95 protein-coding genes and 1 other annotated feature (1 of these 96 only partly in view) are annotated in these 115,343 nt (G+C 52.7%); of the genes, 21 read left to right on the top strand and 74 right to left on the bottom strand.

The genetic code is table 11. The annotated features are described in order from the left end of the window. Positions 1-1,112: the 5' portion of an alpha-N-arabinofuranosidase gene (locus C162_RS19650; protein WP_036696763.1), read on the bottom strand. 382 nt of this gene lie to the left of the window's left edge; the window shows 1,112 of its 1,494 coding nt (coding positions 1-1,112); the start codon lies at positions 1,110-1,112; its stop codon lies off the left edge, out of view. A gap of 185 nt (positions 1,113-1,297) precedes the next feature. Between C162_RS19650 and C162_RS19645 the strand changes: the two genes are divergently transcribed. Both C162_RS19645 and C162_RS19640 read left to right on the top strand, forming a co-directional pair. Then, positions 1,298-1,714 carry a peptide deformylase gene (locus tag C162_RS19645; protein WP_200869220.1) on the top strand — a complete coding sequence of 139 codons (417 nt, stop codon included), beginning with the start codon at positions 1,298-1,300 and terminating at the stop codon, positions 1,712-1,714. Beyond that, positions 1,711-2,688, top strand: coding sequence for a hypothetical protein (locus tag C162_RS19640; protein ID WP_200869219.1), 978 nt, complete (start codon positions 1,711-1,713; stop codon positions 2,686-2,688). The genes C162_RS19645 and C162_RS19640 overlap by 4 nt, the downstream gene beginning before the upstream one ends. 60 nt (positions 2,689-2,748) lie before the next feature. Here the strand turns inward: C162_RS19640 and C162_RS19635 are convergent, their stop codons facing one another. The 5 genes from C162_RS19635 to C162_RS19615 all read right to left on the bottom strand — a co-directional run bounded on the left by C162_RS19635 (position 2,749) and on the right by C162_RS19615 (position 7,093). Then, on the bottom strand, positions 2,749-3,690 hold the full coding sequence (locus tag C162_RS19635) for a 5'-3' exonuclease (RefSeq protein ID WP_051493734.1): 942 nt from the start codon (positions 3,688-3,690) through the stop codon (positions 2,749-2,751). A 28-nt stretch (positions 3,691-3,718) separates the two neighbouring features. Then, positions 3,719-4,084 (bottom strand): arsenate reductase family protein, encoded by a 366-nt coding sequence (locus C162_RS19630; protein ID WP_036696760.1) that lies wholly within the window; start codon positions 4,082-4,084, stop codon positions 3,719-3,721. A gap of 482 nt (positions 4,085-4,566) precedes the next feature. Continuing rightward, positions 4,567-5,625, bottom strand: coding sequence for an RluA family pseudouridine synthase (locus C162_RS19625; protein ID WP_036696757.1), 1,059 nt, complete (start codon positions 5,623-5,625; stop codon positions 4,567-4,569). Then, positions 5,622-6,188 carry a cob(I)yrinic acid a,c-diamide adenosyltransferase gene (locus tag C162_RS19620; RefSeq protein WP_036696754.1) on the bottom strand — a complete coding sequence of 189 codons (567 nt, stop codon included), beginning with the start codon at positions 6,186-6,188 and terminating at the stop codon, positions 5,622-5,624. Before C162_RS19620 ends, C162_RS19625 begins: the two co-directional genes overlap by 4 nt. 140 nt (positions 6,189-6,328) lie before the next feature. Then, positions 6,329-7,093 (bottom strand): class I SAM-dependent methyltransferase, encoded by a 765-nt coding sequence (locus C162_RS19615; RefSeq protein ID WP_051493733.1) that lies wholly within the window; start codon positions 7,091-7,093, stop codon positions 6,329-6,331. A gap of 260 nt (positions 7,094-7,353) precedes the next feature. Between C162_RS19615 and C162_RS19610 the strand changes: the two genes are divergently transcribed. Further along, on the top strand, positions 7,354-9,429 hold the full coding sequence (locus C162_RS19610) for a methyl-accepting chemotaxis protein (RefSeq protein ID WP_036696751.1): 2,076 nt from the start codon (positions 7,354-7,356) through the stop codon (positions 9,427-9,429). A 539-nt stretch (positions 9,430-9,968) separates the two neighbouring features. On the opposite strand, the gene C162_RS19600 is transcribed toward C162_RS19610, so the two are convergent. From C162_RS19600 to C162_RS19570, 7 genes are all read right to left on the bottom strand, one after another. Next, complete coding sequence (locus C162_RS19600) at positions 9,969-10,865, bottom strand: alpha/beta fold hydrolase (RefSeq protein ID WP_036696747.1); 897 nt, start codon at positions 10,863-10,865, stop codon at positions 9,969-9,971. Positions 10,866-10,899: 34 nt separating this feature from the next. Beyond that, complete coding sequence (locus tag C162_RS19595) at positions 10,900-11,529, bottom strand: TetR/AcrR family transcriptional regulator (protein ID WP_051493731.1); 630 nt, start codon at positions 11,527-11,529, stop codon at positions 10,900-10,902. Positions 11,530-11,654: 125 nt separating this feature from the next. Then, positions 11,655-11,909 (bottom strand): aspartyl-phosphate phosphatase Spo0E family protein, encoded by a 255-nt coding sequence (locus C162_RS19590; RefSeq protein ID WP_036696846.1) that lies wholly within the window; start codon positions 11,907-11,909, stop codon positions 11,655-11,657. 199 nt (positions 11,910-12,108) lie between these two features. Next, complete coding sequence (locus C162_RS19585) at positions 12,109-13,326, bottom strand: aminotransferase class I/II-fold pyridoxal phosphate-dependent enzyme (protein WP_036696744.1); 1,218 nt, start codon at positions 13,324-13,326, stop codon at positions 12,109-12,111. A gap of 13 nt (positions 13,327-13,339) precedes the next feature. Beyond that, the gene (locus C162_RS19580) at positions 13,340-13,831 is read right to left on the bottom strand and encodes an Lrp/AsnC family transcriptional regulator (RefSeq protein WP_036696743.1); all 492 of its coding nucleotides are present in this window, start codon (positions 13,829-13,831) and stop codon (positions 13,340-13,342) included. Positions 13,832-13,999: 168 nt separating this feature from the next. Then, complete coding sequence (locus C162_RS19575; RefSeq protein ID WP_051493727.1) at positions 14,000-14,398, bottom strand: spore coat protein; 399 nt, start codon at positions 14,396-14,398, stop codon at positions 14,000-14,002. Between the two features lie 36 nt (positions 14,399-14,434). After that, entirely contained in the window at positions 14,435-14,668 is a 234-nt protein-coding gene (locus C162_RS19570; protein WP_036696741.1) for a hypothetical protein, read from the bottom strand. 188 nt (positions 14,669-14,856) lie between these two features. Here C162_RS19570 and C162_RS19565 point away from each other — a divergent pair, with 188 nt between their 5' ends. Beyond that, entirely contained in the window at positions 14,857-16,095 is a 1,239-nt protein-coding gene (locus C162_RS19565; RefSeq protein ID WP_036696739.1) for an NAD(P)/FAD-dependent oxidoreductase, read from the top strand. Positions 16,096-16,231: 136 nt separating this feature from the next. On the opposite strand, the gene C162_RS19560 is transcribed toward C162_RS19565, so the two are convergent. Then, positions 16,232-17,791 carry a flavocytochrome c gene (locus C162_RS19560; protein ID WP_036696737.1) on the bottom strand — a complete coding sequence of 520 codons (1,560 nt, stop codon included), beginning with the start codon at positions 17,789-17,791 and terminating at the stop codon, positions 16,232-16,234. Positions 17,792-18,030: 239 nt separating this feature from the next. Between C162_RS19560 and C162_RS19555 the strand changes: the two genes are divergently transcribed. Further along, positions 18,031-18,843: a CPBP family glutamic-type intramembrane protease gene (locus C162_RS19555; RefSeq protein WP_036696735.1), complete on the top strand. Its 813-nt coding sequence runs from the start codon at positions 18,031-18,033 to the stop codon at positions 18,841-18,843. A 32-nt stretch (positions 18,844-18,875) separates the two neighbouring features. Here C162_RS19555 and dcuS read toward each other — a convergent pair whose 3' ends face one another. The 3 genes from dcuS to C162_RS19540 form a co-directional block, all read right to left on the bottom strand. Beyond that, positions 18,876-20,492, bottom strand: coding sequence for a DcuS/MalK family sensor histidine kinase (gene dcuS, locus C162_RS19550; protein ID WP_036696733.1), 1,617 nt, complete (start codon positions 20,490-20,492; stop codon positions 18,876-18,878). Positions 20,493-20,683: 191 nt separating this feature from the next. Then, positions 20,684-21,043 carry an FMN-binding protein gene (locus tag C162_RS19545; protein WP_036696731.1) on the bottom strand — a complete coding sequence of 120 codons (360 nt, stop codon included), beginning with the start codon at positions 21,041-21,043 and terminating at the stop codon, positions 20,684-20,686. 26 nt (positions 21,044-21,069) lie between these two features. Further along, positions 21,070-22,500, bottom strand: a complete 1,431-nt coding sequence (locus C162_RS19540) for a flavocytochrome c (RefSeq protein ID WP_036696729.1) — start codon at positions 22,498-22,500, stop codon at positions 21,070-21,072. 184 nt (positions 22,501-22,684) lie between these two features. Between C162_RS19540 and C162_RS19535 the strand changes: the two genes are divergently transcribed. Then, complete coding sequence (locus tag C162_RS19535) at positions 22,685-23,143, top strand: hypothetical protein (RefSeq protein WP_036696728.1); 459 nt, start codon at positions 22,685-22,687, stop codon at positions 23,141-23,143. A gap of 127 nt (positions 23,144-23,270) precedes the next feature. On the opposite strand, the gene C162_RS19530 is transcribed toward C162_RS19535, so the two are convergent. The 3 genes from C162_RS19530 to C162_RS19520 form a co-directional block, all read right to left on the bottom strand. Continuing rightward, entirely contained in the window at positions 23,271-23,990 is a 720-nt protein-coding gene (locus C162_RS19530; protein ID WP_036696726.1) for a response regulator, read from the bottom strand. Between the two features lie 266 nt (positions 23,991-24,256). After that, positions 24,257-24,883, bottom strand: a complete 627-nt coding sequence (locus C162_RS19525; protein WP_051493723.1) for a DUF4291 domain-containing protein — start codon at positions 24,881-24,883, stop codon at positions 24,257-24,259. A 158-nt stretch (positions 24,884-25,041) separates the two neighbouring features. Beyond that, positions 25,042-25,719 (bottom strand): lactate utilization protein, encoded by a 678-nt coding sequence (locus C162_RS19520; protein ID WP_036696725.1) that lies wholly within the window; start codon positions 25,717-25,719, stop codon positions 25,042-25,044. Positions 25,720-25,813: 94 nt separating this feature from the next. Here C162_RS19520 and C162_RS19515 point away from each other — a divergent pair, with 94 nt between their 5' ends. Next, positions 25,814-26,515: a Crp/Fnr family transcriptional regulator gene (locus tag C162_RS19515; protein WP_036696723.1), complete on the top strand. Its 702-nt coding sequence runs from the start codon at positions 25,814-25,816 to the stop codon at positions 26,513-26,515. Positions 26,516-26,559: 44 nt separating this feature from the next. On the opposite strand, the gene C162_RS19510 is transcribed toward C162_RS19515, so the two are convergent. The 13 genes from C162_RS19510 to C162_RS19450 form a co-directional block, all read right to left on the bottom strand. Next, positions 26,560-27,189: a pentapeptide repeat-containing protein gene (locus C162_RS19510; protein ID WP_036696722.1), complete on the bottom strand. Its 630-nt coding sequence runs from the start codon at positions 27,187-27,189 to the stop codon at positions 26,560-26,562. A 13-nt stretch (positions 27,190-27,202) separates the two neighbouring features. Beyond that, positions 27,203-27,730, bottom strand: a complete 528-nt coding sequence (locus C162_RS34475) for a hypothetical protein (RefSeq protein ID WP_051493722.1) — start codon at positions 27,728-27,730, stop codon at positions 27,203-27,205. A gap of 63 nt (positions 27,731-27,793) precedes the next feature. Further along, the gene (locus tag C162_RS19500; protein ID WP_051493720.1) at positions 27,794-28,294 is read right to left on the bottom strand and encodes a pentapeptide repeat-containing protein; all 501 of its coding nucleotides are present in this window, start codon (positions 28,292-28,294) and stop codon (positions 27,794-27,796) included. Between the two features lie 5 nt (positions 28,295-28,299). Beyond that, positions 28,300-28,593 (bottom strand): immunity 53 family protein, encoded by a 294-nt coding sequence (locus C162_RS19495; RefSeq protein ID WP_036696721.1) that lies wholly within the window; start codon positions 28,591-28,593, stop codon positions 28,300-28,302. Between the two features lie 588 nt (positions 28,594-29,181). After that, positions 29,182-29,502, bottom strand: a complete 321-nt coding sequence (locus C162_RS19490) for a hypothetical protein (protein ID WP_036696719.1) — start codon at positions 29,500-29,502, stop codon at positions 29,182-29,184. A 149-nt stretch (positions 29,503-29,651) separates the two neighbouring features. Next, positions 29,652-30,077: a hypothetical protein gene (locus C162_RS19485; protein WP_036696717.1), complete on the bottom strand. Its 426-nt coding sequence runs from the start codon at positions 30,075-30,077 to the stop codon at positions 29,652-29,654. A 464-nt stretch (positions 30,078-30,541) separates the two neighbouring features. Further along, positions 30,542-30,778 (bottom strand): hypothetical protein, encoded by a 237-nt coding sequence (locus C162_RS19480; protein WP_235218471.1) that lies wholly within the window; start codon positions 30,776-30,778, stop codon positions 30,542-30,544. 216 nt (positions 30,779-30,994) lie between these two features. Further along, on the bottom strand, positions 30,995-31,405 hold the full coding sequence (locus C162_RS19475) for a hypothetical protein (RefSeq protein WP_051493719.1): 411 nt from the start codon (positions 31,403-31,405) through the stop codon (positions 30,995-30,997). 20 nt (positions 31,406-31,425) lie between these two features. After that, positions 31,426-31,830: an Imm7 family immunity protein gene (locus tag C162_RS19470; protein WP_036696715.1), complete on the bottom strand. Its 405-nt coding sequence runs from the start codon at positions 31,828-31,830 to the stop codon at positions 31,426-31,428. 36 nt (positions 31,831-31,866) lie between these two features. Then, positions 31,867-33,069 carry an MFS transporter gene (locus C162_RS19465; protein WP_036696714.1) on the bottom strand — a complete coding sequence of 401 codons (1,203 nt, stop codon included), beginning with the start codon at positions 33,067-33,069 and terminating at the stop codon, positions 31,867-31,869. 81 nt (positions 33,070-33,150) lie between these two features. After that, positions 33,151-33,696 carry a hypothetical protein gene (locus C162_RS19460; RefSeq protein ID WP_036696711.1) on the bottom strand — a complete coding sequence of 182 codons (546 nt, stop codon included), beginning with the start codon at positions 33,694-33,696 and terminating at the stop codon, positions 33,151-33,153. A 130-nt stretch (positions 33,697-33,826) separates the two neighbouring features. Next, positions 33,827-34,246: a DUF350 domain-containing protein gene (locus tag C162_RS19455; protein ID WP_036696710.1), complete on the bottom strand. Its 420-nt coding sequence runs from the start codon at positions 34,244-34,246 to the stop codon at positions 33,827-33,829. Positions 34,247-34,277: 31 nt separating this feature from the next. Continuing rightward, positions 34,278-36,644: an endonuclease MutS2 gene (locus C162_RS19450; RefSeq protein ID WP_036696708.1), complete on the bottom strand. Its 2,367-nt coding sequence runs from the start codon at positions 36,642-36,644 to the stop codon at positions 34,278-34,280. Positions 36,645-36,796: 152 nt separating this feature from the next. Here C162_RS19450 and C162_RS19445 point away from each other — a divergent pair, with 152 nt between their 5' ends. Continuing rightward, positions 36,797-37,144 carry a phage holin family protein gene (locus tag C162_RS19445; protein ID WP_036696706.1) on the top strand — a complete coding sequence of 116 codons (348 nt, stop codon included), beginning with the start codon at positions 36,797-36,799 and terminating at the stop codon, positions 37,142-37,144. Between the two features lie 44 nt (positions 37,145-37,188). Here C162_RS19445 and C162_RS34470 read toward each other — a convergent pair whose 3' ends face one another. After that, positions 37,189-38,322 carry a GGDEF domain-containing protein gene (locus C162_RS34470; RefSeq protein WP_051493717.1) on the bottom strand — a complete coding sequence of 378 codons (1,134 nt, stop codon included), beginning with the start codon at positions 38,320-38,322 and terminating at the stop codon, positions 37,189-37,191. Positions 38,323-38,562: 240 nt separating this feature from the next. On the opposite strand from C162_RS34470, the gene C162_RS19435 reads away from it, so the two are divergent. Further along, positions 38,563-38,949 carry a cupredoxin domain-containing protein gene (locus tag C162_RS19435; protein WP_036696704.1) on the top strand — a complete coding sequence of 129 codons (387 nt, stop codon included), beginning with the start codon at positions 38,563-38,565 and terminating at the stop codon, positions 38,947-38,949. Between the two features lie 509 nt (positions 38,950-39,458). Here C162_RS19435 and C162_RS19430 read toward each other — a convergent pair. The 9 genes from C162_RS19430 to pheS all read right to left on the bottom strand — a co-directional run bounded on the left by C162_RS19430 (position 39,459) and on the right by pheS (position 54,640). Further along, positions 39,459-40,652 carry a sugar ABC transporter permease gene (locus C162_RS19430; RefSeq protein ID WP_036696703.1) on the bottom strand — a complete coding sequence of 398 codons (1,194 nt, stop codon included), beginning with the start codon at positions 40,650-40,652 and terminating at the stop codon, positions 39,459-39,461. Positions 40,653-40,654: 2 nt separating this feature from the next. Next, on the bottom strand, positions 40,655-42,166 hold the full coding sequence (locus C162_RS19425) for a xylose ABC transporter ATP-binding protein (protein WP_036696701.1): 1,512 nt from the start codon (positions 42,164-42,166) through the stop codon (positions 40,655-40,657). An 87-nt stretch (positions 42,167-42,253) separates the two neighbouring features. Beyond that, complete coding sequence (xylF, locus tag C162_RS19420; protein ID WP_235218475.1) at positions 42,254-43,282, bottom strand: D-xylose ABC transporter substrate-binding protein; 1,029 nt, start codon at positions 43,280-43,282, stop codon at positions 42,254-42,256. A gap of 265 nt (positions 43,283-43,547) precedes the next feature. After that, positions 43,548-45,128: a helix-turn-helix domain-containing protein gene (locus C162_RS19415; RefSeq protein ID WP_051493713.1), complete on the bottom strand. Its 1,581-nt coding sequence runs from the start codon at positions 45,126-45,128 to the stop codon at positions 43,548-43,550. Positions 45,129-45,164: 36 nt separating this feature from the next. Beyond that, on the bottom strand, positions 45,165-46,598 hold the full coding sequence (locus C162_RS19410) for a sensor histidine kinase (RefSeq protein WP_036696696.1): 1,434 nt from the start codon (positions 46,596-46,598) through the stop codon (positions 45,165-45,167). Continuing rightward, entirely contained in the window at positions 46,595-47,584 is a 990-nt protein-coding gene (locus C162_RS19405; RefSeq protein ID WP_036696838.1) for a sugar-binding protein, read from the bottom strand. Before C162_RS19405 ends, C162_RS19410 begins: the two co-directional genes overlap by 4 nt. A gap of 556 nt (positions 47,585-48,140) precedes the next feature. Continuing rightward, positions 48,141-50,606: a hypothetical protein gene (locus C162_RS19400; RefSeq protein WP_036696695.1), complete on the bottom strand. Its 2,466-nt coding sequence runs from the start codon at positions 50,604-50,606 to the stop codon at positions 48,141-48,143. A 204-nt stretch (positions 50,607-50,810) separates the two neighbouring features. Beyond that, positions 50,811-53,255 (bottom strand): phenylalanine--tRNA ligase subunit beta, encoded by a 2,445-nt coding sequence (gene pheT, locus C162_RS19395; protein WP_036696693.1) that lies wholly within the window; start codon positions 53,253-53,255, stop codon positions 50,811-50,813. 350 nt (positions 53,256-53,605) lie between these two features. After that, a complete protein-coding gene (gene pheS, locus C162_RS19390) occupies positions 53,606-54,640 on the bottom strand; it encodes a phenylalanine--tRNA ligase subunit alpha (protein ID WP_036696692.1) in 1,035 nt (344 codons plus the stop codon). Between the two features lie 59 nt (positions 54,641-54,699). After that, positions 54,700-54,988: a binding site (T-box leader), on the bottom strand. Between the two features lie 210 nt (positions 54,989-55,198). Here pheS and C162_RS19385 point away from each other — a divergent pair. The 5 genes from C162_RS19385 to C162_RS19365 all read left to right on the top strand — a co-directional run bounded on the left by C162_RS19385 (position 55,199) and on the right by C162_RS19365 (position 63,237). Continuing rightward, entirely contained in the window at positions 55,199-57,745 is a 2,547-nt protein-coding gene (locus tag C162_RS19385) for a hypothetical protein (protein WP_051493712.1), read from the top strand. Continuing rightward, positions 57,742-59,235 carry an efflux RND transporter periplasmic adaptor subunit gene (locus C162_RS37355; RefSeq protein WP_036696691.1) on the top strand — a complete coding sequence of 498 codons (1,494 nt, stop codon included), beginning with the start codon at positions 57,742-57,744 and terminating at the stop codon, positions 59,233-59,235. The genes C162_RS19385 and C162_RS37355 overlap by 4 nt, the downstream gene beginning before the upstream one ends. After that, positions 59,232-59,933, top strand: coding sequence for an ABC transporter ATP-binding protein (locus C162_RS19375; RefSeq protein WP_036696690.1), 702 nt, complete (start codon positions 59,232-59,234; stop codon positions 59,931-59,933). Before C162_RS37355 ends, C162_RS19375 begins: the two co-directional genes overlap by 4 nt. Continuing rightward, positions 59,930-61,102 carry an ABC transporter permease gene (locus tag C162_RS19370; RefSeq protein WP_036696689.1) on the top strand — a complete coding sequence of 391 codons (1,173 nt, stop codon included), beginning with the start codon at positions 59,930-59,932 and terminating at the stop codon, positions 61,100-61,102. Before C162_RS19375 ends, C162_RS19370 begins: the two co-directional genes overlap by 4 nt. Positions 61,103-61,632: 530 nt before the next feature. After that, a complete protein-coding gene (locus C162_RS19365) occupies positions 61,633-63,237 on the top strand; it encodes a sensor domain-containing diguanylate cyclase (RefSeq protein WP_036696688.1) in 1,605 nt (534 codons plus the stop codon). 110 nt (positions 63,238-63,347) lie between these two features. Here C162_RS19365 and pulA read toward each other — a convergent pair whose 3' ends face one another. The 14 genes from pulA to C162_RS19295 all read right to left on the bottom strand — a co-directional run bounded on the left by pulA (position 63,348) and on the right by C162_RS19295 (position 83,094). After that, the gene (pulA, locus tag C162_RS19360) at positions 63,348-65,747 is read right to left on the bottom strand and encodes a type I pullulanase (protein WP_051493710.1); all 2,400 of its coding nucleotides are present in this window, start codon (positions 65,745-65,747) and stop codon (positions 63,348-63,350) included. 328 nt (positions 65,748-66,075) lie between these two features. Then, on the bottom strand, positions 66,076-67,320 hold the full coding sequence (locus C162_RS19355) for an MFS transporter (RefSeq protein WP_036696687.1): 1,245 nt from the start codon (positions 67,318-67,320) through the stop codon (positions 66,076-66,078). 201 nt (positions 67,321-67,521) lie between these two features. Further along, positions 67,522-69,234 (bottom strand): phosphoenolpyruvate--protein phosphotransferase, encoded by a 1,713-nt coding sequence (gene ptsP, locus C162_RS19350; protein WP_036696685.1) that lies wholly within the window; start codon positions 69,232-69,234, stop codon positions 67,522-67,524. Continuing rightward, complete coding sequence (locus tag C162_RS19345; RefSeq protein ID WP_036696683.1) at positions 69,227-69,502, bottom strand: HPr family phosphocarrier protein; 276 nt, start codon at positions 69,500-69,502, stop codon at positions 69,227-69,229. The genes ptsP and C162_RS19345 overlap by 8 nt, the downstream gene beginning before the upstream one ends. Positions 69,503-69,603: 101 nt before the next feature. Continuing rightward, positions 69,604-71,661, bottom strand: coding sequence for a glucose-specific PTS transporter subunit IIBC (ptsG, locus tag C162_RS19340; RefSeq protein ID WP_036696680.1), 2,058 nt, complete (start codon positions 71,659-71,661; stop codon positions 69,604-69,606). Between the two features lie 272 nt (positions 71,662-71,933). Next, complete coding sequence (gene glcT / locus C162_RS19335; RefSeq protein WP_036696835.1) at positions 71,934-72,809, bottom strand: glucose PTS transporter transcription antiterminator GlcT; 876 nt, start codon at positions 72,807-72,809, stop codon at positions 71,934-71,936. A 144-nt stretch (positions 72,810-72,953) separates the two neighbouring features. After that, positions 72,954-74,573 carry a hypothetical protein gene (locus C162_RS19330; protein WP_036696677.1) on the bottom strand — a complete coding sequence of 540 codons (1,620 nt, stop codon included), beginning with the start codon at positions 74,571-74,573 and terminating at the stop codon, positions 72,954-72,956. Continuing rightward, on the bottom strand, positions 74,566-75,273 hold the full coding sequence (locus C162_RS19325; RefSeq protein ID WP_036696674.1) for an ABC transporter ATP-binding protein: 708 nt from the start codon (positions 75,271-75,273) through the stop codon (positions 74,566-74,568). Before C162_RS19325 ends, C162_RS19330 begins: the two co-directional genes overlap by 8 nt. Positions 75,274-75,383: 110 nt before the next feature. Continuing rightward, positions 75,384-76,961, bottom strand: coding sequence for a flotillin family protein (locus tag C162_RS19320; protein ID WP_442792455.1), 1,578 nt, complete (start codon positions 76,959-76,961; stop codon positions 75,384-75,386). Positions 76,962-76,963: 2 nt separating this feature from the next. Beyond that, positions 76,964-77,497 carry a hypothetical protein gene (locus tag C162_RS19315; RefSeq protein ID WP_036696670.1) on the bottom strand — a complete coding sequence of 178 codons (534 nt, stop codon included), beginning with the start codon at positions 77,495-77,497 and terminating at the stop codon, positions 76,964-76,966. Between the two features lie 178 nt (positions 77,498-77,675). Next, the gene (locus C162_RS19310) at positions 77,676-78,839 is read right to left on the bottom strand and encodes an iron-containing alcohol dehydrogenase (protein WP_036696667.1); all 1,164 of its coding nucleotides are present in this window, start codon (positions 78,837-78,839) and stop codon (positions 77,676-77,678) included. Between the two features lie 423 nt (positions 78,840-79,262). Beyond that, positions 79,263-80,846 (bottom strand): UDP-glucose--hexose-1-phosphate uridylyltransferase, encoded by a 1,584-nt coding sequence (locus C162_RS19305; protein ID WP_036696665.1) that lies wholly within the window; start codon positions 80,844-80,846, stop codon positions 79,263-79,265. Positions 80,847-80,927: 81 nt separating this feature from the next. Beyond that, positions 80,928-81,914, bottom strand: coding sequence for a UDP-glucose 4-epimerase GalE (galE, locus tag C162_RS19300; RefSeq protein ID WP_036696662.1), 987 nt, complete (start codon positions 81,912-81,914; stop codon positions 80,928-80,930). A 1-nt stretch (position 81,915) separates the two neighbouring features. Continuing rightward, positions 81,916-83,094: a galactokinase gene (locus tag C162_RS19295; protein WP_036696660.1), complete on the bottom strand. Its 1,179-nt coding sequence runs from the start codon at positions 83,092-83,094 to the stop codon at positions 81,916-81,918. Between the two features lie 235 nt (positions 83,095-83,329). On the opposite strand from C162_RS19295, the gene C162_RS19290 reads away from it, so the two are divergent. Further along, positions 83,330-84,187, top strand: a complete 858-nt coding sequence (locus C162_RS19290) for an AraC family transcriptional regulator (RefSeq protein ID WP_036696657.1) — start codon at positions 83,330-83,332, stop codon at positions 84,185-84,187. Between the two features lie 103 nt (positions 84,188-84,290). Here C162_RS19290 and mgrA read toward each other — a convergent pair whose 3' ends face one another. The 4 genes from mgrA to C162_RS19270 all read right to left on the bottom strand — a co-directional run bounded on the left by mgrA (position 84,291) and on the right by C162_RS19270 (position 87,737). Next, a complete protein-coding gene (gene mgrA / locus C162_RS19285) occupies positions 84,291-85,295 on the bottom strand; it encodes an L-glyceraldehyde 3-phosphate reductase (protein WP_036696654.1) in 1,005 nt (334 codons plus the stop codon). A gap of 93 nt (positions 85,296-85,388) precedes the next feature. Next, the gene (locus C162_RS19280; protein WP_036696652.1) at positions 85,389-86,129 is read right to left on the bottom strand and encodes an NAD-dependent protein deacylase; all 741 of its coding nucleotides are present in this window, start codon (positions 86,127-86,129) and stop codon (positions 85,389-85,391) included. Between the two features lie 39 nt (positions 86,130-86,168). Further along, on the bottom strand, positions 86,169-86,939 hold the full coding sequence (locus tag C162_RS19275; protein WP_036696649.1) for an HAD family hydrolase: 771 nt from the start codon (positions 86,937-86,939) through the stop codon (positions 86,169-86,171). Between the two features lie 48 nt (positions 86,940-86,987). Further along, the gene (locus C162_RS19270) at positions 86,988-87,737 is read right to left on the bottom strand and encodes an alpha/beta hydrolase (protein ID WP_036696646.1); all 750 of its coding nucleotides are present in this window, start codon (positions 87,735-87,737) and stop codon (positions 86,988-86,990) included. A 210-nt stretch (positions 87,738-87,947) separates the two neighbouring features. On the opposite strand from C162_RS19270, the gene C162_RS19265 reads away from it, so the two are divergent. Together C162_RS19265 and ilvD are read left to right on the top strand one after the other, a co-directional pair. Beyond that, complete coding sequence (locus tag C162_RS19265; protein WP_036696644.1) at positions 87,948-88,988, top strand: acyltransferase family protein; 1,041 nt, start codon at positions 87,948-87,950, stop codon at positions 88,986-88,988. A gap of 260 nt (positions 88,989-89,248) precedes the next feature. After that, positions 89,249-90,934, top strand: coding sequence for a dihydroxy-acid dehydratase (ilvD, locus tag C162_RS19260; RefSeq protein WP_036696641.1), 1,686 nt, complete (start codon positions 89,249-89,251; stop codon positions 90,932-90,934). A 352-nt stretch (positions 90,935-91,286) separates the two neighbouring features. Here ilvD and C162_RS19255 read toward each other — a convergent pair whose 3' ends face one another. Further along, complete coding sequence (locus C162_RS19255; RefSeq protein WP_036696638.1) at positions 91,287-92,657, bottom strand: polysaccharide deacetylase family protein; 1,371 nt, start codon at positions 92,655-92,657, stop codon at positions 91,287-91,289. Between the two features lie 223 nt (positions 92,658-92,880). Between C162_RS19255 and C162_RS19250 the strand changes: the two genes are divergently transcribed. Beyond that, positions 92,881-94,128, top strand: a complete 1,248-nt coding sequence (locus tag C162_RS19250) for an AI-2E family transporter (RefSeq protein WP_076158738.1) — start codon at positions 92,881-92,883, stop codon at positions 94,126-94,128. On the opposite strand, the gene C162_RS19245 is transcribed toward C162_RS19250, so the two are convergent. The 8 genes from C162_RS19245 to C162_RS19210 all read right to left on the bottom strand — a co-directional run bounded on the left by C162_RS19245 (position 94,077) and on the right by C162_RS19210 (position 104,723). After that, on the bottom strand, positions 94,077-95,894 hold the full coding sequence (locus C162_RS19245; protein ID WP_036696636.1) for a peptidoglycan D,D-transpeptidase FtsI family protein: 1,818 nt from the start codon (positions 95,892-95,894) through the stop codon (positions 94,077-94,079). The two genes, C162_RS19250 and C162_RS19245, sit on opposite strands and share 52 nt — an antisense overlap. Positions 95,895-96,218: 324 nt before the next feature. Next, positions 96,219-98,288 carry a methyl-accepting chemotaxis protein gene (locus C162_RS19240; protein ID WP_084648975.1) on the bottom strand — a complete coding sequence of 690 codons (2,070 nt, stop codon included), beginning with the start codon at positions 98,286-98,288 and terminating at the stop codon, positions 96,219-96,221. Between the two features lie 45 nt (positions 98,289-98,333). Then, the gene (locus tag C162_RS19235; protein ID WP_036696635.1) at positions 98,334-99,293 is read right to left on the bottom strand and encodes an acetylxylan esterase; all 960 of its coding nucleotides are present in this window, start codon (positions 99,291-99,293) and stop codon (positions 98,334-98,336) included. A gap of 27 nt (positions 99,294-99,320) precedes the next feature. Beyond that, positions 99,321-100,346: a glycoside hydrolase family 130 protein gene (locus C162_RS19230; RefSeq protein WP_036696632.1), complete on the bottom strand. Its 1,026-nt coding sequence runs from the start codon at positions 100,344-100,346 to the stop codon at positions 99,321-99,323. Between the two features lie 67 nt (positions 100,347-100,413). Further along, positions 100,414-101,247 (bottom strand): carbohydrate ABC transporter permease, encoded by an 834-nt coding sequence (locus C162_RS19225; protein WP_036696629.1) that lies wholly within the window; start codon positions 101,245-101,247, stop codon positions 100,414-100,416. Positions 101,248-101,251: 4 nt separating this feature from the next. Further along, a complete protein-coding gene (locus C162_RS19220; protein ID WP_036696627.1) occupies positions 101,252-102,133 on the bottom strand; it encodes a carbohydrate ABC transporter permease in 882 nt (293 codons plus the stop codon). A 107-nt stretch (positions 102,134-102,240) separates the two neighbouring features. Further along, the gene (locus C162_RS19215; RefSeq protein ID WP_036696828.1) at positions 102,241-103,617 is read right to left on the bottom strand and encodes an ABC transporter substrate-binding protein; all 1,377 of its coding nucleotides are present in this window, start codon (positions 103,615-103,617) and stop codon (positions 102,241-102,243) included. 341 nt (positions 103,618-103,958) lie between these two features. Then, positions 103,959-104,723 (bottom strand): response regulator, encoded by a 765-nt coding sequence (locus tag C162_RS19210; RefSeq protein ID WP_235218470.1) that lies wholly within the window; start codon positions 104,721-104,723, stop codon positions 103,959-103,961. A 257-nt stretch (positions 104,724-104,980) separates the two neighbouring features. On the opposite strand from C162_RS19210, the gene C162_RS19205 reads away from it, so the two are divergent. After that, positions 104,981-106,213 (top strand): AGE family epimerase/isomerase, encoded by a 1,233-nt coding sequence (locus C162_RS19205; RefSeq protein ID WP_036696623.1) that lies wholly within the window; start codon positions 104,981-104,983, stop codon positions 106,211-106,213. Further along, positions 106,210-107,385, top strand: coding sequence for a glycoside hydrolase family 130 protein (locus C162_RS19200; protein ID WP_036696621.1), 1,176 nt, complete (start codon positions 106,210-106,212; stop codon positions 107,383-107,385). Before C162_RS19205 ends, C162_RS19200 begins: the two co-directional genes overlap by 4 nt. Before the next feature lie 137 nt (positions 107,386-107,522). Here the strand turns inward: C162_RS19200 and C162_RS19195 are convergent, their stop codons facing one another. The 3 genes from C162_RS19195 to C162_RS19185 are packed head-to-tail and all read right to left on the bottom strand — an operon-like array spanning position 107,523 to position 111,835. After that, positions 107,523-108,584, bottom strand: a complete 1,062-nt coding sequence (locus C162_RS19195; RefSeq protein WP_036696618.1) for a substrate-binding domain-containing protein — start codon at positions 108,582-108,584, stop codon at positions 107,523-107,525. A gap of 48 nt (positions 108,585-108,632) precedes the next feature. Next, positions 108,633-109,925 (bottom strand): ABC transporter substrate-binding protein, encoded by a 1,293-nt coding sequence (locus tag C162_RS19190; protein WP_235218474.1) that lies wholly within the window; start codon positions 109,923-109,925, stop codon positions 108,633-108,635. 11 nt (positions 109,926-109,936) lie between these two features. Then, a complete protein-coding gene (locus C162_RS19185; protein ID WP_051493703.1) occupies positions 109,937-111,835 on the bottom strand; it encodes a cache domain-containing sensor histidine kinase in 1,899 nt (632 codons plus the stop codon). 237 nt (positions 111,836-112,072) lie between these two features. Here C162_RS19185 and C162_RS19180 point away from each other — a divergent pair, with 237 nt between their 5' ends. Then, entirely contained in the window at positions 112,073-112,435 is a 363-nt protein-coding gene (locus C162_RS19180; RefSeq protein WP_036696614.1) for a hypothetical protein, read from the top strand. A 578-nt stretch (positions 112,436-113,013) separates the two neighbouring features. Here the strand turns inward: C162_RS19180 and C162_RS19175 are convergent. Further along, positions 113,014-115,212 carry a methyl-accepting chemotaxis protein gene (locus tag C162_RS19175; protein WP_235218469.1) on the bottom strand — a complete coding sequence of 733 codons (2,199 nt, stop codon included), beginning with the start codon at positions 115,210-115,212 and terminating at the stop codon, positions 113,014-113,016. Between the last annotated feature and the right edge of the window lie 131 nt (positions 115,213-115,343).

Raw genomic sequence — 115,343 nt, 5'->3', positions numbered from 1 at the left:
AATACATGGTAAGTAGGAGTCAGGAGCATTTTCTCGCCTTCGGTCAGAATAACAGCCTGCAGCACGTTCACGGTCTGGGCAATGTTCGCCATACGTACACGGTCACTGTGCTTGTGGAAAATATTCAGCGTCAAGCCGGCCACCAGCGCATCGCGGATCGTGTTCTGCTGGTAGAGGAAGCCCGGGTTCGTACCCGGCTCAACATCATACCAGGTGCCCCATTCGTCAACGATCAGGCCGACTCTTTTCTCAGGATCGTATTTGTCCATGATAGCGATATGGCGGGTAACCAGCTCATCCATGAACAGTGCCTTCTTCAACGTTGTGAAGTATTCGTCTGTTCCGAAGCCTGTAGCCGCGCCCTTATGATTCCAGTCCGAAGTAGGCAGGGTGTAATAGTGCAGAGTAAGGGAATCCATGAAGCGGGTAGCTTCGCGCATCAGTACTTCCGTCCAGTTATAATCATCCGCATTCGCCCCGCAGGCGATCCGGTGGATCTTATTGTCACCATAGTTACGCACATACGTCTGATATTGGCGGTACAGATCGGCATAGAATTCAGGACGCATGTTACCGCCGCAGCCCCAGTTCTCGTTACCCACGCCGAAATACTTGACGCTCCAGGCATCTTCCTGGCCGTTCTTCTGACGCAGCTCAGCCATTGGCGAGACTCCGTTGAAGGTCAGATATTCCACCCACTCGGACATCTCTTGAACAGTTCCGCTACCTACGTTACCGTTGATGTACGGCTCACATTCCAGCATCGCGCAGAGGAGCATGAATTCATGCGTACCGAAATGGTTGTTCTCTACCGCGCCGCCCCAGTGTGTGTTAATCATACGCTTGCGCTCTTCGCTTGGGCCGATACCGTCCTTCCAGTGGTATTCATCGGCGAAGCAGCCGCCCGGCCAGCGAAGTACCGGAATTTTCATTTCCTTAAGCGCTTCCACTACGTCGTTGCGGATACCCTTAGTGTTCGGAATTGGGGAATCTTCGCCCACCCAGATGCCTTCATAGATACAGCGTCCAAGATGCTCAGCGAAATGTCCGTAGATGTTGCGGTCAATCTTACCTTTGCGGATGTCGGTGTTCAGTACAATGCGTTCTGCCATGGGAAGTTAACGCTCCTCTTTAGGTTAATATATTTGTTAATCATTTAACACTTATATTAACATTATAATCAAGCTTCCTCCGGTTCGTCAATCTTTATCTTAAGCAGAACTTCCCGCACTCCCGCATTTCACTTCCCCGCCAAAAATGATATTATGGACACACAAATACAGCACAATTGGAGAGTATGATGATTAGACCTATCAGTAAAGATATATCGCTTCTTAGCCAGAAATCTGCTCCGGCCACGGAAAAGGATCTGCCCGTGTTAATGGATCTTGTGGAGACCCTGAACGCCAACTCCGACCGGTGCGTCGGCATGGCTGCGGACATGATTGGCGTCAACAAACGCATCATTGCCATCCGCGTGGAGCAGCAATTAACCCTTTCAATGATCAATCCGGTGATCGTCAAGCGCGCCCGTCCTTATGACACCGAGGAAGGCTGCCTGTCGCTTGAAGGCGTACGCCCAGCGAAACGATACGATTATATTGAGGTGGAATACCTCGATTATAATTTCAAGAAGCACCGGGATAGCTTTACCGGATTTACGGCGCAGGTTATCCAGCATGAGGTGGATCACTGCGAGGGTATTGTCATTTGAGCAGGGACCTGAGAGCGATAACCTTCAGCAAGACGGCCGCCGAGCAAATTCTGAGGAATGAGACCGATACCCGCACGCTTTTGTCAGAGTATCCTGAATACAAAGACGAGGTTCTGCTTGAGATCAATGCCTTATCGAGCCAAAAACGCGCCAACCTGATCCATAATTTGCTCGCCAGCTATACAAGCAGCGCCAAAATAGCGAAGAGCAAAATTGTCAAAAGCGGCTTTAATCAAACCACCATTAACGCTTTTCTTCCTAATATTATTAAAGCCCGCTTTGCCATTTATCTGATCGAACAGCTGCAATTAGCGGTGTCCGCCGAATCAGCCTCCGGGCCTGTCCGGTTCAATCTCTGGGACGGTTATATTCTGCAGAAGCTCCTGTTCAAGGAAAAGCTTGTACGCAAGCCCGTATCACTCCCTCTGTTCCGGGTATGCTGGAAGCTGATTATCCGCCCCCGGATGCTGATGCCGCTTGTCAATAAACAAGGGATCTACTGCTTCTATTCCCGTACGTTAATCAAGCGCCTGTCCGCTCTGATCGGGGATAAGGAGTGCCTGGAGATCGGTGCGGGTGACGGTACCTTGACGAGATTCCTTAACGATAACGGCACAGCCTGCCGGGCAACCGATGATTATAGCTGGGCGCATTATATCACCTACCCGGATTTTGTGGAGAAAGCCGATGCCAAAGCCGCCCTGAGCAAATACGCTCCTAAGGTTGTACTTTGTTCCTGGCCGGTGCCCGGCAACCCTTATGAGAAGCATGTTTTTAATACGGAATCTGTAGAGTTGTATATTGTAATCGGTACAAGAGACCCGGCGATTACCGGTGACTTAGACGCGTATGATAAGGCTAAGCATTTCAGCATGGAGCTGAATGAGGAATTATCCCGCCTGCTTGTGCCGGCCTCTGAGGATAATGCGATCTATCTCTTCACACGCAAACAAGACAGTACACGCTCACGATAGGTGAGTATCTACTGTCTTGTTTGGTTTGCTGTCTTGTTTGGTTTGCTGTCTATTCCGGCTTCAGCCCAGATCCCCCAGCTCAATCTGTACGATTCCCCGGTCATCCCGTTCCTCGGCGATCCCGCCGATCAGATGCATCAAGCTGCCGAACTCCAGCTCATTGAACTTGCGTGCGGCGTTATCCCGCTGCAGCTCCCACAGACATTCGGCCAGCTCGCATACTATCGGCACATCGCAGCGGATTTCCGCCAGTTCCCGTGAGAGATGCAGCATGTCGAGGTCCGCTTCAATCTTAGCCCGAACGCCCTTGGGCAGCAGATGCAGGTTCTCGATGACCCCTTCCACAGTGCCGTATTCCGTCAGCAGCTTGGTGGCGGTCTTCTCGCCTATGCCCTTCACACCGGGATAATTATCGCTGGTGTCGCCCATGAAGCCCTTCAGGTCGATCACCTGCGCAGGGGTGAGGCCCCGTTCTTCCAGCAATTCCGCTGGATCGTACACCTTATAGTTGGAGCGGCCTTTTTTCATAATCACGACCTTGACGCTGTCATTCACCAGTTGCAGCATGTCGTGGTCCCCCGTAAGAATGTAGACCTCCGACTCCCCGCTGTAGCATGAAGCCAGTGTGCCGATGCAGTCATCTGCCTCATAACCAACCAGACCGATATTCGGCACGCCCAGCTCAGCCACCACTTCCTTCACCAGATCAAACTGCGGGATCAGCTCCAGCGGTGCGTCAATACGATTAGACTTATACCCTTCATACTTCTCTGAGCGGAACGTGCCCTTGCCCATATCCCAGCAGCAGACCACATGTGAAGGCTCAAACGTACTCACCGCGTCGAAAAAATACTGCAAAAATCCATACACCGCATTCGTCGGCAGCCCGGCGCGGGTCTTGCGGATATATCCACCATAAGAGGTAGCATAAAAAGCGCGGAACAGCAGAGCCATTCCATCGACAATCATGACCCGGCCCTTGATTTCTGTTGCTGTGCTCATGTGTAACCTCTCCTTGTATTCCTTAATTTTAGGCGTTGCTCCAAGCTTCGGCGTACTGGTCTTCCTTGTAGCCTACGGTAACTTTCTTGCCGTCAGTAACTACTGGACGCTTAATCAGCATCCCATGTGCGGACAGCAGCGCAAGCTGCTCGTCTTCGCTTAAGTCTGCAAGCTTGTCCTTCAGGCCAAGCTCCCGGTAGACTTCACCACTCGTATTAAAAAACTTCTTCAGCGGCAGCCCGCTGTGCTTCACCAGCACACGCAGCTCCTCCACGGTTGGCGGCTGCTCTGCGATATGCTGCAGCTCCAGCTCATGCCCTGCTTCCTTCAGCCATTTCACTGCGCTGCGGCAGGTGCTGCATTTCGGATATTGGTACACCTTCAAGTTACTCATCGGCTTCTCCTTCTATCATAAAGTGCAGCAGTAATGCTAGTCCTAAAGATCGTCACTGCTGCTTATATTGTTGGGGTCGTCTGCATAGCAGCGGCTTTTACCCGGCCGGCATTACGCCCGACCTCACGGCCAACCTCAATAGGTGGAAATTGTACAACTCTTCCTTCCAAATCCGCATCGCGAGAGGAAATAGTTGGATTTCAGGCACTTAATTCAGAATAAATCGTTACTTTGCGGAGTATGGGGCAATTTTAGTTGTACTTTTTCCACTTGCTTGCCGCAGAGCCTTCATATAGCTGCAAAATATGTGCAGCCTGGCACTTATTTGCCAGTTGGTGTACTCCAATGGTGGCAGAAAGGTTACTCTATGAGCGGTTGGCGCATATAAAAGGCAGCATACTGCTTAGCATCTTCCTCCGATTGTAGCCAAGCTACATGCTGTTGCAACGGGAAGCTGAGTCCCGGATAGGTCCGGCGCTTCCTTACCGTGCCGACTGCCGCAGCTTCTCCTGCAGCAGCGCCATATCCGGCGGCAGCGGAGCCTCGAAGACCAGCTCGGCATGCGTCACCGGATGCCGGAACGCCAGCCGCACCGCGTGCAGCGCCTGGCGCGGAATGGCCGCGTCCAGCTCCGCGATCTGCGCGAGCCGGGCGGCGGCGCCCGGCGACAGCGCCGCGGCGCCCGCGGTCACCGCCGGCTCTCCCGCACGCCGCTCCTCGCCCGGCGACAACGCCTCCGTCCGGCCGCCAGCCGCCTGCCCATACAGCGGGTGACGGTACATCCCGTCACCGATCAGCGGGCAGCCGACCGATCCCATATGCACCCGGATCTGGTGGGTGCGCCCGCTCTCCAGCTTCAGCTCGACGAGTGAAGCTGCACTGCCATAGACCTCCTTGACCTCATACCGGGTCAAGGAGGGATAACCGTCCGGCGTCACAATCCGCCGGTGCGGCTCCAGCGGATCGCGGTCGATCGGACCGTCGATATCGCCGCTGGGCAGAGCAGGCACACCGTGAACGAACGCGGTATACCGCTTGTCCACCGTGCCGGCAATCATCTGCTCGGAGATGTGCTGGTGGCTGTACGGATTCTTGGCAATCACCAGCACCCCGGAGGTCTCCTGGTCCAGCCGGTGTACAGGGCGGAAGCGGACCCGCTCGCCCTTCTCTGCCCAGTAATGTACCACTCCGTTCGCCAGGGTCTCGGTATAATGACCGTGGGTCGGATGGACAATCATTCCTGCGGCTTTGCTTACCACAAGCAGATGCCCGTCCTCATACAGAATCTCGAAGGGAATCGGCTGCGGCATAATATCCTCTGACGTCTCTTCCTCCATCCGGATCTGGACCTCATCCCCGCTGCTCACCTTGACGCTGATATAGACACGCTCTCCGTTCAGGGTAATGCCGAGGTCTGTCATTTTGAGCCGGGAGAGCAGCTTGCGGGAGACATCCATCCGCTTTTGCAGAATGGTTTTGAGCAGCCAGCCGTCCTCGGACGGCGGCACTATATAGGAGATGGGCGGATAATAGCTGGTCATTTGTTCCGGAACACCTTTTTGCTGCGCAGATATTCTACTTCAGCAATCTCCAGCCGGGTGTTGGCAGCACGGGCCAGAGCGAAGAAATAGTCGGACAGCCGGTTCAGATAGATTACCGCCTCAGGGTTAATCTCCGCACTGCGGCCCAGCGTCACTGCCCGGCGCTCGGCCCGGCGGCAGACCGTCCGGCAGACATGCAGCACCGAGGACAGCTGGCTTCCGCCGGGCAGAATGAAGCGCTCCAGCACCGGATTCTCGGCCTGAAGCGCATCGATCCAGCCTTCCAGACGCGTGGCCATCTCGCTTTTTACTTTGTAGCGGTTCTCACTCAGCTTCACGAACGCCAGATCCGATCCGCAGTCAAACAGCTCATGCTGAATCTCCAGCAGCTGCTCGCGGACATCTAGAAACCGCTCGTCTTCCATCAGGCTCCGTGCCTGGCCAACGAAGCAGTTCAGCTCGTCAATGGTGCCGTAAGCCTCGACGCGGACATCGTCCTTGCCTACCCGGCCGCCAATAACTGAGGTCTCGCCCTTATCCCCCGTACGCGTATAAATCGCCATGGTACTTCCCTCCTAAGTTGCAAATCACATAGTCATAGTGTAATCGTTCTTAGGTAGGGTGGCAAACAAAGATCAACTTTTCCGCCATGTAAATAACTCCCTTAAGAGGAAGCCTTAATTATCCTTCTATTCAACCTGCCTCATGGCTTACGAAAAGTAATGCAATACATCAGGCCCTTGCACACTTCCTTGTAAGCTACTTCCAACATCTCCGGCGGGATCAGCCCAAGCATCTCCGGCATGTCCGCTCCCTCTGCAAAATACCCCTTAACCACCGGCACCTTCCCGTACGTTCCGTTCACCAGCTTCTGCGTCTCGTCGGCAATCATCAGTCTTGTGCCCGGCCTCGCCACCCGGATCATCTCCAGTACCGCAGCACGCGGATCGCTGAAAACATTAATTCCGCCTACATGGTAGACGCAGTCAAAGCTGTTGTCCTGAAAAGGCAATCTCTCTGCGTTACCCTGGAACAAATGTGCCTCCAGCTTCCACCGCCGCAGATTACGCACCGCCTGCTTCAGCATTCCGCTGGAAATATCCAGCCCGTACAGCTCGGCCTTCATGTTAAGATACGGGAAGTTATCGCCGCTGCCCACCGAGGTCTCCAGCACACGCTGGCCGCCGCGCAGCTCAAGCGAAGACAGGAACTGCTCTCTATAGCTGCGTTCTCCGCCGAACTTCAGCACGAAGTAGAACTTATTGGACAGCCGGTAGAAGCGGGCAATCCGGTTGTATAGTTCCAGGTACTTCCGGTTATTACCTGCGGCATCCGCTTCCTCCATAAAAGCAAAATACCCTTGTCTCCACGGATATTGCCGTCCATTCACCGGATTGACCGCTCCCGTACCCTCCAGCTTAAGCTCTTCATATGTATTCGGGTCCCTCAGCAGCTGATCATGCAGCATGAATATTCCCTCTTTCCTGACATCGTACAGTTCCAGCCCGTACTCTGTGATGTTCGTGAATATTCATTATATGCCTACAGCTGAAAGCGGACATCAGGCCAGGGTCTGCCGCCGTCTCCGTCTCTAGTCTTAACCCGAAGACTCAGAATTTGCGACATTTTTTTATTTTTTTCGACAAAAGGTAACAACAAAATCAGCTCTCCAGCCGATGATATTCAATATAACTATAAATAGCTTCGCTATCTAATGGGGGGATTTGCATGGCTAATATTGCTCACAAGGGGATTTCCAGGCTCCGGTTCAAAAGCATACGTATGAGAACATTTGCATTCATCCTGCCCATCTTTCTGATCACGCTGGTGCTGGTCGCTCTGTTGTCGTACATGTATTCCAAAAACATTATCCAGCGCGAGGTTACGCAAAAAATGAATGTGCAAATATCGGATATTTCTAACGAAATTAATGCGAACTTAAGTGTGCACAGCAAGGTTCCCGAGGTTCTGGCGCGTACGCTGGAGAGCCACGCTGCTGAATTCACACTGGATCAATACCGTACCATGCTGTCTAGTGCGCTGAAGGCTAATCCGGATACATATGGTGTGGGCATTTATTTTGAACCCGGACGGTATGACAGCAAGCTGAAGTACTTCTCCACCTATGCCCACCGTGACGGCGGCAAAATTGTGACTACCGAGCAGTATAATGACCCCAATTATAATTATCACGGGCAGAACTGGTACACCATCGGCAAGGAGCATGAGGGGATTACAGATCCGTTCTATGACACAATTACAGGAACAACGATGGCTACGTTTGCTGTTCCTTTCCGGGATACCGCAAATACCTTGCTGGGGGTGATGGCCGGCGATATCGATCTCAAGACGCTGCAGAGCAGGATCGAACAGACCAAGGTCGGGAATACAGGCTGGGCCTTCCTGCTGGACAAGCAGGGGAATTACATTGCCGGACCGGATGCCGGGAAGAATATGCAGCTGAAAATAACAGATGAAAAAAGCGCAAGTCTATCCGCAGCAGGAGCAGAAATGCTTAAGCAGAATCAGGGGATGGTCACCTATGCCGATTCCGGCGGGACCATCCAGATGTATTATGAAAAGCTGCCGGATACCGGCTGGACCGTGGGTCTCGCCATGCCGGAGCAGGAGCTGTATGCGCCGCTTAAAGGGCTGCTAAGGTCTATTCTGCTGGTTAGCTTTGTGGGTCTTATCCTGACGGTAGCAGCTGTATATCTGTATAGCCGCTATATTACCCGTAAGCTGACTCGTGTCAATGAGATGTCCCAGCAAATGGCTGCCGGAGATTTCACCGGGAAGCTGGAGGTGGACAGTGAGGATGAGTTCGGTAATATGGCCGGGCATCTGAACCAGATGATTACCAATCTGAGCAGACTCCTGGGGACCATTGCCGATCACTCCCTGCAAGTTGCCTCGACCTCGGAGGAATTAATGTCCAGCGCCAACCAGACCAATCACACAACAGAGGCTATCGTGGAGAATATTCAAGATCTGTCAGCCGGAGCGGATCAGCAGCTTCAGTCCACCCGCGAGTCTGCAAGAGCGATGGAGGAAATGGCTGCCGGTGTGCAGCGGATCGCGGAAGCTTCAATGGATACCGCCGCAGCGGCCGGGCGGGCGGCAGGCCAGGCACAGAACGGGCATTCCGTCATTACGGAGGCGGTGGACCGGATGGAAGAGATGGAGCGGACCGCCGCAGATGCTTCAAGCATGATTACCTCTCTTACCGCACAGTCCCAGCAGATCGGTAACATTATCGGTCTGATCAAAGGCATCAGCGATCAGACCGGCATGCTGGCCTTAAACGCGGCGATTGAGGCTGCCAGAGCGGGCGAATACGGACGGGGCTTCTCCGTAGTTGCCGGTGAGGTGAAGAAGCTGTCCGAACAGACGGCCGAAGCCGCAGGGTCTATCAGCACCCTGATTCTCGAGATCCAGCAGGGCAACCGGGCGGCATCAGACGCGGTGCTGGCCAATGCCGGTGCCGTTCAGGAAGGCTCGCGGATGGTAGGCGAGGCCGGGCGTCTGTTCACGGATATTCTCGGCGGCATCGGCGAGATTAATACCCAGGTTCATGAGATGTCCGCTTCCTCCGAGCAGCTGCTGGCCGGAACCGAGGAGCTGACCTCTTCGGTGGCGGAGATGGCAGAAGTGGCCAGGCAGGCCGCAGAGCGTTCCCAGAGCGCTGCCGCGGCCTCTGAGGAGCAGCTCGCCTCCATGGAGGAGGTAGCCGCAGCCTCTACCGAGCTGGCGAAGATGGCCGATGGGCTACAGCAGGCAGTGGCCACGTTCAAGGTAAACTAACATGCATAAATAACCCCCTGATAAGTCCCTTCGGACACAGGGGGTTATTTTATATACGGTCTCAGAGCCTGAGCAGCTATCTGTTGGACCGCAGCAGCTTGTACATTTAGATTAGGGTAAATCCAAGGCACGGTCCTCCCGCCTCAAGAGTCCGTCTCATTTGGCCAAGGTAAGCAGTCTGTGCTTCGTTCAGCGTAGCAGGCTCTGAATGTACGCAGTGATAAGTATAAGAGTAAAGATGGCGGTAATCTATGAAGTAGTTAATTCGATCCAAACAGGCTGCACGGGGATTAGCACTGCGGTATCCTTTGATAAAGGCTTCATAAAATGCAAGCACAGCCCTCCTCCTGCCTGCCCATTCCAGTTCCGAGAGAGTATGCTCCCTGGGAGTCACGGTGTGATCCAGTATTTTGACTACTATATGAGTTCCCGGAGTGTGCTCAATCTCAAATACTTGTCTGAATAACCTCCAAGCAGCTTAACATCCTCAGTTGAACTGCCAAGCTCCCTAAATACCCGGTGCCGGACCGTTTCTGGAATCATTCGCTTACCCCATTCCCTTTCAAAAAAGCCACCAGCTCGCGGTTGACCCGCTCCGGCTGCTCGTGATTCACGCCGTGTCCTGCGTCCGGGATGACCGTGTAACGGAACCCGCCAGCGTCCAGAGGACCTGTGAGCTCTTTCTTATGATTCAGCTTATAATCACCCAGCAGAAAATAAAGCTTATCCCTGCAATGAGCCGCCTTCTCTTGATCGTAGAGCTGAGCCCTGTGGGTAAACATAGCCTGCTGGTTATGGTTTCTCAACAGTAGCACCAGATGCTCCCCGACTTCAGGGTGCTTGTCCAAAAGTCCCGAAGCAGGTGAACTGAGCTTGCGGGCTACCTTGAGCAAATTGCTGCGCGTAGGAACAAGAATCTCCGGGAACATCATCAGCAGCGTGTGTATCATACTTTTAATTGGAGCAGTAACCATTCCTCCCTCCATACAGACAGCCCTCAGTACTCTTCCCGGCTCGTTCACCGTATAATTGAAGGCCATGTAAGCTCCGTTCGACACACCTGCCACGTAGAATGCTTCAAGTTGTAACCCATCTGCAACCTCGTTTATCCAATCGACCTGGTTAAACGTCCGTTTATTGAACCTCTCACCTGGAACACTTTTCCCCGGACCTCCCAGCGTATCTACTGCAATGCAGTAAAAATGCCGTGACAGCTCCTTCATATTCAGCAGCCACATCACTGCCGAATTATCGCCTACCCCATGGAGCAGGAGCAAGGGCGGTGACTCTGGATCTCCCGCTGTTATACAATGGGTTGTCCCATATGGAGTCTCCACATCAAGCTCCTGAAATTCCGTCCCCCAGTCCCCAAGAAGTTCGTTGTAGGCCTGTAGAACCCGCTCTTTACCGGCCTCGCTTCTAAAAACTTTTATCATAGTAGATTCCACCTTTTCCGCTATGGGATGGATGCTATCGATCTTTTTTCATGAAACGCAGAACCAGTTCAGTAGATGGGAAAGGTACACTAGAGGTAGTCTGCAGCCTCGCTATTCCAAGCCCCTGCAGGAATGAAAAGTACGCGATGGCAATCTCCACCGGATCTCCCGGTACAATCTCCCCTGCCTGCTGTCCGGCAATAATTAAGGGAATAAACTGCTCAAAGGGCAGCTTGCTCTTCGCCTTCGCTACAAGCTTCGCCTCCTCAGGAATCGCCTCCGAGGTTACTGTCTGGAGCAGAATTAGCCGAAAATGCTGCATAGCGATACTATCCGGGGACAGCAATGCCTCTGTCAGCCATGTGATCCGTTCCATTGGACTGCCTTCCAGCTCCGCCGCATATTGCACCGACATTCCGGCGCCATCCGAGGCCATTTCAACGATCTTGGTGAACATTTCATCCTTCGACTTGAAATACATATAGACATAACCCTGGCTAAATCCCGCACTGACCGCGATATCCTTAATCTTAGTCCCGGCATAGCCCTTCTTGGAGAATACCTCTACAGCATGTAAAATGATTTGCCGTATGGTCTTATCCGGAGCTAATTGTTCAAAGCCTTCAGTAAATTTACGTTCTAGCCATTTGCTATTGTCGCTCACCCTATTCTCTCCTTCGAAATGAATGACTGTTCATTCATAATACTATAAAAATAAATTTATGTAAATTATAAACAAAACGGACATCTCCCCAAAAGAAGACATCCGCTTCGTATAATCCTGCTGTATTAATTACTCTTACGGTGACGGCCTCTCATATACTCATTAATCTTGAGGTCCAGCAAGCTGCTGATTGCTATTACATTATCCGAGGTAAAGGACTTCTCCTGCATAAAGAGCTGTTCCATTCTGCTGCGGAGCATCTGAATTTCATCTTCCAGCGAGAGCCTGCGTGCATTCGCATCTCCTTTGGCGCGAGGTAGCCCGCTTCCGGAACCACACTTCCCGCCATAGGAGGATAAGTAATAATCTGCGCTCAGCACAATCACCCTTCCTGATGTAGTATTGCGCGTCATCCAGATAAGAACTGTGTAGTTCTGTGCAACCAGATATGAAGCGCCTTTATTCCGGAATAAGAGGTCCATGTAAGTGTATTACAGGTGTTTCTTGTCCTTAGAGTAAAATAATACCATATCAGAAGGTGATCGGCTATAGTTCGATTTACTTCTTTGTCGAGCCTTGTCAGGCCCCTTCCCGGGCCAGCTGTGAGACAAATGCCCCAATTCGCTCAACCGCTTCATTCAACTGGGACACCGAGGTGGCATAGGAGCAGCGCAGATAGCCTTCCCCGCCTAGACCGAAGACACTTCCCGGAACAGCAGCGACCTTATATTCAAGCAGCAGGCGCTGGGCGAACTGGTCCGAGGTCAGGCCGGTGGCCTGAATACTCGGAAATGCATAAAAGGCACCCTGCGGCTCATGGCACTCAAGTCCTGCCTCCCGCAGCCCCTTGACAATCAGCCGGCGGCGCTGGTTATACGAGTCTGTCATGCGGTCCTTCTCTTCCATTCCGTTGGTAAGTGCCTCCAGCGCAGCCACCTGGCCCATCGAAGGCGCACACATGACGGTATACTGGTGAATCTTCAGCATGGCAGAGATCAGGTCCGGGTGCCCGCAGGCATAGCCCATCCGCCAGCCGGTCATGGCGAAGGCCTTGGAGAACCCGCTGACCAGGATCGTCCGGTCCAGCATTCCCGGCAGCGAAGCGAAGCTGACATGATTGCTTCCATAGGTAAGCTCGGCATAAATCTCATCGGAGATGACGATAAGATCATGCTTCTCGACCACCTTGGCAATCGGCTCCCAATCCTCACGGCTCATGATGGCGCCCGTCGGATTGCTTGGATAGCAGAGAATCAGAATCTTCGAGCGCGGGGTGATCTTGGCCTCCAGATCTTCGGCAGTCAGCTTGAAGTTGTTCTTCCCGAAGGTCTCAATGCCTACCGGAATACCGCCGCCGATAGCCGTGATCGGAGAATAAGAGATGTAACAGGGCTCGGGAATCAGAATCTCGTCCCCCGGAGAGATCAGAGCACGCAGGGCCAAATCAATAGCCTCACTGCCGCCGACCGTGGCGATAATCTGATTCGCCGGATCATACTTCACGGCGAAGCGGGTCTCCAGGTACTCGGCAATACCCTCACGCAGCTCAGGCATCCCGGCATTGGAGGTGTAACCGGTGAAGCCGCGTTCGAGTGAATAGACGCAGGCCTCTCTGACATGCCAAGGTGTCTTGAAGTCCGGCTCGCCGACACCCAGCGAGATAATATCCTTGCTGCCTGCCGCCAGATCAAAAAACTTGCGGATGCCCGAAGGCTGAATCTGCTGGACCAGCGGGGCCAGATAAGAGTTCATCGACTTGCCTTTATCTCCTGTGTGCTGTGCGTTATTAATGATCATGACATTACATCCTTCACGGAGATATCATCAGACGGTTGTCTTCCTCATGCTCTTCAAAGATGATACCGTCCTGTTTGTATTTTTTGAGCGTAAAATTAGTCTTCGTAGAGAGCACTGCATCAATCGGTGACAGCTTCTCAGACACAAAGTTAGCGACCTCGCGCAGATTGCGGCCTTCCACTTCCACCAGCAGGTCGTAAGCACCAGACATCAGATAGACCGATTTAACCTGCGGATACAGATAGATCCGTTCGGCAATCCCCTCGAAGCCGCGGCCCCGTTCCGGCGTAATCTGTACCTCGATCAGTGCTGTCACCCGTTCATCATCGACTTTGTCCCAATTGACAACCGTCGCGTATTTCACAATGACATGGTCCTGCTCCATTTCAGCAATAACAGTCTTTACATCTTCTTCCTCCGCACCAAGCAGGGTCGCCATTAATGCAGTCGAGCTTCGCGCGTCCTCCTTGAGCAGTTCCAGCACTTTCCTCTTCAATTCATTCATTCTTAGGGCCTCCTGCAAAAAAGAGTTTAGTATTAATATGACATGAAAAGTACCATTCTGCAAACAAAATAACCCCGCCGGGGCGGGGTTATCTGGCTGCATTCCCTTTGTATTTTCTCCTGCATGGCCGGGTAAGCGCTCTAATGCTTCACAGGCCCATCGCCAGGGTTACATATAATAGGAACCGTTATGATGCTGCTGGACGTTCGGCTGGTGCTGCGAAACATTCGAATGCTGGTTAAAGGCTCCTGCCCCGCCTGTTTTCTCACGCACAAACTGCTGCAGCTTCTGCTGGGTCTGCTGGGCACTCTGAATCTGCTTGTCCACATCCTGACGCAGCGCTTTGCCCGGAGGGGTGTACATGTTCATTTGCGACATCTGCATGTACAGTTCCCCCTGAATTCTGAGGGTATCCATAGTCAAATCATTGAATACCCGTCTGACGGCGGGACAATTCGATTCTGTAGCTGCTGTGGTGTACTCGCGGACTGTCCGCTTCAAATCGGCCAAAATCGTGTTGAGTAAATCTTCATCCGCCATAAACGGCGTTCCATTCTGTGCGTACACAGTAAAACCTCCTTCAAAGTTTGTGGGTACTGCCTGTTATTGCGGCTGCGATGGTGCGTACTGCTGATGCTGATGGAGCAGCTGGACCAGCATATCCATGTGATGGGTATGACTCTGGATCTGCTGGATGCAGATCCCCTGCACGGCAGAGTTCTGAGTGGTTCCGGCTGTAGCCGCGAGCTGCTTAATCAGCAAATCCTCATTGGAAATGGAATCCGCAATGTATTCCAATTCTTTTCCGCTAAGTGCCTGCATTTGGTTAGATTGCATGTTCGGTAGTCCCTCCTTCTGGTTGTTCAAGCGTTCCTTAGTATGCTTCCGGGGGAGGCTGTTTATGTACCGGAAGGTACATTCAGCAAGCTTACACCTGATGAATAATCCTTAGGGTCTTGACGCATGAGACTCTGCAATAGTGCAAATAATACTACTCTGAATGACACAAAGGAGCGAACAGATCTATGAAACTCGTCAGCGGGCAACTGCCCTGGGAACACACACTGCCTGAGACTCCGGTATATCCGGTACTTGCGGATGATATTACCTGCGACTGTCTGATTGTAGGCGGCGGGATGGGCGGAGCGATGATGTCCTACCGCATGTCCCTCAGTGGAGCAGATACTGTTCTTATCGATAAAAGAACGGTCGGCACCGGAAGCTCCCACGCTAATACGGGACTGCTGCAAATCGCCAATGACAAATCACTGACTGCCTGCATGAACACCTTCGGGGAAGAAAACGGCGTGCTGTTCTACAGACTCTGCCAGCAAGCCATGCGTGCGATTCTGGAGCTGCCCGGCAAGCTGGATATCGATCCGCAGATTATTGAGCGCAGCAGTCTGCTGTATGCCAGTAAGCCGGAAGATGTTGCTATGCTGAAGCTGGAGAATGAGAATCTGGTGAAGCATGGCTTCGATTCGGAATTCTGGGAAGAGGAGACGATCCGCGCCCATTATGCCTTCTCCAAACCAGGAGCGTTGTATTCCAAAGGAGATGCGGAGACCAATCCGCTGCTCACCGTACACAGTCTGATTCATAAAGCGCACTCCGGCGGGGTAAGGGTCTATGAGCATACCGAAGCCCTTCATTATGAGTACAATGAAGACGGCGTAATCTGTCATACCGGGCAAGGCCGGATTGTTGCTAAGAAGGTCGTCTTTGCTATGGGTTATGAGACCCAGGACATGAAGAAGGACCGGGGAGCAGAGCTGATCAACACCTATGCCATTATGACCGAGCCTCTGCCCCAACTTCCGAAATGGCATGAGCAGAGTCTGCTCTGGGAAACGGCCCGGCCTTATCTGTATTTCCGGACTACTCCGGAAGGCCGGATCATTGCCGGCGGCAAGGATGAGCAGCTTACCAGTGTAGAGCGGCGTGAGGTTAGGGTCCTCTCCCAGTGTGAGCGTCTGCTTGAGGAGGTTACGGCCCTGTTCCCGGAACTGCAAGGAATCAAGGCTGAATATTCCTGGGGAGCGGTCTTCGGCTCCACCCATGACGGGCTGCCTTATATGGGACCGCACCCGGAGTTCCCGCACTGCTACTTCATTGAAGGCTATGGGGGGAACGGCACGGTCTACAGCATGATCGCCGCCGAGCTGCTTGCAGATACGCTGGCCGGCAAGAGCCGCCCGGAGCTGGAGCTTTTCTCGCTGACCCGGTCGCCGAAGCCTGCGCCCTCCCCCGCGATACTGTCTTAAGGGCAGCTGGTTCAGGGAGGCGGCATCAGAGAGAGTTGCAACATAGAAAGGGATGCCCGCGTAGCCTGATGGCTGCGGAGCATCCCTTTTTTGATTAAATACTTATGGTTATAACGATATATAGAAGAATAATAGCTTATTGCGCTTTTACAAATTCAGCCGACTTGATCCCTGCCTGACGTCCGAAGATAATAATCTCGGCTACCGAGTTACCGCCGATGCGGTTCTCGCCGTGCAGCCCGCCGACCACTTCTCCTGCCGCGAACAATCCGGTAATCGCCTTGCCGTCTTTGTTCAAGACCTCAGTGTTGGTGTTGATCACCACTCCGCCCATCGTATAGTGAATCCCAGGGCCGATCTGAATCGCATAATACGGAGCACCGGACAGATCATTATCCATACCGGTAGTTCTGCCGAATTCAGCATCCGACTTACTCTTCACCGCACTGTTCCATGTATCCACGGTAGTCTTAAGTGCTGCTGCAGGAACCTTCATCTGATCCGCCAATGCCTCAATGGTATCTGCGGTCTTGACCACACCCATCTTAATGTATTGATCTACCGCCTTAACACGGGATTTCACTCCGGCGTCGAACACGAGATAAGCGGATTTCTCAGGAAGTGTATTAATTGAAGCCGTCACCTTATCACGGGTATTCATCTCATTGCCGAAGCGCTTGCCCTCAACAGATACAAGAATAGCTCCTTCGCCCCGGACCGCTTCACCGATCAGGTAGGATTTCTCCTGCTGCACAGTCGGGTGAACCTGAATCTGATCCAGGTCTACGGTAGTTCCGCCGACCTTCTCAATCATGGCAATGCCGTCGCCGGTGCTGCCAATCTGGTTGGTCGTTACCAGCCCTTGCAGATCCGGGCGAACCTTGGCAATCAGTTCTTTGTTGGCACCGAAGCCCCCAGTGGTTACGATAACTGCTGCTGCGCTGATCATTTTGTCATCGGCCTGGTTGAAGAGCACCTTCACGCCGTTCACCTTACCGTCCTGTACCGTAAGCTCCTTCACATCCGCATTGACGAACAGCGGAATTCCCTGCTCCTGAACATTGCGGACAAGTCCTGCTACAAGATATTGTCCCACTGCCGAGCCGTCTTCCGGACGATGGGTACGCTTCTCTTTCATACCGCCGGTAATTGTAATATTGTTCAAGCGGATTCCGATGGAATCGAGCCAGTCAATGGCACCCGCGGATTGATCCACGAAGAAGTGCAGCAGCTCCTTATTGTTCGTATCATGTCCGCCCTTAAGGGTCTCTTCATAGAACAGTTCGTTGCTGTCTTCGATGCCCTGCTCCTTCTGGAACTTGGTCTGCGAGGCATTCATCCCTGAGGAGGATTTGGTCGTATTGCCGCCGGCAACCGGCATTTTCTCTAAGATGACCGGGTTCATGCCGGCCGCTTTGGCTTCCAGCGCAGCAGACATTCCCGCACCGCCCGCACCGACGATGACGATATCATATTTATCCTTTAACTGATCGTACGGAGTATAGCTCGCTTCGGATGCTCCCGACACGGCCTCTGCCTTCTCTGTAGGTGCAGTGGTTGCTGCCGGCTCTGTTGCCGCGCTGCCCGCTTCCTTGCTCTCATTCTTGCTGCCGCCCGCATTGTTGTTTCCGCAACCTGCAATGACCAGCATCACGGAGAGAATGAGGATAAGCGCCGCTGTTAATCTCTTATTCATGTGAGTTGTGCCCCCTTGTGCATATTTTCACAATTATCATAGCGCCAAAGAAGCGGTTTATGGAACCTTCCGTAAGTTATTAAAGAGTTTTGTAACTAAAGTAACCAAATTAACTAAGTAGCTGTACAGATGGCTGCCTGCGTAAGAGTGAGAGAATTAACTTCGTTCCGGTCAGAATTATGATAGACTCTATCCCGTCTGCATACATAACTTGAAGTATCCGGAAGGAGAAGGAAATATTGACTAACAAAAGTAATCTTAGAGCGGTATGGATCATGTTTGGTGTATTTGTATTGCTGTTTCTGTTGAATTTCGGCATTCACAGTAATAATCAGGCCCCGACAGCCAGAATGTGGCTTCTGCTGGGCGTATGGGCCTTCCTCATTAGCGTGCTGCTGCTTGTAAAACACAAGCTGCCGTCGAAGCGGCAGATTCTGCTCTCTATCCTGCTAGCCGCTGCTGTAGCTGTCGCCTATATTAATCTGTCCCTCTTCTCCATGATTGAGGTGAGCCTGCTCACGTTAATGGCATCGTTGGCTGTATTAAGCACCTTCAACCAGTATAACGAAGGAAAGCTTCTTTTTCTCAACACAGCCAGCGCCTCAACAATCTTCATGAGCCTATTCGTGGGAGCCGCCGCCGGCATTCTGCTCGGAATCATCAATCTAGTGCTGAGCGGACAAAGCCTCGATGGATTCAGCCTGAAGCTAATCTATTTCAGAGTGGCGCTCAGTCCGGCCATTTATGAAGAACTAGCCCTACGTACCTTGTTCTATGCCCTATGCCTGTCCCTGATGCACGGCAGAGCCGATACCAGAGCCCAAAAATTTACCGTCTGGTTCATGATGATCGTTCCCCATGTGCTGGTCCACACGCCGGACAGCTTCATTCAGGGTGGAATCATCCCCGGCATCATCAGCACTCTCATGTATATCCTCTTGTTCGGCCTGCCCTTTGCAATACTACAGCGCAAGCGGGACCTCACATCTGCCATGCTTGCTCATGGAATAGTGGATATCATACGATTCTGTTTCCTGGGTCTCCCCTTCTAGTAGAGGGGTGCTCCGGCACGGTACGGCACAGTTCACACCTCCTCCTCCTCCCCCTTCACCTCATAAGGCACATCAACTATAAAATGCCCCCCTGAACCGTAGACGGCGGCCAGCTCAAGATGGCCCTTTAATTTATCCACACTTTTCTTGACCAAATACAGCCCGATTCCCCGCTGTTCACCCTTGGAGGAGTAACCCTGAACGAAGATCTTCTCCTTGAGGCCCGCCGGAATTCCCGGACCGTTGTCGCTAACCTCGCATAGCAGCCGCCCCTCTTCATATTGAAAAGCAAGCTCCACCCGCTTCACGGGTTGCTCGCAGAGCTCCCCCAGCGCCTCCAGGGCATTATCCAGCAGATTGCCGGCAATCGTAATCAGCTCATGAATCACCTGCGGATCAGCCGGCTCCGGCAGATAGCTGTCTCCGGTCAGCAACAGCTCTATCCCCGCTTCGCGTGCCCGGCTCAGCTTCCCCAGCAGAAATCCGGCCATCACCGGGTCCTTGATCTGTCTCGTGATCGACCCGATCTCCTTCTGGTAATTGCTTACCGTTCCCAGAATATATTGCTGCAGCTCATCATACAGGCCCATATGCGTCATGCCCATAATGACATGCAGCTTGTTCATGAACTCATGGGCACCGGAGCGCAGTGCTTCTGCATAGACAGAGACTCCCGACAGCTTCTCCGCCAGCACAGCCAGCTCAGTCTCATCCCGGAAAGTGGCAATCGCGCCAACGATGTTACCGTTCACCCGGACTGGCAGGCTGTTCACCAATAAAGAGCTGTCTCCCAGCTCCAGCTCCTGGTCCTGTATCCCCTCTCCCTCAGCCAATACCCGCTCCAGACCCAGCTCCGGCCAAAACTCGGCAATCTGCCGGTTCATGGCGCTCCCGCCAATCCCGGCTGCCCGCAGAAGCCGCTGTGCTTCCATATTAAGGATGGTAATCCGCGCCTTCTGATCTACGGCAATAATTCCCTCGCGCGTGGATTCCAGCATCGCACTGCGTTCCTGGAGCAGCTTGGAGATGTCCTCCGGCTCCATGCCGAACACCATCCGCTTGATCTGCGCTGCCAGAATGAATGCTCCTCCCGCTCCAAGCAAGGCTCCCGAGACCAGAATCGCAATAATCGTCCACTCATTCAGCAGGACCAGCCGCTCAACCCGCTCCAGGGACAGACCGGCAATGACCACACCCACCTGATGCCCCCGGTTGTTATAGACCGGCACGAAGCCGCGCAGGGATCTGCCGAGCGGGCCGGCCCCTTCGGAGATACTCTCCCCTCCGCGCAGCGATATCTCTTGGCCTCCTCCCGCAAAGGGCAGTCCGACCAGCGAGGCATCCGGATGGGAATAGCGGATACCCTTCATATCTGTGACTACCACGAACATAATATCGTTGCGGCGGGCGATTCTTGAGGTGTAGTCCTGAATCTCCTTGCTGTTGCCCTCACTGAGTCCCTCAGAGACCAGCGGAATCAGAGCGATGGTACGGGCAATCGTAATCGCCTTATCCTCCAGCGCCTGCCGGGTCTGCGGAATAATCTGATTGCGGAAAATAAAATATAAAATCAGCAATACCAGCAGGACAACGGCAGACACCATAACGGCGATCATTGTGCGCAGACTGTAGCTTTTTTTCCTGGCCACTTGCGTGATGACCTCCCTTCATATCCCTTTTCCCTTCGAACTATATTAGTTGAACCTGAATTTGTAAAGCTGCTCCCGGGGCTCGCTTCTGGGGAATAGAAGAATGAAGCAAGCCCAGCCGTTCTGCCGGAGACAGGAGGGCTGGGCTTGCTGGGCTGAACTTTTCACAACTCTATTAATTGGATGATAGCTTACTGCTTCTTGGCCTGTTCCAGCGCCTGGGTCACCGCTTCAATAATTCCGCCGCTGGAGCCGGAAGCACCGGAGAGGGCGTCTACGCCTTCTGTGGTTTGCTTTTCAATAATTTCAGGAATGGTATTCTCCACTGCCGCATCGATCATCGCCTGCGTCTCCTTATGCTCCTCTACGGTAATGGCGTCGATCTTCTCATCCTTGATTTCTACCGCCACTTTAATATCACTCTTGACCCCTTTACCTGTTCCATCATACGTCCCGTCTACATACTTGCCGGAAGATGAAGAGCATCCTGCCGTAAGTACTGTTGCAGCCGCAAGGGCAGAGAACAGCAACGTTTTTGTCCACTTGTGCATGAGTAATTCCTCCTTCTGGAAAGTTTCTATTTCTTAAGTGCCTTCACAGCTTCATCCGCTGCAATCCGGCCGAAGGTGGTGATGTCTGCAAGTGCATTCCCGCCCAGACGGTTGGCGCCGTGTACCCCGCCGGTTACTTCGCCCGCAGCATACAGTCCGGCAATGACCTGATCCTTGGTATCCAGCACCTGTGCCTGAGTGTTAATCGCTACTCCGCCCATGGTATGGTGGATTCCCGGTGTTACCTGAATTGCATAATATTTACCTTTTTCAAAAGACAGTTCAAGATCCGGCCGTTCAAACTCTGTATCCTTACCGGAAGCAACGAAGCCATTATACGTATTCAGTGTATCTGCCAGTGCTTTGCCGTCTACACCAATCTGTGCCGCCAATTCTTCAGGAGTTGCCGCTTCTTTGACCAGATCCATTCCAAAGTAAACCTCGGTTGCCTTCAGGTTCGCACGCAGCTCATCATTGAAGATCAGGTAAGCTACTTTGCCGGACTGGGCCAGAATATTCTGGGACACGACATCGCGGGTCAGCAGTTCATTCGTGAATCGCTTGCCTTCGCTATTGACCAGAATTGCACCGTCTCCGCGTACCCCTTCCGTGATCAGCACGCCTTGATTCGGAATGGTGGTCGGATGAATCTGAATCTCCTTCATGTCTACCAGCTTGGCGCCGATCTTCTCTGCCATCGTTGTACCATCGCCGGTTGCGCCTGGATGGTTAGTCGTAGAGAACCCTTCCAGCTTCGGCTGGTACCCCTTGATCATGTCCATGTTGGCGCCAAAACCGCCGGCCGCCAGGATAACAGAATTGGCACTAATCGTGTACTGCTTGCCATCCTTATCCGTCACCTTCACCCCGGTAACCATGCCGTCCTTGTTCTTGACGATCTCATCGGCAGTCGTCCGCAGGCGCACATCAATCTTGTATTCCTCCAGCTTCTTCTTCAGCGCGACTACGATGAAATTCCCTGCCGCTTCCCCGCCTGCCGGACGGTGAATCCGGTTCACGCTTGCCCCGCCTGCGCGTCCCACTTCAGACAGCTCGGCTCCATTCTCCTTCAGCCACTCCACGGAAGCCGCCGCACCGTTCGTAAGCGTTCTGACCAGTTCCGGGTTGTTAAGGTTCTTGCCGCCCTTCATGGTATCCTCGAAATGCAGCTCCGGACTGTCTTTGATGCCATCCGCTGCCTGATAAGGTGTTCCTGCCGCATTCAATCCGCCTTCCGCACGGACGGTATTGCCTCCAAGCATAGGCATTTTTTCGATCAGTATCACCTTAGCTCCCTGATTATGCGCTTCAATGGCAGCAGTCATTCCCGCGCCGCCGCCGCCGATAATTACAATGTCCGTAGACTCCCCTTTGGTGCTGTTACATGCAGGCAATACCACCAGACTTGCCAGCAGCAACCCTTTGCCCAGCAGACTTCCCCATCTCTTTCTGTTCATTCTGTTCTCCTCCAATTGTCATTGTGCATATTTTCACAATCATCATAACCTGAAGGAGCCCTCACTAGAATATTTAGTAATTAAAGAAATGATAAAGTAAATAAAGGTAGTGAATTTGCTTGAATGTGGTTATAGATTTATAATTGGAGCTTATACAACCGTATCACTAGGAGGAACAGAAACTATGGAAAAAAGCGAAAAATATTGGCTGGCCGGTGCTGTTCTGGCAGCAGCCGGTGTCTCCCTGATGAGCTACACCGCAAGCCGCTATACTTCATTCAAAAGAGTAGTTGCCCGAACCATCCGTCTGGAAGATATCGCTGCACTGGAAATTACCCGCCTGTCTTCTGTTCCCGGTGAACAGAAGGATGTTGTGCTCACCGAGCCGGAAGCGATTAAGCGGATCTACGATGATTTCTCTGGTGTCCGCCTGATGAAATCCGCCCGCAATGTCAACACTGACAACAAGTACAGCTATTACATGACCATCGTGCAGGCCGACCGGAAGCAGCGGTTCGACATTATTTTGAAGGGCAAGCATCACATGATTATCTACGACAATGACATGAACAACCCGCACCTGGTAGCCTACAAAATCATTAACGAGTTCAGTCCGCTGGCTCTGCAGCAGGCCTTCGATTGATTCTGCGCACGTTTATGTATGGCATAGCTTAATAACCTTCACAGCTAATGTGAAGGCTATATGGAGTCATGGAACGCCTGAGGCAGCCTCGGGACACCGTGACTCCGTTTTATTTTATAGAGAAAGCCTATAGATATTTACGGATAAGTTCATGCCCTTCAGGTCTCACCTTATACATATACACCGGCCTGCCTACTGCCCCGTAGCTAAGCTCCATCTCCAGAATGCCTGCCTCCGTCAGAAAAGCCAGATATTTGCGGACCGAGATCCGCGAGATGGGCGCATGGCTGCTGATATCCTCTGTGGAGAACACCCGGCTCTCCAGCCGGTTAATCGTGCTCCAGATGCTCTCCAGTGTGCCTTCGGCAAGTCCCTTGGGCAGCGGCAAGGCAGCGGACTGCTCCTCTTCCGTCCCGAGCGAATGCCGCAGCAGCTTATCCAGCTGCTCCTGGCTGAGATGCTCCTTGTGCATCAGCTTATAATCTTCACGATACGCCGACAAGGCCGCCTGAAACCGTGCAAACTCGAACGGCTTGATCAAATAATCCACGGCCCCGTTCTGCAGTGCCTTGCGGATGCTGGCATTGTCGCTGGCGGCGGAGATCACAATGATATCCACCTTGCTCCCCTGCTCCCGCAGAGCAGAGAGCAGCTGCAGCCCGCTGACACGCGGCATATAAATATCCAGCAGCACCAGATCTACCTGCTCCTTCTCCAGCATAGTCATCGCCTCATCCCCTGTCGCCGCCCAGCCCGCATACTCAAAGCCCGCAACCTGCTCCAGATAATGCCGGTTAAACTTCGCCACCATCGGGTCATCCTCTACGATCAACACTCTAATGTTCATGGGTTCTCCTTGTCTTTTGTGCAATTACAGCTATATAGATTGAACTAATGAATTTTATGTTTTGGGATTATCAGTGACTCCAGAGAAGTTTTGGACTTCCGGCCGCTGCCCTTCTGCAGATTTCATGATTTTATACCGATATAACGGTTGAAATCCGCAAACAAAGGCGGTCGCTACCGCTCCTCCAGTTCCAAAATTCCCCTCCGCCACTTTCCCTTAACTTAAATTCCCAAGTTCAATTGATAGGGATTGAAGGTAAATCATTTTCACATAAGTATCCCTAAAGTTCTTTGAATAGAATTTTCCACAGGATACGGGGTCTCCTTCGGCAACACCCCCGTGCTGAACTTCCCGGATTGTATCGCCTCTCTGGTATCGATTACAAACTCAGTAATATCAGTGATTTCTACTATGCATTCGTAGATGAATTTATGCACCATATCGCCCCTGAGACCTAACTGAATGGCTCTTCGCGGCAATTTGTTCCCATGGATATCTCTATCCGGGTCCCATTGGCATCTCACTTGGGAAGCTTGTAACTTCGTCTGCCACTCCTCTTGGGAAGCATACAAGTCAGGATCATATGAGGACAGCACCACCTGAGACAAAATATGATTGAAGCCCTCTCTGGTAATATCAATCGCCAATATCCGCTCCTGATCCGTTTTGGTCGCCCACCCTGACCGGTACATCATCCATAAGAAAGAAGGCTTGATCCAGGTCATTCTATCTATCTTGAAAGAAGGCCCGAATTGCCCAAACTCTGATACCTCATCTGCAATTTTATGATTATATGCTTGGTAGACTCTGACCGTTTGATCATTGTAATGGGCCATGATTATTCTCTCTTCTGCATCTGTCGTCCGCTCCAGTTGTTTTCGCACAGTTGTCATTTAGATGGTTGCCTCCGAACTTTTTTCTAATGCTGCTCCTATCAGTATATTCTGAGTCTGCTATTCAGTCTAACTTTAGATCAACTTTCCTCCCAAATAGAAAAAACGGCTTGGGATAGAGGAGATTCTCCTACCCTAAAGCCGCTATTAGTTCTTTTTCAAAATCCCAAAGATTCACCAACGAGGATAACCTTAATTCTCCCCGCTGTTTTACACATTCTTGTTTCGACGATGTAAGAACAGATACAATCATCCGATTTACAATCTGCGCAAGCACCATTGACCAGGCAGGGCGTTTTTTGCGGTGAATGTAAGAATGGGCTGGACGAACTTGAACAACGGCTTGCGTTAATGGGGGCGGCATAGGTTCTGGCTCTGATTACTGCGTCTTCAGCGGTCTTGCACACCTTATTCATCCCCACGACAGCAACCACACTTCTCGGTCCAAAAGTAATCGCTGCCGCCCGGTTGCCCACACTGTCGATATTAACCAATATCCCATCCTCACTAACCGCGTTGAAGCTGGTTAAATAGGTATCGCACAAAAGAGATTGGCGCATGAGGTCATAACGTTCCTCCATCGTCTGTGCTGTATCACGGTCAGTGACTCTATAACTGCCTTGACGTACCCGATCAAGAAGCCCGATTTCCTCAAGCGTGACGGACCCGCCCCATGATACCGAAGACTGTTCCGGAATTAAGGATAGCGCCTTTTCTGCAGCTTCAATGGCGTTATCACAGTAATAGGCTTCAAATTTTCTGCTTTGCAGATTTTTAATAACCTTAGTGGCTAACAGCCGGTTTCTCGCTTTGATTGAATCTTCTTTCGCTTGCATTGTTCTTCCTCCGTTCTATCCTTAGACAAGGTGGCTAAACTTCGTGTGTATGTATAATTAATATAGTATAGTAAAAAGAAAAAGGATGTTGCACATGCAACGCGAAGCCGCTCAGAATAACTTAGCTTCCCTCTGTCAATCACGTTTATTTTCAGGGATTTCTCCAGATGATATTCCCCAAATGCTTGAATGTCTGTCAGCCACGCAGAAAGAATATGCAAAAGATGAGATGGTGGTCCGTGAGGGGGATTTCGTCGATGATGTCGGCATCATATTGCAGGGTACCGCTCAAAGTACGAAATTGAACGTCAAAGGAAAACAAATTATTGTATCCCTCCATTATCCTGGTGGATATACCGCTGTACTAACAGCTGCCAGCCGTGGAAGAAGATGCCCAATGTCAATACAGGCAATAGAACCACTTGAGGTTCTGTTTATTCCGGTCCAAAACATATTGAGCCCTTGCACAAAGTTAGGTATAGCACACGAACAATTACTTGGTAATCTTTTCGATAGTATCGCCGAACGGGCGTTAGAACTGCATGACCGGAATGATTGTCTGATTATGCCGACTATTCGCGATAAGGTCCTGACTTATTTAACAAGAGTTGTGCGCGAAACGGGAACGGAGACTTTTACAATTCCCTTTGACCGGAAAGCGATGGCCGAGTATCTGGACGTAGACCGCAGCGCCCTATCCAGAGAGCTGGCATGGATGAAGCGGGACGGCTTGATTGAATTTTATAGGAATGAATTTAGGCTATTGCAAGAAGCAGTGGAAAGGGATTTTGACTAATGGTAGGAGGGCTGGTGTGGTCTTGGCTTATGTGACGGTATTAGTTAAATTTTATCCATCATACATTTACTTTTAAAGTATTCTATGGCACTCTCCGCATTAATTAAATTAGGCATTTCAAAAGTTCCTATGTTTATTTCTTTAATAAGTCTTAATAAATCTATATCTTTCTTCTTTGAAGAAATCTTTAAATTTTCAACTACACATCTCCAAAAATCTGTAGAAACAAAATTACATTCTTCAAAAACAACATCTTTAACAATACAACTTGAGAAAGCACTATTTATTAGGCAATCTTTAAATGATGAATTCTCAAATTGAGCTTCATAAGTTTCTAAAGAAATAAAATTGCAATTAGAAAATTTCGAACTTGTAATGATGGCATAATCAAGAGCAGTTTTTCCTAAATTACAGTTTTCAAATAAAGTATCTATGAAAATACAGTCATATAATTCTGCGCCCCCAAAATTAGTATTGTTGAACACTTTACCTTTAAAAAGAGAACTTGTAATATATGTTTCTACAAAATCTAAGTCCGATAAATCATTATCAGTAAAGTCAACTTCATCAAGTATTAATCTTTGTCCCTTTTCAATTTGATCAGTAATTGTGTTGAGATATAAATTGTGATCTTGAATAAGAATATTCAACTCTGTCTGATTAATTTTCTTCAAGGTATCACTCCATTCACAATTTCAATGCGTTCTTCAATTCCCTATACTCATCTATAGTTAATCCATTCACGGTCACATGAGTGATATAATTCTCATAATTAAAACCAATGTTCGTTCTTCCAAATCTGACTAAGGTATGGCATTTATCTGCTTCACCAATGATCGTTGTGATCGCTTCTTTTTCCAAACATACTTGAAAATCATTGATGCAATCATATATTCCACTATCAGGAATGATTCCTAAATCAAAAAAAGGAGTAGCTTCAACTAATTTATTACTTTTAATGACCACATCATTTAATACTGCATTTTTGACTGCGGTTAATGTTAGATTTCTAAGTACCCCTGTTTTTGAGCCTATTCCAAATTCTATTAACGATTTTTCTATATCTCCTGTTCTCCAATACACAGTATCCTCGTTTGCTAGTGAATTCTTATTTCCTATTTCAATACTAAAAGGAACATAATAGTCAAACTCAATACGGCTCTCATTTACTTCCTTTAGATCGCATAGTTTCAACAAATCCATATTTTTCTCCAATCCAGGTCCATCCTAGAGAAGCAGCAATGGAACAATAGCGGTTTTTCCTGAAGGCTTTATTCCTTAGGAGTGTTTATCTCCAACCTTAATTGCTCCGTATTCCAAGGGGTCAAACCCTAATGGCCAAACGGTGTTATCATCGAATAAGGCACCTTCTAAAAGGCAATCTTGTATCCTTTCACACATCATATTAGCTCCCATTAATTTTGCATCTTTAAAATCAGTCTTCCATACATCAGCTCCAACTAAATTAGCGTTATTTAAGTTAGCATTTCTTAAGATAGCTCCTGTTAGCTTGGCATTTGTAAGGTTTGAAGACTCCAATATAGATCTTTCAAGCATCGTCACCATTAACAAAGCACTTGTTAAATTCGCTCTACTTAAATTTGCCTCTCTTAACTCTGCACCACGTAAATTGGTTCCGATTAAACTTGCTCCACATAAATTCTCTTTATTTAGTATAGCTCTATGCAAGTCAAGGTTATCTAAGTTTGAGTGTTCAAGGGAATCAACATTAAGTTTTATTGGTTCATTTGCTATGCTATAAATAATAATTCCATTCACTCTCCTTATGTATTACTTGTTGCCCACTGATAAAAAATGTTTAGTATTTCCTCAAGATTCCCCGGACCGCCGGCACCAGTGAAACATCCATCTTGTTTTTTACAATAAATCCAGTCATCATCCGTTCGCTCTACTCGTACTACATCCATCTGCTTATACTCCACCTCTAATCCGTCCAAAGCAATTACAACATGCCACCCGGGATTGTCAATAGAGTTAATTCTAATGCCACCGCCATGCTCCCATTCTCCATCGCATTGTGTGGTGTACCATTCTTGTAACCATCTTAAAATCTCCATTGATTACACTCCTATATGGTTTTCCTAGAGTTTCCTGAGGGTATGGTTTTCCTTACTCCTCCTGGTGTTCTCTAATCATCAACGTGAGAGGTTATCCTAATATTTCTTTGACTGTGAATACAGCAGATTCACGAACATATGGGTTCCGATGGTTGAGATATCTTTTTATTATTGGAAGATAATGCATCTTGAGTAAAACTTAGTATATCGATACATCTGCTTAAACATTCTTCAGGAGTATTGTCCAAGTTTTCAAGAAACTTATAGAAATTAATGTTAGTTATTTTTTGAAATACAGCTGCCTTTGAAATTGCATCTAAAACCTCAATTTTCACTTCTCTACCAGTTTCAGTGATTGAAAATTCTAGTAAGACACACAGCATCTCGTCAAAATACTCTATATTCTTATTAAATGAATCAAACTGATCTTTTGTCTAATTTCTCGGTTTTTGATCCGCTTATCAAATTTTCCCGCAGAATATTAGCTTCCAAGAATTTGCACCTTCAGTGGGTTCATGACTCTACCACCGTTACTAGAACAACTTTGTAAAATGTTTAAGGTTAGCATCTGGAAAGGTTGTTGATTAACTAAAAATCGGATGGATCTGCAATTGTAAATTCATCTTTATGCCATAATTCTTTTTGACTAAGTGTCTCAAGGAAATTTATTAAAGTATTTTTCAGTGTATCCTCGATGGTAAAACCCCGTCCTACGCCAGGGTAGGGGCAACCATCAGTATCATTTATCAAAAGATTTGTATACCCTGTTAGTTCTCCCTTTACCCCTTCAAAGATTTTCACTTTAAATTTTGAATATGGCGTTTTCTCTAATTCCTGAATTTCAAATTCAGCGACACATTTTCGTATCGATGCAATACCGGGTATTTTAATACTTCTCCAATCTTCCATAGCTTTCACCTCATCAGCAAATGGTACTTTTGAGCCTATCTGGTGCTGAATCTATAATGCTCCTTTTATACTATTATCCATACATCTTAGATTGCTAAGGCAAAGGGAAAACTTAAATAGCATGGGCCAATCAAGGTTTTAAAGGCTCATTATTTCTCGTTTTGTTCAGATAACTCTTTCTTAATGTTTTCTAACCTTGTTCGTGAAAGCCTGGTATAGTTAAGTACCTTATCAATATCTATTCCATCGGAAAGCATTTTGCTTGCTACTGCAACCTCACCACTGAGTTCACCGATTGGATAGGATGCTCTTCTTCCCTCGTCCCTCCCTTGCTCCCTTTCTTTTGTAACAGAATACTCTAAACTTCCATTTAAATCCAAATACCATTCCATCTCTTCTGGGCAGTTTGGAGCATATCCAATACTTCCTTCCCACTCCTGATCATCTTGAAATCCAATTACGATGTCTCCCGCATGTAAATCGAAATAAGAGATTACAAATGGAGATATAGTAGGTCTACTCGGCCCAAAATAATTAAAATTTGTATCAATAGCAATTTTTACTACCGTAGTCATTATACTCAGCACCTCCCCCGACTTGAACGTCTTAACTCCTCTGCTACTGTCTGTACTTGTTATGCCATTCCTTTCGTCCTTCTTTAATATTAGATATGCAAAAAGCTCATTCCTACTCATCATTCAAGTGGGAAAGGGCTTTTGAAAGTTTATCTAATGTTAAAGGGCTAAATACTATCTTGTAACCATCCTCTAGCTTTTTCACCTACTAAAATATTTGGTTGTTCTGGCGTCCCAATATTGATGTTTTTTATAAAAGTGTCCTCTAGCCCCCGAACTCCAGTTAATTTAGTTCCTTTTAGCAATACTTTTTCAAACGTAGCTAATTACTGGTATGCTAGCTAGTAGTGAGTAAGTCATTTACACGTTGTAGAATCTGGGGGTTATCCAATATCATATTTTCACTTTCTTGATTTGAATAACTTCTTAGAGTGTCAATGCATACCTCGAATAAATCTTCATCATTAGTATTGAGCAAAAGGGATTAGAATGTTAAGTTCATGAACACTACACTTGTTATCCAAGCAATATGCTATTTTTCTCTGCCATTCTATTGGCCTGCTAAGGATCTGATTAGACAATTCAATCCAATCAATTGGGCTAAACTCTGAAAGTATCTCACCAGCTATGACACAGCCATCATCGTACCAAGAATCCACTGTTGTTTCGGCAGATAAAAGGATATCTAGTTCTTTAAACATATTTGAAACCTCCGCTTAAAATCTCATGCTGCACATGGTATACCCACTGCCATCATGAACATGGAATCTTTGACTTGCATTTCTTCACTCCTTCCTCAAGATTTCCACTTGGCTTTCCTTCAATAGCAACGATGTTGGCAACCTTGATGAAGAACGCTGTCTTGACCTCAATTGAGAACATTCTCTCACCTCGCCATTTATCTAAAGTAAAGCTTCTTATGTATGTTCAACAGAAATAGAAGGTTCTTCTAAGATTTTGAATGATATTTTTTTGGCTGCTATAAAAATAGGCGGGTTCTCAAAACCCTCTACACTGACTTTGAAAATGTAATTCCCTATTTCCACCCTGTATTTTTGATTCATTACAATGATTTCATCAGTATTGGCTAGTTCAATAAAAACTTTGGCTGTATCTGCATGCCATAAAAATAAAGTTGAAACAAAATACGGTTCTTCAAACTTAATATCTATCACATATTCATTACTACTTAGGTCGATGCTGCCTGACAAAACAATTTGTCCTGCATCCATGCGACAAAATTCAAAATCCATCCATAAGCATCGGCTTAAATACGTATTGATTTTCTTGATTTCTAAGTTAACTTCATCTACACTCATTGCAAACATTTGAATCCTCTCCTGTTTGGTCACTGTAATATGCCATCCTCCACGACCGGAACAAACGGTGATAACCACGCATCCTCTTGCCGCCTTAAAGTTCCGCGGGCTAGTACGAATACTTTGAACTCGTTATCGTAGCCTTCGATATCCTCATCATCTCTTGTATAGAGTAAGCCATAAGAACCCGGTGCTTGGTCTGCGATGAATTGATATAGCTCAAGGATCTCCCCGGCCTCGAAACTTTTGTGATTCAAAAATCCTCCTACAGCAAGATGATACGTCCCATTTGCAGCATAGACTTTTAAGAGTCCAGCACTCCAACCCAACTCTAAGATAAAGTTTTGTATATTTTTGAACACCAACTCTAAATTTCCAGCGTCTTCTTCTCCAAACGTCTCCCGGATCGTAGCCCAGCCATGAAACTCGTACATCTCCCCACCCGATTCCTAGATATTTGATGAAAACAATCAGACCCTCCCCCTCTGCCCCAGCACCCTCCGCACCACCACCCAACTCCCCAGCGGCGCAGCGCCCAGCAGCAGCATTAGCAGCGTGATCGTCTGCGGAGACTGGTCCAGTGACAGCACGGCGATGAAGATCAGTAACCCGAGCAGGCGGCCGCTCATCAGGCTAAGCTCCCTGAGCACTACCAGCTCCACGCGTTTGCCGGCGCTCTCCTCGGACACTCCCATAAGGTCGAAGCTGGTGGACAGCATCGGCAGCATGTAGAGCGGCAGGCAGAGCGAGGTCCCGATTCCCATGATTAGGAGGGTGGTAAAGTTCACCTTCCACAGCAGCGGAAGAAGGAAAGCGATGAGCAGCAGACTGCCTGCCAGCATACCGCCGAGCCGGGCACGGGGCTTGAACCATCTGCCTGCAGCATAATAACTGATCAGGGAGACGGCGGAGGTCAGCAGGGCGAACTGTCCCAGTTTGCTCTCCTCCTGTGCTGCAATGTAGACGAGCAGACCGATCAGGAAGGAGAATACGCCTTCCCGGATGCCCTGGAACACTAGCGCAGCCGCAACTGGCCGCCAAGGGCTGCGCCTGCGGGCAAGCTCGCGCCAGGGCTCCAGCCAGAGATAGGCTTCGCCGCGCGGCCGTTTGCGCAGCCAGAAGCTTAGCACAGCAGCCACCCCATAGATACATAAAGACAATATGAATACCATACGGTAGCCTTGTCCGCCTTGCCAGCGGGAGATCATCCAGCCGGACACCCAGGGTCCGGCTATTCCCGTCAGAGAACCTAGCAGGCCCATCCATCCGTTATAGAAATCGCGGTTCGCAGCGTCCGTAATCTCGAAGAAAACAATATTGAACGCCAGCCAATACAGCCCGATCGATAGCCCGAGGACCCCGCCCAGCGGCCAAATGTAATGCACTGCCTCTTCGCGAAGCCACAGCACCAGCAAATAAAAAAAGCCCGATACGGCAATTCCCAGCCGCAGGGCATTCATTTTGTTATGCTCTTTCACCCACTTACCGCCCAGCCAGAAGCTGAGACCCACGGCAAGCTGCTGGGCCACGGTGAACCACCCGATCATGGCGAAGTTCTGCCGGCTTTTCCACAGATATACGTTGAGGAACGTTCCTGCAAGCACTGTAGCCAGAAGGTATAGCCCGCCTACAGCCAGCAGCAGCGCCGCCTGTCCCCGTTCTGAATCTCTCATGCTTAGCCCTCCCTGCTCGTCCTAAGACACTTCATCTATCACTAACATGTCCAGACGGCAGGGAAAGCATGAATCCGATCTTTATTCGGCTGCGGTGCTGAGATTGCGGACAAGCTGGATGCGGTCTTCCTGCGCCAGACTGTGCTGGACATGGAAGCAGGAAGGACAGACGTACAAATTCAGCGCGAAAGGAGGCTTCAGCACGGCTGCACCGCCCAGTACTTCCGGCGTTGCCGGGGTGAACCCATCCACCTGCTGCGTACCGGAGTGAAGCATCAGCTCATGGCATTGCGGACATTCCGGCGCTTCCAGTTGGGCAGCCAGCATGCCTGAGACCTTGTCCTCATAACGCTTCAGATCATAATCATCGCCGAACTGGCTCAGCGTACCCCATACAGGCACCACGCTATCCTTGTCGTCGTCATCCCACAAATTATCGTCGCTGATCTCTTCCTCCCCGGAAGCTTCCTGCATATCCGGCTCTTCATCCTCTATATCCTCTGCACCTATCGTCACTGTGCGGTAGCCGCTAAGCTCGTTATTGCAATGAGGACAGGTATCCTCGGGTCCAAACTCCTCATCCCATACAATCTCGGTATGGCACCATGGGCAAACTGTTGTCTCCATCTGTATAATCTCCTTCGCTTACTCACATTCGATTCAATTCACCGTTAAATATATAATGCCGGCCGCTATAAAAGCCAGGGCTGAAAAAAACAGAATCCGAACCAGCAGCTTCATCTCCCTGCCCCCTAATTCAGAATATGGCCGCGCCGATAACATAGGACAAGGATATGGAGAGCAGCATAGCTGTCAGTCCTACGGCCCGGTTATCCGCAGCAATCTCTTCATCAATTGAAAAGACCGGAGTAAAAAACTCGAACAGGAAGTAAGCCAGCAGCAGCAGCAAAAAGCCTACAACCGACCATTTCATCGTCTCATAGATTGATGCCCCTGCTTCAATGCTGAAACGTAAGATGTTGCAGATTCCGAAGATTTTGCCTCCGGTTGCCATAGCTACGGCCACATTCCCCTTGCGGATTTCTTCCCAGCAGTTGTATTTCGTCACCATTTCGAAGAAGGACAGAAAGACGACCAGCCCCAATATGGCGACAGTGAAGTAGCCTAGCAGCGCCCCCAGCGGATGTTCCAGCAAAAGATCAATATTATCCTGCACTCTTTTCCCTCTTTCTGCCGGACTAAGGGCGTTACTCCAGTTCAGCTACCGTCACACCCGCGCCGCCTTCATTGTAGTTCCCGAGCCGATAGCTTTTGACATGCTTGTGCTTGCGGAGATATTCCTGAATTCCTGTCCGCAGGACTCCCGTCCCCTTGCCGTGGATAATGGAGATCTGCCCCAGATTACCGAGAAAAGCTTCATCGATGAAGCGGTCGGTCTCCATAATGGCTTCCTCCAGGTTCGCACCACGCAAATCAAGCTCACTACGGATATTCTCATCGCGTGTACGCTTAACCGTTGTGGCCCTGCGCAGAGCCGGAGGAGGAGCATCCGGTGCGGAGGCCAGGAATTCCAGATCACTCAGATTGACCTTCATCTTCATGATGCCGAACTGTACAACAGCTTCCTTGGTACCGCTCAACTCAACCACAAGGCCCTTCTGATTCACATTCGCTACCTTAACTTCATCCCCTGGCTGAATCTTGCGCGGCGCCTTGACCGAGCTGCGCGGCACAGCCTTCTTGCGCGGTGCAGGCTCTGCTTCATCCAGCCGGCGGCGCGCTTCGATCAACTTATGCTCCTTAACGGATGCGCCTTCCTCCAGTGCCAGGCGGCGGAGGTCGCTGATAATTTCCTCGGCTTCCTTGCGCGCCTTGGCCAGAAGTTCGCTGGCATCCTTCTCTGCCTTCTCGAGGCGTTTGTCGCGTGAGCCTTCCAGCTTCTCCAGCTCCTGCTGCTGCCGCTTACGGAACTCCTCCGCTTCACGGCGAATCTCTTCCGCCCGTATGCGTTCGTTCTCTGCGGTGAGGCGGTTCTCCTCAAGGGAGGCAATCATATGCTCAACGCGCATATCCTCTTCTTTCACTTCACCGCGCGCATGCTCAAGGATCGCACTTGGCATCCCGAGGCGTTCAGCAATGGCGAACGCATTGCTTCGTCCAGGCACACCGACCAGCAGCCGGTAAGTAGGACTCAGGCTCTGCACATCGAATTCCATGCTGGCATTAATAACGCCTGCCCGTTCATAAGCGTATGCCTTCAGTTCACTGTAATGTGTAGTGGCAACCATCCGGGATTCCGTCCGGTGAATATTCTCCAGAATTGCTATCGCCAGTGCGGAGCCTTCGGCCGGATCTGTTCCTGCACCGACCTCATCGAGCAGAATCAGACTCTTTGGTGTCATCCGCTTCAGAATGGATATAATATTCGTCATATGGCTGGAGAAGGTACTAAGGCTCTGCTCAATACTCTGTTCATCGCCGATGTCGGCGTAGATCGCATCGAAGACACACAGCTGGCTGCCTTCCTCGGCCGGAATGAAGAGGCCAGACATCGCCATCAGGCTGAGCAGGCCGATCGTCTTCAGGGTCACGGTCTTCCCGCCCGTATTCGGTCCGGTCACGATGATGGAGCGGTAATCATTGCCCAGCTCCACATCCAGCGGCACAACCTGCTCCGCCGGAATGAGCGGATGGCGGCCCTTGCGAAGCCGCAGGTATCCGCGGTCATTCATCCGCGGCTGGGTAGCCTTCAGGTCGCGTGCAAGACGCGCCTTGGCGAAGATGAAGTCCAGCTCGCCGAGAATGTCGATATCATAAGCCATCTCCTCGGCAATATCGCCTACTAGCGCAGTAAGCCGGTGCAGGATGATCTCGATCTCACGCTCTTCGCGCAGCCGCGTCTCCCGCAGCTTGTTGTTCATCGCCACAATGGATTCCGGCTCGATGAACAGCGTTGCCCCTGAGCCCGACTGGTCGTGCACAATACCGCCGAAGTGGGCGCGGTACTCTGCCTTGACCGGAATGACGAACCGGTCACCACGGATCGTCACAAGCTGATCCTGCAGCATCTTCGAGACCGAAGACGAGCGGATCATCGAATCCAGCTTCTCACGGATGCGTGTCTCACCCCCGCGCAGCTCGCGGCGGAGGGTGGCAAGCTCCGTGCTCGCCGAATCCATTACATCGGCGTTCTCATCAATACACATGCGGATGGCATCCTCAACAGGCTTCTGCTCCGACAGCAGATCACTCTGTGCGAAGAGGGAAGGAATGCTCTCATCGTCATGCATGGCATGGATGAACCGCTTCACCCGGCGGGCCCCGCCAATCGTGTTACCTACCGCAAGCAGCTCTGCCGTGCCAAGCATTCCGCCAATTGATGCACGCTTCAACGCAGGACGGATATCGGTCACGCCGCCGAATGAAGGAATTCCCTTCAACCTGTCAACATTTACCGCCTCATCCGTTGCCTGCAGGAGCTTCTTCACCCCTTCGAAATCACCGGAAGGCTTCAGGAGCTCGGCGGTCAGCCGTCCCATCGGCGTCTGCGTATACTGCATCAATTTATTTAAAATCTTGCGATATTCAAGCGTATGCAAAATTTTGTCGTCCAATTACTGTCACAGCTCCCTTCATAGATGGAACCATTATACCTAATTTAGCCCATTTTCGCTATTTGGGTATGATTTCTGGGCATAGAAATCTGCCTTCGGGCCACAATAACAACGCACATTTCCTTAAGCCAACGCCAAAGGAGGTTAGTTCATTGAGATTCTTAGCTCATGTAGTACGGTTCGTGGTCGCAGCAATCGTGCTGATGGTGGTCGGCTGGATTGTTCCGCAGTTTACGGTCGGGGGATTCTGGAGTGCATTCATGCTTGCTCTGGTGATCGCTCTGCTCGGCTGGGTCGTTGAAGGCATTTTCGGCAAAAAAACAACGCCCTTCGGACGCGGTATCGTCGGCTTCCTGGTCAGCGCCCTAGTCATCTGGATTGCCCAGTTTGTCGTCAGCGGTGTCAGTGTCTCGGTGCTTGGTGCCCTGCTTGCCGCACTGGTCATCGGGATCATCGATCTGTTCCTGCCGGTATCCACTCCGTTTGAAGCAGGCAAATAACGGCGCAAGACAACGTGCAGACAATGAAACCCCCAGCTCCCGGTCTATACCGGAATTTGGGGGTTTTCTGTAAGTTTATGCCCTTTAACGGAAGTGACCGCAGAGGTCACTACAGCATTTTTCCCGCCGCGCTTGGCCGTATACAGCGAATCGTCCGTCTTGCGGAACAGCAGCTCCTTGCCGTCTCCAAGCTGGTAGTGACACAGTCCGATACTGACAGTAATGGGCTTATTCCCGGCATACGGATGGCACATGGCAGCAATACTGATACGCATTTGCTCGACAGCAGCGTAGGCTTCCTGAAAGCTTTTATCCGTAAAAATCACTGCGAATTCTTCCCCGCCATACCTTGCCGCAAAGTCATTCAACCCGATCAGGCTGCCCATCTTGGCCGCCACCTCCTTGAGCACCAGATCGCCCACCCAGTGTCCGTATCTGTCATTAACCTGCTTGAAATTATCGATGTCAATTAACGCAAGCTGCAGCCTCAGTCCGTTGCTCTCACACTGCTCCAGCAGCGAATCCAGGTATTCATGGAATGTCTTGTGGTTATACAGGCCGGTTAACGCATCTATCTTCAGCAGCTTGTCCGAGATCGCCCGCTCCACCATCAGCTCCTGCTCCGACTTGGTGAGCTGCTCCAGATATTCGCGCGTCTCGCGGCCACGGAGAATCACGCCCTGCGCCATTAAGGCAAAGACGACATACACACACTCCACCAGCACAAACTCCAGCAGCGGCTTGCCGAGCAGCGGCCGTTCAAGCCCGAAATAGATCCCCCCGTAGAATACAGTGCTGAACGCTCCAAGCGAATACAGCAGCCGCTGGTCGAAATAGATGAGGGCCAGCATAATCGGCATCATCAACGTCATCTGCGCACCGTCTACATAAGGCTCAAGCACAAAATACATCAGATAGGAAACCATGAAGCTGCAGACCACAACCACCTGCTTATGATAACGGAGCGAGCGGCGCAGCCAGACCTCGGCAGAGGCCATAGCGAGGATAATCATCAGGTTGCAGACTATGAACATATGCCCTTTGCCGGGACTGAATATCGTCTGCATCTTATCAGAACGGGAGTACAGCATATACAGGAACTGGCTAAGCAGCAGACAGAGTACGATGATCCAGTATCCGTACAGTATTCTCCGGTGCCATCTCTCAGCACTTTGCAATGCGTAATCTATAATGATCTGACTCCCCTGCTTCTAGCCGAATAATATGAAGCTTTAATTATATTAGGCTTAATTATAATTAATTTTAAACACTTTTGCATCATATTTTTGCAAAATTCGACAAAGTTTGCAATGGTGATGACAGCGGCGGCTAGACTCCTTTTCATAGATTGCTCAAGACAACTTGAGCGATTTAGGCTATGCTAAGGTCAATTGCCCAAGTAGATGAGGAGGATGCACATGATCAGGAAGTCGGCTATTCTGTGTTCTATTATATTTGCGCTTCTGCTAACGGCCTGCGGAGGCAACAGCAGCAATTCTGAGAGCGCTAACAATGTAGCAGCCGGGAGCAATCTGACGGCCGAGGAAGAACTCGTCATTACGGCCACCAATTATAGCTATGACCAGCCGGAATACCATTTGAAGAAGGGCGTCCCTGTCAAAATCACCTTCGAAAATGAGAGCGGAAATCACGGCATACTAATCCCTGAGATGAAGCTGCGGCTGGACGCCAAGAATTCCTCTGAGGTAGTCCTTCCTGAGAAGGCGGGAACCTACGAGATGACCTGTGCCATCATGTGCGGTTCCGGCCATAGCGGAATGACTGCTAAGATTATTGTGGAATAGCGGGATCCGCGAATTCAGGGTATTAGTGCACCTCATTAGCTCGTACGGCTCTCATCTGAAGAATTCAGGTGTATTAGTGCACCTCATTTACTCGTTTGGCCGTCATGCGAGGAATTCAGGTGCACTAATGCACCTCATTAGCTCATTTTGGCCCTCATCTGAGGAATTCAGGTGCACTAGTGCACCACATATACTCGTTTGGCCCTCATCCGAGGAATTCAGGGGCACTAGTGCACCTCATTGGCTCGTTTGGCCTGCACTGGGCTCTTTCACAGCGCACTGGTATATTATATTCGGTTTTTCGCATACATCCCGCCCACTCACCTCCGCACGACACATTATATTCGGTTATCCGCATACATTGGCCCACGTACCCTTGCCAGTAGTGATTGTGTTCGGTTTTTCGCAGTTGCATGGTATAGTTTCTTACTACAACAAACAAACCGGAAGGGAAACATCCCTGCCGGCTTATTTGCTCTGTATGCTTAAGCGGCTGCTACAGCCCCTTCCTACTTCACACCCTTGCTGCGGCCTGAAATATCCAGCCAGACGGCAATGACCAGGATCGAGCCTTTGACCACATACTGCCAGAACGACTCCAGTCCCATCAGCGACATGCCGTTATCGAGCGAGGTCATGACCAGTGCTCCGATCAGAGCACCGATGACCGTTCCGGCTCCGCCCATCAGCGAGGTTCCGCCGATGACACAGGCGGCAATGGCGTCCATCTCGGCCATATTGCCTGCGGTAATGGTCGCCGAGGCCAGGCGGGAGGTCAGCACGATCGCGGCGATGGAGCCGAGCAGGCCGCTGAGGATGAAGACCAGCATCGTCTTGCGCTTGATGTTGATGCCCGAGAGCCGCGCAGCCTCAATATTGCCGCCGATGGCGTAGATATGGCGGCCGAAGGTCGTCTTGGTGGACAGGAAGTAGAAAATAGTTGCCAGCACAATGACGAAGATGATCGGGAACGGAATGCCTTTGTAATTGTTCATCAAGGCCACGAAAACTACCACCAGCAGGGACAGTCCGGTTACCTTCGCGATATCCATGCCGAGGGGGGCGACGGTGAACCCGTATTTCTTGCGGGAGCGCCGCTTCGTGAACGCGCTATACAGCAGCAGGGCCACTGCGAGTACGCCAAGTATGATTCCGAAGCCGGAGGCAAAATAAGCATTGCCGAGCAGCGCCAGCACCGGATCCGATACCGGAATGGTCATCGATTCCGTCACGCCCATCAGCACCCCGCGGAACACCATCATTCCGCCGAGGGTGACGATGAAGGCGGGAATCATTTTGTAGGCCACCAGCCAGCCCTGAACCAGACCCAGCACTGCACCTGCGGCCACGGTACCGAGAATGACCACGATAGCGGGCAGCTCCAGCCAGTTGCTGAGAATCGCTGCCATCCCGCCGGTCAAGCCGACGATGGAGCCGACGGACAGATCGATATGGCCCGCCACGATAACCAGTACCATGCCAATGGCGAGTATAGAGGTCACCGACATCTGCGTGAACAGATTGGACAGGTTCCGCGAGGTCAGGAAGGTAGGATTCAGCACGCCGAACAGGACCCAGATCAGAATCAATGCGCCAATCATCGTATAGGCACGCATATCCATTTTGCCGAACAGGGTACGCATTCGCGATCCTCCGGCGGCCGGAACCGCTTCAGGTTCCTTAAGCTCTTTTTGCAGCTGCATCTCTATCTGCCTCCTGTGGCGGCCAGCATAATATTCTCCTGCGTTGCTTCGCGCCAATCATATTCCCGTACCAGTTGTCCTTCGCACATTACCAGAATCCGGTCGCTCATCCCCAGTACTTCGGGCAGCTCAGAGGAGATCATAATAATGGCTACTCCCTGTTCTACCAGCTTGTTCATCAGGTTATAGATTTCGTACTTCGCCCCGACATCGATGCCCCGGGTGGGTTCGTCCATAATCAGAATCTTGGGGTCACTCATCAGCCATTTGCCGACAACCACCTTCTGCTGGTTGCCCCCGGAGAGTGTGCCGACGAGTGTCTCCAGCGAAGCTGTCTTCGTCTTCAGATCCTTCACGTACTGCTCGGACCACTTGATCTCCTCATTCTCATTGATCACTCCGAACCTTGAGACCTTGCCGAGTGTGGCCAGCGTCGTATTGCGCTTGACATCCATCCCCATCACCAGCCCCTGGCGCTTGCGGTCTTCCGTGACCAGAGCAATCCCGGCCTTGATCGCTTCGGCAACTGAACGGATCTTGACCGCCTTGCCTTCGATCAGCACCGTGCCTTCGCTTCTTCCGCCATACGCGCCGAACAGGCTGCTGACCAGCTCTGTCCGCCCAGCCCCCATTAGCCCGGCAATGCCCAGAATCTCGCCTTGACGGAGCGTGAATCCAATATCCCGGAGCACCTTCTGTTGGCGCTTCTCCGGGTGCCAGACATTGTAGTCTGCGACCTCAAGCACCTTGTTTCCGGGTGAATGCTGGACTCGCGGATAGCGCTCCGTCAGCTCACGGCCGACCATCAGTGAGACCACCTGATCGTCGTTCGTCTCCTGGCGGTTCAGGGTTGCCACCGTCCGCCCGTCGCGCAGCACGGTAATCGAATCGGCCAGCGCGAACACCTCGGGCATTTTGTGGGAGATATAGACACAGGTCACTCCTTCGCTCCGCAGCTGGTTCAGAATGCCCATCAGGATGGACACCTCGCTCTCGGTCAGTGCTGCTGTCGGTTCATCCAGAATAAGAATCCGGGTATGCTTGGAGAGCGCCTTGGCGATCTCCACGAGCTGCTGCTGGCCGATGCCCAGATTGCCGATCTTCGTATCCGGCGACAGGTTCAGCCCCACCTTCTTCAGCCACAGCGAAGCCTGATGGTACAGTTCATTCCATTGGATCGCCCCGCGCTTCACCGGCTCTGCCCCCAGGAAAATATTCTCGCCGACCGTCATCTCCTTCACAAGCGCCAGCTCCTGATGAATGATCGCAATACCGGCCTGCTCCGCGTCCGTTATTTTGTGGAACGCCTTCTTTTCGCCACCGATGCGGATTTCACCTTCATATGTCCCCGCCGGATACAGTCCGCTCAGCACCTTCATCAGCGTGGATTTGCCCGCGCCGTTCTCCCCGCATAAGGCGTGAATCTCCCCTTGCTTCACCTTGAAGTTCACATGGTCCAGCGCCTTCACACCGGGGAAGCTCTTGCTGATCTCTACCATTTCAAGTACATCCATGCCTGCCGTTCCTCCTTCCGGCCCTCAAGCAGCAAGCAGATGCGGGTTCGCCACTGGCGCCGCATCTGCTTGCCGTACAGGCTGCCCTTATTGTTTCGGCCACTGGTCCTTGGGAACGTTCTTGTACACATCCTCCAGCTTGTGGAAGCCGTCTTTGATCAGCACATCCAGGTTATCTTTATTGACGGCAATCGGATCAAGCAGCACGGATGGAACATCAATTTTACCGTTGTTAACAGTCTTATCTGTCGAAATGCTCTCGCCCTTGGCAGCCGCCACCGCCATTTCCGCCGCCTTCGTGGCAATCGCATTGATCGGCTTGTAGACCGTCATTAGCTGTGTGCCTTCGGCTATACGCTGTACCGCGGCAAGGTCCGCATCCTGGCCGGATACCGGAATTTTGCCCGCCATGCCCTGCGCCGTCAGCGCCTGGATTGAGCCGCCTGCTGTCCCGTCATTCGCAGCTACCACGCCCTGTACATCGTTATTGTTCGCGGTCAGCGCATTCTCCATATTCTTCAGCGCTTCCTCGGGCTTCCAGTCCTTGGAGAACTGGTCGTAGACGATTTTGATATCGCCCTTGTCTGCCAGCGGCTTCAGAATATTCATCGCGCCTTCCTTGAACATGTGGGCATTGTTATCGGTATCCGCGCCGCCGATGTAGACGATATTGCCCTTAGGAGCCTTGTCGATAACCGCCTGAGCCTGGAATTCACCAACACGCACATTATCGAAGGAGATATAATAATCCACCTCGGAATTGTTAATCAGCCGGTCATAAGCAATGACCTTGATGCCTTCCTTATGTGCCTTATCCACGATGGGAGCCGTAGCCTCCGCATTATGGGCAATAACCACGAGCACATCCACACCCTGGGAGATCAGTTGCTCCGCCTGGCTTAGCTGGGTAGCATCATCCCCGTTCGCGGCAAGCACCTTCACTTCACCGCCAAGCTCCTGCACTTTTGCTGTGAAAATATCCCGGTCCTTCTGCCAGCGCTCCTCCTTCAAGGTATCCATGGACATGCCGATGACAATTTTGTCCCCGTCCTTGGCCGCTCCCGCAGATTCCTTCTTCTCGTTGTCACCGCTTGAGACCACACCGCAGCCCGCCATCGATGCAGCCAGCACCATCGCCGCCACCCCGAGGGAAACTATTCTTCCGTATTTTCTCACGATTGCTACGCCCCTTTTCGTCAGCCCTTTATTTGATTGCGCTTACAAAAAAAGTGTAGCATGGAAAAACCGACCCGGGAGCAGCGATTCCCTGCACTTATTTGTCATCCACCCGCATTCTTGGTCTTGCCTGCTGTAATGTAATTCTCCGCCCCGGCTTTCATAGGATAATCCGGGGCAACAGCACAAAAAAGTCCTTGCTCACTCAGCAAGGACCCGATTTCTCCTGCTGCTGGCGGAATTCGCTTGGCGTCATCCCCGCAGCCTTCTTGAAGACCCGGCTGAAATAATTCGGGTCCTTATAGCCTACTTCATAGCAGATTTCCTTCAGGTTCAGCTGTTCCTCAGCGATCAGGCGTTTCGCTTCATTGATCCGCAGCCGAGTGATGTAGTCAATGAAGGTCTCCCCCTCATGCTGACGGAACAATTTGCTGAAATAATGCGGGCTCAGGTTCACGTATTCGGCCGTCTGTTCCATGGAGATATCCTCTTTATACATCTGGCTGATATAGAGCAGCGCCCGCTGATGCACATGGGACCGGTGATGCTCCTGCTCCTCCTCCAGGCCATCGATCAGCCGCTCCAGCCAGGACTCCGCGCTTAACCGCAGAGTGCGCGGATCTTCCGCTGCGTTCAGCGAAGCCAGCAGCTCCGTACCGGCCGTGGAGTGAACGCCTCTGGCCAGGAACAGCAGCAGGCCGGTTACCTCCCCCCGCACGGCAGACAGCGGCTGCTCCCCTACCTGCTCGAAGGAGTCATACAGCAGGCTGAAGCGCTGGACGGCCTCCTGCTTGCTGCGCTGGAGCAGGGCGGTAAGCAGCTTCTTCTCTTCATCCAGAGAAACCGCCGTCTGCCCCGAGCTCTGGATTATATCATCGTAATGATGCACACCGAACGAATGCTGGTGATCCGCACATACCCGTACAGCTTCGCGGTAAGAACGGCTAAGTCCGTCCCAGCCCTCGCGGATCGAGCCGATGCCGATGCCAAGGGGCAGGCCGAAGCGCTCCCCGGCATAGGTGCGGAGCCGCTCTCCCCAGTCCAGCGAGCTGACACGCTGGGAATATCCGGTCCTCCCCGGCGGCAAGGGAATGAACAGCGCCAGCTGATGCCCGGCCAGCGGTCCGGCGAGGCAGCCCAGTCCTGTTTTGGCAAACTGCTTGATTGCTTCATAGATCTCCCGCTTGGACTGCCGGAACGTCTCCCAGCCGCTCTCCCCGTGCCGGGGGAAAGACAGGACCATCGCGTAGCCCTTGCTGAAGTGCAGCTCCAGCAGCCCGGCCAGCTGCTCTGGCTCCAGATCCTGAACATGCTCCAGCATCAGCATCAGGGTCAGCTCATTCTCGGCCAGCGGCAGCAGATGGGCCAGCTTCTCTTGCAGCTCCAGCTGCTCATTCCTGCGCCGCCGCTCCTCCTCGATGACCACCATCAGCTTCCTCACCACCTCCGCAACCTCTTCCCTCCGGGCCGGCTTCAGCAGATAGTCGCGCACCCCCAGCAGCAACCCCTCCTTGGCATATGCAAAGTAGTCATGCGCCGTAATCATCACAATCTGCGCCGCCGGAAGCTTCTCCCGAATCTGCCGCACCGCCTCCAGCCCCTGAATACCGGGCATCTTAATATCCATGAAAATCATATCCGGCCGGTGCTCCTCCGCCAGCTGAATCGCCTTCCGCCCGTTCCCGGCATGCAGGAATTCGAACGTGTCCGGGATCAGATGCCGGATCATCAGCTCCAGCCCCTCCCGCTCCAGTGCTTCATCATCTGCGATCAGCAGCTTGTACATCGTTATCTTTTCCCCCTTCACTTCAGGTGAGTGCCTCTAGGCCGAGGTCCGGAAGGGCAGCCGGAACAGCACCGCCGTCCCCTGCCCTTCACTGCTGTTGATCTCGATGAGCTGCTGGCCGTCGAAGAATAAATGCAGTCTTTTAAAAACATTATGTGTCCCAAGCCCGGTAGACTGGCCCTTCCCGCTGGAATGCGGCGCCTCCTGCTGAGTCGAGCCCATCAGCCGGGCTACCGTCTCGCGGTTCATGCCCGCCCCGTTATCACTGATCACAATCTCCACCTGCCCGCTGCGGTAACGGATCGATAGCGTAAGTATAGCCCCCTCCTCCATCTGCTCCAGACCATGAACGAAGGCATTCTCGAAGATCGGCTGCAGCGTCAGACACGGCACCATCCCGTCCATCGCCTCCTCATCAATCTCCATCTCAAAAGCAATCCGGTCCCGGAAGCGGGCCCGCTGGATGTTGATATACTCATTCACATGCTCGACCTCCTCGCGCAGCGGAACGGCCTGGTCCAGCTTTTGCAGATTATAGCGGAGCATACGCGAGACCGACACGGTCAGATCACTGGTTCTCGCCGCCCCTTCCAGATACGCAAGCTTGGCGATGGAATTCAGTGTGTTGAACAGGAAATGCGGATTGATCTGGCTCTGCAGCATTTTCAGCTCCAGCTCCTTGACCAGCCGGTCCTTCTCCGCACTCTGAATGTTCTCCTTCATCAGCTCCTGGATATTATCAATCATCCCGTTAAAAGCGCGGCACAGTATGCTGATCTCATCGTTATTGACGCTCTCCGGCGCCTTGGTATCCATCCGTCCCTTCGAGATCTGCTTGGCCGTTGCCACCAGGCGGCGGATCGGTCCGGTAATGCTGCTGGACAGCCAGACCGCCATACAGATACTAAGCAGCGCCGCAGTAATCACCAGCAGACTGCCCATCCGGTTCAGCTTCGCTGTCGTGGACATGATCTCCGCGTAGATCGGCTTATATTGGTCCAGCTCCAGATCAACCAGCTCCTGAGCCTCCTCGCGGATGAACCGCTGCGTCTGCTCCGCTCCGATATAGGCACCTGCCAGCGAATTCGCATCCTGTCCGTCAATCTCCGTAATCATCTGACCCGCCTGCTCCACAAAAGTATCAATAAGGTGGCTGTAGTTCATCAGCGGAAGGCCGCTGCCCCCGATGGTATTCATTCCGTCCAGCCTGCTGCGCAGCTCCAGCACCGCGCCCAGATGCCTTTCCACCTCCGGGAAGCTGTCCGTATCCACCTGCATAATGAAGCGGTTCAAGGAGCGCATATTCTCGCCGACCTCATAGGATACCTCCTTATACAGCATGATCCGGTTCATCATCAGATGGTAGCTCTCCTGCACATTCTTCCCGCTCTGGAACAGTACGAAGGAGACCGAGCTCATCAGCAGCACCAGCAGCGGAATGCAGATCAGCAGCTTCAATCGGATACTCATAGGCTCTCCCCCTCCTGCACATTGGTCTTATCCAGTACCTTCACACCGGTATAGTACCGGAGCTGTAATTCGGCACCATTAAAATGCTCATGGAGCAGCCGGACTGCCATATTCCCCATCAGGTAGGGCTGCTGTGCCACAGTCGCTGTGATCGCTCCCCGGCTGATGGCATCCAGCGTCTCCGCCTGGTTATCGAAGCCGATGATGGTCAGCGGACCGCGCTTCAGGCTCCTCGATGCCTGCAGAACACCGAGCGCGTCCGTTGAACTGGTGCCGACCATCACATCGATCTCCGGATGGTAGCGCAGCATATCTGCCGCCTGCTGGATTGCCTCCATATGCGAGATGTTGGAGCTGCGGACATCGACAATCTCCATGCCGCTATAGTCCTTCACGATATTCTTCAGCCCGTCCAGGCGCTGAAGCTGGTTCTTGGCCAGCTCGCTGCCGATGATCACACCTATTTTGCCCTTTCCGCCAGTCGTCTTCACTACCATGCGCCCCAGCGTCTCACCAGCAGCTACATTGTCGGTCCCCACATAGGCCAGTCTCCGGCTGGCCGGAGCATCCGTGTCAATCGTGATCACCGGAATCCCCCGGTTCACCGCCTTATCAATCACCGGCGTGAACTTCTCGTCGTTGAGCCCCTGCACGATGATCGCATCCGCCTGGGCGGCAATCGCTTTTTCCAGCAGGCTGATCTGCTCCTCCATGTTGTTGCGCACCGGTCCCGTGAATTCGATCTCTATCCCGTATTTCGCTGCGGCCTCCGCCGCCCCCTTCTCGACCATCTCCCAGTACGGGTGGTACCGCTCCTGCTCGATCAGCACAATATGATATCCGGGCTTGTCCGGAATCGGCTCCCCGCTTAATTCCTTAACGATATTGCCCATCCGGGCAGAATGACGCGCGAAGCCTGTAAACAAATATGACAACAATATAAAAAGCACAACAACCCCAGCGCCGCTGACCCATTTCTTATCCATCCCGTTCACCTCAACCAACATCCTACCCCGGGTTGTAACCGGTTGCAATACTTATTATGTCAAAAGCTCTTGTTCTCTTCATTTGCTCATTTAACTAACTTCTGGCGGATTCAGGGGCACTTGTGCTCCTCAATGTGACCTGAGAACGCCGAAGTTGCACCTTTTGCAGGATTTCTAACGGATTGCAGCTTGAGAACGCCAAATGTTGCACATTCTGCAGGAATGTTACTGGTGGAGCGGGTCATTGGCATTGAGATGTTGCATTCTAGGCAGGATTTCCCGCAATTAGCTGCTTCAGAGGTACGAATGTTGTATTTAGTGCAGGATTTGTGCAAGATGGTAGCCTAGCTATCTTCTCCACTCAACCCTTCTCATCGCCAACTTTCCTTCCATTAGAAATTACTTCTATCCATTACTTCACTCCAGCCAACTTTAGAACAGCAGCCCTCCCTTGCAGTCCCACTAAGGATGAATCCGTCCCCCGTCCCTGCACAGCAGAAAAAGCCGTTCTAAGCATTCCTGCTTACAACAGCTCTTCCTGTGATGCATCCGCCATTCAACTATCCTGTTCGATCAGTTGAATCCATTCATTATATTCACTCTGTAGCTTGGCATATTCCGCCTGCAGGCTGCGATGCTCCTGGGACAGCTTCTCCAGCTCTCCCTGCTGCAGCTCGAACTGGGCCTGTACCAGCCGCAGCTGGCCTTGGACCATCTCATAGCTCTCGCCGATCTCATCCAGCCGCTGCTCTGCTTCGGTGCGCGAGCGGCTGACTGATTCCGCCTGAGCCTCGGCTTCCCCAGCCTCCTGCTGCCAGATCTCAATCTCCTCGCGCAGCTGTGCTTCCTGCCCGTTCCATTGCTGCTCACGCTGCAGAAGCTCCTCATATTTCTGCTTCCAGGTAGCTTCATACTCCCGGGTCTCGCGGAGTGCTTCCTGCTGCTCCATCGCCGTAGCCGCAGCTTCACGGCCTGCCTCATACAGCTCTTCCAGACGCCGCGCAGCTTCCTCGCCTTCGGCTTCCAGCAGCTCGCAGCGTTCCTTCAGCTGCTCCCCGTCCTGCAGGATCTCGTCGTACTGGGCGATCAGCTCCTCGTAACGGCCGCGCAGCGCAGCCAGTTCCTTACGGGCCGCTTCTGCCGCCTCTTGCTGAACGGCAAGCTCCTGCTCCGCTTCAGCACGCAGACGCGCTTCCTGATCAAGCTGCTGAACCATGCCGTCTGCCTGTCCGCGAAGAGTCTCCACTTCGCGCTGCAAGGCTGCAGACTTCTCCCCTTCTTCCAGAAGGTTCATCTCCAGTTCGCTGATGTCCTCCATATGCTTGTTCGCACGCTCTTGCCAGGACGCTGCTTCTTCAGCCGTACGGTCGAATTCGACCTGTGTCCGGCTGAGCTGATCTGCTGTCTCCTGCAGCGATGTACGCAGTGCTGCCGCTTCTTCCTGCGTCAGCTCATAACGCTGGCGCAGCCCTCCCAGCTCATCGTTCAGCAGATTGCCCAGCTCCTTAGCCGTGTGCAACTCCTCCTGCGCTTCGCTTAGCTTGCCCTCTAGATCCCGCAGTTCGCTGCGGATCTCTACCGCCTCGCTCTGCGATGCCGAAACCTGCTTACGCAGCTCATCCAACTCTTCGTTTAGCAGGTTGCCCAACTCGCTCGCCGTGTGCAGCTCTTCCAGCGCAGCGCTTAGCTTGCCCTCTGCGTCCCGCAGTTCGCTGCGGAGCGTTTCCGCCTCGCTCTGCGCAGCTGCAACCTGCTGACGCAGCCCTTCCACCTCTTCGTTCAGCAGGGTGCCCAGCTCGTTCGCCGTGTGCAGCTCTTCCAGCGCAACGCTTAGCTTGTCCTCTGCGTCCCGCAGCTTGCTGCGGAGGGCTTCCGCCTCGCTCTGCGAAGCCGCAGCCTGCTTGCGCACTTCCTCCAGCGCCGCACTCTGCTGCTCTCCTTGCTCAGCGGCAAGCTTAAGCTCCTCTCCGAGCTGCTCCTCCCGCTTCAGCACAGCTTCGTACTGCGCCAGCAGCGTCAGCCGCGCATCGCGTTCGCCCTTCAGCCCGGCCTCTGCCGCCCGCAGCCGGGACTGGAGCTGCCCGGTTCCGCCGCGCAGCTCACCAAGCTGCTTCTCCAGCTCCTGAAGCTGCTGCTTGTGCCGGTGCTCCTGCGTCCCCTGGGACTGCCGCAGCTCCTTGTTCTTGGCCAGCTCCTTCTCAAGCGCTTCCCGTTCCACGGTAAGCTCACTCGTAAGCGCAGCCTTGGTATCAGCCAGCTCCTTGCTAAGCGTGGAGCTGATCTCCACGATCTCGCTGCCCATCGTATCCCGCGTCTCATGCAGCTCCTGTTCCAGAGCAGACAACGTCTCTGTCTTCTCGCGGATCAGTGTCTCTCTCAGCTGCTCCAGTTCCTGCTGATGGGCAGACTTCATCTCTTCCAGCTGCTGCAGCCGTATGGCTTCTGCGGCTTCCAGCTCCTGACGCGCTGCCTCACGGCTTACAGCCTGCTCTGCTTCATGACCCTCACGCAGCGCCTTAAGCTCATCCTCGCGCACCTTCAGCTCCTGCACCAGGTGCTCACGGGCTGCGGCCGCCGCCTGCTTCTCTTCCTCCAGCAGCTGGGCATGCAGCTGCCTCTCCTGCTCCTGCTGCTCCAGATGCCTGGAGCGTTCTTCTTCAGCGGCAGCAATCAGCCGCGCCGCCTCTTCCTTCGTAGCCGCTTCCAGCTTCTCATATTCTTCCTGCTGTTCACGCTGCGCTTCCTGAAGGCGTGACACCTCCACGCGAAGCTCAGTGCGTTCACCGGTCAGCATATTCAGCTCATTCTTGAAATCCTGAACCTGGATTGCCTGCTCTGCCATATGTACAGCTGTAAGCACCGCAATCCGCGGCGTATCCAGTCTGGAATGTGATTTCGATATTGCACGCATATGCTCATCGACATGACGGGCGACCTGTTTCATATATTCTGTGCTGCTTCCGACAAGCTTGTAGGAAGTTCCGTATATCTCCACGGCGACACGGGTCCGGTCCATAGCCACAGTTGTGCCCTCCTTTGTATGTGTGCGGATTCTAAGTTGGTTTCTTTGCTCTTGCTCCTATTGTAGCGTGATTTCCTGACCTTTGGCAAAAGCACGCGTCCATTGCATTTATTTGCATGTTCTTCCGCACTTCACATGGGTACAGAAAAGCCGCAGCGAATCTCTGTTTCTAAATGGATTCGCTGCGGCTTTGCACAATTCCTGCTATTTTCTTAATTCTGCACCAAAAGTTTGTTCAAGCGCAGAGACCACTTTGTCATGCACTTCCACAACTTCTTCATCCGTCAGCGTATGCTCGGTATGGCGGTACAACAGTGACAGGGCAACACTCTTCTTGCCTGCCTCCATCTTGCCTCCTGTGTAGATATCGAATACCTGCACATTCTGCAGCAGAGTGCCGCCATGCTCACGGATCGCTGTGATCAGATCGCCTGCCGGAACTGCATCATCCACTACCACCGCAATGTCCCGTTCCATGCCCGGGAAGCGGTGAAGCTCGCTGTACTGCAGCTGAGCGCGCGCCTCATCATAGAGCGGCTGCAGCAGGACTTCAGATACATAGGTATCCTCCAGATCCATCCGGCGCTGCAGCTCGGGATGAAGCTGTCCCATCGAACCGATCTTCACGCGGCCCTCTGCCTGAAGCAGATAGATGGAAGCGGAGCGTCCCGGATGATAGCCTTCAGGCGCGTCCCCTTCATAGACTACGCGATCCGTAAGACCCAGATGCGCAAATACCGTCTCCAGCGCACCCTTAAGGTCGAAGAAGTCCACCGGCTCGGCAGTCACGTTCCACTGCTTGGCTGCACGCGTACCGCTCAGCAGCAGCCCCAGCACCGGCAGCTCGCTCGGCTGGCGGGTAAGTACTTCTTCCTCCGTGAAGAACACATTGCCGATTTCGAACAACGCCAGATCGCCTTGGCGGCGGTTCGTGTTGTAGAGCGCAATGTCCAGCAGCTGCGGCAGCAGGCTAGTACGCAGCACGCTCCGTTCCTCGCTCATCGGCATCGCCAGCTTCACTGACTGCTTGCCTTCCGCCAGCATAGGGAAGAGGTTGCTCTGCTCCGGCTGGATGAAGGAATAGCCCATAACCTCCTGATATCCGCCCAGCGAGAGCAGGCGGCGCAGCTCGCGGCGCAGAGATTGCTGTCTGGTAAGCGCGCCCGGCGTCGTAGTGCCTTCGATCAGGGTGGTCGGAATATTGTCGTAGCCGTACAAGCGGGCGATCTCTTCAATCAGATCCACATCCTGGGTGATATCGCCGCGCCGCGTCGGTACCTGGACCTCAATGATTCCCTGGGCGGCATCACCGCACTTGAAGTGCAGACGTCCGAACAGGGTTTTCACTTCCAGCAGCGACAGATCCGTGCCGAGATAGCGGTTCAGCTTCTCCAGCGATAATTGCAGCACCTTCTCCTGACCAAAGACGCTGCCGGCCTGAACAATCCCTTCATGCACCGTTCCACCGGCATACCGGGCAATCAGTGCAGCCGCACGGTTAAGCGCAGGGATGACCGCATTCGGATCGACTTCCTTCTCGAACCGCTGGGACGCTTCCGAGCGCAGACCAAGCTGACGCGAGGTCTTGCGTACCGTTCCGCCATCGAATTCGGCTGATTCCAGTACGATATTAACGGTGTCAGCGGTAACCTCTGTAGAGAGTCCGCCCATCACTCCAGCCAGGCCAATTGCGCCTGAACCATCGGCAATAACCAGCATCTGCGGCTCCAGCTTGCGCTCTTGTCCGTCAAGGGTAACGAGTCCTTCACCTTCACGGGCAAACCGTACACCGATGGTTCCGCCCTGGAGCTGCCCGCCGTCAAATGCATGCAGCGGCTGTCCATATTCCAGCATCACATAGTTGGTGATGTCTACGATATTGTTAATCGGACGTACCCCGGCTGCCATCAGGCGGTTCTGAATCCACAGCGGGGACGGCGCGGTCTTCACTCCGGCAATATAACGCACGGCATAATGACTGCAGAAAGCCTCGTCCTCAATTGTAACCGTGATGGAGTCCGCTGCCTTGCCGCCCGTTTCCACGAGCTCTGCCGCCGGATCAGCCAGCTTCAGCTCACGGCCCAGCACCGCGCTTACCTCATAAGCGGCACCGATCATGCTCAGGCAGTCGGAACGGTTCGGCGTCAGGTCGAAATCAAGGATTTCGTCATTCAGTCCGAGCACCTTGAGAATATCCTGGCCCACCTCGGTCTGCTCCGGCAGCACGAGAATGCCTTCCTGCAGCTCTTTGGGCAGCAGCTTGTCGTTCAGGCCCAGCTCTTTGGCCGAGCAGATCATCCCCTGCGACAGCACGCCGCGCAGCTTGGCTTTTTTGATCTCCAGGCCCGGCAGCTTGGCGCCCACCAGCGCGACCGGAACCTTCTGGCCCGCTGCGACATTCTTCGCTCCGCAGACGATCTGCAGATCCTCGCCCTGCCCGGCATCGACGATGCAGATATTCAGCTTATCGGCGTCGGGGTGCTTTTCTTTGGATTTCACGTAGCCGGTCACAATCCCGGAAATCCCTTTGTTGCGGCGTTCTACTCCGTCAATCTCGATGCCGGCGGTGGTGATTTTGTCCGCCAAGCTATCTGCGGTCACCCCTTCCAGCGATATATAATCGGCCAGCCAGGCGGTTGATACTTTCATAATCGCACACTTCCTTTTTGTTTCAGATGTATTGATCTCCATGCCGGCCTGCGCCGGGGCACGCAGAAGTCGAAGCAAAGGTCTGTGTGCTCCCTAGGTTACTTCGAAGCATCCTGCACTAGCAGAACCTCCAGAGAAGTTTTGGACTTCCGGCCGCTGTTAGGATTGAATTTCCTGATTACACTGCTGGCTGCAGTAGAAATTAAATCCTAAAGGCGGTCGCTACCGCTCCTCCAGTTCCAAAATTCCCCTCCGGCCCTTCTAATACAGTCTTTGATTCAAAGTAAACCAGCACCTCACTACCTTTTCTTACAAGCGTCCCTCGCGCCCCATACACACCCGCCAAATCCCTAAATACCCTTGAACTGCTTCACAAAACCCATATCATTCGTGTAGAAGTAACGGATGTCATCGATGCCGTATTTCAGCATCGCAATCCGTTCAGCGCCCATGCCGAACGCGAAGCCGCTGTAGACCTCAGGATCGTATCCGCCCATCCGCAGCACATTCGGGTGCACCATACCGGCGCCGAGAATCTCCAGCCAGCCGCTCTGCTTGCAGAGCCGGCAGCCTTCGCCGCCGCATTTGAAGCAGCTTACATCCACCTCAACGCTAGGCTCGGTGAACGGGAAGAAGCTTGGGCGCAGGCGGATGCCCGCGCTAGGACCGAACATCTCCTTCATGAACTGCTGCAGGGTACCCTTCAGGTCGCTCATGCGGATATTGCGTCCGATCACCAGACCTTCGATCTGATGGAACTGGAAGGAGTGGGTCGCATCGTCGTCATCACGGCGGAATACCTTGCCCGGACAGATAACCTTGACCGGAGTCTCCCCGTTCATCGCCTGCATGGTGCGGATCTGAACCGGCGAGGTCTGTGTGCGCATCAGAATGTCTTCCGTAATATAGAAGGAATCTTGCATATCGCGGGCTGGATGGTTCTTCGGAAGGTTAAGCGCCTCGAAGTTATAATAATCTGTCTCCACTTCCGGTCCTTCCGCCACCTTGTAGCCCATGCCGATGAAAATATCCTCGATCTCCTGAATCACCCGGCTGAGCGGATGAATCCCGCCCTGGGGCATGCCGCGGCCCGGCAGGGTTACATCGACCTTCTCTGCATTGAGACGGTTCTGCGTCTCCTGCTGCTCGAACAGCTCCTGCTTGGCGCCGATCACCTCTTCAATCGCGCTGCGCACCAGATTGGCCACCTGGCCGATCACCGGACGCTCCTCCGCGCTTAGTCCGCCCATACCGCGCAGAACCTCTGTCAGCTCGCCTTTTTTGCCAAGGTATTTGACGCGCAGGTCATTCAGAATCTGCGGATCGGATACCGCCTGCAGCTTCGTCAGTGCCTCAGCCTTCAGTGCTTCCAATTTGTCTTTCATGGCTTGTACTGCCCCCTCAAATCTCGTATTGTTCAACAAAAAAAGGCCTTTCCTCCCGGTAAAGGGACGAAAAGACCGTGGTACCACCCTTGTTAGACGGCCGTACGCTTCCCTTAAGAGCAATATTCCCTCTTTCGGTGCGGCAAAGACCTGTCTCACTTTATACAGAAATAACGGTCTGCGGCCGGTCCCCCCTACTAGCGCTCTTCAAGGAAGCCTTGAAGCACATTCAGGGAACTGCTCCGGAGTGAACTTCGGCAGCTCTGCTCTCTTAGAAACGCTCTCAATCTGCGGCGCTTCCTCCCTGTAAGCCAGGCACTGCGTACTCTTCTCCATCATTGCATGTATGCGGATTATAACCTCTGCACTTCGATCCTCCGCTTGGGAAGATATGCCCATCTATTATATGCAAAAACAGCCCGTTTGACAAGCCGCGCAAATTCCGCTTATTTTTTTAGCTTCTTTTAAGCTTCAGCGCGGTTTGACGGCTTTTTTTTCAGCGGGCATTCAGTCAATGCTGATATTTTGCCTTATGAGATCATTCAAGGAGGAAATTACATGCTCACACGAAAAAAAGCATTTGTTCTGCTGCTGCTCAGCACATTTGCCGCAATTCAAACCGCAGGAAGCCCGGGAACCACGGCCTATGCTGCTTCATCCGGTTCAACGGCTGCCACAGCAGCAAGCGCGGTCACGGAAGTCTCTACACTTAACAGTCTAAGTGCGCTCAAGCTCGGTACCACGCTTCAAGTGAAGCTGAGCCATGTAGGGATTCAGAGCCAAACCGGCGGTAATATTCTCACCTACACGCTTACCTATTCCAATACTGCCGGCAGCAGCGTCAATCTGGCGGACTATTTCTCCAAAATTGTAACTGCGGGCGGCAGCGTAATTAAGGGAATTCCGGTCAGTGCAGACAGTACAGTCAAGAAAATCCCCGCAAAACAGAGCACCAGCCTTACATACTATGCGAATATTGGAACTGCCGCCTCTGTCAAAGGACTTAAAATCAACATATACGGCTGGAATTTCAGCGCCGCTAATTATGAACAGCGGATAGGCACGTTCACGGTCCCATCCAATTATTCTCTGTCCTCGCTTACAGGGGAGACCCGAAAGGTTGAACTCGGCGGTATTACAGCCGGCACCAAAGCCGAATCCGTGCAAATCTACAACTATAACGGCAAAGTCTATGCCAAGGTCGGGCTTAGCTTAACCAATCTGGGTACCAAAGTGCTTACAGATCCGGGCTACACCTTGTACCTGAAATCCTCGGGCGGCTCTGTCTTCACACTTACACTGGATGACAGCAGCTCCGCATTCAAGCTTCAGCCTCAGGAGAAGAAGACGCTCTATTATATGACCGAGATCCCCTCCTACATGAATCTCAGCAAGATGACGCTACAGATCGCTAAGCTGGATGAAGGACTCAAGCTGTACCTGCCTGTCTCTTCCTACGCGCTTCCGGCTGCGGTAACCGCAGATTTCACTGTAGCGGCGGGCTATACCAAAAAGGTCTCCATCGCCAGCAATATGGTGGACATGCAGCTGCTGAAGGCAACTGTGCATGCGGATAACGGGAACGGTGTGTGGAGCTATCAGCTCCGGGTGAAGAATACCGGCAGCACAGCGGTTACTTTGCCTGCTTATGAGCTTAACGTCCAGTCGGCGGAAGGCTATAGCTTCCCGGTGACGTCCACAGCCTTGAGCAGCCTGACCCTGAAGCCGCTGGAAGACAAGCTGATTGAGCTGAGTGCCAGTGTTCCGCTGGAGCTGGCTCAGAATTCGCTGGAGCTGCGCATGATTGCTCCTGCAGCCAGCGCGGATAAGGTAACGCTGCCTGTGGCCTATTTCCGCATCACCTATACACCGGAGAGCCAGATTCATCTCGCTGCCGAGACCAGCGTAACCAATACCTACGGTACCTTCGCTGTCTCTCTGGACTCCCTACAGCGTCTGCCTTGGGGCAGCGAGGATCTGGTACAGGCCAGAATGACGATACGCAATGCAACGTCCAAGACCATTACTTTGCCTGCTTTTACCGGAATACTCCTGGTGGATCAGAAGGATCTCAGTTCCTCTGCCCAGACTTATACGAACAACAGCTCTTCGGTCCTTGCCCCTGGTGCCAGCACTCAGATATCGGTTCAAGGTCGTATTCCATACACCCTGGATTTCAGACAAGTCAAGCTCATTCTCCAGGAGACCAAGGGTACAGAAGTATCGCAGTTCCTCTCTCTCAGCACAAGCGACAGTGCCGTTAAGAGTGTAGCTCCGCTAGCTGCAGGGGAAGCCTTCAAGATCACGGCCACCGGCAAACAAGCCACCGTGAAGGAACGCCTCACCCTCCTGTATAGAGGAACCGGCTCGAGCCTTGTGTACAGCGAAGTGGAAATGAACAGCGACGAAGTCCGGCAGGCAGATCTGGCCCGTCTGTACGCACAGTTCAGGACTGCTGACGGGCAATATTTTGAAGCAACCGCCAACCAGTCCGAGCTGTCAACCAGCCCTGAGGGCAAAACACTCGTCACCTTCTGGGCAAAAGTTCCGTCCGCTCTGGACACCGCAGATCTTCAGCTGTATATCAGCCAAGCAATTGCGGATGGCAAACTGACTGCCGCAGGAACGGCTGCGACGGGATACGTGAATACGGCAGCGCTGACACTGACACCGGCTGAGGTTACGCCTCTGATCACTCTGGCCTCCGTTCCGTTTTTCCCTTATACACTGGCAGTTACCAGCTCTACAGGGGAACTCACCAAGGGCGCAAGCAGCATTGCTGTGACGTTCAATTACAATCTCAATCAGGATACTACCTACCAGACAGGCGCTTACCAGCATAAGCTCATCCTTCAGGTTATCGATCCTTATGGACAGTCTCATGAGAAAACTCTGACGCTTGGCACCGACTTGACTCTGGGAACAAACAACTCTTATTCTACGACCCTTACCAGCGTCCTGTTCAAAAATCTCAGCTCCGGCACCTACGCCCTTAAATTCTACGATGAATTCCAGGGAATACGGACGGAGCTCGCCAGCCAGGCCTATTCCCTTGAGGTTACCGCCAAAGCAGCCACATCTTCCACTGAAGGAGCCGCACAATGAACAAGAAGAAGATCATCATTATCGCTTCAGCCATAGTCCTCGTTGCTATTGCAGGGATCGCGGGCTATACGTTCTGGCCGGATCAGAACCGGCAGATCACTGCCGCTCCTCTGAACACGGCAGTTGCCAGTAAGGGAGATATCCTGGTGGGTGTCTCGGGTTCAGGTGCCGTATCGGCGATCAACAGCGAGAGCATCCGCACCAAAGAAGCCGGGAAGGTCGATACGGTCATGGTTAAGAAAGGCGATGTCGTTAAAAAAGGCGATGTGCTGATCACATTTGTCGCGGGCGATCTGGACGATAAGCTGAAGGAAGCCACGAAGTCACTGGAGAATCTCAAGACAGAGCTTGCGAATAAACAGGAGAGCTACAAGACGCTGGCTATGAATAACGCGACAGAGGAAGAGCTGGAGTCGGCAAAAAAAGCCATTGATAAGGCCAATAGCGATATCGTAGACCAGCAGGAATCCATCACTGCTATCCATGAAGATATGGCTCCGCCTGATCCGCTGACCGCTCCGATCGATGGAACGATCACTGCCGTGAATATTACGGCCGGCGAACAGGCCCAGAATGGTACAGAGCTGTTCACCATGACCGACTACGTGAACCTAAGTGTAACCGTTCAGGTAGACGAGCTGGATATCCCCAAAATCAAGCTGAATCAAGCCTCGACCATTACACTGGATGCCCTTGAGGATAAGTCTTTTACTGGTAAAGTTATAGATATCGCCAAAGAAGGAACCTCCTCTAATGGCGTCTCCTTGTTCAACGTCACTGTAGGATTAAATAACTCGGAGGGCGTGCTTATCGGCATGTCTGCGGAGGTGGCGGTTACGATCGAAGAGAAGAAAGATATTCTGACCGTTCCCATCGAAGCTGTCACGAAGATAAACGGGAAATCCTTCGTCAATGTGCCGGTGACCGGCGGAAATGAATCAGGCACCAAAACTTCTGGTAACGGAGCGGCTGGCTCCAAGTCTGCTGAGAGTGTCGCGGCTGACGGACAGGCTCCCGGCGGCCAAGGCGAAATCAGGCCGGAAGGAGAAGAAGGCCAGACCGGCGGCAGAGCTGCCCGCGGAAGCGGTCAAGGCGGCGGATACCCTCAAGGCGGCGGAGAAGCCCGGGGCGGAGCGTTTCCCGGCGGTGAATTCCCGGCCGGCGCCGGGTTCTCCGGCAGGGCAGCCGGAAGCCGGAGTGCCTCGGGCAATGCCGCCGGCACGCAGCGGGTGGCTGTGGAGACCGGTATCCACAATGAGAGCAGCATCGAAATCGTCAGCGGCTTAAGTGAAGGGGATGAAGTGATCCTCCCAACCGTGATTTCCTCAGGCAATACCACCTCTCCGCAGCAAGGCGGCATGGGCGGTATGGGCGGCGGAGGAATGACCGGAGGGAGCGGAGGCTTTCCCGGCGGGAGCGGTGGCGGCTTCTCCGGCGGAGGCAGCGGAGGCAGCAGGGGCGGTTTCTCCGGGGGCGGTGGCGGACGATGATCTCACCAGAACCGCTGATCCGGGTTGAGAATATGCAGCACAGCTTCACGATGGCCGGAGAATCGATGACGGTTCTGAGGAGCCTGAGCTTCACCATTGATCACGGTGAATTCGTTGCGATCATTGGCCCGTCAGGGTCAGGCAAGTCCACCCTGATGAACATGCTGGGCTGCCTCGATGTGGCGAATGAAGGCGATTATTTCCTGGACGGCCAGGAGATCCGCAGGCTGTCTGACAATAAGCTGGCTCAGATCCGCAACGAGAAGATCGGCTTCATATTTCAGAACTTCAATCTGCTGCCGAAATTATCAGCGGTAGAGAATGTGGAGCTGCCCTTGATCTACCGTGGAATGTCCCACAGGGAGCGAAGAGAAATTGCCCGCAATGCCCTGGTCCGGGTAGGCCTGGAGAGCAGAATGAATCACCGTCCCTCCGAGCTGTCCGGAGGCCAGCAGCAGCGAGTGGCTATTGCCCGTGCACTTGCCGGAACCCCCCCTATTCTGCTTGCCGATGAGCCAACCGGAGCCCTGGACTCTAAGACAGGCAAGGAGGTTCTGCAGATGATTAAGGAGCTTAACGAACAGGGACATACCATTATTCTGATCACGCATGACCTGGAGATTGCCGAGCAGGCCAAACGGGTGATCCGGATTCAAGACGGGGATCTTGTAGAGGATCGGAAGGTGGCACATTCATGATGCTGTACCAGAGTATGAAAATGGCCTTCAAAAGTATCCTGAGCAGCAAAATAAGAGCCTTTCTTACCATGCTGGGCATCATTATCGGGGTCTCCTCCGTCATTGCACTTGTCGCTGTGGGTCAGGGCACCACCTCACAGATTACAGAGTCCCTAAGCTCCCTGGGAACCAACCAGCTGACCGTCAACATTACGGGCCGCGGAGCCACCACTTCGCTAACCTACGAGGAGGCCCTGGCCTTGGGTGAGATTGAAGGGGTGGATAATGTATCCCCGATAATCTCCGGGAACGTTACCGCCAAGCACGGTACAGAGAACGTTTCCGTATCCGTTGAAGGCATTACACCTGCCTACGAAGAGGTCCAGGATTTCCATGTGCAATCCGGAAGATTCCTGCTTGAGATGGATACAGAATACCGGCAGAAGGTAGCGTTAATCGGATCAGATACAGCGGAGGATCTATTCGGTACAGATAATCCTGTAGGCCAAAAGGTACAGATCAACGGAAGCAGCTTCAAGATCGTCGGGCTGCTGGAGAGTAAAGGCTCCACCAGCGTCGGTTCGAGCGACGAGAAGCTGCTGATCCCCATCTCTACAGCCGAACGGTTCCTGCAGAGCAAGGGAGTCCGCTCCATTACGCTCACAACCACTTCCAATGACAATGTGGATAAGGTCAAAACCAAGCTGGAGGCCAGCCTTACAGCCAAATTCAGTGCAGCCGAGAATGCCTACTCTGTCTTTGATTCCCGTGAGATGCTGGAAACGGTGAATGAAACCAGCGCCACTCTGTCCATGGCCCTTGGCGGTATCGCCGGTATTTCGTTATTTGTAGGCGGAATAGGGATTATGAACATTATGATTGTCTCGGTCAATGAGCGAACCAGAGAGATAGGCATCCGCAAGGCCATTGGAGCCAAAAAAAAGAACATTATGATGCAGTTCATGATCGAGTCCATAGTCTTAAGCGGAACCGGGGGCCTGATCGGAGTCGCACTGGGACTTGGCGCCAGCTGGGCTGTCGGTCATTATACCTCCTTGAATGTGGCGCCCTCCTGGAATATGGTGCTGATCTCCTTTTCATTCTCCTTGATCATCGGCGTCCTCTTCGGAATGATTCCTGCAAGCAAGGCTGCAAGAATGCGCCCTATCTATGCGCTGCGCAACGAGTAGCATCCTCCTAGACGCTGCAGTTTGTAATCTGCTGTTCCATCCGCTAGTCTCAGATCCCTGGGCTGGCGGATTTTTCTATTATATTTTTAATGCACAATTGATACCATAGGGGTATCGTTTGCAGTAAAAGTGGGTAATAGGACTCAAAGGTGAGAATATCTTTACATAGTAGTTAAGAATACATAATAGTTCTTTGTATCGGCTGTAACGGATATGTCTCCACTGTTTCCACTCCGGCTCCACGGTCCGCTTCACGGCCTGTACATCCGCAGCGGAAGCTGACGGGGCTTATTATTTTTTCAGCAATTGCTCTGCTTAAGGGATGTCCTATATACTGGTGAAAAGAAACCGCGATCTAATCGGAAGTTATTCTTTCTGTTGCCTCTTTCTTCCCCTGCTCTCTAGGACTCGCTAACATATACTCTCTTAAATGCCTGCATGAAGCCATATTCCGCATAAGGATAAGTTTCGCATGCACCAAAGCTACACCCATGAGATTTGCAAAAGTTCTGTGCGGGGAGAGGATGACAGTGGCAGTTTTTTCGGAAAACACAAGTACACACAGACTGATTATATTATTCACGTCGATCACCGTTCTTCTGGTTGGGATCAGTGTGGCCTCCCTGCTGATTCTGAATCATACGATGAACAAATTATCCGATTCCTTATACAGTGACGTCTACCAGAATTCCGAGCTCATTCTGAATGCCGACCGCGATCTGTATCAGGCAGCCCTTGCGCTTCAGACCACAGTCGGAGGGGCGCTGACCAGCGCGCAGCGCAGTACGCTGTCGCAGGAATTCGAGGACAATAATGCCCAGGCGCTGCAGCGGGTCAATACCGCCCGCTACAATCTGGATGCCGTGAAGAGCCCGTTCAATGGAATGAAGCAGAGCGAGCTGCTGCTGGACGAGCTGAGGAATGAGCTGGATCACTTCGGAACCACGCTCACCGCGTGGAGGGATAACGGCCGGGAGCTGATCTCGCAGCGGGTCCAGAGCGGCTGGAAGTCTGCCTCTTATTCTGCCCTCACCATACATACGGAGCTGAATGAAGTACGGGAAAGCCTGAATCTCGCCGAGGATAAGATTGATAGCTATGCCAGCCAGGTGATGACGGAGTTCAATAATCTCAAAAGCTCTCTGTTCGCCGTCTATTCCGTATTTCTGTTCCTGCTTGTTCTGGTCATCTTCTATCTCAGCCGCAGACTCATCTCTCTGCAGAACGAAATGCAGGATGAGAAATCACTCTACCAGCTGATCGGTGAGACGATGTCTGACTTCATTGTGCTGACAGATCCGAACGGTCTGATCTTGTATGCCTCGCCTTCCCATGCAACTGCACTTGGCTATGTGCCAAGCAAAGGAGCACCGCTCTCCAACTATATCCGTGAAGCCGAAATCTCCTGGGCCAAGCTCAAGAGCGTGGTGCAGTCTTCACCGAGAATATCCGAGCTGCGCATGCGTTCGGCCGAAGGGCATTGGGTGTGGCTGGAGACCAAGGTTACCCCGATTGCGGGCAGCCGCAATTTCCCGGCGCAGTTCATGCTGGTCTCGCGTGAGATTACCCAGCGCAAGCAATATGAGGAGCGGCTGCACAAGCTGGCCTTCTATGATCATCTGACTGCCATTCCCAACCGTGCCCATTTCAAAATGTACATGGAGAACCTGATCAACCAGCCCGAGGAGCGCCGGCAGGAGATCGCCGTGGCGCTGCTGGACTGCGACCGGTTCAAGCAGCTGAATGATACACTCGGCCATCTGGCCGGAGATGAATTCCTGCAGCTCCTCTCCCGGGAGCTGCAGCAGACCGTGAAGGGCTCCGGCCAGGCCTTCCGGATCGGCGGGGACGAATTCGCCGTGGTGCTGCACCGGTTCACCAGCCCGCAAATGCTGGACGAGCTGCTGAACCGTCTGCTCCAGCTATTCAACAAATCCTGGTCCATCAACCAGGGCTCCAGCTTCCACACCTCTGCCAGCATTGGCGTGGCTCTGTACCCGCAGCACGGCAGCAGCATCAACGAGTTGCTCCGTGCCGCCGATCTTGCGATGTACCGCTCCAAGAACCATGGCGGCAATGAGGCTAACCTGTACAGCGAGCATGTGGATAAGAAGTACAGTGATCAGCGGAACTAGCGCCAGCAGATGCTGACTCCTATACTAAGGCTACTTTAATAATTCTTAGCCAAAAAGAGCTGATCGGCTCCTTCCCCCAGGGGATGGAACGAATCAGCTCTTCTAATGTTCTAGCTGGTCTGGTGCAACGGATCAGCCAGCTCTGTCCTATGCTCTGGACTACGCTCCCGAACGGTCACTTTAATAACCTGCTCCCCGCTGCCTGAGCAGTCGATGAAGCGGTCAGCGGTGCCGTCCTTCTCCTCCCAATCGTTCAGCCGGAGGATGTAGCCTATTGTGGATGTCCCCGGCAGCACTTCAATCCGTGCTACGGCATGACCTTCCTCCATGTGCTGGAAGTCCTGTTGTCCATCCTGAATGCCTGTACCCCACACCCAAAGATTCCAGCCCCGGTAATCGTCGTCCGGGCGGTCATAATGAACTTCTACAATCTTCGATCTTGGCTCAGGCTCCCCGTATTTATCATAGAGTACCATCATCGACAGTCCGGCGACCTCTACACTGCCGTTCTCCGTCTGCCGGAAGGCTTCCAGTCCGGCATGGGTATGATCGACTATGATGTTCCAGCAGCCGGAGGTCTCCGGGAGGCACTGGGTGACCGGCTCCATATTGGCATTATAGATCACCACGATATTATTCCATGTATCTCCGCCGGCGTGATCCTTCAGTCTATAGGCAACGACTCCGCCGTCACAGCGCAGGAACTCCAGACTGCGCTCAATCTCCTGGCGCCCGTGCAGGCGGAAGGCCGGATGTGTCCGGCGCAGTTCAATCAGACCTTTGTAATATTGAAATACTGCAATGAATTTGCTTTTGTTCTCCCAGCGGATCGCATTGATACAGTCCGGGCTGCGATAGCTGTTATGATCTCCGTATTTGCTGCGCAGCAGCTCATCCCCGGCATGGAGGAACGGAATTCCCTGCGAGGTCAGAATGATTCCGTTAGCCAGCAATGAACGGCGTACCGTCTCATGGTCCAGCACATTCTCGGGATCTACTCCCACATACGGATTCGCCTGCTCTAATGCGGCCTTCAGATCCCCGCCGCCCCGCAACTTGCCGCCCTCAAGCTCCGGCAGTCCGGCTTCCCCGCGAAGTCCCCGGGTAGCCAGAATTTTGTCCCACAGGTTGAGATTATCATGTGCGGTTACATAGTTCACAGTCTCTGTAGGCGCATCGGTGAATTCATGAATCGCCCCGCTCACCCCGGACGCGATCGCGCCTTCTTTGCCGTATTCCCCGGTCACGAAGCCTTTGCCCCAGCCGTCGCTGTCTCCCTTGATGGCTGCGCGAAAGTTGTCGTTGAAGACGGCGTAGCCTTTGCCGCGCTGCACGCCCTTCAGCGTCTTGGCAGCAAGCGGCGAGTCGCCGCCTGTCCACGGCTCACCGTAGAGCAGCAGCCCCGGATTAATCTCCAGCCGCAGCTCCTCGGTAATCTCGCGCATGGTCACGCTGTCCATCAGCCCCATCAGATCGAAGCGGAACCCGTCAATATGGTACTCCTTAGCCCAGTAGGACAGGGAATCCTTGATATACTTACGGACCATCGGCCGCTCTGTAGCCAGCTCATTGCCGACGCCCGAGCCGTTAGAGAGCCGGCCGCTCTGATCATGACGGTAGTAATAGTCCGGCACCAGCGGCTGGAAGGGACCCTTCTGGAAGCCATAGGTATGATTGTAGACCACATCCATAATCACCGAGATGCCGCGGCTGTGCAGCGCCTGGACCATCTCCTTGAATTCCCGGATACGGGTTAGCGGGTTAGCCGGGTCTGTGCTGTAAGAGCCTTCCGGCACATTATAGTGCTGGGGATCATAGCCCCAGTTGTAGTCTGTGAAGATGGAGGATGCCGGTTCTTCCCCTGCCTTGCCCAGCTCATCCACCGTCTGGTAATCGAACACCGGCAGCAGATGAACATGCGTGATGCCCAGCTCAGCCAGATGATCAATGCCCAGCAGATGACCTGCCTCATCACGCAGGCCAGTCTCGGTGAAGGCCTTGAACTTCCCCTTATACGTCAGACCAGAGCTAGGGTCTGACGAGAAATCGCGCACATGCAGCTCATAGATTACAGCATCTGCCGGATGCGGCAGCACCGGAGAAGCATCGTTCTCCCAGCCATCCGGGTGTGTCTCGGACAAATCCACGATGGCCGTCCGAGTTCCATTGGCCGACACAGCCGTAGCGTAAGGATCGGCCGCTTCATTAATCGACCCGTCCGCAAATACGGCGCGGTACATATAATATTTCCCCTTGAGATTACCGGGAACCTGGATCGTCCATACCCCGCCCTCAGTGCGCTCCATACTAAGAATTTTGCCGCTGTCCTTGTAATCTGTGGTCTGCGGGGTCAGCCCGTTTCCGCCTGTTGCATATAATACGAGCGACACTGTGAAGGCTGTTGGCGCCCAGACTTTGAATACACAACATTCCGCTGTGTAGATTAACCCGAGGTCATTGCCTTGATAGGTATCGATTTCTTGTTCTGCTTGTATATAATTGCTGCTCATTGCTATTCACCATCCCTACGCTCATCCGTAATACTCCCGGAGAACTATCATTCTATTACTATCAAGCTATGTCCATATTCTCTTGAACTAATACTTTGTACTTGCACAGCTCTGCAAGCGGATGACGCCGGAATTGCTACATAGGGTTCTTTATATAATATGTAACACTATGTTCACAGGTCTGGGTTAAGGGTTGAATTGTGTCACCGGATATATCCTATATCGGCATGGATCGCCGGGGATTTAAGCTAATGAAGTTATAGGTGCTAGTTAATCGAAAGTATACTTGTCCAGCGGTTCCATGACAATTGTAAAATAATCCAAAACATCAGGGCCGCTTCCGCAGCACCCTGCCGTATAACGCGATTACAGGTACCAGCAGGAAGCCCGCCGACAGCAGCGAAGCTCTGATAGAGATCCGGCTGCCGATATAACCCACAACCGGACCGCCTGCGCTCTGGCCCAGAGCATCGGACTGGCTGATCATCGACAAGAGTGTAGCCCGGTTCCGGGATGGCAGCTTCGTGTTCAGCCAGGTGGTATAGATCGGATCACTGACCGAAGCGACCACCCCCAGGAGCAGTACCGCCCCGATCGCCCAGTAGAAATTAGGCGCAAGTGCCACCATGATAATGCAGCCGGCACGTACGGATGTCAGAAGGAACAAAGCGGCCGCTACTTGACGTTCCTTTTGCAAATCAATGATTCTCCCGGCTATATAGACAGCCAGCACACCCAGCAGAGTCGTCGCCGCACTGATCAGCCCGAAGCCAGCCGCCATCGAGACTCCTATCTCTGGAAACCCGACTTCATTCATAAGAAAGACTTGCCACAGACGGTCATATCCTTCAGACGCAGCACCGCTAAATAAAGTTACAACTGTCAGCAGCAGGAGCAGCGGATGATGCCTCAGGATAGAGGCGCCGCTGACCCAGGTCTTGCCCAGCTCACGGATAGCAGAGGATTGCGGCTCACGCTTCCGGCGTTTGAACCCCGTCTCCTTCATGTACCGGATCAATAGGAACCCCAGGACGAAATAGATGACTCCACCCGCCAGAAAAGGGAGATTAGACGCAACATGGGATAATCCTACGCTGACCGCGATGCCCAGCAGGGAAGCGCTTAAGCCGAATATTTTGGAGCGCATGAAGAGTCTTCCCGTCTGCTCTTCTCCAAGCTCGTCCACAATCCATGCGGTATCCGCTCCGCTCAGGAAGGTCCAGCCGATCCCGTACAGCATCTGGGAGATCAGCAGCCAGCCGAAGGCAGGCAACAGGGAAGCCGGTTGCATGATCCAGACAATGCTTCCTTCAAGGACAAAAGCACTCCCCACAACGAACATAGCAATTATGACTGACAGCCTGCGGCTGTAGGTATCGGCGACCACCCCTGTTATTCCCTCGAACACAAGCACCGTTATCTCCAGCACCGTTCCAATCAGCACAAGCTGAAGCGGATTCAGCTTAAGGTCGACTACATAATAAATACTGTAGGTTGTAAATATCGTACTGGCCGCAAGCGACAACATAAACACATGGAACAAATAAATCTGTGAAGCACTGAATTTCTGCACAATGGTTCCACCCTCCGAAAGTAATGGACTCATTATATAAAATAACGCCCGAACGGGCGGTTCCAGATTTGCTGAAATTCAAATCACTTCACAAAAAAAAGCCCCCTGTAAAGGAGGCCGGAAAGTAGTTGGAGTTATAACCAATGCTCCTCTTACGGGGAGCAGCTAACTGCGGAATGCAGTTAACCAGAGTAGAACGAATTAATTCACGCGGGATTGCACCAGTGCGGCTACTTCCTCGGCCGTGCCGAGTTGCAGGGCCTGGGCAGCCATTTCCTTCATGTCGGCCGCAGACAGCTTGGAGATCTGACTGCGTGCTGGCAGAATAGAGGTAGCGCTCATGCTGAATTCATCGAGGCCAAGACCAAGCAGCAGAGGAATAGCCGTGGCATCCCCCGCCATTTCTCCACACATACCGGTCCATTTGCCTTCGGCGTGTGCAGCATCGATGACGATTTTGACCAGTCGCAGAATTGCCGGGTTGTATGGCTGATACAGGTAGGATACCTGTTCATTCATACGGTCCGCAGCCATTGTATATTGGATAAGGTCGTTGGTTCCGATACTGAAGAAATCCACTTCCTTGGCGAACTGATCCGCCAGTACAGCCGTTGAAGGAATCTCTACCATGATGCCCAGCTGGATGCTGCCCGATACTTCTTTGCCTTCTTCACGCAGCTTAGCCTTCTCATCCAGCAACAGATCACGGGCTGCACGGAATTCACCAAGGGTTGCAATCATCGGGAACATAATGCGCAGGTCGCCGTGGACGCTTGCTCTGAGCAAGGCACGCAGCTGGGTGCGGAAGATATCCTGACGGTCCAGACAGAGACGAATCGCACGGTAGCCGAGGAACGGGTTCATTTCCTTCGGGAGCTCCAGATAAGGCAGCTCCTTATCTCCGCCGATATCCAGCGTACGTACTACTACCGGCTTGCCTTGCATATTCTCAAGCACGGTCTTGTAGGCGTTATACTGGATTTCTTCGGAAGGCAGCTTATCGCGGCCCATATAGAGGAACTCGGTGCGGTACAGACCTACACCTTCGCCGCCGTTCTCAATAACGCCAGTCACATCATTCGGAGTCCCGATGTTGGCTGCCAGCTCTACATGCTTGCCGTCGGCAGATACCGTTGGCTCGTCGCGGAGCTTTTTCCATTCAGCAATCTGAATATCGTAAGCTTCCTGCTTCGCAGTATACTCGGCAACCTCAGCTTCCGAAGGGTTGATCAGCACATCGCCGCTCAGACCATCCACGATGACCAGGTCGCCTGCTTTGACCAGGGACATCACGTTCTTCGTGCCTACAACCGCCGGAATTTCCAAGGAACGGGCCATAATGGCCGAATGCGAAGTCCGTCCGCCGATATTGGTGGTGAAGCCTTTGACGAAATTGCGGTTAAGCTGTGCTGTATCTGATGGGGTCAGATCCAGTGCAATAACGATAACCTCTTCACTGATCTCAGCCGGGCTCACATAGTGAATACCAAGCAGATGGTTCAGTACACGCTTGGTTACGTCACGCATATCTGCTGCACGTTCCTGCAGGTAAGCGCTCTTCATGTTCTGGAACATTTCCACGAATTGAGTAGCTACTTCATTCAGTGCGTAGTCCGCATTTACCGATTCCTCACGGATTTTGTCCATTACAGGGGTAATGAGCTCAGGGTCATCAAGGATCAGCAGATGCGATTCAAAAATCTCTGCCTTCTTCTCGCCAAGCTCAGCCAAGGTGCGCTCTTTGATGGTCTGAAGTTCGCCTCTGGATTTATCCAGGGCATCATTCAGCTTCGCAAGCTCAGCGTCCACATCAGTGACCGCTGTTTTGGTAATGGTATAGTCCGGGTGTTCCAGGATAAAGGCACGGGCTACTGCAATACCTGCGGAAGCCGCGATTCCTGAAATCTTATTCATGAACTTCTCCCAGCCCTTCTTTAACCATAACCTCCTGCAGCGCGTTCAGTGCTTCTGCTTCTTCACTGCCCTCAGTAATAAGGGTCAGGGTATCTCCTGCTTCAAGGCCCAGGGACAGAACGCCCAGGATGGATTTAAGGGTAACTTTTTTGCCTTTAGCTTCTGCAAAAGCTTCAGTGCCTTTAAATTTTGTAGCTGTATTTACCAGCGCTGTTGCCGGGCGTGCGTGAATTCCGTCTTCGTCAATAATTCTGAAAGTTGTTTGCATAATAGTATCCAACTCGCTTTCTGTTCATTTTGGGGTGGTGAATTATAGTGAAGGCTTGCGCTCCCCTTCATTATAATGGAAGCGCTTCGCCATTGCACATTTTACTGAATGGTGATGATATCCTTGTCGCCGATGCTGACTCTGCCCGGCTTCTTCAAGGTCACGGAGGAGCCTTCCGGCAGGTTGGAGAAGATGACCGGTGAGATGACAGAAGGTGCATTCGCCTTCACATACTCCAGATCTACTTCCATAATCGGCTGTCCGGCAGCTACCAGATCGCCTTCCTCCACCAGAACCGTGAAGCCCTGGCCCTTAAGCTTAACGGTGTTGACCCCGATATGCACAAGGACTTCCTTGCCGCCGTCCGACATGATGCCAATGGCATGCTTACTAGGGAACACGTTGAATACCTTGCCGTATACCGGCGAAGCAATCTTGCCGTCTTCGGACAGGAAGGCGAAGCCGTCACCGGTCATTTTCTGCGAGAAGACCGCATCGGGAACCTCTGTAATATCCATCAGCTGGCCGTTTACCGGAGATACGATATCCTCAGGTATAATAGCATCACCCTGCTCGCCCGCCTGTTGTTCAAGCTCCGGCTTCGGAGCAGCAGGGGCTGCAGCCGGTGTTCTGCCGTTCATGACATCCTGAATCTGTGACTTGATCGTGTCCGAACGTGTGCCGAAGATCGCTTGTACGTTGTTACCCACTTCAAGAACACCAGAAGCACCAAGCTTCTTCAGACGGTTCTTGTCTACGCCCGCTTTGTCCTTCACTTCGACCCGCAGACGCGTGATACAAGCATCCAGATGGGTGATGTTCTCTTTGCCGCCTAGGGCGGACAAAATGTTGCGCGGAAGATCGTCGCCTGTCTTGGACACACTCTCCAAGCTAACCTCATCCTCATCCTCGGAGGCATCCTCACGGCCAGGCGTCTTCAGGTTGAACTTACGGATAACGAAGCGGAATCCGAAGTAATAAATCACGGCCAATACCAGACCTACCGGGATAACCAGCCACCAGGCGGTACGGTTCGGAATGACGCCGAACAGCACATAGTCGATGAACCCGCCGGAGAAGGTCATGCCGATTTTGACATTCAAGAGGTGCATGGTCATGAAGGAGAGTCCTGCGAATACAGCATGGACTGCGAACAGCAGCGGAGCCACGAACAGGAAAGAGAATTCCAGCGGCTCGGTGATCCCCGTCAGGAACGAGGTCAGCGCTGCGGAAACCATTAAGCTTCCGACAACCCGTCTGTTCTCAGGCTTCGACTCATGGTAGATCGCAAGAGCCGCTGCCGGAAGACCGAACATCATGAACGGATATTTACCGGTAGTAAATGTACCCGCTGTGAACTCCACACCGTCACGAAGCTGCTGCATGAAGATGCGCTGGTCACCGCGGACCAGATCGCCCGCCTTGTCAATATAGCTTCCGAATTCATACCAGAACGGTGAATAGAAGATATGGTGCAAGCCGAACGGAATCAGAGAACGCTCGATGACCCCGAAGATAAAGGCAGACAGCGTCAGGTTGGTATTAATCATACTCTGTGACACATAGTTCAGACCGTGCTGGATCGGCGGCCACACAATCGTAAGCGCAAGACCGAGCATCAGGGAGGTCACTGCCGTCATAATCGGTACGAAACGTTTACCCGCGAAGAAGCCCAGGTACGACGGCAATTCTATACGGAAGAACCTTTTGTACATGGATGCAGCCAGGATCCCGACCAGGATACCACCGAATACCCCAGTCTGCAATGTGGGAATCCCCAGCACACTGGAATACGAGAAATCCTTCCAAGTCAGCACGTAAGCATTGACGCCAACTACCGTACCCATGGTTACATTCATCACCAGGAAGCCGATAATCGCTGCAAGCCCGGCTACGCCCTCTCCTCCGGCCAGCCCGATGGCTACGCCGACTGCAAAGAGCAGAGATAGGTTATCAAATACGATTTGCCCGGAGTTCATCAGTACTGTGGCTATCGCCTGAACAATATGATTCTCCAGTGCAGGCACATATTGCAGGAAGTCCGGGTTAACCAGCATATTCCCGATTCCAAGCAGCAGGCCCGCCGCAGGCAGAATGGCAACTGGCAGCATAAGCGCCTTACCGACTCTCTGCAGAACGCCAAATAATTTTTTAAACATTCGGGTCACTTCCTAATCGTTAATTTCTGTCAACAGAAGCCAAAAAAGGCATGAGCAATACAGTACGCAGTTTGCCCGGCTAACGCTAACGTTAGAGTACCCCGAGATGGGGCTGGACAACCATAATACTGTAAATCACTCATGCCTGATCGTATCAGTTACACGTTTGTATTCTGTTGTATTTCATAACAGGGATCATTGTAGCACCATTGATTTGAAGTTGCAACCCCTAAAATCGGCCATATAGCATGAAACATATATATTCTTATATCTTAAAGCTTCTCCGGCGGTTCCAGCTCCGTCTCATCTTCTTTCTTCTGGGCAATACGCTGCAGATGAATCGTCAGATAGCTGACCTCGGCCGGATATACCGGGATACGCACACGCTGCTCAATTACCTTCGTGAGCTTCCAGGCAAGCATGTACATCTCGGGGTACTCCCGCTTCATTAGTCCATCCAGGGATGAGGTCTCGCGCACAGTCTCTCCCCGGCGCAGACGTTCCAGAACGAACCGCAAATGGGTCACCAGCCTTGAATAGTCCAGCGAATCCCGCGGAATACGGTATTCCAGATTATCCTCCACCAGCCCCACCAGATCCCCAATTAGCTGGGAATGCTGCTTCACCTCGGAGATATGGCGATTGCTAAGCGCACTGACAATATGCAGAGCTACGAAGCCGATCTCATCCGGCGGCAGCGTCACCTTCATCGCCTCATTGATCCGCTCCACCGCATATTCCGCCAGACTGTATTCCTCCGGATAAATCTCCCGGGTCTCGTACAGAAACGGATTATGAATAGCCATATGCTGCTCGCTTCTGCGGATCGCGAAGGATATATGGTCGGTAAGGGCAATATGGATATGCTCATTCAGCGTCTGTCGGCTGCTCTGCATAATGTGCAGCACAATCTCCTGAACCACCTCAATCAGCTTCTCGTCTACCTGCGGCACCAGCTGCTTGTATTGCTCCTGCTCCTCCTGGCTGCGCAGGATGAACATCTTCTCTACAGAGGACAGATTGATCCGGTCCCGCGTTTTACGGTTGAAGCCGATCCCCTTGCCGATCACCACAACCTCGGCATACTGGGGATGCTCGGCAATGATCACGTTATTATTAAGCACCTTGCCCACGGTAATGCTGCTCACTGACGACACCTCTTTTAATTCCGAATCCTGATCCATTCCAGCAGCACGATACATGGTTCAACGTGTGATTCGTTACTTAAGCTCCTATCATAACATCAAGAATCTCAAATTAGAAGTGTGTTGCAAGCGGACTCAAGGCTCATTTCATTTCACCCGAAACGTCCGGCCTGAGAACCTGTACACCATAATCAGGGCAGCCAGCATATACACCACAGCAGAGAGTACTACAATCATAGCAAACATTCCAAGCTCACTCTTGAACTGCATCGCGATGAATCCTACCCCCAGCACCACACTGTTCACAATCGTGAAGAACGGATTCTTCACATTGAGCTCTGTGCTATAGGGCTGGAAGATATAGTACATGAACAAATGATGCACCGAGAAGAACAGTGACAGCGCCACAATCGTCACGCAAAAGAGTACAGCATCCCCCGCGCCCCAGCTCTCTGCTGACAGCAGCAGCAGCAAGTTCACCGCCAGGCAGATCGCAGCAGCCGGGATCAGATTAAGCATGCTGATACGCAGCAGCCTGATGCGGAAGTTGCTTAGAATCGCCGATTGTTCACGGTAGAATCCGTAGCGCAGCAGGCTGAGATCACAGTTATAGAACATCGCCTTGCAGAGGCGTTCGCCAATGGACGTATAGTTCATAATGATCAGGAAGGTCGGCAATGCGGTAATCAGATAATGAGTCAGTTTGGTAAAAGCGGTCTGGGACAACAGCATCGTCAGCAAAGCAGCTACAAAGAGCGAGCCAATGATAACCAGCCTGCGCTCTATCGGACTGGTGATCAGCCGGCGGTGACGCGAGAAAAAGATGGCATTCAGGTAAGCATACCCGCTTTTCCCCTCGAATTGGCCATGATTCAGTTGTTCCGCCGAGTAGTGCTGATCTTGGGTGGCCACATCCTTAACCCTTGCCTCTTTCATCATCCGGCCCATGTCGAGCAGCGGATCATCGATTTTGGTGACGGCATCGACGGCATTCGTATAGTCCTTATAACGGGCGATATAGACCGCGCTTAAGGTTCCCAGCACCAATACGCTTAGCACCACAGGCAAATTGAACAGCATTCCTCTCTCTACTACCGCAAATCCGGGGAGCAGCGGAAGATAGGCCAGCAGATATCCAGCGCCGATGGCGGTCCAGATCCAGCTTGTTTTTTTGACAATAACAATGCCGTAGCGGTCAAACACCCACAGATGCAGCGCCTCGCAAGCCGTACGCCAGAACGTCAGCAGCAGCGTAAGAACCGCCCCATGCCACAGCGGAGCACCGAGAAGACTCCCGAAGACCAGCATCGCCGGAATAAAAGTAACCAGAAAGCTGATCCCGCGTAAGGTCAGTGTGGTCCGCATATACCGCTCTGCCGGCAGCCTCATCAGCTTCACGAATATGTATTTATCCCGCTTCGGCTCCAGAATAACTGCGCTGGAAACTCCGGACGTGAAGAAGCTAATACACAGCAGCATCTGCAAATAAAGCTGGTATTGTACCGAAAGGGTTAAGGATATATCTTGTCCTATCAGCTTCACTGGAAGAAAGATCATTATGCCCAGATAAGTGAACTTCGTCACAAAGGCCATAAGGACCTTCAAGATATGCACGATAACAGATAAGGTCTGCTTCAGCTTGGTCTCCGAATAGACCGTGGCCGGGATCAGCTTGCCCAGCACTGGGAGCTTACGGATATAGAACATCAGCCGGTTGGCGCCGGACATCCCCCGTACTTCCAGAATCGCCTTCAGCGTCCTAATCATGATCCTCATCCTTCAACAGGGCAATAATCTGCTCTTCAAATTCCGGACTGTGCAGGGTCTCCGCCGGAATCTCGCGCAGCGTGCCATTATTCAGAATAACCAGCTCATCGCAGAGATCGGCTGCCAGCTGCAGAATATGAGTGGAGAAAATAATGATATGATCCCGCTTCATCTCCCGCAGCAGCTTCTTGATCTCCAGCGCCACTACCACATCGAAAGAGGTTAACGGCTCATCGAGCAGGATCAGCGGCGGGCGGGAAATGATAAAGCACAGCATCTGAATTTTGTTCTTCATCCCGTGGGAATAGCCTTTGATCAGACGGTGTCTGTCCGCCTCCTCGAAACGGATGATATCGAAATACTCCTCGATGGTCCGGTCCGCTTGTATCTTCCCCTTATTGATGTCCATGTAGAATTTCACAAACTCATAACCGGTCAGGAAGTCAGGCAGAATCGGCAAGGAGAATACGTAGCCGATCTCTTCCTCAAGCAGCGGAAGACTCACCTCATCTCTGCGCAGAAAAGCGCCGCCGCTATCCATTTGGATCTCCCCGCTAAGGCAGTTGAATAACGAGGTCTTTCCCGCACCGTTGCGGCCGAGCAAGCCGTATATCTTGCCCTGCTCAAAGGTAAAATCAATCCCCTTCAGCACCTCCCTGCCGTCAAAGCTCTTGCGTATATTATCCAGTATAAGCTCCATACCTGCCTCCGTTTCAGCGCGAATGATAGGGAAATCTCTGTTGCGCGGCTCATATTAAAAAAGGTACGGCCGGCGGTTATTGCTGCCTGCCATACCTTGGTGATTTGCTCTTATCCTTCAGGATGTTCCGAAGGTTGTACCGGAGTGACCGGTGCAGCCGGTGCTGGTCTGGTGACGACAGAGGTTATGGGTGCTGCTGTGTGTTTGACAACCTCATTCTTATCAGACTTGCCCTTGGTCAGCCCTTTGATCAGCGCCTCGACATCAATTCCGGACACGCTCTTCAGCATCTCAGGGGCTGTGGACATCAGTTGGGTCACATAATTACTGACACGTGCAGCTCCTTCACCGTTGCCGGTATCCACCACAGTCAGCTTGTCGATAGACGCCAGCGGCTCGGCAATCTTCCCGGCCAGCTCAGGCAGCATTTTGACGATAATATCGAGAACCGCCGCTTCCCCGAATTTCTGGAAGGCTTCTGCCAGCTTCTCCTTGGCTTCCGCTTCGGCCAGACCGCGCAGACGGATAACCTCGGACTCTGCTTTACCTTTGGCCAGCTCTGCATCCGCAATTGCCTGACCTTCCAGACGCTTCTGCTCGGAGGTTGCCTTAGCCTGAGTCTCAATACTGTACTGCACGGCATCGGCTTCACGCATGCGCTTGGCCTTGTCGGCTTCCGCCGCCTGCTCTACCGCATAACGGTCTGCTTCCGCTTTCTTCTTCACTTCAGCGTCATACTGCTTCTCGCGTACCTGGATTTCCTTGGCCTGGATATCGATTTCGCGTTCCTTGCGGACCAGCTCAACCTTCATCTGCTCTTCCACCACGGTCTGCTTGGCACGCGCCTCCTGAATGTGGTACGCCTGGTCGGCTTCCGCCTTGGCGGTATCCTGGTCACGCTTGAACGCGGCTACCTTGAGCTGATTCTCCTTCGAAGCTTCGGCAATATTGGTATCACGCAGCAGCTCCGCCTTCTGCCCCTGCTCCTCGGCATTGGCCTTCTGAATCCGCGCGTCACGGACAGCTTCCGCTTCGGCAATCTCCGCATCACGCTTCACTGCGGCAATCCGCGGTTTACCCAGCGCTTCCAGGTATCCGTGCTTATCACGTACATCCTTGATGGTAAAAGAGACAATCTGGAGTCCCATCTTCTTGAGGTCACGGGCGGCAACACCCTGAACCTCCTGGGCGAAACGGTCGCGGTTACGGTAGACCTCTTCTACGGTCATCGTACCGAGGATCGCCCGCAGATGTCCTTCCAGCACTTCCTGCGCTTCACTCTTCAGGGATTCAATCGGCTTGCCCATGAACTGCTCGGCTGCCGTTGCCACATCTTCCGTGGAGCTGCCTACCTTGATGATGGCGACCCCGTCGGCAATGACCGGCACGCCTTGCTCCGTATAGACCTCCGGGGTCGTCACATCGAGCTTGTGGGAGAGCAGAGACATGAACTCCGCCTTCTGGAAGACGGGCAAAATGAATGCACCGCCGCCGCGGACGATTTTGATTTTGCGGCCGGAGCCGTCATCTGATATATGATTGTTGCCCAGGAAGGAACCGGTGACAATCATGCCTTCATCCGGGCCAACCGTCTTGTAACGCGCCCAGAAGGCGAGTCCGAGAACAAGCAGTACAGCGATTACTATCGCAGGTATAAATAGGGATTCAGGAATATTTTCTAGATTCATCATCAATCCACTCCTTTTCTCTCTTCGAATTCAGACACAAGTGCTACACCTTCACGTACCTCAACTACTACAACCTTGATCCCGGCCGGCAGTGCATGCTGCTCGAAGCTGGCCGCCGTATGCAGGCTGTTGCCTGCACCGAACTTCACCATAATCTCACCGTAGCCCACGCCGGGGACCGGGACGGTAACCTCACCGATTCTCCCCGGCAGTTCACTCATGGAGAAGCCGTTCGACATTTCGCTGTTCCTCATTGGCTTCACCACCACCAAATGCATCAATACGCCCATGAATGCCGCAACCAGCAGGGACAAGGCAAGAATCACGCCATCTTCCAGTCTGCTGTAGCGGTTAAGCAGCATACCTGCTCCACCGAATACAGTTATCCCTCCTGCCAATAGGGTAGGATTCAGGAAATCAAAGGATACGATGTCAAAAATCCCGTCCAGAGCACTCCCAATCAGGTCGCCTACCACTACACTGACTACAGCAAAAAGAATGCCCAGCGCCAAACAGCCCAAATACAGCGTTTGCATGTTAGTCTCCTCCCGTCATTACTTCCGGACTGTCATACTAGGTTAAACGCAACTGCCATGCCCTTGGTTTCACAAAGTTGGGTATTGCTCTCATTAATGTATGCCGGGAGCGGGAAAATTAACAGACAAAAGAAGCCGCCCCCGTAGATGGGGAGCGGCTTTACTATCGATGGCTAGCTTACAAAGCCAGCTTATAAATTTCAACAACGTCCTGACGCTCCAGCTTGCGGAAGTTGCCGAACGGGCCGAAGCGGACCGCCTTGTCAGCCATACTGCCGATTTCGCTGTCGTCGATATCATAATCGCCGAGAGTCTTCGGAGCACCAATGGAATCCCAGAAGCTGCGGAGCGCTTCAATGCCTTCGAGGCCGGTCTGCTCATCGGTCTTGCCGGCAGGGTCAATACCGAACACGTTCACAGCCAGCTGGCGGAAGCGGGCAGGATTCGTGCTGAGGTTATATCTCATCCACTGCGGGAAGAGAATCGCCAGGCCGCCGCCGTGGGGAATATCATACACAGCGGATACGGCATGCTCAATGTTGTGCGTAGCCCAGTCACCGGCAAAGCCCATACTGACCATTCCATTCAGCGCCATCGTCCCGCAATACATAATGGTCTCGCGCAGCTCGTAGTTGTTCAGATCCTCAATCAGCTTAGGAGCCGTCTCAATCACGGTGCGAAGCAGACTCTCCAGGAAGCCGTCCTGTAAAGGCGTATTGCTGTCAGTATGGAAATAATGCTCCAGCGTATGGGACATGATGTCCACCATACCGTACACTGTCTGGTCGCGCGGCAGAGAGAAGGTGTTCTCCGGGTCAAGGATCGAGAAGGCCGGATAGGCATGGATGCTGCCCCAGCCCATTTTCTCCTTGGTCACTTCATTGGTGATCACCGAGCCGTTGTTCATTTCCGAGCCGGTCGCTGCCATTGTCAGTACGGTTCCCAGCGGAAGTGCACCTTGAGGAGCGGCCTTGCGTTCTACAAAGTCCCACATATCCCCTTCATATTTTGCCCCGACAGCCACTGCCTTGGCACAATCCAGCACGCTGCCGCCGCCGACGGCAAGAATCAGGTCAATGTGATGCTCATGGCACAACGCTACACCTTTATGTACCGTCGAGAGACGCGGATTCGGCTCCACTCCGGCAAGCTCGGTAACTACGGCTGAAGCCGCAGCCAGCTCAGCAATGACGTTGTCGTACAGGCCGCTGCGCTTAATACTGCCGCCGCCGTACATCAGCAGTACGTTCTTACCGTATTTCGGCACCTCGGTACGGAGTGACTGCAATGTTCCCTGTCCGAAAATAAGCTTGGTAGGGTTATAAAATTCAAACTTGCGCATATGGGTAAACCTCCATGAGTATGTGAATGTGAAGCACTTGTCTATTATAGTCCTACTGCTTGGCGCATTCAAATCGAGCCGGACCGAGACAGCAAACCTTACTCCTCTACCCGTAAGTTGGACTGAGATTCCGTTATGTTGGCAAATTTGATCAAATGACAGGATATACGGACTGAGATTCCGTTAAGCGTCCTGATATCCGTCATTTTGCGCTCAAATGAACAAGATTAGCGCTTCTCACTCCGCTTCATCATTATTTATTAGTTTCTGAGGGATACAACGTCTTCTCAGTCCGTTTCACCCGCAGGCTTCAGTAATTAACCCACAATAGAGAGGAATATCCTCATTTCCCAATGATAAAAAATGCCCCCGCCAGATCCGGCAGGGACAGTACATTTTGCAAACATTAAGTTAAGTAAGGTCTCAGTTAAAACCGCTGCTGTTCAAGAACCGGCGGAAGGCCGCCTGCCCTTCCGGCGTGCGTTTGTAGACTCCGGCATGTTCCAGAATGTGAGTGAACTTCGTACCCACTTCATTCTGAATGGTCTTTACCGCTTCTTCGCGGTTCAGGGAGGTGCCGAAGCGGCTTACCAGTTCGGTAATCCAGGAAGTGTGCAGCGCCAGCGGATGCTCCTGGCCCTTGCTCTGGACATCTCCGAGAAGCGCGGTATCGCCTGCCAATATGCCAGCGATGGCGTCAAGCTCTTCCTTGAGCCGTCCCGGCAGAATCGCCAGACCCATCACCTCAATGAGGCCGATGTTCTCCTTCTTGATATGGTGCATCTCCCGGTGCGGGTGGAAGATCCCTTCGGGATATTCTTCGCTGGTCCGGTTGTTGCGCAGCACCAGATCCATCTCGTAGCCGCCGTCCTCTGCCCGGCGCACGATAGGGGTGACGGTATTATGCGGCACGCGCTCTCCATCCTCTTCACTGAATGCCAGCACTTCGGCGGAGGGATCGCTGTACGTCTTCCAGGATTCGTAGATATGGTTGCCTGCCTCCAGCAGCACCGCCGGATCTTCGGCATGCATCCGCAGCACGGACATCGGCCACTTCACAGTGCTTAAGCTGACACCGGGATATGAGGCATGTGTGAAGGTATCCTCTTTGGGTGCCTTCTGGATCGGGAACGTATGCCGTCCGCCCTGGAAGTGGTCATGCGTCAGAATGGAGCCGCCGACAATCGGCAGATCGGCATTCGAGCCAATGAAATAATGCGGGAAGGCTTCCACGAAGCTAAGCAGACGCTTCAGCGTATCCTTCGTCAGCTTCATCGGCACATGATCATGGTGGAACACGATGCAATGCTCGTTATAGTAGACATAAGGCGAGTACTGGAAGAACCACTTCTCGCTGTTCATCGTGAGCGGGATCACGCGCAGGTTCTGACGCGGCGGGTGATTGACCCGTCCGGCATAGCCGACGTTCTCGCGGCAGAGCTGGCACTTCGGATAGACCGGAGGAGGAAGCAGCCGGGCCATGGCGATTTCCTTCGGGCTTTTCTCCGGCTTGGAGAGGTTGATCGTCATCTCAATATCCCCGTACGGCGACTCCTGAAGCCAATACACATTCTTCGCTACACGGTCCATACGGATATAGTTAGAATCAATGCTCAGCTTATAAAAGCGGTCCGTTGCCGCCTGCACGCCCTGCTCCGCCCGGATCGCGGCGAACTCCGCATTCACCTCAGACGGGCGGGCCATGAGCAGGCCCATAATCTTGGCATCCAGCAGGTCGCGGTACGTATCCGTATTCTCCGGGATCAGCCCAAGACTGAACCCGTAATCAATCAGCTGGTCCAGCGGGGCCTGCGGGCTGTCCAGCGGACCTTCAGTGAACTCACCGGGATACGGCTCGCTGAAGCCGAACTGGTCCAGTAGTTCATTACGGCTGTAATCCACATCTGCGGGCTGGATAAGTCCCGTATGTCCGGCAAACAGAACCAGCTGTTCAATCGCATACAGCGCCTTCTCAGCGGCAGCAGCCGTACTATTATCGTTCTGCATTTCATTTCTCCTTCTATGGTGCCTTATGCGGCGCTTTACATTCTGTCTATTTCACCTTCGGGCAATAATTAGCCCTGCTGCTTACTCCCCGTACCCTTGCGGATTGGCGGAGTGCCAGCTCCAAGCGCTCTGAATAATGCCTTCCAGATCGGCATGCTGCGGGTCCCAGCCCAGAACCTTCCGGGCTTTGTCAGAGGAAGCGACGAGCACTGCCGGATCTCCGGCGCGGCGGTCCTGAACCACAACCGGAATATCCAGGCCGGTAACCTTCTTCGCAGTCTCAATGACCTGCTTCACAGAGAAGCCCAGGCCGTTGCCAAGGTTGAAGATATTGCTCGCACTGCCGCTGCGCAGATAAGTTACTGCACGGACATGCGCATCCGCCAGATCGCTGACATGGATGTAGTCGCGTACGCAGGTTCCGTCCTCTGTCGGATAGTCTTCCCCGAACACAGCGATATTCTCGCGCTGCTTCAGCGCAGCCTGGAGCACCAGCGGAATCAGGTGGCTCTCCGGACGGTGGTCTTCGCCGATCTTGCCGCTGGCGTGTGCGCCTGCAGCATTGAAGTAGCGCAGCGCTACGTATTTGATGCCGAGCACTTTGTCGAACCAGGCCATCATGCGTTCCATGGTCAGCTTGGTCTCGCCGTAGACATTCGCAGGCTCGGTACGGTCGGTCTCTTCGATAGGCACCTTTTCCGGTTCGCCGTAGGTGGCGGCAGTGGAGGAGAAGACGATTTTATCCACACCGGCATGCTGCATGGCTTCGAGAAGACACTGCGTTCCATAGACATTGTTATCGTAGTATTTAACCGGGTCCTTCATGCTCTCGCCCACCAGGGAGCTGGCTGCGAAGTGAATTACCGCTTCGATCTCATTCTCGGAGAACAGCTTCGCCAGCAGCGCCTTGTCGCGCAGGTCACCCTCGTACAGCTTGCCGCCCAGCAGCGCCTCCCGGTGCCCTGTCAGCAGATTGTCAATCACCACAACCTCTTCCCCGCGGTCCAGCAGCTCTGCTACTGTGTGTGAACCGATGTATCCTGCGCCGCCCGTTACCAGAATCGCCATCTTATTTCACTCCTTTCAATTCTTCCACGCCGTTGCCGATGCCGCATACATAGAATTCGCCGGTCAGACCGGTTCTGTTCTTGTAGGCTTCCCCAACTTCCGTTATGAACCGCTGCACATCATCCTCGTGTACCAGCGATACCGTACATCCCCCGAATCCTGCGCCGGTCATCCGTGAGCCCAGTGTGCCCGGAATGCGCTGCGCTTCTTCCACCATCACATCCAGCTCCTCGCAGCTGACTTCATAGAGGTCGCGGAGGGAGACATGGGAGTCATTCATGTACAGGCCGAACTGCTTCAGATCATTGTTCTTCAGCACCTCCACGGAGTCAAGCACACGCTGATTCTCCTCTACCACATGGCGGGCCCGGCGCTTTACAGTTTCATCCGTAATTTTGTCCTGCAAAAGCTCGAACTGCTCTGGCTTCACCTCAGCCAGATAGGACAGGGATGGAACCTCCTGCTTCAGAATAGCGAGCGCCTCTTCACATTGGCTGCGGCGCTCATTATACTTCGAGTCCACCAGGCCGCGCTTCTTGTTCGTGTTGCCGATGACCAGCTTATAGCTGCCCGTCACGAAAGGTACGAGGCTGTATTCCAGCGTATCGCACATCAGCAGGATGGCCTGGTCGCGCTTGCCGTTGGCCACAGCGAACTGGTCCATGATCCCGGAGTTCACGCCGACATACTGGTTCTCCGCGCGCTGGGACAGCAGAGCGATCTCCACCGTATCTGTGTCACCGCCAAGCAGCGTCAGGAAGGCGAAGCCGGTCACTACCTCAATCGAAGCGGAAGAGGACAAGCCCGAGCCGTTAGGAATCTCACCATGGAACAAAAGATCGTAGCCCCCGGATACCGGGTGACCCTTCTTAGCCAGCTCCACCATTACGCCGACCGGATAGTCCACCCATTCGCCGGTCTTGGCTGCACCGATGTCACTGAAATCGATGGAAGCTTCATAAGGGAAATTCGTGGATGCGAATTGAACCTTGCCGTCTGTACGCGGGCGCACGATCAGGGTGGTTCCGAAGTCCAGGGCTGCCGGGAAAACATAACCTCCGTTGTAATCCAGATGCTCTCCGATCAGATTCACGCGGCCCGGTGCGTAGAATACCCGCGCGGCTTCCCCGCTCTCCCCGTACTTCTTGATAAATGTACTGTTAAGTTCCTGTATGCTCATTATTGACACTCCATCCTTTCGCTGCTTGTGCTGGGACTTTGGATTATAGCTTGCGTCCTTCATGCTTACATTATAATAAAATCAGACTTGCCCTGATAATGCAATCATGTGTGCAATATATGGACAAATGTGACTTTCGTCTCTGAAGAGACTATACTCGGTAAGAAGAAAAGTGAACGGGCGCTCCCTATACACTTAGCTATGGAAGCGTTCTGATCCAGAAAGGCGGCTTGCAGTGCAACATACCTATTCAGTAGGATCAAATCCTGTATATTACGATAAGCAGCTGCTGCATGTACTCTTTGCAGGAGAGAGCCAGACGCTCCCGCTGCATCAGGCGGGTCCCAAGATCTACGATTACTATCTGCTCCATTATATTGAATCAGGCTCCGGGGTCTTCCGGACTGAGCAGCACACATACGAGCTGGGGGCCGGGGACTGCTTCCTGATCCACCCGGGCCAGCTGGTCAGCTATATTTCAGATCAGCTGGAGCCCTGGCGTTACCGCTGGGCCGCCTTCACCGGCGCTGATGCCGGGCAGCTTGCGCAGCAGGCGGGCTTCGCTCCGCTCGCCCCGGTGCTGTCTACCGCAGGCGGCAGTGTAATTCCCGGAGCGCTTGCCGGAATGATGTCCGCCTTCTATGCCAATAAGGAGAGCGCCGCTCTGACCTCTCTGGGTTACCTGTACCTCATCGCAGGAGAAGCGGCGGAGCTGCTGGTCTCCTCCTCCCGGCTGCCGGGTGCGGAATCACAGATCAAGCGGACAGTGAAGCAGATGATTCATTACATGGCTTCTCAGTATGCCCATCCGGTCTCAATTGAACAGATGTGCGGCAGTCTGGGCTATAACCGTGCTTATCTCTCCCGCATCTTCAAGCAGGAGACCGGGCTCTCTCCGGTCACTTACCTGCTGAAGCTGCGGGTGGAGAAGTCGCGCCAGCTGCTGCGTGAACGCCCCGAGCTGTCCGTAGAGCAGGTAGCGGCATCGGTCGGACTGACCGATGCCCTGTATTTCTCCCGGCAGTTCAAGCGCTTCTACCGCCAGTCCCCCACCGCTTACCGCCAGGCTACAGTGAACCCTGGAGAGAAATAGCCATATCGCCTAGAGCAACAGCCCGTCTCCTGAACAGGAAGCGGGCTGCTTGCGTTGTAATCTGTGGAAGCTGGACCTTAAGGCAACTCTTAGGTTGAGCGCCTTAGGCTTCACCCTCTGTCTTAAGGATCGTCTCGATCCGGTCCAGCTCCTCCTGCGTGAAGTCACTATGGGACAGCGCGGCGATATTCTCTTCGATCTGGCTGACCCGGCTGGCGCCGATCAGCGCCGAGGTGATCCGGCCGCCGCGCAGCGTCCAGAGCAGGGCGAACTGGGCCAGACTCTGCCCGCGCGCTACCGCCATCTGATTCAGCGCGTGGATTCTGCGCAGCACCTCCGGCGTAATCCGGCTCTCATTCAGCGCGGCCGAAGGTCCGGCTGCCCGGGAATCTCCAGGGATGCCGTTCAGATATTTATTCGTCAGCAGACCCTGCGCCAGCGGAGTAAAGGCAATACTGCCCACCCCATGCTCCTCCAGCACATCCTGAAGCCCGCCTTCAATCCAGCGGTCCAGCATGGAATACCTTGGCTGATGAATCAGCAGCGGGGTGCCCAGCTCCTTCAGAATCGCAATAGCCTGCCGGGTCTGCTCCGCTGTGTAGTTGGACAAGCCGATGTACAGTGCCTTGCCTAAGCGTACGGCATGATCCAGCGCTCCCATCGTTTCTTCCATGGGCGTGTCCGGGTCCGGGCGGTGGGAGTAGAAGATATCCACATAGTCCAGCCCCAGCCGCTTCAGGCTCTGGTCCAGACTGGACAGGATATATTTACGTGACCCCCAGTCGCCGTAAGGGCCGGGCCACATCGTATATCCCGCCTTGGTCGAGATTACCAGCTCGTCACGGTACGGCGCGAGATCCCGGGCCAGCACCTTGCCGAACAGCTCTTCCGCCGATCCGGCCGGAGGCCCGTAGTTATTCGCCAGGTCAAAGTGGGTAATCCCGAGATCAAAAGCGCGGGTAATCATCTCACGGCCGTTCTCATAAGCATCAATGCCGCCAAAATTATGCCATAGGCCGAGTGAGATGGCCGGAAGCTTGAGGCCGGACCTGCCGGTGCGGTTGTAACGCATCCCTTCATACCGTTCATCACTAGCCACATATACCATGTTAATCCCTGCCTCTCGTTTCTCTTTTGTGAATACCCTTCTTTAAACTCACGGCTTCATAAGTAATCTGGTTCTACAAAAAAAGACCGGGCGTTAGCCCAGCAGTCCCTGCACTCTACCCAGCACCTCTCCGATCCGCTCTGTAATAATCAGATCTGCATGATCGTCATACGGGGTAGGCTCGCCGTTAAGCAGTACAGTATTCTGCCCCCTGAAGTAAGTGACCAGGCTTGCAGCAGGCTGAACGGTAAGCGAGGTACCGCCGATAATCAGCAGATCCGCCGCTGCAATGGCATCCACGGCTTCAACCAGCACTTCATGATCAAGCGCTTCCTCATAGAGCACCACATCCGGCTTGATGATGCCCCCGCAGTCCTCACAGCGCGGCACAGAGCCTTCCTGCCCCAGCCATTCCTCCAGACCGTAGTAGCGCTGGCAGCCCATGCAGTGATTGCGGTGGATAGAGCCGTGCAGCTCCAGAACCCGGCGGCTGCCCGCAATCTGATGAAGGCCGTCGATATTTTGCGTAATGACCGCCTTCAGCCTGCCGCTCTCCTCCAGCTCCGCAAGCAGACGGTGGGCCCCGTTCGGCTTCGCTCCGGGATGAATCATCTTGCTGCGGTAGAAATCAAAAAAAATGTCCGGCGAGGACATAAAAAAGCTGCGGCTGAGCATCACCTCAGGCGGATAGGGAGAGTTGTGCTGTGTCTGGTACAGGCCGGCTGCCGAACGGAAGTCCGGGATGCCGCTCTCCGTCGATGTTCCGGCACCGCCGAAAAAGACGATATTATTGCTTTTTTGAATCCAGGAAGCCAGTAGCTGTAATTGTTCCATGATCTACACCTGTCCTCTCTGTACCTATTCGTCATGCATTCAGATCGTTATGCGGAGCGCCGGATAGCCGGATACCACAATGTCCGCATCCAGCAGATGGTCTGCCCCTCCGTCCGGTGAGATTCCGACCGCAAGCCGCAGGCCCGCCCCCCGGCCCAGCTGCATATCCGCATTGCTGTCACCGATAATAACCGCCTCTTCGGGCAGCAGCCCGAGCTCCCGGCAGGCCTTCTCGGCCATTTCCGGTGCAGGCTTGCCGTATTTCACCTGGTCTCGGGTAACCAACACCCCGAAGTATTCTGAAATACCAAGCCATTCCAGATGCTCGCGGGTGGTGGACAGATTGTCTGAGGTCACAACGCCAAGCTTCAGGGAAGCAGCGGCACACTGCTCCAGGAATGGCAATAATTCCGGCATAGGTACAGCCGTACGGCGGCGGCGAAGCTCATTCATGGCCTCCTTGGAGATGGCATTCACGCGCGTCACCGCTTCATTCCAGGGTACACCCGCTGTATAGAGCTGCCAGGCCAGAATCCCGGTGGATTCCTCAGCCGTTGCCATGGAAAGCGGACCGGCGGGATCATAACCGGTAATTCGTCCAGAAGCATCATGCGTCGTCCCCAGCACCGAAGCCAGATTGGCTCCCGTTACGGGCCTGCTGCCAATCAGAGTCAGCTGGCTGCCCAGCCCCTCAAGCACCAGCTCAGCCCAGCTGCCCCAGGTAGCCAGGAGATCAAGCAGCGTGCCGTCCTTATCGAACAGGATGCCGCTTACGGGAACGGAGAGTTCATTGATGTGCAATACAGGCATTCCAGCGCTCCTTCCGCATACGTTATATTACTTCAGGTATTCGTTAGTTCATTTGCTCTGGCGGAGATTCCCCAGCCAGTCCAGCATCGCCCGGACAGTCCGTGTCTGTTGTTCTTCTTCAGTAATCGTAGCGGTTCCGTCACCCTTTTGCGCGCCATAGCTGCCGAATTGGGCATGGTTACCGCCGTCAACCGACACATATACGGTATTGCCCGGCAAATAGGAACGTCCTTTGTTATAGCTCTTCTGGTCGACGACTTCATCCTGCGTACCAAGCACAGACAAGACGGACAACGTAGTGTCCTTCAGACTGCCTTTCTCATCGGGATACGAGGCCAGAAAAAAAACGCCTTCCAGTTGGCCGGCATGATCCGCAGCGAAGCGTGAAGCCATTACGCCGCCAAGCGAATGTCCGCCCAGGACGAAGGACTGCTTCGGATGCACGCGGATAATATCTTCGGCGGCATCCCCTTTGATTACAGCCAGATTAAGCGGCATTCTGGCAATGTAGAACGGGTGACCGGCTGCGGCAACTTTACGGGCCAGCGGCGCATATGCTTCCGCCTTGACCAGTGCTCCCGGATAAAAGATCACGGCGGTGCCGAGCACCACTGAGGGGTCGAACGAGATCCAATTGTCATTCTGTTCAACAGTGACTCCCCCGGCAGAGATCAGGGCGGTTTCAGCCCGTGCCTCCGGCTTATACGGGGTCAGATACCTCCATATAAACACTCCCGCCACCAGTAGAACCAACACCACTCCAATAAGCACACGGCGTCTGATTATATTCTTTTTCATTAGTGTTCACTCCCGATTCCTGCATACTGAAAATTATACGGGAATCGGTGAATTCAAACAACCTTCAAGACTTCGCCACATCTGGACCCAGACATTTCCAATGATAGGCTTGCTATTGTGATGTATTTCACAATTTATTGTCCGGAAATCATGTATTTTAAAATTAAAGTATCAACCCCCTGCAAACCTAATTTCATTGGAGGTTACGTCATGACCCGGGAAAGCCCGTTTGACACGCGCGGAGAGACTTTCTTTCTTAACCTGCGCTTCATGCTCATTGTAACTGTCTTTGTGGCCAATGCGATCGAACCCCTGATTCAAGAAATGAGCGGACTTCACACGCTTTACCAGTGGATCTTCAGTTTTCACATGCCGCTGTTTGTACTGGTGACCGGATACTTTGCCCGTTCAAGCTTACATGGAGCGCCTGGACGCAAGGTACTCCTGCAGATTGCCCTGCAATATGTTATTTTTCAGAGCCTCTACTCCCTACTTGACGCCTCCCTGTTTCATGTCAATAATATACAGCATTCGTTCTTCGCTCCTTATCTGCTGCTCTGGTTCCTGGCCAGCCACATCTGCTGGCGCCTGCTGATGCTGGGCATGAGCCGCTGGACCCGCAGCGCCCAACTGGCCTTCGCTGTTACCGCAGGGGTGGCCGTAGGTTATCTGCAACTGGTCGGGATCTGGTTCAGTATCAGCCGTACCTTTGTCTATCTGCCCTTTTTTGTGATCGGGTATCATTTCTCCTTCGGGGCTTTCGTGAAGCTGTATCAGCGGTATGTCAAAAGCATTGCCGCCGCCGCTTCGCTCCTGCTGCTCCTTGCTATCGGCCTGCTTGGCGGCGATCTCCCTATGGGCTGGCTATACGGCAGTATGACCTATATGCAGCTTGGCGCCCATGAATGGTATGCAGGTCTGTTCCGGCTGGCGGTTTATGGCCTGCAATTCATCGCCTCCCTGGCATTTTTGGGCCTGGTGCCTTACGGGTTAAGCCGCATGACCGGTCTGGGACGCCGCACTCTCTATGTTTTTCTGCTACATGGCTTTGTGGTCCGCACGGCGGTGATTTCCGGCTTGTATGCCTATATCGGCAACCCCGCCGGAGCAGCTCTGCTGCTCGCCGGTGCAGTAGGATGTACGGTTCTGCTCGCCCAGCCTGCGGTCAGACGTCTGTTGAACCCGCTCGTGGAGCCGTCCGTAGACTGGATGATCTCCCTGCAGCGTGCCGCCATCCGGCGCTCTCTATAAGAATGAAGCTGCTACGCTATATCAATTTGCCGAAGTCTATCCTATACGAAATAGGCTTCTTTCTGTATATTAGCCCAGACTTTACATGCGTGACCCGCCGACAAACTTCACATTGTCCGGTAGAAAAAAGAGCTTTTTTGTGATAGACTCTCTATTAACGTTCGTAACCAATCACCGCAGGCTACGTATATTTCGGGATTGCAATGCGTTAATGCGGCACTATATTCGCTTCACCAATACCGTTAGGGGGAAAAGTCATCATGGCAAACAAGAAAATGCGATCAGATATGATCAAAAAAGGCTTCGACCGCGCTCCTCACCGCAGCCTTCTGCGGGCAGCAGGCGTTAAAGAAGAGGATTTCGGCAAACCGTTCATCGCGGTCTGCAATTCCTATATCGATATTGTTCCGGGTCACGTGCATCTGCAGGAATTCGGCAAAATCGTGAAGGAAGCCATCCGTGAAGCCGGCGGGGTTCCGTTTGAATTCAATACAATCGGCGTAGATGACGGTATTGCCATGGGTCATATCGGTATGCGTTATTCGCTGCCAAGCCGCGAGATCATTGCCGACTCTCTGGAAACGGTAGTATCCGCGCACTGGTTCGACGGTATGGTGTGCATTCCCAACTGTGATAAAATCACCCCGGGCATGATGATGGGCGCGCTGCGCGTCAATATCCCGACGATCTTCGTCAGCGGCGGGCCGATGAAGGCCGGCGTAGACAGCAAAGGCAAGAAGCTCTCCCTCACTTCCGTATTTGAAGGCGTTGGCGCCCATCAGGTCGGCAAGATCAATGACGCTGAGCTGCTTGAACTGGAACAATTCGGCTGTCCTACCTGCGGATCATGCTCCGGTATGTTCACTGCCAACTCCATGAACTGTCTGGCCGAAGCTATGGGCCTTGCGCTTCCGGGCAACGGCACGATCCTGGCCGTAGCCGAAGAACGCAGAGACTTCGTCCGCAAATCAGCAACCCAGCTCATGGAGCTGATCAAGCTGGACCTGAAGCCGCGTGATATCGTAACCCAGGAATCGCTGGACAATGCCTTCGCACTCGATATGGCTATGGGCGGTTCGACCAATACAGTGCTGCATACCCTGGCACTGGCTCAGGAAGCCGAAATCGATTATCCGCTGGAACGCATCAACGAAGTAGCCAACCGGGTTCCTTACCTGGCCAAGCTGGCTCCGGCCTCCGATATCTTCATCGAAGATGTGGACCGGGCGGGCGGCGTAAGCGCCGTGCTGAACGAATTACTGAAGAAGCCAGGTGCAATCTTTGGTGATTGCATGACGGTTACCGGCAAGACATTGGCCGAGAATGTAACCGGTCATGAGATCCAGGATACCTCTGTTATTCATACCATCGACAACCCCTATTCCCAGGTAGGCGGACTGGCTGTACTCTATGGTAACCTGGCGCCGGAAGGCTCCATCATCAAAGTCGGTGCCGTGGATGCTTCTGTTGGCGGCTATCATAAAGGACCTGCCATCTGCTTCGACTCCCAGGAGCAGGCACTGGAAGGCATCGCGAACGGCAAGGTCAAAGAAGGCCATGTAGTCGTTATCCGTTATGAAGGTCCGAAGGGCGGTCCGGGCATGCCGGAAATGCTGGCTCCGACTTCGCAGATCGTCGGCATGGGTCTTGGCGCCAAGGTCGGCCTGATCACGGACGGACGCTTCTCAGGTGCCTCCCGCGGAATCAGCATCGGCCACATCTCGCCGGAAGCGGCTGAGGGCGGCCCGATCGCTTTTGTAGAGGATGGCGACATCATCGAGCTGGACCTCAATAACCGCAAGATCGAGCTGCTGGTTGACGAGGAAGTGCTGGCGGTCCGCCGCCAGGGCTGGAAAGAATTCGAGCCGAAGGTGAAGACTGGTTATCTGGCCCGTTACTCCAAGCTGGTTACCAATGCAAGCAAAGGCGGCGTGCTGAAGATCTAATCGTTAGAGCCGCAGTTTCAGCCCGGGGCCTAAGCGGGAGAGATAAGTAATGAGGATAACAGCAGTTCCAATCGCGAATGCGGCCGGGACTGCTGTTTTTTGTTGCAGGAATTACAACCTTGGGCGCAAGTGGACCAGGTATCTGGAGGAATTGTTGTATGAACTACATCAATGATCACGCTAAGAAGTGAATTGGTAGAGGAATACTGTCTTTTGTGCAACAATTGCGCGTTGTTGCCCCTTTGAGGAGTAAAATGTTGCATAATGTGCAGGAACTAAAAAACCGCCAGCCCATATAGGCCAGCGGAGATCTGTAATCAATATAAGTGCTGTATACTGCTTATGCTCGTCTTCAATGAACTGCCGTTGCTCCAGGCAGCTCAGCTTCAAGCGTCAGCTCCTCTTCGTGTACCCGCTCCACCGGCTTCTGCGGCCGCCGCTGGTTCATCTGGTTCAGCAGCTGCGACACCGGCATCAGCATCATCTTGGGCACCAGCACCTCACTGCGCACCTTGAGCCTTGCCCCGCCTGAGGGGTGGATGACGCTCAGCAGAACACTGAGATAGAATTTGGTTGAGCGGGCGAACAGGCCGCTGGGCAGGTCTACCACCATGAAGCCGAATTTCTCCGGCCCGCGGTTGATCATGCTCACGCCGTAGAGCGCCTTGGCCTCGGCCAGCTCGAGTTCACCGGCAATATGCCCTGCAAGCAGCGGCAGATCCTTCTCCATCCGGCGGATCATGCGGATCGCCAGCTGTGCCGGAGAACGGGAATGAACCCCCAGCTCGAATAGCTGCCTGTTGTCGATATGCAGCTCAATGACCTTGTCGCCTTTACTCAAGGTCTCGCCGTTGTCCATCATCACCGTATTACCCTGATATTTGCGAAGACGGTAATGAAGGAACGGATCTGCAGGCGTGATCGTCTTGAGCTGGAACATTAGCTGGAACAACTTCTCCCACGCCAGCCACAATCCGACAAGCAGCCGCTTGCCGAAGGACAAATGCGTGATCGGAGAGCGCTGCACCGCCTTGATCATCTCGTCAATCCGGACGCTGCTCAGTCCGCGACGCTCGGCTTCGGCGAGCATCCGCTCCAGCGCAATCAGCATATGCTCCGGTGCATTCGGATCGGCGCCCATCGTCGTCCCGCAGTCATGCAGCAGCAGCACCTCACCCGGACCGAGCTTCGCAATGAGCTTCTCGGTCAGCTTTTCCGCTCCAAGCTTCTCCTTCCAGTCGCCGAACATCGCCGACCACAATACAATCTGCACCTGACGGCGCTTGGAGAAGTCGAACAGGTTCACGATCCCCCAAGGAGGACGGTAATAGGTGCTGCGCTCGCCGGTAATGGAGAAGATGATCTCGTCTGTCTGGTCAATCTGCTTCCTCACCGTGGCGGGACGCATGAGCCAGTTCGTCTTGTGCACATAATTATGAATTCCGATCAAATGCCCTTCGTCATGCATTCGCTTGATGATCTCGGGATGCTGCTCCGCGTGGGAGCCAACGACAAAGAATGTCGCCTTCGCATCGTAGCGTTTAAGCAGATCGAGCAGCAGAGGTGTGTAATGCGGGTCAGGCCCGTCATCAAAGGTTAGACCATAATCCGTACGCCCAATCCCTTTGCGGAAGACACGATATCCAAATAAACGGCTGATCATTCCGGGAATAAAAGCATAAAAAGTAGAGATATAAAATAGCCAGAGCAGCAAAGTCTGCATGTACAATCACCGCTTTTCCAGAGTTGACTTTGGCTCGCCCTACGTCTGATAGGAGATAGATGTGATACGGCCAAGTAGAGTAAGTAGAAGCGACAGCTTTAAAAAACATCACCTCCTAGTTTAACACAGCTGTCAAAGAAATAGACGTTTTTTATTAAAATCGTGTACAATGAGTTGAAGTGCCGGTTACAAATTTTTCTTCACAAAGGGGTCGTTTAAATCTATGCTGCCGCTGTACAAAAAATATTGGCGCACCTTTTTCGACATTGGACTGCTTGTTCTAACTGTATATTTAGTGATGCTCGGCTTCAGCAAATTGTACCAGCTGGCTGCGCCGGTGTTCCTGTCGTTTTTTGTGTTTCTGCTGATTGAACCGCTGGCCCGCTTCCTGAACCGCAAGGGTATGGCTAAGCCCTTCGCCTCCGCGATCTCTGTAGTCCTCTTCCTGGTCATCCTGCTGGGCGTACTATTCGGTGCCGGACTGCTGATTACGACCCAGGCGATCCACCTCCAGAATAATCTGCCCAAATATACATACGTGGTCCAGCAGCATTTCACAGAGACTACGACCTATCTTCAGCACAAAATCGATTCGCTTCCATCCGATGTGACGGATAAGCTGAACGGTTATTTCACAGATGCCACCAATATTCTCTCGAAGTGGATGGTCGCCTTCTTCAAATATATGGTCGGAGTGCTTGGCTCTTTCTCTTCCTTTATGGCTAATTTCGGGATTGCGATTATTCTCGCCTTTTTCCTCAGTATGGAGATCAAGGACTGGCGCAGAATTGCTCACGAGAAGCTGCCGAAGACGTTCAAGACAGCCTACGCCTTCCTGCAAGGGAATGTGTTCAAGGCGATCGGTTCTTATATCAAAGCACAGATGATCCTGATCAGCATCACCTTCGTCATCATTCTGGCTGGTCTGCTGATTCTCCAGACGGGCAATGTGCTCACCATAGCGCTGGTCTGCGCCGTGGTCGATCTGCTGCCGCTGCTCGGGGTACCTGCGGTGCTGATCCCTTGGATCATCTACCTGTTCATTGTCGGCAATACGTCACTGGCCATCGGGCTCATCGTTCTGCTCGCGGTGGTAATGGTAGTAAGACAGCTGCTGGAGCCCAAAATCACAGGGAATTCGATTGGTGTCTCCTCGGCCTTCCTGATGCTCTCCTTCGTGATTCTGTCCTCCTCCCTGTTCGGCATAGCAGGACTCATTCTGTCGCCGATTCTGCTGATTCTGCTCAAGGAGCTGCTCCAGCAGGGATATCTCCAGCAGTGGATCTATCTGCCGCAGGAGGAGTTCGTCGTCTCGCCCTTCGCGGCCTCGGGGACACCTACGGCAGGCGCTCCCGTAAGCAGCGGAGACGGTCCGGCCGGGAATGCCGGGTCTAATGCAGAGCCTGCCGGTCCAGGCCCTCAGGCGCCGGTTGATCTGCCTTCCAGACCCGACAACAGGTCGAACACCTGACCGAATAGGCGGGTGGCAGCCTGCGGACTGTCTGGAGCCACATTCTCTATCGCCACAGACACCGCATATTTCGGCTGGTCCACCGGACCATAGCCGATGAACCATTGGTTATTGCGCGGTGTGCCATGTACCAGCGTCTGAGCCGTGCCTGATTTGCCGGCGAGCGGCCAAGCGGAAGGCTTCAGCATGCGGCCTGTGCCCTCTGTGACTACGCTGCGCATCATGCCCAGCAGCACTCGGGCAGTGGCCGGAGAGATCCGGCCCTCCGGCGCAGGCGCCAGATGTCCCGGAAGCTCCTTAAGCGTCTGTCCATTAGCAAATGCAACCCGCTCCAGAATTCGCGGCGCTCTCACCTCGCCGCCATGCAGCAGTGTGACGACCAGATTCGCCGCCTGCAGCGGAGTGATCCGGACATCGCGCTGGCCGATCGCCGTCTGGACTCTCGCCCCGCCGTCATCCGGCAAGAGCGTGGTGAAGATGGTTCCAGGCTGCTCCCCGGCCAGCGGCCGGAGCAATGGCAGACCGAGCGTATTCTCCGCCTGCCACCCGATGCTCCGGCCCAGTCCCAGGGCAAGCGCAGTAGCTTGGAGCTTCACACCGCTCAACCGCTCGGCCAGCGTAGCAAATACAGTATTACAGGACACGGCGAACCCTTGCTTAAGCGAGAGGGCGCCGTGTCCTTTGCCGTGCGGACAGGACAATCCGTATTTCGCATACGCTCCTGCACAGAAGAAGGGCTCCTCCGGTGTGGTCAGCCCGGCTTCAAGCGCCGCAGCGGCCGTAACTATTTTGAAGATGGAGCCTGGGGCTGCCGCTTGAAGAGCACGGTTGTTCCATTCTCCGCCGTGCGGTGAGACCTGCTGCGGATTGTAGAACGGTAAGGAGACCATCGCTGCGATATCACCGCTCCGGCTGTCCATGACCACAATCGCCCCTTCCTTCACCCCTGCTTCCGCCGCCAGCTTCTCAATACTCTCCTGAAGCTTCAGATCAATTGTGGTATATAAAGACAGCGGATAATAGGGGTTGCCCGGCGCTTTGACTGTGATCGGGCTGCCCGGAACCCGTTTGCCGCGTGCATCAACCTGGGCAACGGCCTCCGTGTGCCCCACCCCCTGAAGCAGCGGCTCTAGCGTCTTCTCCAGCCCGTCTGTGCCGGTTCTTGGAATTCTCAGTCCTGTGGGGGATTGGGTGATAGCTTCCCCCGAAGCTTCAGACAGATAACCGAGCCACTGGCGGCCGGAGGCAGCCCCGTTATATCTGCGGGCAAAAGGCAGCGCCTTGACGCCTTCGATCGCAAGCGCCTCTACTTCTCTAGCCTGCGGCAGAGTCAGGGCCAGCGGACCGGTGCCTTGGCCGGAAGGCCAGAGCAGCGGCTCCTTCAGCCCTAGCCGTCTTGCTTGCAGCTGACTGTAGCTGACGCCAAGAATCTCCGCCAGCCGGTGAAGCTGCTGGTCATCGTTATATTCACCGGCACCATGATGCCGGTGAAGCTCCTCCTCCGGCGGGAACAGCGCAGCCGTCCAGACCGTCTCTCCGGCCAGCGCTTCCCCGTTCTTCGCATACAGCCGCCCTCTTCCGCTATCCAGCACGGTTTCCCGCTCACTTTGCAGCTCTGCCATCTGAGCTACTGTGTAGCGGGTGCCGCTTACTACGCTGTCCTTCAACAGCAGCTGTACCCAGGCCAGCCTGATCATCAGGCCCGCCAGCAGCATGCACAGGATCAGGCAACCCCAAAATATACGTTTATGAATCAGCTTGTGCAATTGCTATTCCTCCATCAAGTGGGCTGCAGAACCATGGCTAATATTATACCCACCTCATGAAGCAAAATAACCCTAGCGGGTGAACGATGCTGATGCCTCATACCACGTACTGGCAGCGCTTCACGTTTCTTCGTCTGCTTTCATCCTGGCGGGCGTCAGCGTTAACCAGGGGGAGCGTGGATATCACACGCCCCGCACCTGTCCAATGTGATCGATTTTTCGATTACATTGGGTCCGCGCACTCCCGACCCGCCCAATATGTTCGTTTTTTCGCATACAAAAAAACCGCCCTCCATGTAGAAAGGCGGTTTAAATAAGTTAGGCTCACACGTTGAACTTGGATAATCGCTCCCGCAGTCTGGAGGAAGCATTCTCCAGCTTACTGGAGAGGGTAACCAGATACTCGCTTACATTCTCCTGTTCACCGGTCAGGGAGGCTACCTCTTCAGAGGCGGCCGAGGATTCTTCGGCGAAGGAGCTGACATTGCCTATAGTCTCTGACAAGACTTGCTGCGAGTGGTTCAGGCCATCAATCGAAGAAGTTACCGAATCCAGCCTGGTGATCAGCTGATGCATCTGCCCCTGTACACTAATGAAGATCTCACTGGTGTTCTGAACATAGTCCATCTGCTCCCCGAACAGCGGCGCAACCCCGGATAAGGCGTCTACCGTCTCATGCATATCCCGCATGATCCGGTCCGTAATCTCGCCCACAACGGCAATGGAACGCTTGGACTGCTCCGCCAGCTGGCGGATTTCATCGGCGACCACCGTGAAGCCCTTGCCCGCTTCGCCTGCCCGCGCCGCTTCAATAGTAGCGTTCAGCGACAGAATATTGGTCTGCTGGGTGATGCTCTGCATGACCTCCAGCACCTGAATGACCGATGAGGCGGTATCCTTAAGTTCATTCACCTTAAGAACCAGCTTGCCTGTCCTGTCGCCAGTCTCTTGTGTTCTGCCCAGCAGCTCCTGCAGCTTGATTACCCCTTCTGCACTGGCTTGCTCCACGCTGTGCGCGGTTCCGCCAATCTCATGTGCCACTGCAATGACGGCTTCCATCTGCTCCGAGATCTGAGCAGTCATCTCATTCCCCCGGTCCGCTTCCAGCGAGAGACTGCCTGCACCTCCGGCAATCTCTTCCGTGGCTGCGGCAATATCCTTCGCTGCCACCGCTGTGTCCCGGGAGGCGTTGCCAAGGGCTTCCGCTGCTTCCGTAACTTCACGCGCGGTCTCATTGGTGTGGACGACCAGCTCTGTAATCTGCTCCATCATCAGGTTGAAGGAGCCGGACAGCTGGCCTATCTCATCACGGGTGACGACATCAGTGCGTACGCGCAGATCCCCGTCTGCCCCCTTGACCATCAGATCCCGCAGCCGTGACAGCGGACGCGAGACCATCCGTACCATCCAGAGTCCAATCAGCACGGCAACAGCGGCAGCGGCTGCCACTGCTATGTAGGTCGTGTTAAGAATACGTTCCGCATCCTTGGTCAGATTGCCGGAAGGCACCACACCAAGCAGTCTCCAGCCGGAGGTATGCAGCGTGCCGTAGACGGCAAGTATGGATTTGCCCTTCTCATCCTTGGTCGGCAGAGAGCCGGAGGTATCACTTAAGCCCTTGAACAGAGTGCCGCCCAGGCGCAGATAGGTGTCCGTCTCCTCTTGCTGGGAAGAGGCGATCAGCTCATCTGTGGCCGTCAGCAGCTGGATATAGGAACCCGGACCCAGATCAACCATTTTCAGCTGGCTGTCAAGCTCTGTAGTCTTAATATCGCAGACTGCCAGATAACCGGAGTGACCCGCTTCCGCCGCTACAGACTTAGCGAAACGCACCACTCCTGCGGCCTCTCCCTGCTTCAACGCTTCGGTAATCCACTGGCTCTGCGGCTTCTCCTGCAACTGCTTGTACCATGCTGCATCACGGATCGCCGCCAGGAAATCATTATCCACTTCACCAGCTCCGGCCGCGGGCAAGACTTCATTCAGCGGAACCAGATACACTGCCTGCACCCCGGGTACAGCCGTGAGCCATTGATTGAGCTCCCCGTTAATCGTCTTGGACAGCTCTGTGCGCTTCGCTGAATCTGAGGCAGCAAGACCTTCCAAGGCAATTGCCTGTTGAATATCATCATTGTAGAACAGCTGACCCAGATTATCTTCATAGCGCAGCAGGATCACATCCAGCTTCTCTGCCGCCTGCTCCACGGTCTGCTGATTAGCGGACAATGCATTGTTCTCAATCGTATGTCTGGCCACAGAGTAAGAAATATACCCCAGAGACAGCACAATTCCCATCGTCGCGATGAAAAACACCAGAAAGAGCCGCATCCCCAGCGACTTGGAGGGATGCAGCCGAGTAAGAATAGATGTACTGCGAACTGTTGACTTGCTCAAAAAATCACCGCCAGATTCTATGTATTCTTGAACGGAAGGAACCCGTTACAAGGTCATGAACATCTGAAGCGTCCGATCAGAAAGATAGGGAAGATATTCATGACCATACTCATGATATACTAACAGATCTTTTACGGCTGTGATTTTGTTGTATGCGGCGAATTGTGTAGATGGCGGACAGACCGTATCGATAAGACCGGTTACCCATAATACCCTGCCCTGTATACGTCCGGCTAAATTCTGGATGTCAATATAACCGAGCCGGTTAAAAATCTCTTCCTCCCGCAGATGATGCGGATCAAAGAAGCGGAAGTAATAGTTAATCTCCTCATAAGCAGAGGTTGTAATATCCAGCGCCCAGGCTCCTTTGTAATCAGAGAGGAACGGATAGACCGGAATGGCCAGCCTGATCCTTGGCTCCAGGGCAGCGCAGGCAACCGTGAGTGCACCGCCTTGGGAACAGCCGAACGCACCCACCCGCTCGGGGTCCACCTCCGGCATAGTCATCAGAATCCGCGCCGTCTGGACCGTATCCAGAAACACGTTGCGGTAATACAGCTTGTCGGGGTCCGGATCATCGATGCCCCGAATGATATGGCCGCGGACAGTCGTTCCCCGGACGGTCAGATTATCCTCGGACAAGCCGCCCTGCCCCCGGCAATCCATGGCCAGCACGCTGATTCCGTGAGCAGCGTAAGCCACCTTCTCCATCCAGTCCCCGCTGTCGCAGGAATAGCCGTGGAACATTACAACTCCGGCACCTTGGCCTGCTCCTGCCTTCTTCGGTCTTGCATATTTACAGTGCACTCTGGCACCGCCCACTCCGGTAAAATGCAAATGAAAACACTCAGCAAGCTCACTGGTAAATTCAGCAGGTACAAGTTCATAAGCCAGTGTCTGGTCATCCAGCTCTTGAAGTGCACGCTCCCAATAAGCATCAAAGTCACCGGGCTTCGGGCTGCTGCCCTGATAATCCAGCAATTGCGGTAGTGCTCTTTGGTTCATCTGAGCGTCTCCTCTCCGGTTGTCACCCTATATTCTGCCGGGACCGGCATCATCGCCAACCTCTTCATGAGTCTCAATGACGTAGTTAACGATATCCTGGACAGTGGTGTAGGCAACACCAACATAGGTGTCCGCAGCCCCGTAATAGATGGCAATCCGGCCGGTATCCGCATCGCTCAGCGCTGCACAAGGGAAGAGTACATTGTTGACGAAGCCTCTTTCTTCATACCATTCCTCCGGTGTCAGCACGAAGTTCCGGGAGCGGTATTTCACTCTCGAAGGCTCATCCGCATCCAGAATCACAGCGCCCATGCTGTAGACAAGGCCGTTACAGGTCCCTGTAACCCCATGGTAGAACATCAGCCAGCCTTCCGAGGTCTCAATGGGCGCAGGACCGCCGCCGATCTTGGTGCTCTGCCACCAGCCTTGTCCGCCCTTGGTCATGACATGGCGGTGCTTGCCCCAGTACACGAAGTCAGGGCTCTCGCTGAGGAAGACATCACCGAACGGAGTATGTCCGCTGTCGCTTGGACGGGAGAGCATAACGAAATTGCCGCCTATTTTCTTCGGGAACAGCACGCCGTTGCGGTTGAACGGCAGGAACGGATTCTCCAGACTGACGAAGCTCTTGAAATCGTGTGTCTTGGCAACGCCGATCGCCGCACCGTAGAAATCCGTGCACCAGATGATGTAATAGGTATCCTCCACCTTCACCAGACGGGGATCATACGCGTAACGCGGCATGTACGGTTGGCCAGCTTCGTCTATGAATTGGATCGGCTGCTCATCAATGACCCAATCCAGGCCGTCCGTGCTGCGGCCCATCCGCAGATGGGGGCGGGTTGTGTGATCTTCCACGCGGAAGACTCCAAGGAAGCTGCCCTCGTAAGCGATTACCGCGCTGTTGAAGATACGGGCGACGCCTTTGGCCGGATTGCGCTTGATCACCGGGTTGTCGCTATGTCTCCAGACCGGATTGTCATTCCCGGCAGGTCTGTCCTGCCAAGGCATATTTGGAAGACTCTGGCTGCCAGTCAGCTTTACTTCTCTCATAATACAATCCCTCCAATAATAGTTGCAGCAGCCGCTGCGATAGTGTGTTGCTCCCCGGCTTGCCGCTTTATTTGACAGACCCTTGGGCGAAGCCGTTATAGATGTATTTCTGCAGTGCTACGAACGCGATCAGCGTCGGAATGATGGCGATCATAATTGCGGCGCAGATGACTTCCCACTGGGAGCCGTAAGGCCCTTTGAATTTGAACAGTGCGGTGGACACGACCTGCAGGCTGCTTTTGGGCATATACAGGAACGGGGTGTAGAAATCATTGTAGATATTAACGCCCTTCACGATGATCACCGTCACAATGGCCGGACTCAGAAGTGGAAGAATGATTCTCCAGTAGATCGTCCAGTAGGAGGCGCCATCCAGCATTGCCGATTCATCCAGCGATTCAGAGATCGAGTCCAGGAACTGCATGAAGATATAGACAGCGATAATATCCGTCCCCAGATACATCAGAATCGGCGCCCAGCGGGTATTGAACAAGTCCAGGGCATTGATGATCTGAAAAGTTGCCACTTGCGTCGTTACTCCGGGAATCAGCGTAGCCAGCAGAAAAGCCCCCATCAGCGCCTTGCTGCCTCTGAATTTAAAGCGGGCCAGAATGTAAGCCATCATCGAACCGGTAAGCGTAGCGCCCGCAATGGAAATAAGGACGATAATAAGCGTGTTCATGAAGCCGAGCAGCATGTTCCCATCTACGAAGGCTTTAGTATAGTTGGCGAAATTCAGCCAGTTCTCCGGCAGAGTTAGGGGACCGGTTGAGGCGTACTCCGCATTGGTTTTCAGGGAAGCGAAGAAGACCACCACAATCGGTATCAATGCCATCAGCGCGCCCAGCACCAGGGAGATATATTTCAACACAGCGGCCAGGTTGTATTTGAAGGTATGCATCGCTCTATTTCTCCTCCTTGATCAGAATGCGCTGCAGGATGGTGACCAGCACCACAATACCAAGCAGGATCACAGCCATTGCCGAAGCCAGCCCCAGCTTGCTGTATTTGAAGGCCACATCGACGGTCTGGATGACAAAAGTGCCGCTGCCGTTGGAGCCGCCGGTCATGACGTACGGAATCTCAAAAACACCGATCGCCCCGCTGACTGCGAGGATCAGATTGAGCTGGAGGATACGCTTGATGCTTGGAATGATAATATGCCGGAACTGATGCCAGCGGTTAGCCCCATCTATCTCAGAGGCTTCATAGATATCGCTGCCAATCGAGGAGATTGCGCCAAGGAAGATAATAAAGTTCATCCCCATGTAACGCCATACCGAGGCAAAAGCAAGCGAGATATTAATCAGCTGCGGATTCAGAAGCCATTTCTGCTGCAGCGCCCCGAGGCCGAGCAGATCAAGAATCGTATTAAGGGTGCCTTCCGGCTTGAAGAAGAACAGAAAGATGAACCCGATGGCCACACCGTTCAGCAAGGTCGGAAAGAACAGAATCCCCTTGAACCAGTTCTTCATCCGGACATTGAAGCTCAGAATCGTGGCAAAATAAAGGGCCAGGCCCATCTGGACAAAGGTGGCAAAAAAGTAGTACAAGCTGACCTTGAACACGGCGAAGTACTCCGGCTTGGTGAAGATCGTCTTGTAGTTGTCGAAGCCGATGTACTCCATATTTTTGCTTAGCCCGTTCCAGCTGGTGAAGCTGTACTGAAACATTTTAAAGACAGGTAAATAGGAGAACGTCAACAGCAGAACTACGGGTACTAGCGAAAATAAAAAGATGATTAGAATCCGTTGATTTTTATAGCTCATGTTAGACAATTTGGGCACTCTCCACACCTCCTGAAAACTTACTGCTCTTCATTCCGCTTCTATCCCTGCAAAAGTGAAGGGGATTATGCCGTTACCGGCATCTCCCCTTTCTTTTGATCTTTAATCTACTTGGCAGTCACAATTTTGGCTCTGGCTGTTTTCCATTTATCATTTAGTTCTTTCATAATGTCATCATAGGATTGCTTCCGGTTGCCAATTGCCGCTTCAATGATTACCTTCTTGAAGTCAGGCTGCCACAGACCGATCTCAGCCTCTTTATCAATGGCATCCACCCAGCCCTCTTCACCGGCTTTGGCTGGAGCAAGTGTGTCGAAGGTGATGTCTGTACCTGCAAATTGTTTGAGGATTTCAGGCAGCTCGGCTCCCTTTACCGGGCTCATGCCTCCGCCTTCAGTAGTCGGATAACCGGATTCATTAATGAACCAGTCCACCCATGCTCTGGCCGCTTCTTTATTTTTGCTGTGAATGCTAACCCCCAGATTATAGTCGTCAGACAGCGGAACCAGGATCTTGCCGGCATTGGTCGGGAATGGCATGAAGCCTACATCATCCGGGTTCGCTGCCAGTCCTTTGATCTGACCGATGGCCCAGGAGCCAAGCATCATCGTACCGATTTTGCCGTTCGCCAGATCTGCCTTGGAGGATTCCCAGTCGGTTGTAGTCGGGTCTTCTTCAATCAGACCGTTTTTAGCTGCATCGTACATCACTTTGTAGAGCTCATAGTGCGGCTGGCCTGGAACGAAGTTATCGTCGGAGGCCACCTGACCGATGTTGACATATTCCCGGTCTCCGGCAACGGTTGCCAGATCCGCTTCCCACTGGGTCAGCGTCCAGCCCGCAGCATAGTTCGTGTAGAGAGGAACGGCATCCGTCTTCTCCTTAATGCTCTTCAGTGCGGCGGAGAACTGGTCGAAGGTTCTTGGAACCTCGGTCACTCCGGCATCCTTGAAGACCTGCTTGTTATAGATCACGCCGGAGAAATTAACCGTAATCGGAATGCCGTAGGAAATCCCGTCTACCGTCCGCTCTTCGAGGCCTGTATATTGCTGCTCCAGGTCAGACTTTTTACCCAGCGGCTCGAAGAAATCCGGCAGGTCTTTGATCGCTACGCTGGTAGGCAGGAGCAGAACATCTCCGTAATCACTGGTGCTCATGCGGATTTTAATCTGATCCTCGTAGTTCGACAAGGCTTCAAAATTCACTTTGACATCCGGATATTTCTCATTGAACTTGGCGGCGTAGTCTTTGAACACGGTATCCACAATATCCGTCCGCTGTGTAATAACCGTAATATCACCCTTTATATCCTTGGCGGCATCTCCCTCTGGAGCGGCTGTTGCCTCCGCTGCGGTGCCTGTGTTCCCGCCTGCTTTGGTTGCTGCCGCATTAGTGGCATTATTGTTGTCAGATGCACAGCCGGAGAACAATCCGGCCATCAGTGTCAGCGCTGCCAACCCGGTAACTGCTTTGGTTTTTTTCATCATATTTCTGACCCCTCTCTTCATTTAGAACAGATAAGTAAAATAACAAAACAATAACAACAAAATTGATTTCCCTACTAAACAGAACCTAAATTGTCCTGCATTCATCTTGAATCCTTTGTTGTTATCGCTTTCATTGCAATTATAGACCTTACTTTCCCTTTAAACGATGGTTTCAATTGCTTTTTCTGGTCTTAAATTTGTTATTTTTGTTATATAAAATATAGCAACGGCAAAAACGAAACATCTGCACAACCGCGAAAAAACACTACCCTGACACTTCCTGAAGAAGTGAAATGGTAGTGCCAACGGGCTCTTTTCCTGTAAAGTGCGACGCAAGATTATGATCTGTAACGGCTTTTATACTCCTTAGGCGTCATGCCGCACATTTTCTTGAACAGCTTATTGAAGTACACCGGATCGCTGTAGCCGACTTTGTCAGCAATCTCATAATTCTTCAGGTCCGGATGATGGAGAAGCATCTTCTTGGCCTCCGCAATGCGGATGCCGATCAAGTAGTCGGTAATGGTCTGCCCTGTCTTATGCTTGAACAGCCTGCTGATATAACTCGCATTCATTCCCACGGCCTCAGCCAGCCGCTCTAGCTCGAAATTAAGACCGTAATCCTGCTCAAGAATGCTCTTCATCTGCTCTACTACATAATGCTCCCCGCCTTCGGAAGGCTGATTCGGCACTTCATCGGAGGGAGCAGCCGCAGGCGTCTGCCGGGTCGCTTCTACACTTTTGAGCAGATCATATAATTGTGCCTTATCAATGGGCTTCAGCAGATAATCAAGTACACCGAAGCGCATGGCCTTACGGGCGTAGTCGAATTCACTGAAGCCGCTCAGCACTGCTATAGGCAGCTGCTTAAGATGTCCTCTCGCCTCTTCAATCAGCTGGAATCCATCCATTCTCGGCATCTTGATATCTGTAATAAGAAGATCAATCTCCTCCAGGCTTAGCTCCTGCAGATGGTTCCAGGCCTCAAGCCCGTTGCCGTACGAGCCGATTACCCTGACCTCCACATCCATTTTGGAAGCGATCTTCTCCAGCCCGCGGCGGATCACTTCCTCATCATCTGCAATCATGATCCGGATTACCACCCTATCGCCCCCGTCGTTTCATCTCTGATGATAGCGCTATCAATATAATTATAGTCCCTGCATAACCATTAGAAAATGTGCCCCTATCCACTTTTATAGTCTTCAATTGACTTGATCCAATTCCCGCTTGAATTCCCGGCCGAAAAGGGTTATAACATGGTTATATATCGTTATTATTATATACTAATATAACAATAACAATTATAAAAAATAACTCCAACACCAGCAAGCACTAATAAGGAGTGAACAGAACAAATATGAACAATGCAACCGAAGTATGGCGCACCCGGCTGGAAGCAGAGCTGAAAGACAATATTCTGGGCTTCTGGATGAAGCATGCCCTGGATGATACTCATGGCGGCTTTATAGGTGAAATGGACAATCAGCTGCAGGTGTTGCCCGGTGCGGACAAAAGCCTTGTACTGAATGCACGGATTCTCTGGACATTTGCAAGTGCTTACAGCGTGTACAGAACCGCAGATTATCTGGCTATGGCCGACCGTGCCTATGATTACCTCATTCAGCATTTCACAGATTCCGAATTCGGCGGCTTCTTCTGGTTGGTAGATGAACACGGATCTGCTTCCCAGCCCAAGAAACAAATCTATGGACTCGCTTTTGTCATCTACGCCTTGGCTGAGTACTATCATGCCACCGGCCGGGACGACGTCCTGCGCCAAGCCACCCAATTGTTCCATTTGATTGAGAAGTACGGTTATGACCCTCTTCACAAAGGGTATATTGAAGCTTTATCGCGGGAGTGGGAGATGACCGATTCCCTAAGTCTGAGTGCGAAGGATATGAATGAGAAAAAATCCATGAATACACATCTGCATGTACTGGAAGGGTACACCGGCTTGTACCGGGTATGGAAGTCAGAGACACTCAGAAGCAAGCTCGCTGAGCTGATCGAAATCATGCTGGAGCATATCCTGGATTCAAATGGAAAGCACTTCCATTTGTTCATGGATGAAGAATGGCAGGTGAAGTCAGAGCATATCTCCTTCGGCCATGACATAGAGGGGAGCTGGCTGCTCTATGAAGCTGCAGAAGTACTCGGAGACGAAGCCATGCTTGAACGCGTGCGCAAGGTATCCCTGTCGATGGCCGAAGCTGCACTAACTGAGGGAGTAGCGCCGGACGGCGGAATCTGGAATGAGGCAGATCTAAGAGGCTTCATTGACAAATCCCACGAGTCCAGAGACTGGTGGCCGCAGGCTGAGGCCATGGTCGGATTCTACAATGCATATCAGTTAACCGGAGAACTGCGGTTCCTGGAAGCCGCTGAGAACTCATGGAGCTTCACAGAGAAATATATTATTGACCATAAGCTGGGCGAATGGCACTGGGGTGTGGATGCATCACTCCAGCCGCTGGCCCATGCACCGAAGGTCAGTGCCTGGAAATGCCCCTATCATAACAGCCGGGCCTGCTTCGAGCTGATTAGACGGCTTGGCGAACCATCACATGTAGAGGAGACTATTCAATGAGCACAATCTTTGAACAACGCAAGCAGACGTTAACGGAACGCTATGAGGCACTCATCACTCGCCCCAATGAAAAGCAGCCATACGGCAACGGTATTTATGACCGCTACAAGTATCCCCTGCTCACTGCGGAGCACGCCCCCCTGATCTGGCGTTACGACTTCAATGAGGAGAGCAACCCGTATTTCGCAGAGAGAATCGGAGTTAACGGCGTATTCAATCCAGGCGCCATTGAACTGAACGGCAAATTCTACATCGTTGCCCGGGTGGAAGGCAATGACCGCAAATCCTTCTTCGCCGTTGCCGAGAGCAGCAGCGGTGTGGACGGCTTCCGCTTCTGGGATCACCCCGTAGTGCTTCCTGAGACCGCAGACCCGGATATCAACGTCTATGATATGCGCCTGGTGCAACATGAGGATGGCTGGATCTACGGCCTGTTCTGCACCGAACGTAAGGACCCGGACGCTGCCCCTGGCGATTTGTCCAGCGCGGTTGCGCAGTGCGGCATTGCCCGTACCAAGGATCTCAAGACCTGGGAGCGCCTCGCCGATCTTAAGACCGGCTCCGCTCAACAGCGCAACGTGGTCCTGCATCCAGAATTCGTTGACGGCAAATATGCCTTCTACACACGCCCGCAGGACGGGTTCATCGACGCCGGTTCCGGCGGCGGTATCGGCTGGGGCTTATCGGAGCAGATTGAGAACGCTGTTATCACCCGTGAGACGATTATAGACCAGCGCTACTACCATACCATCAAAGAAGTGAAGAACGGTCAAGGGCCGGCCCCGATCAAAACACCGCTCGGCTGGCTGCACATCGCTCATGGCGTCCGCAATACGGCTGCCGGCCTGCGCTATGTGCTGTATGCCTTCTTGTCTGACCTTGAAGAGCCTAACCGTGTGACTCATGCCCCAGGGGGACATTTCATTGCGCCAGACGGCGAAGAGCGCGTCGGCGATGTATCCAATGTTGTCTTCTGCAATGGTGTAATCGCCCGTGACAACGGAGAGGTATTCATCTACTACGCTTCCTCCGATACCCGTATCCATGTAGCCGCCACCACTGTAGACCAACTGCTCGATTATGTCATGAATACTCCTGAAGATCCTCTTCGTTCCTATGCTTGCGTACAGCAGCGTATCGCTTTGATTGACCGGAATTTACAATTGAAATAACGCAAACAAGCTAAAACGGTACCGTCCTTTGAGGACGGTACCGTTTTAGCGAAAAATAGAAGGATAAGTTATCGTGTGCAACATATAAATTCTTATATTTAAGCTAAAGCTCCACATTGTGGGGTTATTTTGCTGCTTCAAGCCCGGGGTTTGCCTACAGAGTCCCGGTGGACGATATCTGCGGAGATCAGAATTTTCTCCAGCGGTGCTGCGGGATTCTGGATGCGGTTCAGCAGCTTCTCTACAGCTGCACGGCCCATAGCTTCCTTAGGCACATGAACGGTTGTAAGCGGAGTAACCCCCCGCAGGGAATCCTCGATATTGTCAAAGCCAGTGACGGATATATCAGCGGGAATACTAAGCCCGGCTTCCCGCAGCACTTCACTGACGTCAAGGGCTGTAAAGTCGTTCGCACACACAATTGCCGTAGGCAGGGTATCCGATTCTTTCCGGGTGGCAATCCAGCGTCTGAATTCGTCGCGGAGCATTTGGTCATCCATTCCCTCCAGCAGCAGTTCGTCACCTATGGCCGGGACCTTCAGATGATTCTCCTCCAAGGCGCTGCGGAACCCGATCCAGCGGTCACGGAAGCTGCGGGAGTAACGGATATTGCCGATAAAGTGAAATAGAGTATGTCCGGTGCCTATCAGATGATTGACGAGCCGGGTCATGGAATCGATGTTATTCGCAAATACAGTATCACATGGAATCAAAGCATCCTCATGATCGATCATGACCAGCGGAAGCCCGATCCGGTGCACTTCGAGCAGCAGTGAGGTGGAAATCTGCCCTACTCCGATCAGACCGAGCAGACCGTCAGGATTGAGGACATTAACGAAATTATCAGCCCGGTGCTCTGAAATGATTACCATGCCCAGCCCCTCCTGATCCAGCGCCAGCGCAATGCCATCGACGATTTTGCCCCAGTATAGTGAATCTTGGGTCTGAGAGCGGATATTGGGCATCAACACCAGCACGGACTGCTTATTTCGGTCTTGCTCTCCTGTCAGCGAACGGCGCTTGGGACTTTGCACATAGGCGCTTTTTTGAGTGAAATATCCCAGCTGAGAGGCGGCTTGAATGACCCGCTCCCGGGTGGTCTCATTGACCCCGTCCTTGCCGGAGAGCGATTTGGATACGACGAACTTGGAGACCCCAAGATGATCGGCTATTTTTTGCATCGTTACTTTTTTGGCCACAACACTACCTCCAGAATTTGATCTTGCTTGCTGCGCAGCCCCCGGTGGTTACGGAGCAGACTGCTGACTCATACGCGCTTCCTTCCATTTCGCATTCAACTGGTCAAAGGACTTCTGCAAGTCCGGTGCCGCGAGCACATCCTGAATATAATCGCCCGACCAGAAGCTCAGCTTCGTCCGGTTCGCCAGATCGATGAACGCATCCGTCTGCACCGTAGCCTCAACCAGCTTCGGATGATAGGAGAGGAACTCGCTGTATTGCTGTAAGGCAGGCTCGTCCGTACCCTTCGGCGGAAGAAACCCCCAGTCTCTCGCATACGACGTTTCTGTAATGAAATACTCTAGCCAAGCCATCGCAAGCTCTTTATTGCGGCTGTACTTGCTGACCCCCATGAACCAGTCGGGATTGAGCGCAGCATAGTGGACCGGGTGATTATCATAGGGAAAAGGAAAGAAGCCGATGTCCTCAGGTGAAGCGCCTGCATCCATAATCTGCCGGATGGTCCAGTTCCCCTGGAGATACATGCCTGCTTCGCCTTTAGCCAGTCTGGCTTTGGAGATCTCCCAGCTGTTGGAGAATAGCTGTTCCTCGACATAGCCCTTGGCCATCATCGTCCTGGCAATTCCCAGAGCCTGCCCCCATTCGTTACCGATCTGCCAGGGACTGTCCTCATGGACCATATCATTCAAATAATCAGGGTTACCCGTCATATAATTAACCAGATTATCACCCCACTCCCGCAGCGGCCAGACTGCCCCGTAATTCATATACAGCGGGATGATGCCCGCCTGCTTCAGCTTGGCACAGGCCGCGTAGAACTCATCCAGCGTCTGCGGCACCTGCTCAATTCCCGCCTGCTCAAAAGCCTTCTTGTTGTAGACGATTCCGCTCGTAGTTGTACCTGTAGACAGACCGTATCGCTTGCCGCCAAAGGTAGCAAAAGTTGTGAATCGCTCCTGCGCCGCCAGCTCACCGCTCAAAGGCTCGAAGAAAAGCTCCAGCTCCTTCGCAGGCAAATTGACCGGCAGCAACAGAACATCCCCTGTATCCTTGGTGGACAAGCGAACCAGGATATCCGTCGCATAGCTGGACAACCCCTCGAATTCCACATGCGCCTCAGGGTACCGCTTCCTGAATTCATCCGCGTAGTCCTTGAAGGTCCCATTCTCAATCAGGTCAATCCGGTTCGTCAGCATCACGATGGTTCCGGACAGTCCGGAAGGCGCTTCCTCTCCGGCAGAAGCTGCCGGGACCGATGCCGGCCCTCTACTACTCCGGCTGTTACAGCCGCTTGCCAGCAGGAGCAGCAGCACAACATACACCGGAAAGCATACAATCATCCGTCTCAAGCTCATTCCTCCTTAAAAGGATCTTCCCTTCCATTCTCGGCGGCACGCCCCGGCAGCGGTAATGACAAGATTACATCCGTACCCGCGCCCGGCTTGCTGAACACCTCAATCCCATAGGCCGGACCATAATGAAGCTGAAGACGTTGGTGCACATTTGCCATGCCAATCCCTCCATTAATGCTCTTCTTCGGAGGAGCTGCAAGCCGAAGTCTCTCCCTCAGCTTATCCAGCGTAACCTGATCCATTCCGCAGCCGTCATCACGGATATGGAACAGCAGCCTCTGCTCTGTATACTCACACTTGATGCTCAGATGCATCCGGGACTTGGTATCATCCAGCCCGTGATACGCAGCATTCTCAATAATCGGCTGAAAAACCAGCTTAATCATGGAATAGTTGTCAAGCGCCTCGGGAACGTCAATCTTCAGCTCAAATCTGCCGGGATACCGGCTGCCCAGCAGCTCCACATAGTTGCGCACATACAGCAGCTCCTGCTTCATCGTTGCCCAGCCGGTCAAGTCACTGGTACTGTAGCGGAGCAGCTTCCCCAGGATAGAGATCATGTCAGCGGCTTCCACATCATCATTAATCTCTGCCGTCATCCGGATGGTTTCAAGCGTATTGTAGATAAAATGCGGGTTGATCTGGCTCTGAAGCGCCTGCAGCTCCGCCTCCTTCTTCTGTTCTTCAATCTGGTAAATATCCTGGATCAATTGACGAATGCGGGCCAGCATACGGTTGAATTGATGCCCCAGGAGACCAATCTCGTCACGGCGTTTAATGCGGAAGGTCACATCAAGATCGCCGCCCTGCACTTTTTTCATAAGCTGGATCATTTGGGTCAGCGGCTTGGTCAGGGCAAATGACAGAATGATCGAGATGATCAGGGCCAGCACAATGATGATTAGAGTAGCGCCTATAGTCGCATTACGGGTCAGCTTCACTCCACGGGTCAATTCGTCCACCGGTATGGAAATAATCACCTTCCAGTTCGTCTTGGTTGAACTCGAATAGATATTAAGCCGGTCCTTGCCGGATACGGTGTCATAAAAGCTCCCGGAGCTCCCTTCCGCAGCACGGAATAAGGAGGACCGGGAAATATCCACAGTGAGCAGCTTCTGCTCACTGTCATAGATGACTTTGCCCGACTGATCCACAAGGATGGACTTCCCCCGGGTCACCTTGTCCAGCTCCGCCACCTGATTCTCCAGATTACTGAAGTTAGCCTCCACTGCGATCAAGCCGGCTGGTTTCCATAGCCCGTCCAGAATGGGACGCACCACCGTAAAGGCATAACGGGTACTCTGCAAATTGCTTGTATACGCCTGTGTTCCCAGCAGGGTCGCTTCTCCGCCGGAGCCCTTTACCTGCTCACTCCAGAACCTGTAGCTTTGCTGCAGATCTAGCCGAATGCCCCCATCCTTGGCAGAATAATAACCATTCCCGTAGGCATCAAAAATATAGACCGAATTGGTTCCCCGCTTAATATTGTTAATAAATGAAATATTCTCTTCGATGCCCCGCTGAATGGACAACAGGAGATCCAAATCGCCGGGGGCCACCTGAGCCGTGTCCTGCTTGCCTTCCATCATCTGCTTTTGCTCATAATAACGGTTCGAACGGATCAGATTCTGCTTAATCTCATTGACGTAGGCGGGCATTGAAGAGATCCGTTTCATATCTTCTATGTAATCATCGATGGAATCCATCATTTGATCAATCAGCTTCTCGGAATAGGCGATTGTGTTCGCCTGGATGGATTCCGAATAGCTCCTGAAGCTGATCACACTGATGAATGACAGCGGGAGCGTAATAATGACCAGAAATACCAGGAACAGCTTGCGCTCCATGGACATATCCTCAATATAAGACCACCAGTTGGTATTGCGTGCTGTTCTCATGCGGCCTTCTCCCTGGTTCAAATTACATAACTAATCCAGCAAACAACAATAACAAAACCCTAACAAAAATATTATACGCATTCGCTTAAGGATGTACAAGGAAGGATGTACTGTCAAAAGAAAATAAGTTTCTATAAGCCAACGGGCAGGAAAATTTGGTGGCTCTATTGAATAAAAGGTAATTATTAATTAGCCGTATTCGCTAAGGGTTAGGCTTCTCAGGAAAGTAGGAAGGTTATGAAACTTAAAGGGACTTTGACTGAACAAGCATATAGAGAAGAATTAATAGCCTCGAAATTTCATTTGTTCAATGATATGTCCAGGCGCAGGTTTTTGAACATTATTAGAAAAACATTCCCGGCAATGAAAACAGCATACGTTTTATCTTGGATCCCCGACCAGGGTGAGGATATAATTAGCTTCCTTGTGGATACTCATTCAGTTATTAAGATTGAACTGGATCGTTATGATAACACAGTTACTCCGTTAGTCGATGTGTATCCAATTGAACATTGGATGAAGGGACTTAGTAAAACGTTTCAGATCAAAATCTTAGTAGCTTTGGATCTGGCTAAAAATGATATGTATCAAGGCAATTGAAGTAAAACATCAAAGTATTAACAGAGGTACTAATATTTTTATAATCCGTGCTACAGCGCTTAAGACGCATAGTAAACCGCTGAGACAGACCAACTAATAGAACTCTAAGGGTGAAAGATACTGGTGCCTTCTCTCACTGGCAGCTTGTAAGGAGCAGTATTGTTGCATTATTTGCAGGATTCCTTAAAAAATAGTACTGGCTAAGCTCCAATTGTTGCATTATTTGCACAAATTCCGGCGTTTAGAGCAAGTTAGCACAGGATTTGTTGCAATTCGTGCAGGATTTCAGCATAGACCACTTGTGCCGGGCAGCATTGTTGCACTTTTTGCAGGATTTACTTATAAATGTTACTGGTTCTGAAGCGTGGGTGCCCGTCTCTCTGCGCAGCACTCCTAAACATCAACCACATAGAAACGGTATTGCCGCCCTTTTAAAGGACAGTACCGTTTCAGCGAGAAATAGAAGGATAATTTATCGTGTGCAACAAATAAATTCTATATTTTAAAAAAAGGGCGTCACGCAGCCAAATATCGGCTTGCGTGACGCCCTTGCTTTAGACCTGGAACGGTTCTGATGTTTATTTGATTGTAAACAGCGACAGCTTGCTCTCCAGTTGAGTAGAAGCCCCTTGCAGCTTGTTCGACAAGGCTACGAGATGGTCACTGACATTCTGCTGCTCACTGCTGAGCGATGCAACCTCTTCCGAGGTTGCCGAAGATTGCTGCGCTACCGCACTTACATTCCCCATAGCATCAGACAGTACACCTTGCGAATGGTTCAAACTGTCGATGGCCCCTGTAACAGACTCCAGACTCATAATGAAGTCTTCCATCTGACCCTTCACGGACACGAAGATCTCACTGGTACTCTTCACGGACACCATCTGCTCCTTGAACAGCGGAGCCACTTCAGACAGGACAGCAACCGTCTCATCCATTTCAGCTACGATCTTGTCTGTAATTCCGGCGACCAGAGCGATGGACTGCTTGGATTGGTCTGCAAGCTGCCGGACCTCCCCTGCGACTACCATGAAGCCACGGCCGGCTTCGCCTGCTCTCGCTGCTTCAATCGTTGCATTCAGAGATAGAATGTTCGTCTGCTGGGTAATATTCTTCATCACATCCAGCACCTTGATTACGGAATATACCGTTTCCTTGAGATTATTGACTCTTTCCACCAGGGCGGAGGTCATCTCACCTGTACGTCCGGTCTGATCCAACAGCTCTTCCAGCTGTACAGCACCCTGTCCGCTGGCTTCCCCAACTCCACGGGCTGCCTGATCCATCTCGGAGTTGGCTGCAATAACACTCTGCATCTGCGTAGCAATCAGGTCTGTCAGCTCATTACCGCGTTCGGCTTCCTGGGCCAGACTTCCGGCACCGCCGGCAATCTCTTCCGTGGCCGCAGCGATCTCCTTGGCAGAGATAGCCGTCTTGCGCGAAGCATCCCCCAGCTCACCCGCAGTCTCAAGGACTTCGCGGGCTGTATCTGTAGTCTGGGCTACCAGCTCAGTAATCTTACCCATCATCATATTGAAGGAGGCCGACAGCTGGCCGATCTCATCCTTCGAGACATACTGGGTACGGACACTCAGGTTACCTTCGGCTCCCTCCAGCATCAGGTCCTTGAGGCGTGCCAGCGGCTTGGCGATCAACTGGACCATCCAGAAGCCGACAATCATAGCAAGCACGGCTGCCGCTCCCGCAGCAAGGAAGGTGGTAAACAGAATCGGCGTGGCAGCTTGAACCAGTTGTCCGGTAGGAACTACACCGGCAAGCTTCCAGTCTGCCTTCTGCATCGGATTGTACACAGCAAGGATATTCTTGCCGTTCTCATCCTTCGCTTCCGTGCTGTCATTGTTCACCTTGCTGTCCTTGATGAAATTCAGTACGGTGGCTTTGCCGTCCTCTTCAGGCTGCGAGGATGCCACTACGATACCATCCGGGGCAATCAGTTGAATCCGCGAGCCATCCCCAAGTTGTACACTCTTGAAGGCTTCTTCCAGGAGAGTGCTCTTAAGCTCCAGCATGACTACATAAGAGGCATTGGAGCCCAGATTCTTAAGCGTTCTGACCATAGCCAGATTCTTGCCGCCGCTGCCTTCAACGGCAGTAGGGAACCAGTAGTTCTGGGCGGATTTGGCTTCTGAAGTATAATAAGGCTCATAAGAGCTTGAATTCTTGACCACGGTCTTGTACCATTCCTGTGCTCTCACATCATCGCCTGCGAGACCGGTGCTTCCGCTGGAGACAATCCCCATCTGAGGGTCCTCCGGAATGAGAGAAATCGCAACGATATTGGAATCTGTTGTAGTCTGGCTGGACAGCTTCTTACTGATCGCATCGGTAGCCACGAACTTATCGTAGCTGCTCTTCGCTGAAGACAGCTCTGTCAGATTCGCTTGCATCTGTGTATCAAAATATAACTGAAGCGCGAGACTCTCATACTGCTTCAAGGTAATGTCCAGCTTCTCCGAGGTCTGAATAATTGTCTGCCGGTTGGCTTCGGACACATTCTCTTTAATTGTATTCTTGGCTTTGTTGTAAGACAGAAGTCCTAAGAACAGGACCACTACCACGATAGAAGATAAGAAGATCAGGAACAGCTTAACCCCAACGGATTTATTCGGGTTCACCCTCTTCATCTGGCTTAGCGAGCTGTTCAATACTTTTTTGTAATTTCTTTTCTCTGCCGTGTTGCTTGTAGTCTGTGAAGCCTCTGTCTTCTGGGCCTTAGCCTTTTGTGTGCTTTTTGGCTTTTTACTGTTTTTTGCCACTTTTATCCTACTCTCCTTCGGTTTATCTGCCTTATTGTCCGGATTGGGAGCCCCCATAACCATCACCTACCTATCCCTTAGATTGGAAGATATATGTAAGCGTTACCTGCCCTATATATCGGCACAAAGAC

It is taken from the genome of Paenibacillus sp. FSL R7-269 (assembly GCF_000517865.1).
Taxonomy (GTDB): Bacteria; Bacillota; Bacilli; order Paenibacillales; family Paenibacillaceae; genus Paenibacillus_AQ.
The sequence above is the reverse complement of the archived record's forward strand: the minus strand, read 5'-3'. Positions and strand labels throughout refer to the sequence as shown.

Bases quoted from the DNA above. Each gene is read 5' to 3' on its own strand.
- C162_RS19645 (WP_200869220.1), top strand. From the start codon at position 1,298: ATGATGATTAGACCTATCAGTAAAGATATATCGCTTCTTAGCCAGAAA.
- C162_RS19635 (WP_051493734.1), bottom strand. From the start codon at position 3,690: ATGAGCACAGCAACAGAAATCAAGGGCCGGGTCATGATTGTCGATGGA.
- C162_RS19630 (WP_036696760.1), bottom strand. From the start codon at position 4,084: ATGAGTAACTTGAAGGTGTACCAATATCCGAAATGCAGCACCTGCCGC.
- C162_RS19625 (WP_036696757.1), bottom strand. From the start codon at position 5,625: ATGACCAGCTATTATCCGCCCATCTCCTATATAGTGCCGCCGTCCGAG.
- C162_RS19620 (WP_036696754.1), bottom strand. From the start codon at position 6,188: ATGGCGATTTATACGCGTACGGGGGATAAGGGCGAGACCTCAGTTATT.
- C162_RS19615 (WP_051493733.1), bottom strand. From the start codon at position 7,093: ATGCTGCATGATCAGCTGCTGAGGGACCCGAATACATATGAAGAGCTT.
- C162_RS19610 (WP_036696751.1), top strand. From the start codon at position 7,354: ATGGCTAATATTGCTCACAAGGGGATTTCCAGGCTCCGGTTCAAAAGC.
- C162_RS19600 (WP_036696747.1), bottom strand. From the start codon at position 10,865: ATGATAAAAGTTTTTAGAAGCGAGGCCGGTAAAGAGCGGGTTCTACAG.
- C162_RS19585 (WP_036696744.1), bottom strand. From the start codon at position 13,326: ATGATCATTAATAACGCACAGCACACAGGAGATAAAGGCAAGTCGATG.
- C162_RS19580 (WP_036696743.1), bottom strand. From the start codon at position 13,831: ATGAATGAATTGAAGAGGAAAGTGCTGGAACTGCTCAAGGAGGACGCG.
- C162_RS19570 (WP_036696741.1), bottom strand. From the start codon at position 14,668: ATGCAATCTAACCAAATGCAGGCACTTAGCGGAAAAGAATTGGAATAC.
- C162_RS19565 (WP_036696739.1), top strand. From the start codon at position 14,857: ATGAAACTCGTCAGCGGGCAACTGCCCTGGGAACACACACTGCCTGAG.
- C162_RS19560 (WP_036696737.1), bottom strand. From the start codon at position 17,791: ATGAATAAGAGATTAACAGCGGCGCTTATCCTCATTCTCTCCGTGATG.
- C162_RS19545 (WP_036696731.1), bottom strand. From the start codon at position 21,043: ATGCACAAGTGGACAAAAACGTTGCTGTTCTCTGCCCTTGCGGCTGCA.
- C162_RS19540 (WP_036696729.1), bottom strand. From the start codon at position 22,500: ATGAACAGAAAGAGATGGGGAAGTCTGCTGGGCAAAGGGTTGCTGCTG.
- C162_RS19535 (WP_036696728.1), top strand. From the start codon at position 22,685: ATGGAAAAAAGCGAAAAATATTGGCTGGCCGGTGCTGTTCTGGCAGCA.
- C162_RS19530 (WP_036696726.1), bottom strand. From the start codon at position 23,990: ATGAACATTAGAGTGTTGATCGTAGAGGATGACCCGATGGTGGCGAAG.
- C162_RS19525 (WP_051493723.1), bottom strand. From the start codon at position 24,883: ATGACAACTGTGCGAAAACAACTGGAGCGGACGACAGATGCAGAAGAG.
- C162_RS19520 (WP_036696725.1), bottom strand. From the start codon at position 25,719: ATGCAAGCGAAAGAAGATTCAATCAAAGCGAGAAACCGGCTGTTAGCC.
- C162_RS19515 (WP_036696723.1), top strand. From the start codon at position 25,814: ATGCAACGCGAAGCCGCTCAGAATAACTTAGCTTCCCTCTGTCAATCA.
- C162_RS19495 (WP_036696721.1), bottom strand. From the start codon at position 28,593: ATGGAGATTTTAAGATGGTTACAAGAATGGTACACCACACAATGCGAT.
- C162_RS19490 (WP_036696719.1), bottom strand. From the start codon at position 29,502: ATGGAAGATTGGAGAAGTATTAAAATACCCGGTATTGCATCGATACGA.
- C162_RS19485 (WP_036696717.1), bottom strand. From the start codon at position 30,077: ATGACTACGGTAGTAAAAATTGCTATTGATACAAATTTTAATTATTTT.
- C162_RS19480 (WP_235218471.1), bottom strand. From the start codon at position 30,778: ATGTTTAAAGAACTAGATATCCTTTTATCTGCCGAAACAACAGTGGAT.
- C162_RS19475 (WP_051493719.1), bottom strand. From the start codon at position 31,405: ATGTTTGCAATGAGTGTAGATGAAGTTAACTTAGAAATCAAGAAAATC.
- C162_RS19470 (WP_036696715.1), bottom strand. From the start codon at position 31,830: ATGTACGAGTTTCATGGCTGGGCTACGATCCGGGAGACGTTTGGAGAA.
- C162_RS19465 (WP_036696714.1), bottom strand. From the start codon at position 33,069: ATGAGAGATTCAGAACGGGGACAGGCGGCGCTGCTGCTGGCTGTAGGC.
- C162_RS19460 (WP_036696711.1), bottom strand. From the start codon at position 33,696: ATGGAGACAACAGTTTGCCCATGGTGCCATACCGAGATTGTATGGGAT.
- C162_RS19435 (WP_036696704.1), top strand. From the start codon at position 38,563: ATGATCAGGAAGTCGGCTATTCTGTGTTCTATTATATTTGCGCTTCTG.
- C162_RS19430 (WP_036696703.1), bottom strand. From the start codon at position 40,652: ATGCAGCTGCAAAAAGAGCTTAAGGAACCTGAAGCGGTTCCGGCCGCC.
- C162_RS19425 (WP_036696701.1), bottom strand. From the start codon at position 42,166: ATGGATGTACTTGAAATGGTAGAGATCAGCAAGAGCTTCCCCGGTGTG.
- xylF (WP_235218475.1), bottom strand. From the start codon at position 43,282: ATGGCGGGCTGCGGTGTGGTCTCAAGCGGTGACAACGAGAAGAAGGAA.
- C162_RS19415 (WP_051493713.1), bottom strand. From the start codon at position 45,128: ATGTACAAGCTGCTGATCGCAGATGATGAAGCACTGGAGCGGGAGGGG.
- C162_RS19410 (WP_036696696.1), bottom strand. From the start codon at position 46,598: ATGAGTATCCGATTGAAGCTGCTGATCTGCATTCCGCTGCTGGTGCTG.
- C162_RS19405 (WP_036696838.1), bottom strand. From the start codon at position 47,584: ATGGATAAGAAATGGGTCAGCGGCGCTGGGGTTGTTGTGCTTTTTATA.
- pheT (WP_036696693.1), bottom strand. From the start codon at position 53,255: ATGAAAGTATCAACCGCCTGGCTGGCCGATTATATATCGCTGGAAGGG.
- pheS (WP_036696692.1), bottom strand. From the start codon at position 54,640: ATGAAAGACAAATTGGAAGCACTGAAGGCTGAGGCACTGACGAAGCTG.
- C162_RS19385 (WP_051493712.1), top strand. From the start codon at position 55,199: ATGCTCACACGAAAAAAAGCATTTGTTCTGCTGCTGCTCAGCACATTT.
- C162_RS37355 (WP_036696691.1), top strand. From the start codon at position 57,742: ATGAACAAGAAGAAGATCATCATTATCGCTTCAGCCATAGTCCTCGTT.
- C162_RS19375 (WP_036696690.1), top strand. From the start codon at position 59,232: ATGATCTCACCAGAACCGCTGATCCGGGTTGAGAATATGCAGCACAGC.
- C162_RS19370 (WP_036696689.1), top strand. From the start codon at position 59,930: ATGATGCTGTACCAGAGTATGAAAATGGCCTTCAAAAGTATCCTGAGC.
- pulA (WP_051493710.1), bottom strand. From the start codon at position 65,747: ATGAGCAGCAATTATATACAAGCAGAACAAGAAATCGATACCTATCAA.
- ptsP (WP_036696685.1), bottom strand. From the start codon at position 69,234: ATGAATAAGATTTCAGGAATCGCGGCTTCCGCAGGTATTGCAGTAGCC.
- C162_RS19345 (WP_036696683.1), bottom strand. From the start codon at position 69,502: ATGCAAACAACTTTCAGAATTATTGACGAAGACGGAATTCACGCACGC.
- ptsG (WP_036696680.1), bottom strand. From the start codon at position 71,661: ATGTTTAAAAAATTATTTGGCGTTCTGCAGAGAGTCGGTAAGGCGCTT.
- C162_RS19330 (WP_036696677.1), bottom strand. From the start codon at position 74,573: ATGATTAGGACGCTGAAGGCGATTCTGGAAGTACGGGGGATGTCCGGC.
- C162_RS19325 (WP_036696674.1), bottom strand. From the start codon at position 75,273: ATGGAGCTTATACTGGATAATATACGCAAGAGCTTTGACGGCAGGGAG.
- C162_RS19320 (WP_442792455.1), bottom strand. From the start codon at position 76,961: ATGAATCTAGAAAATATTCCTGAATCCCTATTTATACCTGCGATAGTA.
- C162_RS19315 (WP_036696670.1), bottom strand. From the start codon at position 77,497: ATGCAAACGCTGTATTTGGGCTGTTTGGCGCTGGGCATTCTTTTTGCT.
- C162_RS19310 (WP_036696667.1), bottom strand. From the start codon at position 78,839: ATGCGCAAGTTTGAATTTTATAACCCTACCAAGCTTATTTTCGGACAG.
- C162_RS19305 (WP_036696665.1), bottom strand. From the start codon at position 80,846: ATGCAGAACGATAATAGTACGGCTGCTGCCGCTGAGAAGGCGCTGTAT.
- galE (WP_036696662.1), bottom strand. From the start codon at position 81,914: ATGGCGATTCTGGTAACGGGCGGCGCAGGATACATCGGTTCACACACA.
- C162_RS19295 (WP_036696660.1), bottom strand. From the start codon at position 83,094: ATGAGCATACAGGAACTTAACAGTACATTTATCAAGAAGTACGGGGAG.
- mgrA (WP_036696654.1), bottom strand. From the start codon at position 85,295: ATGGTATATGTGGCTAGTGATGAACGGTATGAAGGGATGCGTTACAAC.
- C162_RS19280 (WP_036696652.1), bottom strand. From the start codon at position 86,129: ATGGAACAATTACAGCTACTGGCTTCCTGGATTCAAAAAAGCAATAAT.
- C162_RS19275 (WP_036696649.1), bottom strand. From the start codon at position 86,939: ATGCCTGTATTGCACATCAATGAACTCTCCGTTCCCGTAAGCGGCATC.
- C162_RS19270 (WP_036696646.1), bottom strand. From the start codon at position 87,737: ATGAAAAAGAATATAATCAGACGCCGTGTGCTTATTGGAGTGGTGTTG.
- C162_RS19265 (WP_036696644.1), top strand. From the start codon at position 87,948: ATGACCCGGGAAAGCCCGTTTGACACGCGCGGAGAGACTTTCTTTCTT.
- ilvD (WP_036696641.1), top strand. From the start codon at position 89,249: ATGGCAAACAAGAAAATGCGATCAGATATGATCAAAAAAGGCTTCGAC.
- C162_RS19255 (WP_036696638.1), bottom strand. From the start codon at position 92,657: ATGCAGACTTTGCTGCTCTGGCTATTTTATATCTCTACTTTTTATGCT.
- C162_RS19250 (WP_076158738.1), top strand. From the start codon at position 92,881: ATGCTGCCGCTGTACAAAAAATATTGGCGCACCTTTTTCGACATTGGA.
- C162_RS19235 (WP_036696635.1), bottom strand. From the start codon at position 99,293: ATGAACCAAAGAGCACTACCGCAATTGCTGGATTATCAGGGCAGCAGC.
- C162_RS19230 (WP_036696632.1), bottom strand. From the start codon at position 100,346: ATGAGAGAAGTAAAGCTGACTGGCAGCCAGAGTCTTCCAAATATGCCT.
- C162_RS19225 (WP_036696629.1), bottom strand. From the start codon at position 101,247: ATGCATACCTTCAAATACAACCTGGCCGCTGTGTTGAAATATATCTCC.
- C162_RS19215 (WP_036696828.1), bottom strand. From the start codon at position 103,617: ATGAAAAAAACCAAAGCAGTTACCGGGTTGGCAGCGCTGACACTGATG.
- C162_RS19205 (WP_036696623.1), top strand. From the start codon at position 104,981: ATGAACAATGCAACCGAAGTATGGCGCACCCGGCTGGAAGCAGAGCTG.
- C162_RS19200 (WP_036696621.1), top strand. From the start codon at position 106,210: ATGAGCACAATCTTTGAACAACGCAAGCAGACGTTAACGGAACGCTAT.
- C162_RS19190 (WP_235218474.1), bottom strand. From the start codon at position 109,925: ATGATTGTATGCTTTCCGGTGTATGTTGTGCTGCTGCTCCTGCTGGCA.
- C162_RS19185 (WP_051493703.1), bottom strand. From the start codon at position 111,835: ATGAGAACAGCACGCAATACCAACTGGTGGTCTTATATTGAGGATATG.
- C162_RS19180 (WP_036696614.1), top strand. From the start codon at position 112,073: ATGAAACTTAAAGGGACTTTGACTGAACAAGCATATAGAGAAGAATTA.